Source organism: Amycolatopsis sp. ATCC 39116, assembly GCF_000231075.2.
Classification (GTDB): Bacteria; Actinomycetota; Actinomycetes; order Mycobacteriales; family Pseudonocardiaceae; genus Amycolatopsis_E; species Amycolatopsis_E tucumanensis.
The window spans coordinates 1-113,741 of the sequence record NZ_AFWY03000009.1; the positions used below are offsets into that span (position 1 = coordinate 1).

Annotated in this window: 112 protein-coding genes and 2 pseudogenes (1 of these 114 running past the window's edge); 79 read left to right on the top strand and 35 right to left on the bottom strand. The window is 71.8% G+C overall.

Annotated elements, in window-relative coordinates; genetic code table 11:
- Positions 1-862: pseudogene (locus tag AMY39116_RS42760) on the top strand (hypothetical protein); the annotation flags it as partial.
- A gap of 75 nt (positions 863-937) precedes the next feature.
- Here AMY39116_RS42760 and AMY39116_RS0312890 read toward each other — a convergent pair.
- Together AMY39116_RS0312890 and AMY39116_RS0312895 are read right to left on the bottom strand one after the other, a co-directional pair.
- Positions 938-2,074, bottom strand: coding sequence for an AAA family ATPase (locus AMY39116_RS0312890; RefSeq protein ID WP_020418071.1), 1,137 nt, complete (start codon positions 2,072-2,074; stop codon positions 938-940).
- Between the two features lie 9 nt (positions 2,075-2,083).
- On the bottom strand, positions 2,084-2,731 hold the full coding sequence (locus tag AMY39116_RS0312895; protein ID WP_020418072.1) for a pyridoxamine 5'-phosphate oxidase family protein: 648 nt from the start codon (positions 2,729-2,731) through the stop codon (positions 2,084-2,086).
- A 71-nt stretch (positions 2,732-2,802) separates the two neighbouring features.
- Between AMY39116_RS0312895 and AMY39116_RS0312900 the strand changes: the two genes are divergently transcribed.
- Together AMY39116_RS0312900 and AMY39116_RS0312905 are read left to right on the top strand one after the other, a co-directional pair.
- Positions 2,803-4,173 carry a PLP-dependent aminotransferase family protein gene (locus tag AMY39116_RS0312900; protein ID WP_020418073.1) on the top strand — a complete coding sequence of 457 codons (1,371 nt, stop codon included), beginning with the start codon at positions 2,803-2,805 and terminating at the stop codon, positions 4,171-4,173.
- 36 nt (positions 4,174-4,209) lie between these two features.
- Positions 4,210-5,295 carry a D-alanine--D-alanine ligase family protein gene (locus AMY39116_RS0312905; protein WP_039791466.1) on the top strand — a complete coding sequence of 362 codons (1,086 nt, stop codon included), beginning with the start codon at positions 4,210-4,212 and terminating at the stop codon, positions 5,293-5,295.
- 187 nt (positions 5,296-5,482) lie between these two features.
- On the opposite strand, the gene AMY39116_RS0312910 is transcribed toward AMY39116_RS0312905, so the two are convergent.
- Positions 5,483-6,016 (bottom strand): DUF3515 domain-containing protein, encoded by a 534-nt coding sequence (locus AMY39116_RS0312910; protein WP_020418075.1) that lies wholly within the window; start codon positions 6,014-6,016, stop codon positions 5,483-5,485.
- A gap of 3 nt (positions 6,017-6,019) precedes the next feature.
- A complete protein-coding gene (locus tag AMY39116_RS0312915; protein ID WP_017987495.1) occupies positions 6,020-6,253 on the bottom strand; it encodes an Lrp/AsnC ligand binding domain-containing protein in 234 nt (77 codons plus the stop codon).
- 109 nt (positions 6,254-6,362) lie between these two features.
- On the opposite strand from AMY39116_RS0312915, the gene AMY39116_RS0312920 reads away from it, so the two are divergent.
- From AMY39116_RS0312920 to AMY39116_RS0312930, 3 genes are read left to right on the top strand one after another with little or no spacing between them, the layout of a single operon-like run.
- Complete coding sequence (locus tag AMY39116_RS0312920; RefSeq protein ID WP_027935868.1) at positions 6,363-7,331, top strand: thiamine-phosphate kinase; 969 nt, start codon at positions 6,363-6,365, stop codon at positions 7,329-7,331.
- Between the two features lie 20 nt (positions 7,332-7,351).
- A complete protein-coding gene (locus AMY39116_RS0312925) occupies positions 7,352-7,831 on the top strand; it encodes a GNAT family N-acetyltransferase (RefSeq protein ID WP_027935869.1) in 480 nt (159 codons plus the stop codon).
- Positions 7,809-8,330 (top strand): gamma carbonic anhydrase family protein, encoded by a 522-nt coding sequence (locus AMY39116_RS0312930; RefSeq protein ID WP_017987498.1) that lies wholly within the window; start codon positions 7,809-7,811, stop codon positions 8,328-8,330. The genes AMY39116_RS0312925 and AMY39116_RS0312930 overlap by 23 nt, the downstream gene beginning before the upstream one ends.
- A 241-nt stretch (positions 8,331-8,571) precedes the next feature.
- On the opposite strand, the gene AMY39116_RS0312935 is transcribed toward AMY39116_RS0312930, so the two are convergent.
- Entirely contained in the window at positions 8,572-9,249 is a 678-nt protein-coding gene (locus tag AMY39116_RS0312935; RefSeq protein WP_027935870.1) for a uracil-DNA glycosylase, read from the bottom strand.
- A gap of 142 nt (positions 9,250-9,391) precedes the next feature.
- The gene (gene rpmB / locus AMY39116_RS0312940) at positions 9,392-9,583 is read right to left on the bottom strand and encodes a 50S ribosomal protein L28 (RefSeq protein ID WP_017987500.1); all 192 of its coding nucleotides are present in this window, start codon (positions 9,581-9,583) and stop codon (positions 9,392-9,394) included.
- A gap of 135 nt (positions 9,584-9,718) precedes the next feature.
- Here rpmB and AMY39116_RS0312945 point away from each other — a divergent pair, with 135 nt between their 5' ends.
- The 6 genes from AMY39116_RS0312945 (at position 9,719) to AMY39116_RS0312970 (ending at position 20,396) form a co-directional block, all read left to right on the top strand.
- Entirely contained in the window at positions 9,719-11,305 is a 1,587-nt protein-coding gene (locus tag AMY39116_RS0312945) for a DAK2 domain-containing protein (protein ID WP_020418079.1), read from the top strand.
- Between the two features lie 4 nt (positions 11,306-11,309).
- Positions 11,310-13,463, top strand: coding sequence for an ATP-dependent DNA helicase RecG (gene recG / locus AMY39116_RS0312950; RefSeq protein WP_020418080.1), 2,154 nt, complete (start codon positions 11,310-11,312; stop codon positions 13,461-13,463).
- A gap of 58 nt (positions 13,464-13,521) precedes the next feature.
- Positions 13,522-14,457 carry a S8 family peptidase gene (locus AMY39116_RS0312955; RefSeq protein WP_020418081.1) on the top strand — a complete coding sequence of 312 codons (936 nt, stop codon included), beginning with the start codon at positions 13,522-13,524 and terminating at the stop codon, positions 14,455-14,457.
- Between the two features lie 394 nt (positions 14,458-14,851).
- Complete coding sequence (locus tag AMY39116_RS0312960; protein ID WP_020418082.1) at positions 14,852-18,226, top strand: pyruvate carboxylase; 3,375 nt, start codon at positions 14,852-14,854, stop codon at positions 18,224-18,226.
- Positions 18,227-18,269: 43 nt separating this feature from the next.
- On the top strand, positions 18,270-19,073 hold the full coding sequence (locus tag AMY39116_RS0312965) for an arginase family protein (RefSeq protein ID WP_027935871.1): 804 nt from the start codon (positions 18,270-18,272) through the stop codon (positions 19,071-19,073).
- A 30-nt stretch (positions 19,074-19,103) separates the two neighbouring features.
- A complete protein-coding gene (locus AMY39116_RS0312970) occupies positions 19,104-20,396 on the top strand; it encodes a cyclopropane-fatty-acyl-phospholipid synthase family protein (RefSeq protein ID WP_039791467.1) in 1,293 nt (430 codons plus the stop codon).
- Here the strand turns inward: AMY39116_RS0312970 and AMY39116_RS0312975 are convergent.
- Positions 20,393-21,382, bottom strand: a complete 990-nt coding sequence (locus AMY39116_RS0312975; protein WP_020418085.1) for an LLM class flavin-dependent oxidoreductase — start codon at positions 21,380-21,382, stop codon at positions 20,393-20,395. The genes AMY39116_RS0312970 and AMY39116_RS0312975 overlap by 4 nt on opposite strands.
- Positions 21,383-21,705: 323 nt before the next feature.
- Between AMY39116_RS0312975 and AMY39116_RS0312980 the strand changes: the two genes are divergently transcribed.
- Positions 21,706-21,900 carry a hypothetical protein gene (locus AMY39116_RS0312980; protein ID WP_020418086.1) on the top strand — a complete coding sequence of 65 codons (195 nt, stop codon included), beginning with the start codon at positions 21,706-21,708 and terminating at the stop codon, positions 21,898-21,900.
- Between the two features lie 35 nt (positions 21,901-21,935).
- Here the strand turns inward: AMY39116_RS0312980 and AMY39116_RS0312985 are convergent, their stop codons facing one another.
- Positions 21,936-22,871, bottom strand: coding sequence for a glutamate ABC transporter substrate-binding protein (locus AMY39116_RS0312985; protein WP_027935872.1), 936 nt, complete (start codon positions 22,869-22,871; stop codon positions 21,936-21,938).
- 113 nt (positions 22,872-22,984) lie between these two features.
- Complete coding sequence (locus tag AMY39116_RS0312990) at positions 22,985-25,114, bottom strand: ATP-binding domain-containing protein (protein WP_020418088.1); 2,130 nt, start codon at positions 25,112-25,114, stop codon at positions 22,985-22,987.
- A 118-nt stretch (positions 25,115-25,232) separates the two neighbouring features.
- On the opposite strand from AMY39116_RS0312990, the gene rsmD reads away from it, so the two are divergent.
- From rsmD to AMY39116_RS0313050, 12 genes are all read left to right on the top strand, one after another.
- Positions 25,233-25,805, top strand: a complete 573-nt coding sequence (rsmD, locus tag AMY39116_RS0312995) for a 16S rRNA (guanine(966)-N(2))-methyltransferase RsmD (RefSeq protein WP_020418089.1) — start codon at positions 25,233-25,235, stop codon at positions 25,803-25,805.
- Positions 25,806-25,825: 20 nt separating this feature from the next.
- Positions 25,826-26,308, top strand: coding sequence for a pantetheine-phosphate adenylyltransferase (gene coaD, locus AMY39116_RS0313000; protein WP_020418090.1), 483 nt, complete (start codon positions 25,826-25,828; stop codon positions 26,306-26,308).
- Positions 26,309-26,391: 83 nt separating this feature from the next.
- Positions 26,392-26,814: a ribonuclease domain-containing protein gene (locus AMY39116_RS0313005; RefSeq protein WP_020418091.1), complete on the top strand. Its 423-nt coding sequence runs from the start codon at positions 26,392-26,394 to the stop codon at positions 26,812-26,814.
- Between the two features lie 160 nt (positions 26,815-26,974).
- Positions 26,975-27,697, top strand: a complete 723-nt coding sequence (locus tag AMY39116_RS0313010; RefSeq protein ID WP_020418092.1) for a DivIVA domain-containing protein — start codon at positions 26,975-26,977, stop codon at positions 27,695-27,697.
- A 50-nt stretch (positions 27,698-27,747) separates the two neighbouring features.
- The gene (locus AMY39116_RS0313015; RefSeq protein ID WP_020418093.1) at positions 27,748-28,335 is read left to right on the top strand and encodes a DUF177 domain-containing protein; all 588 of its coding nucleotides are present in this window, start codon (positions 27,748-27,750) and stop codon (positions 28,333-28,335) included.
- Positions 28,336-28,411: 76 nt separating this feature from the next.
- Entirely contained in the window at positions 28,412-28,594 is a 183-nt protein-coding gene (gene rpmF / locus AMY39116_RS0313020; RefSeq protein ID WP_017987516.1) for a 50S ribosomal protein L32, read from the top strand.
- A 14-nt stretch (positions 28,595-28,608) separates the two neighbouring features.
- A complete protein-coding gene (gene rnc / locus AMY39116_RS0313025; protein ID WP_084506093.1) occupies positions 28,609-29,349 on the top strand; it encodes a ribonuclease III in 741 nt (246 codons plus the stop codon).
- Between the two features lie 173 nt (positions 29,350-29,522).
- Entirely contained in the window at positions 29,523-30,386 is an 864-nt protein-coding gene (gene mutM, locus AMY39116_RS0313030) for a bifunctional DNA-formamidopyrimidine glycosylase/DNA-(apurinic or apyrimidinic site) lyase (protein WP_027935873.1), read from the top strand.
- A gap of 18 nt (positions 30,387-30,404) precedes the next feature.
- Positions 30,405-30,950, top strand: a complete 546-nt coding sequence (idi, locus tag AMY39116_RS0313035) for an isopentenyl-diphosphate Delta-isomerase (RefSeq protein WP_020418096.1) — start codon at positions 30,405-30,407, stop codon at positions 30,948-30,950.
- A gap of 23 nt (positions 30,951-30,973) precedes the next feature.
- Positions 30,974-31,960: an alpha/beta fold hydrolase gene (locus AMY39116_RS0313040; protein WP_020418097.1), complete on the top strand. Its 987-nt coding sequence runs from the start codon at positions 30,974-30,976 to the stop codon at positions 31,958-31,960.
- A 146-nt stretch (positions 31,961-32,106) separates the two neighbouring features.
- Entirely contained in the window at positions 32,107-32,310 is a 204-nt protein-coding gene (locus AMY39116_RS0313045; RefSeq protein WP_235716117.1) for an alpha/beta fold hydrolase, read from the top strand.
- Positions 32,311-32,415: 105 nt separating this feature from the next.
- The gene (locus AMY39116_RS0313050) at positions 32,416-32,859 is read left to right on the top strand and encodes a hypothetical protein (protein WP_157358541.1); all 444 of its coding nucleotides are present in this window, start codon (positions 32,416-32,418) and stop codon (positions 32,857-32,859) included.
- Between the two features lie 45 nt (positions 32,860-32,904).
- Here the strand turns inward: AMY39116_RS0313050 and AMY39116_RS0313055 are convergent, their stop codons facing one another.
- Together AMY39116_RS0313055 and asnB are read right to left on the bottom strand one after the other, a co-directional pair.
- Positions 32,905-33,426, bottom strand: coding sequence for a general stress protein (locus AMY39116_RS0313055; protein WP_020418100.1), 522 nt, complete (start codon positions 33,424-33,426; stop codon positions 32,905-32,907).
- Between the two features lie 77 nt (positions 33,427-33,503).
- The gene (gene asnB, locus AMY39116_RS0313060) at positions 33,504-35,339 is read right to left on the bottom strand and encodes an asparagine synthase (glutamine-hydrolyzing) (RefSeq protein ID WP_020418101.1); all 1,836 of its coding nucleotides are present in this window, start codon (positions 35,337-35,339) and stop codon (positions 33,504-33,506) included.
- A 346-nt stretch (positions 35,340-35,685) separates the two neighbouring features.
- On the opposite strand from asnB, the gene kdpF reads away from it, so the two are divergent.
- The 7 genes from kdpF (at position 35,686) to AMY39116_RS0313100 (ending at position 44,129) form a co-directional block, all read left to right on the top strand.
- Positions 35,686-35,787, top strand: coding sequence for a K(+)-transporting ATPase subunit F (kdpF, locus tag AMY39116_RS0313070; protein WP_017987524.1), 102 nt, complete (start codon positions 35,686-35,688; stop codon positions 35,785-35,787).
- Positions 35,787-37,448 (top strand): potassium-transporting ATPase subunit KdpA, encoded by a 1,662-nt coding sequence (kdpA, locus tag AMY39116_RS0313075; RefSeq protein ID WP_020418102.1) that lies wholly within the window; start codon positions 35,787-35,789, stop codon positions 37,446-37,448. The genes kdpF and kdpA overlap by 1 nt, the downstream gene beginning before the upstream one ends.
- Positions 37,445-39,487, top strand: a complete 2,043-nt coding sequence (kdpB, locus tag AMY39116_RS0313080; protein ID WP_020418103.1) for a potassium-transporting ATPase subunit KdpB — start codon at positions 37,445-37,447, stop codon at positions 39,485-39,487. The genes kdpA and kdpB overlap by 4 nt, the downstream gene beginning before the upstream one ends.
- A 2-nt stretch (positions 39,488-39,489) precedes the next feature.
- Entirely contained in the window at positions 39,490-40,077 is a 588-nt protein-coding gene (locus tag AMY39116_RS0313085; RefSeq protein ID WP_020418104.1) for a potassium-transporting ATPase subunit C, read from the top strand.
- A 4-nt stretch (positions 40,078-40,081) separates the two neighbouring features.
- A complete protein-coding gene (locus tag AMY39116_RS42765; RefSeq protein ID WP_020418105.1) occupies positions 40,082-42,628 on the top strand; it encodes a DUF4118 domain-containing protein in 2,547 nt (848 codons plus the stop codon).
- On the top strand, positions 42,625-43,317 hold the full coding sequence (locus AMY39116_RS0313095; RefSeq protein ID WP_020418106.1) for a response regulator: 693 nt from the start codon (positions 42,625-42,627) through the stop codon (positions 43,315-43,317). Before AMY39116_RS42765 ends, AMY39116_RS0313095 begins: the two co-directional genes overlap by 4 nt.
- Before the next feature lie 152 nt (positions 43,318-43,469).
- Entirely contained in the window at positions 43,470-44,129 is a 660-nt protein-coding gene (locus tag AMY39116_RS0313100) for a hypothetical protein (protein ID WP_020418107.1), read from the top strand.
- On the opposite strand, the gene AMY39116_RS46060 is transcribed toward AMY39116_RS0313100, so the two are convergent.
- Positions 44,088-44,720, bottom strand: a complete 633-nt coding sequence (locus AMY39116_RS46060) for a hypothetical protein (protein WP_157358542.1) — start codon at positions 44,718-44,720, stop codon at positions 44,088-44,090. The two genes, AMY39116_RS0313100 and AMY39116_RS46060, sit on opposite strands and share 42 nt — an antisense overlap.
- 123 nt (positions 44,721-44,843) lie before the next feature.
- On the opposite strand from AMY39116_RS46060, the gene AMY39116_RS0313110 reads away from it, so the two are divergent.
- Positions 44,844-45,176 (top strand): acylphosphatase, encoded by a 333-nt coding sequence (locus AMY39116_RS0313110; protein WP_020418109.1) that lies wholly within the window; start codon positions 44,844-44,846, stop codon positions 45,174-45,176.
- Positions 45,177-45,297: 121 nt separating this feature from the next.
- Positions 45,298-48,879 carry a chromosome segregation protein SMC gene (smc, locus tag AMY39116_RS0313115; protein WP_020418110.1) on the top strand — a complete coding sequence of 1,194 codons (3,582 nt, stop codon included), beginning with the start codon at positions 45,298-45,300 and terminating at the stop codon, positions 48,877-48,879.
- 55 nt (positions 48,880-48,934) lie between these two features.
- On the opposite strand, the gene AMY39116_RS46065 is transcribed toward smc, so the two are convergent.
- Positions 48,935-49,141, bottom strand: coding sequence for a hypothetical protein (locus AMY39116_RS46065; protein ID WP_157358543.1), 207 nt, complete (start codon positions 49,139-49,141; stop codon positions 48,935-48,937).
- Positions 49,142-49,389: 248 nt separating this feature from the next.
- On the opposite strand from AMY39116_RS46065, the gene AMY39116_RS0313125 reads away from it, so the two are divergent.
- On the top strand, positions 49,390-51,888 hold the full coding sequence (locus AMY39116_RS0313125) for a glycoside hydrolase family 172 protein (protein ID WP_020418112.1): 2,499 nt from the start codon (positions 49,390-49,392) through the stop codon (positions 51,886-51,888).
- Between the two features lie 326 nt (positions 51,889-52,214).
- On the opposite strand, the gene AMY39116_RS0313130 is transcribed toward AMY39116_RS0313125, so the two are convergent.
- The 3 genes from AMY39116_RS0313130 to AMY39116_RS0313140 are packed head-to-tail and all read right to left on the bottom strand — an operon-like array spanning position 52,215 to position 55,509.
- Positions 52,215-52,814 (bottom strand): maleylpyruvate isomerase N-terminal domain-containing protein, encoded by a 600-nt coding sequence (locus tag AMY39116_RS0313130; protein ID WP_020418113.1) that lies wholly within the window; start codon positions 52,812-52,814, stop codon positions 52,215-52,217.
- A complete protein-coding gene (locus AMY39116_RS0313135; RefSeq protein ID WP_020418114.1) occupies positions 52,815-54,344 on the bottom strand; it encodes a sodium:solute symporter in 1,530 nt (509 codons plus the stop codon). It lies immediately after the preceding gene.
- The gene (locus AMY39116_RS0313140) at positions 54,331-55,509 is read right to left on the bottom strand and encodes an anhydro-N-acetylmuramic acid kinase (RefSeq protein ID WP_020418115.1); all 1,179 of its coding nucleotides are present in this window, start codon (positions 55,507-55,509) and stop codon (positions 54,331-54,333) included. Before AMY39116_RS0313140 ends, AMY39116_RS0313135 begins: the two co-directional genes overlap by 14 nt.
- 106 nt (positions 55,510-55,615) lie before the next feature.
- On the opposite strand from AMY39116_RS0313140, the gene ftsY reads away from it, so the two are divergent.
- Both ftsY and AMY39116_RS0313150 read left to right on the top strand, forming a co-directional pair.
- Positions 55,616-56,995 carry a signal recognition particle-docking protein FtsY gene (gene ftsY, locus AMY39116_RS0313145; RefSeq protein WP_020418116.1) on the top strand — a complete coding sequence of 460 codons (1,380 nt, stop codon included), beginning with the start codon at positions 55,616-55,618 and terminating at the stop codon, positions 56,993-56,995.
- Positions 56,996-57,120: 125 nt separating this feature from the next.
- Complete coding sequence (locus AMY39116_RS0313150) at positions 57,121-57,444, top strand: DUF4333 domain-containing protein (RefSeq protein WP_020418117.1); 324 nt, start codon at positions 57,121-57,123, stop codon at positions 57,442-57,444.
- Here the strand turns inward: AMY39116_RS0313150 and AMY39116_RS0313155 are convergent, their stop codons facing one another.
- Positions 57,445-58,212 carry an IclR family transcriptional regulator gene (locus AMY39116_RS0313155; protein ID WP_020418118.1) on the bottom strand — a complete coding sequence of 256 codons (768 nt, stop codon included), beginning with the start codon at positions 58,210-58,212 and terminating at the stop codon, positions 57,445-57,447.
- Positions 58,213-58,302: 90 nt separating this feature from the next.
- On the opposite strand from AMY39116_RS0313155, the gene aceB reads away from it, so the two are divergent.
- Together aceB and AMY39116_RS0313165 are read left to right on the top strand one after the other, a co-directional pair.
- The gene (aceB, locus tag AMY39116_RS0313160) at positions 58,303-59,877 is read left to right on the top strand and encodes a malate synthase A (RefSeq protein WP_020418119.1); all 1,575 of its coding nucleotides are present in this window, start codon (positions 58,303-58,305) and stop codon (positions 59,875-59,877) included.
- A gap of 2 nt (positions 59,878-59,879) precedes the next feature.
- Positions 59,880-61,085: an aldolase gene (locus AMY39116_RS0313165; RefSeq protein ID WP_020418120.1), complete on the top strand. Its 1,206-nt coding sequence runs from the start codon at positions 59,880-59,882 to the stop codon at positions 61,083-61,085.
- On the opposite strand, the gene AMY39116_RS0313170 is transcribed toward AMY39116_RS0313165, so the two are convergent.
- Positions 61,064-61,882 (bottom strand): alpha/beta fold hydrolase, encoded by an 819-nt coding sequence (locus tag AMY39116_RS0313170; protein WP_020418121.1) that lies wholly within the window; start codon positions 61,880-61,882, stop codon positions 61,064-61,066. The genes AMY39116_RS0313165 and AMY39116_RS0313170 overlap by 22 nt on opposite strands.
- Positions 61,883-61,908: 26 nt before the next feature.
- Positions 61,909-63,360, bottom strand: a complete 1,452-nt coding sequence (locus AMY39116_RS0313175) for a PucR family transcriptional regulator (protein ID WP_020418122.1) — start codon at positions 63,358-63,360, stop codon at positions 61,909-61,911.
- A gap of 100 nt (positions 63,361-63,460) precedes the next feature.
- On the opposite strand from AMY39116_RS0313175, the gene AMY39116_RS0313180 reads away from it, so the two are divergent.
- From AMY39116_RS0313180 to pucD, 4 genes are read left to right on the top strand one after another with little or no spacing between them, the layout of a single operon-like run.
- A complete protein-coding gene (locus AMY39116_RS0313180) occupies positions 63,461-64,330 on the top strand; it encodes a xanthine dehydrogenase family protein subunit M (RefSeq protein ID WP_020418123.1) in 870 nt (289 codons plus the stop codon).
- A complete protein-coding gene (locus AMY39116_RS0313185; RefSeq protein WP_017987550.1) occupies positions 64,321-64,776 on the top strand; it encodes a (2Fe-2S)-binding protein in 456 nt (151 codons plus the stop codon). Before AMY39116_RS0313180 ends, AMY39116_RS0313185 begins: the two co-directional genes overlap by 10 nt.
- Positions 64,773-66,107 (top strand): 8-oxoguanine deaminase, encoded by a 1,335-nt coding sequence (locus AMY39116_RS0313190; RefSeq protein ID WP_020418124.1) that lies wholly within the window; start codon positions 64,773-64,775, stop codon positions 66,105-66,107. Before AMY39116_RS0313185 ends, AMY39116_RS0313190 begins: the two co-directional genes overlap by 4 nt.
- Positions 66,104-68,368 (top strand): xanthine dehydrogenase subunit D, encoded by a 2,265-nt coding sequence (gene pucD / locus AMY39116_RS0313195; RefSeq protein ID WP_020418125.1) that lies wholly within the window; start codon positions 66,104-66,106, stop codon positions 68,366-68,368. The genes AMY39116_RS0313190 and pucD overlap by 4 nt, the downstream gene beginning before the upstream one ends.
- A gap of 84 nt (positions 68,369-68,452) precedes the next feature.
- Here the strand turns inward: pucD and AMY39116_RS0313200 are convergent, their stop codons facing one another.
- The gene (locus AMY39116_RS0313200; RefSeq protein WP_020418126.1) at positions 68,453-68,872 is read right to left on the bottom strand and encodes a nitroreductase family deazaflavin-dependent oxidoreductase; all 420 of its coding nucleotides are present in this window, start codon (positions 68,870-68,872) and stop codon (positions 68,453-68,455) included.
- Positions 68,873-68,882: 10 nt separating this feature from the next.
- The gene (locus AMY39116_RS0313205; RefSeq protein WP_020418127.1) at positions 68,883-69,467 is read right to left on the bottom strand and encodes a TetR/AcrR family transcriptional regulator; all 585 of its coding nucleotides are present in this window, start codon (positions 69,465-69,467) and stop codon (positions 68,883-68,885) included.
- Between the two features lie 58 nt (positions 69,468-69,525).
- Between AMY39116_RS0313205 and AMY39116_RS0313210 the strand changes: the two genes are divergently transcribed.
- Complete coding sequence (locus AMY39116_RS0313210) at positions 69,526-70,368, top strand: alpha/beta fold hydrolase (protein ID WP_020418128.1); 843 nt, start codon at positions 69,526-69,528, stop codon at positions 70,366-70,368.
- Here AMY39116_RS0313210 and AMY39116_RS0313215 read toward each other — a convergent pair.
- From AMY39116_RS0313215 to AMY39116_RS0313235, 5 genes are all read right to left on the bottom strand, one after another.
- On the bottom strand, positions 70,322-71,656 hold the full coding sequence (locus AMY39116_RS0313215; RefSeq protein WP_020418129.1) for a nucleobase:cation symporter-2 family protein: 1,335 nt from the start codon (positions 71,654-71,656) through the stop codon (positions 70,322-70,324). The genes AMY39116_RS0313210 and AMY39116_RS0313215 overlap by 47 nt on opposite strands.
- A 25-nt stretch (positions 71,657-71,681) precedes the next feature.
- On the bottom strand, positions 71,682-72,557 hold the full coding sequence (pucL, locus tag AMY39116_RS0313220) for a factor-independent urate hydroxylase (protein WP_020418130.1): 876 nt from the start codon (positions 72,555-72,557) through the stop codon (positions 71,682-71,684).
- A gap of 2 nt (positions 72,558-72,559) precedes the next feature.
- Positions 72,560-72,877, bottom strand: a complete 318-nt coding sequence (gene uraH / locus AMY39116_RS0313225) for a hydroxyisourate hydrolase (RefSeq protein ID WP_020418131.1) — start codon at positions 72,875-72,877, stop codon at positions 72,560-72,562.
- Complete coding sequence (locus tag AMY39116_RS0313230) at positions 72,874-73,335, bottom strand: 2-oxo-4-hydroxy-4-carboxy-5-ureidoimidazoline decarboxylase (RefSeq protein ID WP_020418132.1); 462 nt, start codon at positions 73,333-73,335, stop codon at positions 72,874-72,876. Before AMY39116_RS0313230 ends, uraH begins: the two co-directional genes overlap by 4 nt.
- A gap of 83 nt (positions 73,336-73,418) precedes the next feature.
- Entirely contained in the window at positions 73,419-73,889 is a 471-nt protein-coding gene (locus AMY39116_RS0313235; RefSeq protein WP_020418133.1) for a helix-turn-helix domain-containing protein, read from the bottom strand.
- Between the two features lie 56 nt (positions 73,890-73,945).
- On the opposite strand from AMY39116_RS0313235, the gene allB reads away from it, so the two are divergent.
- From allB to AMY39116_RS47810, 3 genes and pseudogenes are all read left to right on the top strand, one after another.
- Positions 73,946-75,271 (top strand): allantoinase AllB, encoded by a 1,326-nt coding sequence (gene allB / locus AMY39116_RS0313240; RefSeq protein ID WP_020418134.1) that lies wholly within the window; start codon positions 73,946-73,948, stop codon positions 75,269-75,271.
- Positions 75,265-76,269: an allantoicase gene (gene alc / locus AMY39116_RS0313245; protein WP_027935877.1), complete on the top strand. Its 1,005-nt coding sequence runs from the start codon at positions 75,265-75,267 to the stop codon at positions 76,267-76,269. The genes allB and alc overlap by 7 nt, the downstream gene beginning before the upstream one ends.
- Positions 76,259-76,432: pseudogene (locus tag AMY39116_RS47810) on the top strand (hypothetical protein); the annotation flags it as partial. The gene alc and the pseudogene AMY39116_RS47810, both read left to right, overlap by 11 nt.
- A gap of 25 nt (positions 76,433-76,457) precedes the next feature.
- On the opposite strand, the gene AMY39116_RS0313255 reads toward AMY39116_RS47810, so the two are convergent.
- The 4 genes from AMY39116_RS0313255 to AMY39116_RS0313270 all read right to left on the bottom strand — a co-directional run bounded on the left by AMY39116_RS0313255 (position 76,458) and on the right by AMY39116_RS0313270 (position 79,952).
- Positions 76,458-77,231, bottom strand: coding sequence for an SDR family NAD(P)-dependent oxidoreductase (locus AMY39116_RS0313255; protein ID WP_020418137.1), 774 nt, complete (start codon positions 77,229-77,231; stop codon positions 76,458-76,460).
- Positions 77,232-77,244: 13 nt separating this feature from the next.
- Positions 77,245-78,018 carry an MBL fold metallo-hydrolase gene (locus AMY39116_RS0313260; protein WP_020418138.1) on the bottom strand — a complete coding sequence of 258 codons (774 nt, stop codon included), beginning with the start codon at positions 78,016-78,018 and terminating at the stop codon, positions 77,245-77,247.
- Positions 78,019-78,132: 114 nt separating this feature from the next.
- Positions 78,133-78,663: a CoA-binding protein gene (locus AMY39116_RS0313265; protein ID WP_020418139.1), complete on the bottom strand. Its 531-nt coding sequence runs from the start codon at positions 78,661-78,663 to the stop codon at positions 78,133-78,135.
- The gene (locus AMY39116_RS0313270; RefSeq protein ID WP_020418140.1) at positions 78,660-79,952 is read right to left on the bottom strand and encodes an O-acetylhomoserine aminocarboxypropyltransferase/cysteine synthase family protein; all 1,293 of its coding nucleotides are present in this window, start codon (positions 79,950-79,952) and stop codon (positions 78,660-78,662) included. The genes AMY39116_RS0313265 and AMY39116_RS0313270 overlap by 4 nt, the downstream gene beginning before the upstream one ends.
- An 83-nt stretch (positions 79,953-80,035) precedes the next feature.
- Here AMY39116_RS0313270 and AMY39116_RS0313275 point away from each other — a divergent pair, with 83 nt between their 5' ends.
- The gene (locus AMY39116_RS0313275; protein ID WP_039791482.1) at positions 80,036-80,848 is read left to right on the top strand and encodes an alpha/beta fold hydrolase; all 813 of its coding nucleotides are present in this window, start codon (positions 80,036-80,038) and stop codon (positions 80,846-80,848) included.
- 314 nt (positions 80,849-81,162) lie between these two features.
- Here AMY39116_RS0313275 and AMY39116_RS0313280 read toward each other — a convergent pair whose 3' ends face one another.
- On the bottom strand, positions 81,163-81,798 hold the full coding sequence (locus tag AMY39116_RS0313280) for a (2Fe-2S)-binding protein (RefSeq protein ID WP_020418142.1): 636 nt from the start codon (positions 81,796-81,798) through the stop codon (positions 81,163-81,165).
- Positions 81,795-82,640: a putative RNA methyltransferase gene (locus tag AMY39116_RS0313285; protein ID WP_020418143.1), complete on the bottom strand. Its 846-nt coding sequence runs from the start codon at positions 82,638-82,640 to the stop codon at positions 81,795-81,797. Before AMY39116_RS0313285 ends, AMY39116_RS0313280 begins: the two co-directional genes overlap by 4 nt.
- A gap of 219 nt (positions 82,641-82,859) precedes the next feature.
- On the opposite strand from AMY39116_RS0313285, the gene AMY39116_RS0313290 reads away from it, so the two are divergent.
- The 25 genes from AMY39116_RS0313290 to AMY39116_RS0313415 all read left to right on the top strand — a co-directional run bounded on the left by AMY39116_RS0313290 (position 82,860) and on the right by AMY39116_RS0313415 (position 106,632).
- Positions 82,860-84,248, top strand: coding sequence for an ammonium transporter (locus AMY39116_RS0313290; RefSeq protein ID WP_051123526.1), 1,389 nt, complete (start codon positions 82,860-82,862; stop codon positions 84,246-84,248).
- Complete coding sequence (locus tag AMY39116_RS0313295; RefSeq protein WP_017987570.1) at positions 84,245-84,583, top strand: P-II family nitrogen regulator; 339 nt, start codon at positions 84,245-84,247, stop codon at positions 84,581-84,583. The genes AMY39116_RS0313290 and AMY39116_RS0313295 overlap by 4 nt, the downstream gene beginning before the upstream one ends.
- 11 nt (positions 84,584-84,594) lie before the next feature.
- Positions 84,595-86,907: a [protein-PII] uridylyltransferase gene (locus AMY39116_RS0313300; RefSeq protein WP_020418145.1), complete on the top strand. Its 2,313-nt coding sequence runs from the start codon at positions 84,595-84,597 to the stop codon at positions 86,905-86,907.
- 46 nt (positions 86,908-86,953) lie between these two features.
- Positions 86,954-87,313, top strand: a complete 360-nt coding sequence (locus tag AMY39116_RS0313305; RefSeq protein WP_020418146.1) for a hypothetical protein — start codon at positions 86,954-86,956, stop codon at positions 87,311-87,313.
- A gap of 37 nt (positions 87,314-87,350) precedes the next feature.
- Positions 87,351-88,232: a Ku protein gene (locus AMY39116_RS0313310; RefSeq protein ID WP_027935881.1), complete on the top strand. Its 882-nt coding sequence runs from the start codon at positions 87,351-87,353 to the stop codon at positions 88,230-88,232.
- A gap of 289 nt (positions 88,233-88,521) precedes the next feature.
- The gene (locus AMY39116_RS0313315) at positions 88,522-88,821 is read left to right on the top strand and encodes a YciI family protein (protein ID WP_020418148.1); all 300 of its coding nucleotides are present in this window, start codon (positions 88,522-88,524) and stop codon (positions 88,819-88,821) included.
- Positions 88,818-89,681 carry a hypothetical protein gene (locus AMY39116_RS0313320; RefSeq protein WP_020418149.1) on the top strand — a complete coding sequence of 288 codons (864 nt, stop codon included), beginning with the start codon at positions 88,818-88,820 and terminating at the stop codon, positions 89,679-89,681. Before AMY39116_RS0313315 ends, AMY39116_RS0313320 begins: the two co-directional genes overlap by 4 nt.
- A 78-nt stretch (positions 89,682-89,759) precedes the next feature.
- Positions 89,760-91,286 carry a signal recognition particle protein gene (gene ffh, locus AMY39116_RS0313325; RefSeq protein ID WP_017987574.1) on the top strand — a complete coding sequence of 509 codons (1,527 nt, stop codon included), beginning with the start codon at positions 89,760-89,762 and terminating at the stop codon, positions 91,284-91,286.
- Positions 91,287-92,351: an amidohydrolase family protein gene (locus AMY39116_RS0313330; RefSeq protein ID WP_020418150.1), complete on the top strand. Its 1,065-nt coding sequence runs from the start codon at positions 91,287-91,289 to the stop codon at positions 92,349-92,351. It abuts the gene before it with no gap.
- Positions 92,352-92,981: 630 nt separating this feature from the next.
- Positions 92,982-93,647, top strand: coding sequence for a hypothetical protein (locus tag AMY39116_RS0313335; protein WP_020418151.1), 666 nt, complete (start codon positions 92,982-92,984; stop codon positions 93,645-93,647).
- 117 nt (positions 93,648-93,764) lie between these two features.
- Positions 93,765-94,517, top strand: coding sequence for a CPBP family intramembrane glutamic endopeptidase (locus tag AMY39116_RS0313340; protein ID WP_162146040.1), 753 nt, complete (start codon positions 93,765-93,767; stop codon positions 94,515-94,517).
- A gap of 62 nt (positions 94,518-94,579) precedes the next feature.
- Complete coding sequence (locus tag AMY39116_RS0313345) at positions 94,580-95,353, top strand: CPBP family intramembrane glutamic endopeptidase (protein ID WP_020418153.1); 774 nt, start codon at positions 94,580-94,582, stop codon at positions 95,351-95,353.
- A 175-nt stretch (positions 95,354-95,528) separates the two neighbouring features.
- On the top strand, positions 95,529-95,954 hold the full coding sequence (rpsP, locus tag AMY39116_RS0313350; protein WP_020418154.1) for a 30S ribosomal protein S16: 426 nt from the start codon (positions 95,529-95,531) through the stop codon (positions 95,952-95,954).
- Positions 95,951-96,190: an RNA-binding protein gene (locus AMY39116_RS0313355; RefSeq protein WP_017987579.1), complete on the top strand. Its 240-nt coding sequence runs from the start codon at positions 95,951-95,953 to the stop codon at positions 96,188-96,190. Before rpsP ends, AMY39116_RS0313355 begins: the two co-directional genes overlap by 4 nt.
- 7 nt (positions 96,191-96,197) lie before the next feature.
- Positions 96,198-96,716 carry a ribosome maturation factor RimM gene (gene rimM, locus AMY39116_RS0313360; RefSeq protein ID WP_017987580.1) on the top strand — a complete coding sequence of 173 codons (519 nt, stop codon included), beginning with the start codon at positions 96,198-96,200 and terminating at the stop codon, positions 96,714-96,716.
- Positions 96,717-96,737: 21 nt separating this feature from the next.
- A complete protein-coding gene (gene trmD, locus AMY39116_RS0313365) occupies positions 96,738-97,493 on the top strand; it encodes a tRNA (guanosine(37)-N1)-methyltransferase TrmD (protein WP_020418155.1) in 756 nt (251 codons plus the stop codon).
- 147 nt (positions 97,494-97,640) lie between these two features.
- A complete protein-coding gene (rplS, locus tag AMY39116_RS0313370) occupies positions 97,641-98,000 on the top strand; it encodes a 50S ribosomal protein L19 (RefSeq protein ID WP_017987582.1) in 360 nt (119 codons plus the stop codon).
- A gap of 31 nt (positions 98,001-98,031) precedes the next feature.
- Positions 98,032-98,964, top strand: a complete 933-nt coding sequence (gene lepB / locus AMY39116_RS0313375) for a signal peptidase I (RefSeq protein WP_020418156.1) — start codon at positions 98,032-98,034, stop codon at positions 98,962-98,964.
- Positions 98,965-99,017: 53 nt separating this feature from the next.
- Positions 99,018-99,797 carry a ribonuclease HII gene (locus tag AMY39116_RS0313380; protein ID WP_027931788.1) on the top strand — a complete coding sequence of 260 codons (780 nt, stop codon included), beginning with the start codon at positions 99,018-99,020 and terminating at the stop codon, positions 99,795-99,797.
- Entirely contained in the window at positions 99,794-100,117 is a 324-nt protein-coding gene (locus AMY39116_RS0313385) for a DUF2469 domain-containing protein (protein WP_017987585.1), read from the top strand. Before AMY39116_RS0313380 ends, AMY39116_RS0313385 begins: the two co-directional genes overlap by 4 nt.
- 798 nt (positions 100,118-100,915) lie before the next feature.
- Complete coding sequence (locus AMY39116_RS0313395; RefSeq protein WP_020418158.1) at positions 100,916-101,290, top strand: YraN family protein; 375 nt, start codon at positions 100,916-100,918, stop codon at positions 101,288-101,290.
- Positions 101,290-102,801 (top strand): YifB family Mg chelatase-like AAA ATPase, encoded by a 1,512-nt coding sequence (locus AMY39116_RS0313400; RefSeq protein WP_020418159.1) that lies wholly within the window; start codon positions 101,290-101,292, stop codon positions 102,799-102,801. Before AMY39116_RS0313395 ends, AMY39116_RS0313400 begins: the two co-directional genes overlap by 1 nt.
- Before the next feature lie 415 nt (positions 102,802-103,216).
- Positions 103,217-104,380: a DNA-processing protein DprA gene (dprA, locus tag AMY39116_RS0313405; protein WP_020418160.1), complete on the top strand. Its 1,164-nt coding sequence runs from the start codon at positions 103,217-103,219 to the stop codon at positions 104,378-104,380.
- A gap of 70 nt (positions 104,381-104,450) precedes the next feature.
- Entirely contained in the window at positions 104,451-105,443 is a 993-nt protein-coding gene (locus AMY39116_RS0313410; RefSeq protein ID WP_020418161.1) for a tyrosine recombinase XerC, read from the top strand.
- Between the two features lie 208 nt (positions 105,444-105,651).
- Positions 105,652-106,632, top strand: coding sequence for a FliA/WhiG family RNA polymerase sigma factor (locus AMY39116_RS0313415; protein ID WP_369794310.1), 981 nt, complete (start codon positions 105,652-105,654; stop codon positions 106,630-106,632).
- Here the strand turns inward: AMY39116_RS0313415 and AMY39116_RS0313420 are convergent.
- Complete coding sequence (locus AMY39116_RS0313420; protein WP_369794309.1) at positions 106,629-107,138, bottom strand: peptidoglycan DD-metalloendopeptidase family protein; 510 nt, start codon at positions 107,136-107,138, stop codon at positions 106,629-106,631. The genes AMY39116_RS0313415 and AMY39116_RS0313420 overlap by 4 nt on opposite strands.
- Positions 107,139-107,884: 746 nt before the next feature.
- On the opposite strand from AMY39116_RS0313420, the gene rpsB reads away from it, so the two are divergent.
- The 5 genes from rpsB to AMY39116_RS0313445 all read left to right on the top strand — a co-directional run bounded on the left by rpsB (position 107,885) and on the right by AMY39116_RS0313445 (position 111,941).
- A complete protein-coding gene (gene rpsB / locus AMY39116_RS0313425) occupies positions 107,885-108,706 on the top strand; it encodes a 30S ribosomal protein S2 (RefSeq protein WP_017987592.1) in 822 nt (273 codons plus the stop codon).
- 69 nt (positions 108,707-108,775) lie between these two features.
- Positions 108,776-109,603 (top strand): translation elongation factor Ts, encoded by an 828-nt coding sequence (gene tsf / locus AMY39116_RS0313430; protein WP_017987593.1) that lies wholly within the window; start codon positions 108,776-108,778, stop codon positions 109,601-109,603.
- 104 nt (positions 109,604-109,707) lie between these two features.
- Positions 109,708-110,457, top strand: a complete 750-nt coding sequence (gene pyrH / locus AMY39116_RS0313435) for a UMP kinase (RefSeq protein WP_017987594.1) — start codon at positions 109,708-109,710, stop codon at positions 110,455-110,457.
- A gap of 44 nt (positions 110,458-110,501) precedes the next feature.
- On the top strand, positions 110,502-111,059 hold the full coding sequence (frr, locus tag AMY39116_RS0313440; protein WP_017987595.1) for a ribosome recycling factor: 558 nt from the start codon (positions 110,502-110,504) through the stop codon (positions 111,057-111,059).
- Positions 111,060-111,941, top strand: a complete 882-nt coding sequence (locus AMY39116_RS0313445) for a phosphatidate cytidylyltransferase (RefSeq protein WP_020418163.1) — start codon at positions 111,060-111,062, stop codon at positions 111,939-111,941. It begins immediately after the preceding gene.
- A gap of 6 nt (positions 111,942-111,947) precedes the next feature.
- On the opposite strand, the gene AMY39116_RS0313450 is transcribed toward AMY39116_RS0313445, so the two are convergent.
- Together AMY39116_RS0313450 and AMY39116_RS0313455 are read right to left on the bottom strand one after the other, a co-directional pair.
- Positions 111,948-112,469 carry a GNAT family N-acetyltransferase gene (locus tag AMY39116_RS0313450; protein ID WP_020418164.1) on the bottom strand — a complete coding sequence of 174 codons (522 nt, stop codon included), beginning with the start codon at positions 112,467-112,469 and terminating at the stop codon, positions 111,948-111,950.
- Positions 112,470-112,506: 37 nt separating this feature from the next.
- On the bottom strand, positions 112,507-113,349 hold the full coding sequence (locus tag AMY39116_RS0313455) for a VOC family protein (RefSeq protein WP_027935885.1): 843 nt from the start codon (positions 113,347-113,349) through the stop codon (positions 112,507-112,509).
- 84 nt (positions 113,350-113,433) lie between these two features.
- On the opposite strand from AMY39116_RS0313455, the gene AMY39116_RS0313460 reads away from it, so the two are divergent.
- Positions 113,434-113,741 carry the start of a class I SAM-dependent methyltransferase gene (locus AMY39116_RS0313460; RefSeq protein WP_020418166.1) on the top strand. 523 nt of this gene lie beyond the right edge of the window, so only the first 308 of its 831 coding nucleotides appear in the window; the start codon lies at positions 113,434-113,436; its stop codon lies off the right edge, out of view.

Below are 113,741 nucleotides of genomic sequence, written 5' to 3' on the forward strand. Positions count from 1 at the left end.
GAATGGTCCCAAGTTGAACGACCCGCCGGCGGCTCCGGTTGTGGGGCCGAAGCCTGCGGATACGGCGGCCGTGTCGGGTGGGCCGAAGCTGAACGATCCGTTGCCGACCCCGGCTCCGGTGCCGAAGCCTGCGGATGTGCCGCCGGTGTCCAGTGGGCCGAAGCTGGACGATGCCGTCACGACTTCGTCCGCCGCACCGAAGCCTGCTGACCCACCGCCCTCGCCGGTGTCGGGTGGGCCGAAGCTCAACGATCCCGCTCCGGCGCCCAAGCCTGCGGATGTGCAGCCGGTGCCCGTGCCGCCGAAGCTGGACACCCCCGCCACGGCTTCGCCGAAGCCGACCGACAACGCGCCCGGTTCGCCGAAGCCGACGGACAACGCGCCTGGTTCGCCGAAGCCGACGGACAACGCGTCTGGCTCGCCGAAGCCCACGGATCAGTCCCAGCCCGGCGGTTCGAACCAGTCAGGCAACAACCAGTCGGGCAACAACCAAGCGGGCAACAACCAGCCGGGCACCAACAACCAGTCCGGCGACAACACACCGGGCGGCAACCAGTCGACCCCGGATCCCACGCGCCACCGCTTGTCCGAGCAGATGTCGCAGGCCATCAAGAACGAGCTGGCCAAGATCGAGGGCGTCACGCCCGAGACGCTGGCCAAGTTCGACAAGATCAGCAACTTCTCGGTCGCCCAGCTGGGCAAGCTGTTCGGCGAAGAGGGCGCCGCGAAGTTCGAGCAGGCCATCAAGTACATGACGGACCCGTGGTTCGGCTACCGCGGCCTGGCAGGCAAGACGATCATCGACATGATCAAGGGCGTCCCGACGAGCGTCGGCAACGTCACCGGCGGCGACGACGAATGACCGGCGGCCCCGCGCTCCGCAGCCGGCGGAGCGCGGGGCTCACCGCGGGGCTCACCGCGGGGCTCACCGCGGGGCTCACCGCTTCGGCCAGTGCCAGGCGGGCCGGTCCAGCCTGCCCTGCCCGGCGAGGACCGTCGCGCCGAACTCTTTTTCCAGCTCCAGCACCGCGGCCTCCGGCGCGATCGCCGACAACGCGTGCACCAGCGGCCGCGCGTGCGACACCACGATGAGCTGCGTGCGTGCCTTGGCGATCAGCGCGGCCAGCGCAGGCAACAGGTCCGGGTGCAGGCTCGTCTCGGGTTCGTTCAGCACCAGCAGTTCCGGCGGCCGGGGACTCAGCAACGCCGCCACCCACAACAGGTAGCGCAACGTCCCGTCCGACAACTCCGCCGCCCCCAGCGGGCGCAGCAACCCGTGCTGGTGGAACCGCAGCCGCAGCAACCCGTCGACCGCCTCGACCTCCACTCGCGACCGCGGGAAAGCGTCGGACACCGCCTCGGCTAGGGCTTTGTCGTCGCCGAACTCCTGGATCGTCCGCAGCGCCGCGGCCAGGTCGCCGCCGTCGTGGTCGAGCACCGGGGTGCGGGTGCCGATCCGGTCCTGCCGCGCGGGCGCGCCGGCGTCGGTGCGGAACTGGTCGTAGAACCGCCACGACCGCAGCCGTTCCCGCACCACCAGCAGCTCCGGGCAGGCCCACGGATCGGCCAGTTCGCTCAGCATGCTGTCGGTCAGTCCGATGCGTGAACTCGCCGCCCACGCGCCCGAGTCGTCCCGCACGCGCACCGCCGGACCCGCCCGGTCGGCGAGCAACGCCGACGGCCGCAGCACCGGCCCGCGCCACAGACACTCCCGTTTGAACTCCGGGTCGAGGTTGAAGACCGTCTCTCCCGGCACTGGCAGACCGAAGTCCAGCGCGTAGCCGAACTCATCACCTGCGAACCCGAGCCGCAACGCCACTCGCTTCGTCCGCACGGTGCCTTGCACGGACTTGCCGACCGACTCCGGCCCAGCCCACAGCGTCGACGGCAACCCGCCTTCCCGGGCCAGCGCGGCGACCGCGCCGTTCCGCCCGGCATCGGCGAGCAAGCGCAGCGCGCGGTACAGGTTGGACTTCCCGGTGCCGTTGACGCCGGTGACGACCGTCAGCCGGGACAACGGCAGCACCAGGTCCCGCAACGAGCGGTAGTTCTCGACGGCGAGGGTGGTCAGCACACCCCGACGCTACCCACGCGCACGCACGTGCGGCGGGATCGGCGCACCCGCGGGCATGTACGCGGCCGGGATGGGCTCGCCGAAGGTGGTCTGGACCGGCACGACCCCGGCCCAGATCTCGTGGCTGTCCATGTCCTCCGGGTCGTCGATCGGTTCGCCGGCGCGGATCTTCACCGACGCCTCCGCGAGATCCAGCGCCAGCACCGAAACCGACGCCAGCTCCTTCGCGTTCACCGCCCGCGCGTGGTCCCACGAGCCCGGCGTGAGGTGCTCGGTCACGACGTGCAGCCCGTGCATCTTCTCCTCGCCCGTCACCAGGCGCGCGGTTCCGTGCACCACCGCGCTGCGGTAGTTCATCGAGTGGTTGTTGAGCGAGCGCGCGTAGACCAGACCGTCGAGCAGCGTGACCGTGACGCAGACGTCGATGCCGGTGGCCGCCGCGCGCAGGTTCCCGGCGCCCGTCGAGCCGTGGAAGTACAGGGTGTCGCCGTCGCGGCCGTAGCCGGTTGGCAGCACGACGGGGGAGCCGTTCAGCACGAGACCGAGGTGGCAGATCAGGCCGTCGTCGAGCACCTCGTACAGGCGCTCGCGATCGGTGGCCGCGCGGTCCTTCTTGCGGGTCAGAGTGCTGCGCGGGGTCGGCGAGAGCGTGGTCATGACTTCAGTCTCGAGCGTATAGTGGACTCCTGGTAGATCCACATTCGAGGAAAAACGAAAGGCCACTTCCGGTGTCCCAGCCCGCGACCGCGCTGCCCGTCGCCCTCGACCGCGAGGCCGCGACGCCGCTGGCCGTGCAGCTCGCCGACGCCCTGCGCGAGGCGGCGTCGACCGGTCATCTGCGCGGCGGCGACCGCCTGCCGTCCACCCGGGCCCTCGCCGCGCGGCTGGGCGTCAGCCGCACCGTCACCTCCGCCGCCTACGAGCAACTGCACGCCGAAGGCTGGATCACCGGGCGGCACGGTTCCGGCACCTACGTCACCACCTCACCACCCAGCGACCGGCCCGTCCACCGCGTCGTCCCGGGAGATGTGACGGAACCGGAGGAGCTGCTCGACCTCACCCCGGGCACGCCGTGGGCGGCGGGCATCGACCGGGCCGCGTGGCGCCGGGCCTGGCGCGCCGCCGCCGACACGCCACCGCTGACCAGCGCGCACCGCGCCGGGCTGCCGGAATACCGGGCGGCGATCGCCGAGCACCTGCTGCGCCACCGCGGGCTCGCGGTCGGCACCGATTCGGTGCTGGCGACCGGCGGCACCACGGCCGCGGTGTTCGAGCTGGCCGGGGCCGTCTTCCGCGCCGGGGACACCGTCGCGGTCGAGGAGCCGGGTTACCAGCGGGCGGTGGAGGCGTTCCTGAGCGCCGGGCTGAAGGTGGTCGGCGTGCCGGTCGACGGCGAGGGCCTGCGCACCGACGCGATCCCGGCCGGCGTGCGCGGGGTCTACTGCTCGCCCGCGCACCAGTACCCGATGGGGTCGCGGCTGAACGCGGCCCGCCGGGTGGAACTCGTCGAGCGGGCACGCGCCGAGAACATGCTCATCATCGAGGACGACTACGACGGCGAGCTGCGGTTCGACGTCGCGCCGCTGCCGCTGCTCGCCGCGCTCGCGCCGGACGTCGTGGTGCACCTCGGCACCACCAGCAAGATCCTCACGCCCACCCTCGGCGCGGGGTGGATGGTCGCGCCGGGCGCGGTCACCTCGTCCGTGCTGGGACACCGCGACCGCACCGGAACGCGCCCGTCCCCTGCGGGTCAGCGGGTGCTCGTCGAACTCGCGCGGCACGGCGACCTGGGCCGTCACCTGCGGAAACTGCGACGCGAGTTGTCCGAGCGGCGGGTGCTGCTGGTGTCGGCGCTGCGGGAAGCCGGAATCCCGGTGCTGGGCGACGACGCGGGTGCGCACCTGGTGGTGCCGTTCCCGTCGCCGGAGGTGGAGCGGGAACGCCTGGCGGCAGGCCGGGTGCGGGGAATCCGCCTGGACGGGCTGGCGCGGCACTTCGCCGGCACGCCGACGGCTTTCGGCGTGGCGATCGGTTACGCGGGCTGTTCGCGGGAGGCGCTCAGCGGCGCGCTGGACACGCTGGTGGGTTTACTGCGCTGATCGGATCGGGGCAAGAGCCCGGTAGGGTGACGGCCCATGAGGAAGACGCGGGTGGCCGTGGTGTTCGGCGGCCGGAGCACCGAGCACACCATCTCGTGCCTGTCGGCGGGCAGCGTGCTGGCGCACCTGGACCGCGACCGCTTCGAGGTCGTGCCCATCGGGATCACCCGCGAGGGCGGCTGGGTGCTGGGCACCGCCGACCCGAAGAGCCTCACCATCCAGAACCGGCAGCTGCCCTCGGTCGACGGCGGCCAGTCGCTGGTGCTGGCCGGCGACCCGACGCGGCGCGAGCTGGTCGTCACCGACCCCGGCGCCGAGGCGCTCGGCGGGGTCGACGTCGTCTTCCCCGTGCTGCACGGCGCCTTCGGCGAGGACGGCACGCTGCAGGGGCTGCTGGAGATGGCCGGGATCCCGTACGTGGGGCCGGGCGTGCTCGCCAGCGCCGCCGCGATGGACAAGGGCTACGCGAAGAAGCTGCTCGCCGCGGAGGGGCTGCCGGTCGGCCGCTACGTGGAGCTGCGCCGTGGTCAGTCCACTCTGGACGAAGCTGACCGGGAGCGGCTGGGGTTGCCGGTGTTCGTGAAGCCGTCGCGGGCCGGGTCGTCGATCGGCATCAGCAAGGTGACCGACTGGGCCGACCTGGACGCGGCGATCGCCCTGGCGCGCGAGACGGACCCGAAGGTGCTGGTCGAGGCGGCCGTGCCCGGGCGCGAGGTCGAGTGCGGCGTGCTGGAGTTCCCGGACGGCCGGGTGGAGGCGTCGCTGCCTGCCGAGGTGCGCGTGCTCTCCGACGACGAGTCCGCCTGGTACGACTTCGAGACGAAGTACATCGGCGAGGACGCGGAGCTGGACATCCCCGCCAAGCTGGACGATTCGGTCACCGAGAAGCTGCGCGCGCAGGCGGTGAAGGCGTTCGAGGCGCTGGACTGCCAGGGCCTGGCGCGGGTGGACTTCTTCGTGGGCCCGAACGGCGAGCTGACCGTGAACGAGGTCAACACCATGCCCGGCTTCACGTCGACCTCGGCGTACCCGAAGATGTGGCAGGTCACCGGCGTCGACTACCGCACACTGCTGACGACGCTGATCGACACGGCGCTGGCGCGGGGCACCGGGCTGCGCTGACCCCGCAGGGGGTGGACCGGCCTACTGGGCGCGGCCGCTGGTCGTGGCGGGCCGGCGCCGCACTTGGGCGGCTGCGCCGGAAGCACAGGTACGTAACCCGGCGCAGGCGGAGGCTCAGAAGCGCAGCGACACTGCGGGCAGCGTGGCTGCCACGGCGGCTGCACCGCCGCCCTCCAGGGCCGCGCCGTCAGAAGCGCAGCGGCACGGCGGGCAGCGTGGCCGCCACGGTGTCCGAGATCTGCTGCAGCGGCCCGGTCCCCGCGGAGTCCGGCACCGTCAGCGCGACGTACACCGCCCGGTCCACCACGTACCACGTCGACGAACCCGGCCCCTCGACCGGCAGCCACTGCACGCCGCTGACCACGCGCAACTGGCTGGTCGGCGTCAGCTCCGGCGGTTTGCCCAGCCCGCAGCGCAACACGATCGACTCTGGCGACCCCCACGCGACCGTCGCCTCCGGGGCGGGCTCCGCGATCGTCCGGCGCGGCAGCGCGGTGCCCTTCGAGTCCAGCTGCGCGGGCATCGCCGGGATCAGCTGCGCGCACTCGGCCGAACCGGCCTGCGGCGCGTCCACCGGCACGAGCGCCAGCGGGCCCTCGCCGTCGCCGGAATCGCGCATCATCAGCCCGATGACCGCGACCCCGGCGGCCAGCACGACCACCAGCACGGCCGCGACCACGAGCCGCGCCCGCGGCGGAGCCCCGGTCTCGGTGTCCGCCATCGCTTACAGGTGCACCACGGGGCAGGTCAGCGTGCGGGTGATGCCCTCGACGCCCTGCACCTTCGCGACCACGAGCTGCCCGAGCTGGTCGACGTTGTCCGCCTCGGCGCGGACGATGACGTCGTAGGGACCGGTCACATCCTCGGAACTGGTGACGCCGGGGATCCCGGCGATCTCCGCGGCGACCGCGGCGGCCTTGCCGACTTCGGTCTGGATGAGGATGTATGCGTGGACCACGGCGCGCCCCTTCGTCTCCGGCGTCTAACTCAAGGTAGGAACGTGGTCAGAACCTACCGCACGGACCACGAATCTAGGTCATCCGACTATCGAGCGACCGAGGTGACGCATGTCAACCCACCAGGCATCCGACTCCGGCACGGTCGCCGGAATGGGTGAGTTCGGCCTCATCCGCGCCGTCACCGAGAACCGAAGACAACCCGCACCCACCCTCCTCGGCCCCGGCGACGACGCCGCCGTCGTCGCCGCGCCGGACGGACGGGTCGTCGCCACCACCGACGTCCTGGTGCAGGGCGTGCACTTCCGGCTGGACTGGTCCACTCCGGACCAGGTCGGGCGCAAGGCGGTCGCGGAGAACTTCGCCGACGTGGCCGCGATGGGCGCGGTGCCCACAGCCGTCCTCGTCGGGCTCGCCTGCCCGCCGGACACCCCCGCGAAGGTGGTCCGGGAACTCAGCGACGGCCTGTGGGCGGAAGCACAACGCGCCGGGGCGGGGGTCGTCGGCGGTGACATGGTGCGCGCGGACCAGCTGGTGGTGAGCATCACCGCCCTGGGCGACCTGCAGGGACGTGAACCGGTGACGCGCTCCGGCGCGCGGCCGGGTGACATCGTGGCCGTGTCCGGGCGGCTCGGCTGGGCCGCGGCCGGCCTGGCCACCCTCGGCCGCGGGTTCCGCTCACCGGTCGCGGTCGTCAACGCCCAGCGCGCGCCGGAACCCGACTACGCCGCCGGGCCCGCGGCCGCGATCGCCGGCGCCACGGCGATGATCGACGTCTCGGACGGCCTCCTTGCCGACCTCGGGCACATCGCCGAGGCGTCGGGCGTCGGCATCGACGTCCGGACCGAGCACCTGGAGGTCGACCGGAAACTCGTCGACGTCGGCACCGCGCTGGGCGCGGACCCGCTGACCTGGGTGCTGACCGGCGGCGAGGACCACGCGCTGGTCGCGACGTTCCCGTCGTTCGCCGACCTGCCCGAAGGCTGGCGGCGGATCGGCGCGGTCACGATGGCGGACTCGGGCGTGACGGTCGACGGTGAGGAGTACCACGGCGAAAGTGGCTGGGAGCACTGGCGCTGAGCCCGTTACGGTGACCCGTTGTGGACCTTCGCGTGGTTGCCTACGACGATCCGGACGCGGTCAAGCTGATCGCCGCCGTGCAGCAGGAGTACGTCCTGCGCTACGGCGAAACGGACGCCACCCCGGTCGATCCGGCCGAGTTCGCGCCGCCGCTGGGGTTGTTCGTCGTCGCTTACCTGGACGGGGAGCCGGTCGCCTGCGGCGGCTGGCGCGTCCGCGGTGACGACGAGGCCGAGCTGAAGCGGATGTACGTCGCGGACGCCGCGCGGGGCAAGGGTTTCGCGCGTGCCGTGCTGGCGGAGCTGGAGCGGACGGCGCTCGCCGCGGGGCGCAGGCGGCTGGTGCTGGAGACCGGGCTGAAGCAGCCGGAGGCGATCGCGTTGTACCGGTCGTCGGGCTACACGGACGTGCCGGCGTTCGGCCACTACCGGGACGATCCGCTCTCGGTGTACCTGGGCAAGGACTTGGAGGGTTCGCGTGGCGATCTACGCGCTCGGTGAGCTGACCCCGTCGATCCACCCCACGGCGTTCGTGCACCCGGACGCCACGGTGATCGGCGACGTGCGGATCGGGCCGAACGCGTCGGTGTGGCCGCAGACCGTGCTGCGCGGCGACAACGGCTACATCGAGATCGGCGAGCGGTCCAACGTGCAGGACGGGTGCGTGCTGCACTGCACCGCCCAGGACCCGACGGTCCTCGGCCCGTCGTCGGCGATCGGGCACGCGGTGCACGTCGAGGGCGCGCGGATCGGCAGCGGGTGCCTGATCGCGTCGGGTTCGGTGGTGCTCAACGGAAGCGTCATCGAGGACGGCGCGATGGTCGGCGCCGGGGCGGTGCTGTCGTACTCTTCGCACGTGCCGTCCGGGCACATCGCGCTCGGCGTGCCCGCCAAGGTGCGGGAGAACAAGTCCTTCGGGCCGGAGAAGATCCAGCGCGTGGTGGACGGGTACGTCGAGCGGGCGCAGTGGTTCCGCGGCGCGCTGCGGAGAATCGACTAGGGCGGCGCACGACGGCGCGGCCCGGCAGCACGGGAGCCGCAGGCGCGAACACGGCGGCGGCGCCCTGTTGTGACTGCTGGGCGGGGAGCTTCGAGCGCTTCGCCGAGGGTCGGCGCCGTCCGGGGTCGCCGTCCGTGCGGTCGTCGTTTCTGGGCGGCGCGGCACGGGAGCCGCGGCTGCGAGCGGGGCTGTGGCTGCCTCGGCCCGCGGCTGCCACGCAAGGGCTGCGCCGCGTCTGCGGCTAGGGCAGCTTCCAGTCGACCGGCTCGGCGCCCTGCCGCTGGAGCAGTTCGTTCGCGCGGCTGAACGGCTTCGAGCCGAAGAAGCCGTTGCGCGCGGACAGCGGGCTCGGGTGCACCGACTCGATGCACGGCACTCCGCCGAGCAGCGGCTTCAGGCTGCGCGCGTTGCTGCCCCACAGGATCGCCACCATCGGCTTGCCGCGGGCGGCCAGCGCCTTGATCGCCTGCTCGGTGACCTCTTCCCAGCCCTTGCCCTTGTGCGAGTTGGGCGAACCGGGCCGCACGGTCAGCGACCTGTTGAGCAGCAGCACGCCCTGCTCGGTCCACGGCGTCAGGTCACCGTTGGACGGCGTGGGGTAGCCCAGGTCGTCGCAGTATTCCTGGTAGATGTTGATCAGGCTTTTCGGCAGCGGCCGCACGTCCGGGGCCACCGCGAAGCACAGGCCGATCGGGTGGCTGGGCGTCGGGTACGGGTCCTGGCCGACGATCAGCACCTTGACGTCGTCGAAGGGCTGCTGGAAGGCCCGCAGCACGTGCTCGCCGGCGGGCAGGTACCGGCGGCCGGCGGCGATCTCCGCACGCAGGAACTCGCCCATCGCGGCGATGCGGTCCGCCACCGGGTCCAGCGCCTTGGCCCATCCCGCTTCGACGATCTCGTGCAAGGGTTTCGCTGCCACGGCGGCGTACTTTAGCGGCACCCCGGGGGTCCAGGGGGCTTGCCCCCGGCGGGGGTGCGGGGGTTCGACCCCCGAAAGACACCGAGGCGCGAAAAAACGGCGAGCGCTCTACGCGAGCACTCGCCGTCCTGGGCTTCGCGTCTCAGCCGCGAACGACCTTGCCGGCCTTCAGGCACGAGGTGCAGACGTTCAGCCGCTTGCGCTGGGACACGCCGATCTTGGCGTGCACAGTCTGGATGTTCGGGTTCCAGCGGCGGTTGGTACGCCGGTGGGAGTGCGAGACGGACTTGCCGAAGCCCGGTCCCTTGCCACAGACGTCGCACACGGCAGCCACGTCGAACTCCTTTGACGATCAGGGAAGACAAAACACGCCCGGCGCGGGCCGGACACTCGGACCATAGTAAACGACGGCTGTTCGCCGTCCCGCGACCGGGTCGCTACCCTGGCCTGACCAGGGAGGAGGTCGGCGGTGCGGGCTCTGGACGAGCATGCCATCACAGCGTGGGCGGCGGCCTGCGTGCACAGCCTGGAAGTGCTGTGCCCGGCCATCAACGGCATCAACGTCTACCCGGTCGCCGACTCCGACACCGGCTCCAACCTGCTGCACACGATGTCCGGCGCACACGCCCGCCTGACGGCCGAACCGGACACGGACAGTGCGGCCAAGGCACTCTCCGTGCTCGCCCGTGGCGCCGTCCTCGCCGCGCGCGGCAACTCCGGCGTCATCCTCTCCCAGGTCCTCCGCGGGCTCGCCGAAACCGCGGGCACCGTCCCCGAGCTGGACGGGCCGTCACTGGCGAAGGCCTTCGCGAACGCGCACCGCGCGGCCACCGACGCCGTCGCGCGCCCGGTGCAGGGCACGATGCTCAGCGTCCTGCAGGCCGTTGCCCAGGCGGTCACGGACCCCGGCGACCTCACCGACGTCGTGGCGATCGCCGCGAAGGCCGCCTCCGAGGCCCTCGAACAGACCCCGCACCAGCTGCCGGTCCTGGCCGCGGCCGGGGTCGTGGACGCGGGCGCACGCGGGCTCGTCGCGGTCTTCGACGCGCTGGCCGGCGTGGTCACCGGCACCGAGACCCAGATCTCGCACTCCTGCGAGGCCCACGCCCACACCGAACCGGACGCGGAGCAGGCCCCGTACGCGTGGGAGGTCATGTACCTGCTGGAAGGCGTCGCCGACGCGGACGTCCCGGTCCTGCGCCGCACGCTGTCCGGCCTCGGCGACAGCGTCACCGTGGCCGGGGACGGCAGCGGGGCACACGCGGTCCACGTGCACTGCGCGGACATCGGCGCCGCCATCGAGGCCGGTCTCCGCGCCGGCCGCCCCAGCGGCATCCGCGTCGAACCGCTGATCACCCCGACCCCGATCGAGCCGCCGTCCGGGCCGGACCGCGCGGTGGTCGCGGTCGTGCACGGCGAGGAGCTGGCGGAGCTGCTGCGCGAGGAGGGCTTCGCGGTGCTCGCGGTGCCGGACCACGCCACCCCGAGCGTCGAGGAGATGCTCGGCCTGATCACCGAGCGTGCGGCCGGTCACATCACCGTCCTCGCCGGCGGGGAGAGCCTGACCAGGGCCGCCGACGACGCCGCCGGCCACCCGATGATCGGCGACCGGGACGTGGTGGTCATCCCGTGCGCGTCCCCGGTCCAGGTGCTGTCCGCGCTGGCCGTGCACGACGCCGGGCGCCGCGCGAACGACGACGTCGTGGCCATGGCCGAGGCCGCCGCGGCGACCCGGCGTGGCGAGCTCGTGGTCGCCGCCGAGGAGTCGATAACCTGGGTGGGACTGGCCCACGCCGGTGACCTGATCGGCTTCGTCGACGGCGAGGTCGTGCTCGTCGAACCGGCAGGCGCCGAGCCCGCCGAGGCCGCGATGGGCGTGCTGAACCGGATGCTGGCCGTCGGCGGCGAGCTGGTCACCGTGCTGACCGGCACCGCGGCGCCGTCCGGCCTGACCGGCGAGCTGCGGGAGCGGTTGCGGGCCGAGCGACCGGAGGTGGAGTTCGTGGATTACCCCGGCGGCCAGGCCGATGCCGTGCTGCTGATCGGTGTGGAGTGAACGCGTGACCGGACTGCGTGACAAGCTGCCCCCGCTGCTGGGCGCCAAGACCGCGAAGGCGCTCGCCGAGTCGCTGGACATCCACACCGTCGCCGACCTGCTGCGGCACTACCCGCGCCGGTACGCCGAACGCGGCGAGCTGACGAACATCGCCGGTCTGGAGATCGGCGAGCACGCGACCGTGATGGCGCGCGTCGAGAAGGTCAACCTGCGCCGCATGCGCAACAAGCCGGGGCACATCCTGGAGCTGGTCATCACCGACGGCCAGCGACGGCTGTCGTGCGCGTTCTTCGGCCGCCCGCACCAGCACGAGCGGCAGCTGCGGCTGGGTCGCACCGGGTTGTTCGCGGGCAAGGTCACCGCGTTCCGCAACACGCTGCAGCTGGCCAACCCCGAGTACCAGATGCTCGACGGCGACGACGACAGCGCGATGGACGACTTCGTCGGCGCGATCATCCCGGTCTACCCGGCGGCGGCCGGGATGCCGTCGTGGTCGATCGCGCGGTGCGTCCGCCAGGTGCTCGACACGCTGGAACGCGAAGAGGACCCGATGCCGCGCGAGCTGCTCGACAGCCGCGGCCTGATGGACCTGTTCGACGCGCTGCACAACATCCACCGCCCCAAGGACCACGACGCGCTGGAGGCCGCGCGGGAGCGGCTGAAGTGGGACGAGGCCATGGCGGTGCAGCTGATCTTCGCGCAGCGCCGGTTCTCCGCGGTGTCGCGGCCGGCGCCCGCCTGCGCGCGCACGACGGACGGCCTGCTCGACGCCTTCGACCAACGGCTGCCGTTCGAGCTGACCGAAGGCCAGCGCGCGGTGGGCGAGGACATCGCCGCCGACCTGTCCGGCGAGCACCCGATGAACCGGTTGCTGCAGGGCGAGGTCGGCAGCGGCAAGACGGTCGTGGCGCTGCGGGCGATGCTGCAGGTGGTCGACTCCGGCCGCCAGGCCGCGATGCTCGCGCCCACCGAGGTGCTCGCCGCGCAGCACGCCCGGTCGCTGCGCGAGATGCTCGGCGACCTCGGCCAGGCGGGGGAGCTGGGCGCGGCGGAGAACGCGACGAAGGTGACGCTGCTGACCGGGTCGATGTCGACGAAGGAACGCAAGCAGGCGCTGCTGGACACCGCGAGCGGCGCGGCCGGGATCGTCGTCGGCACGCACGCGCTGATCCAGGACACGGTGTCGTTCGCCGACCTCGGGCTCGTGGTGGTCGACGAGCAGCACCGGTTCGGCGTCGAGCAGCGGGACGCGCTGCGCTCCCGCGCGGCCAACGGCGGCAGCCCGCACGTGCTGGTCATGACCGCCACGCCGATCCCGCGCACGGTCGCGATGACGGTGTACGGCGACCTGGAGACCTCCGCGCTGCGGCACATGCCGGTCGGCCGGTCGCCGATCAAGACGAGCGTCGTGCCGGTGGCGGAGAAGCCGGCGTGGCTGGACCGCGCCTGGCAGCGGCTGGTCGAGGAGGTCCGCAAGGGACACCAGGCCTACGTGGTGTGCCCGCGGATCGGCGACGAGCCCGCGTCGAACAACAGCGACCGCCGCCCGCCGCTGGCGGTGCTCGACGTCGCCGCCGAGCTGGAGAACGGTCCGCTGTCGGAGCTGCGGCTCGGGATCCTGCACGGGCGGATGCCGCCCGACGAGAAGGACGCCGTGATGCGCGCGTTCGCCGCGGGCAAGCTGGACGTGCTGGTCGCGACCACGGTGATCGAGGTCGGCGTGAACGTCCCGAACGCGACGATGATGGTGATCATGGACGCCGATCGGTTCGGGGTCAGCCAGCTGCACCAGCTGCGCGGCCGGGTGGGCCGGGGCAGCGTGCCCGGATTGTGCCTGCTGGTCACCGAGACGCTGGACGGCACTGCGACGCGGGAGCGGCTGGCCGCGGTGGAGTCCACAACGGACGGCTTCGAACTGTCCCGGTTGGACCTGGAGCTGCGGCGCGAGGGCGACATCCTGGGCGCGGCGCAGTCCGGCAAGCGGTCCGGGCTGAAGCTGCTGTCGTTGCTGCGGGACGAGGACGTGATCGCGGCCGCGCGGGAGCGGGCGCAGGAGATCGTGGGCGGTGACCCGGCGCTGGAGCGGCATCCCGGGCTGGCGCACATGGTGTCCGACCTGGTCGACTCCGAGCGCGCGGAGTACCTGGAGAAGACCTGACGCACGATCGGGCGACGGCCCGAGTTGTGCCTGATCCACAGCGGAGCAACGCTGAGGCGTGCTCAAGACTGGATTACGCGCGGTCATCGGTTCGGCACTGCTCGTCCTCGCCGCCGTGGCGCCGGCTTCGGCCGCGCCCGGCGCGCAGCAGAACCCGCCGAGCTGGGCCCTGGACCGGATCGACCAGCGCGACAAGGCCGTTGACCAGACGTACCACTACGACAGCACCGGCGAGGGCGTCACGGTGTACGTGATCGACACCGGTGTCGACGCGGCGCTGCCCGACCTGGCCGGGCGGGTCGACCCGGGCAAGGACTTCGTGGGCGGCACCGACAACCCGGCCGACGGCAACGGCGACGGCACGCGGATGGCCGGGATCGTGGCGGGCAAGGAGTTCGGCGTCGCGAAGGCCGCGCGGATCGTGCCGGTCAAGGTGCTCGACGACAAGGGCAACGGGCGGCTGAACAACATCATCTCGGGCATCGACTGGGTCACCCAGAACGCGAAGCAGCCGGCGGTCGCGGTGATCGGTTTCGGCGGCCCGGCGTCCGACGGGCTGGACAACGCGGTGCGGCGGTTGATCGGCGTGATGCCGGTGGTCGCGGCGGCGGGCTGGTCGGGAGTGGACTCGTCGTTCTCGTCCCCGGCGCGGATCCCCGAGCTGCTGACCGTCGGCGCGGTCGACCGGACGGACGCCTTCGCGCCGAAGTCCAACTTCGGGCTGGGGGTCGACCTGCTCGCGCCCGGGGTGGACGTCCCGTCGACGGCGCCCGGCAGCACTGCGGCGACGCCCTTCTCGGGCACCTCGATGGCCGCGGCGTTCGTCGCCGGCGCGGCCGCGCTCTACCGCGAAAAACACCCCGACGACACACCCGAGCAGGTCGTGAACGCGTTGATCAACAACTCCACGCCGGACGTGCTGACGGGCCTGCCGCAGGGCACCCCGAACCGGCTGCTGTATACGCGGTTCGATGAGTCCGCCCAGGAAGGCTGAGTCTCGACGTCGTTCGGGGCGCCACCACGGCGTCATCGCGGGGAGGCAGATCGTCGACGGTGATCTGGCCCTGCAGCAACTCGACGGCACGATCAGAGGTGATCCGGTCGGGCCCCCAGGCTTCCATGACGCCCGGCGCCCAGGCCCAGGTGCTCACGCGACCAGCGCGCGGCTTCCCGCGCAGCGGTTGGCCCGTCCACCTCGCCCGGGAACGTCAGCGGTCCGAGAGCCGGTAGCCGCCCCGGGGAGAGCTGAAAGCCGAAATACCCCGTACTTCTGTGCGGCATGCGCACGTCCCGGATGATGTCCATCACCCGGGACAGAACTCCCGACGAGCGGGATCGGCAGGGTAACGTCACAGCACTACCGATCCGTGAACAGGGAAGGACCGGGCATGTTTCGCAAGGTGCTGGTCGCCAACCGCGGGGAGATCGCCATCCGGGCGTTCCGCGCGGGCTACGAGCTGGGCGCGGGCACAGTGGCGGTGTTCCCCCACGAGGACCGCAACTCGCTGCACCGTCTGAAGGCCGACGAAGCCTACGAGATCGGCGAGCCGGGACACCCGGTCCGCGCCTATCTCGACGTCGAGGAGATCGTCGGCGCCGCGCGGAAAGCCGGCGCGGACGCGGTCTACCCCGGTTACGGATTCCTGTCCGAGAACCCCGATCTCGCGCGCGCGTGCGAGGAAGCCGGCATCACCTTCGTCGGCCCGAGCGCGGAAATCCTGGAACTGACGGGTAACAAGGCACGCGCCGTGGCGGCCGCCCGCGACGCCGGCGTGCCGGTGCTCGGCTCGTCCCAGCCGTCGACCGACGTCGACGAGCTGACCGCGGCCGCCGAGGAGATCGGGTTCCCCGTGTTCGTCAAGGCCGTCGCCGGTGGTGGCGGCCGCGGGATGCGCCGCGTCAACGACCCCGCGCACCTGCGCGAGTCGGTCGAGGCCGCGATGCGCGAGGCCGAATCGGCCTTCGGCGACCCCACCGTGTTCCTCGAAAAGGCTGTCGTCGACCCGCGGCACATCGAGGTCCAGATCCTCGCCGACGGCGCGGGCAACGTCATCCACCTCTTCGAGCGCGACTGCTCGGTGCAGCGGCGCCACCAGAAGGTCATTGAGCTGGCCCCGGCGCCGAACCTCGACCCCGAGCTGCGCGACCGCATCTGCAACGACGCCGTCGCGTTCGCCCGCAAGATCGGCTACCGCAACGCGGGCACCGTCGAGTTCCTGCTCGACAAGGACGGCAACCACGTCTTCATCGAGATGAACCCGCGCATCCAGGTCGAGCACACGGTGACCGAGGAGGTCACCGACGTCGACCTGGTGCAGTCGCAGCTGCGCATCGCCGCCGGCGAGACCCTGGCGGACCTCGGCCTGTCCCAGGAGAAGGTCTACCTGCGTGGCGCGGCCATGCAGTGCCGCATCACCACCGAGGACCCGGCCAACGGGTTCCGCCCGGACACCGGCATGATCAGCGCCTACCGCTCGCCCGGCGGCTCCGGCATCCGCCTCGACGGCGGCACCGCGTTCGCTGGCACCGAGATCAGCGCGCACTTCGACTCGATGCTGGTGAAGCTCACCTGCCGCGGCCGCGACTTCAAGACCGCGGTGGGCCGCGCCCGCCGTGCCCTCGCGGAGTTCCGCATCCGCGGCGTTTCCACGAACATCCCGTTCCTGCAGGCCGTGCTGGACGACCCGGACTTCGCGGCCGGGCGCGTCACCACCTCGTTCATCGAGGAGCGCCCGCACCTGCTGACCGCGCGGCACTCGGCCGACCGCGGCACGCGCCTGCTGACCTACCTCGCCGACGTCACGGTCAACAAGCCGCACGGCGAACGCCCGCGGCTGATCGACCCGACCACGAAGCTGCCGTCGCTGCCCTCGGGCGAGCCGCAGGCCGGGTCGAAGCAGAAGCTGACCGAGCTGGGCCCGGAGGGGTTCGCCCGCTGGCTGCGGGAGTCGCCGACGCTGGGTGTAACGGACACGACGTTCCGCGACGCGCACCAGTCGCTCCTCGCGACCCGCGTGCGCACCAAGGACCTGCTGGCCGTCGCGCCGGTCGTGGCGCACACCCTGCCGCAACTGCTGTCGCTGGAGTGCTGGGGTGGCGCGACCTACGACGTCGCGCTGCGGTTCCTCGCCGAGGACCCGTGGGAGCGGCTGGCGCAGCTGCGTGAAGCGGTGCCGAACATCTGCCTGCAGATGCTGCTGCGCGGGCGCAACACCGTCGGCTACACGCCGTACCCGACGGAGGTGACCAACGCCTTCGTCGAGGAGGCCACCAACACCGGCATCGACATCTTCCGCATCTTCGACGCACTCAACGATGTCGAGCAGATGCGCCCGGCCATCGAGGCCGTGCGGGAGACCGGGAAGGCCGTCGCCGAGGTGGCGCTCTGCTACACCTCGGACCTGTCCGACCCCGGCGAGAAGCTGTACACGCTGGACTACTACCTCAAGCTGGCCGAGCAGATCGTCGGCGCGGGTGCGCACGTGCTGGCGATCAAGGACATGGCCGGCCTGCTGCGCGCGCCCGCCGCGGAGAAGCTGGTTTCCGCGCTGCGCAAGGAGTTCGACCTCCCGGTGCACATCCACACCCACGACACCGCGGGTGGTCAGCTGGGCACCTACCTCGCGGCGATCAACGCGGGTGCGGACGCGGTCGACGGCGCGGTCGCGTCGATGGCCGGGACCACCTCGCAGCCGTCGCTGTCGGCGATCGTCGCGGCCACCGACCACTCGGCGCGGCCGTCCGGGCTGAGCCTGCGCGCGGTCGGCGACCTGGAGCCGTACTGGGAGATCGTGCGCAAGATCTACGCGCCGTTCGAGGCGGGCCTTGCCTCGCCGACCGGCCGCGTGTACGACCACGAGATCCCCGGCGGCCAGCTGTCCAACCTGCGCACGCAGGCGAAGGCGCTGGGCCTTGGCGACCGCTTCGAGGAGATCGAGGCGATGTACGCGGCGGCCGATAAGATCCTGGGCCACCTGGTCAAGGTCACGCCGTCGTCCAAGGTGGTCGGCGACCTCGCGCTGCACCTGGTCGGCGCCGGTGTCGAGCCGGAGAAGTTCGAGGCCGAGCCGAACCGCTACGACATCCCGGACTCGGTGATCGGGTTCCTGCGCGGCGAGCTGGGCGACCCGCCCGGCGGTTGGCCGGAGCCGTTCCGCACCAAGGCGCTGGAGGGCCGCGCCGAGCCCAAGCCGGTCGCCGAGCTGTCCGCCGAGGACCGCGAGGGGCTGGCCAAGGACCGTCGCGCGACGCTGAACCGCCTGCTGTTCCCCGGGCCGACCAAGGAGTTCGAGGAGCACCGCCGCGCCTACGGCGACACCAGCGTGCTGCCCAGCAAGGACTTCTTCTACGGTCTGCGCCCGGGCGAGGAGTACGCCGTCGACCTGGAGCCCGGCGTGCGGCTGCTGTTCGAGCTGGAAGCGGTCGGCGAGGCCGACGAGCGCGGCATGCGGACCGTGATGGCCACGCTGAACGGCCAGCTGCGCCCGATCCAGGTGCGCGACCGGTCGGTGGCCGCGGACCTGCCCGCCGCGGAGAAGGCCGACAAGTCCGACCCGAAGCAGGTCGCCGCGCCGTTCGCGGGTGTGGTCACGCTGTCGGTGGCCGAAGGCGACGAGGTCGCCGCGGGCGCCACGGTGGCGACCATCGAGGCAATGAAGATGGAGGCCGCGATCACCGCGTCCGAGTCCGGGAAGGTCGCCCGCCTGGCGATCAACTCGGTCCAGCAGGTCGAGGGCGGCGACCTCCTGATCGTGCTGGAGTAAAACCGCGTGCGGCGGCACCCGTGCCGTCGTTAGGGTCGGCGCCGTGCTGATCCAAGCGGTGCCGCAGTGGCAAGGGGCCCGGACACCCCGGGCGGGCGATCTGCCCGCGGGGTGCCGGGCCCTTTCCGCGTTCGCGGCGGAGGTTCTCGGGGCACCGGTGCGCGAGGTGCGTTTGGAGGCGGGCGAAACACCCGTCGTGGAGGGCGTCGCGAACCGGGAAGCGTTGCTGGACAACAAGAAGCGGCACGCCGAAGCGCTCGCCGACGGCCCGGTGCTCACCGTCGGCGGGGACTGCGCAGCCGACCTGGTGCCGGTCGCCGCCGCCCGCGCCCGGCACGGTGAGCGGTTCGGCGTGGTGTGGTTCGACGCGCACGCCGACCTCAACACCCCGGCCAGTTCACCGTCGGGCGCCTTCCACGGGATGGTCCTGCGGTCGCTGCTGGGCGACGGCGATCCCGCGTTCGCGGCCGCGCCCGCGCTGGAGCCGGGCCACGCGGTGCTCGTCGGCGCCCGGGCGTTGGACCCGGCGGAACGGGACGAAATCGAGGCGGGCCGGGTCCGGCTGGTTACGGGAGAACCGTCGCGGATTGTCGCGGAAGTCCGCGATGCCGGTATCGAACGGCTGTACGTCCATGTTGATCTCGACGTTCTGGACCCGTCCGCGTTCGCCGGAATGGACTACCCGGAACCCGACGGGATGAGCGTGACGCAGCTCGTCGACGGGCTGCGCGCGCTCGCGGAGTTCGAGGTCGTGGGCGCGGGCGTCACCGAATGCGTTTCCGGCAAACGGGAGGAACTGGCGATTCTGGCACCCGTGCTGCACACCATTGGTGAATTACTTCGCTAATACAAGCGATTTCGCGCGGCGCGTGCTTGAATGAGGTTCGTGGGTAGCGCAGGCGGAGTCGCCGGCGCCGTTGGTGAACTCCTGCACACGGCGCTCGGCCAGGTTGTCCCGATCCGGATTCGTTGCTGGGACGGCAGTGAAACCGGCCCGCCGGACGCGCCGGTCCTGCACATCAGGCACCGCCGGGCGCTGCGCCGGCTGCTGTGGGCGCCGAACGAACTCGGCGTCTCGCGGGCGCATGTCGCGGGCGAGCTCGACGTCGAGGGGCCGTTCGTGGAAGCCCTGGAACGGCTGCACGACCTGGTCTACGACGTCGACTTCGACGTGGACCTGACGTGGTCGCTGCGGCGCGATCTCGCGAAGGCGGCGCTGAAGCTGGGCATCGTCGGGTTCCCGCCGAAGCCGCCGCCCGAGGAGATCAAGCTCGCCGGGCGCATGCACTCCCGGCGGCGCGACGCGGCCGCCATCTCGCACCACTACGACGTCGGCAACGACTTCTACGCGCTGGTGCTCGGGCCGTCCATGACGTACTCGTGTGCGGTGTGGGCGAAGCCGGAGACCACGCTGGAGCAGGCGCAGACCGCGAAGGTCGACCTGGTCGCGCGCAAGCTCGGCCTGCGCGAAGACATGCGGGTGCTCGACGTCGGCTGCGGCTGGGGCACCTTCGTCATCCACGCGGCCAAGGAGTACGGCGCGCACGCGGTCGGCGTCACGCTGTCGCAGGCGCAGGCCGACTTCGCCCGCAAGCGGGTCGCCGAGGAGGGGCTGTCGGACCTGGTGGAGATCCGGGTGCAGGACTACCGCGAGGTGTCCGACGGGCCGTACGACGCGATCTCCAGCATCGGGATGGCCGAGCACGTGGGCGCGTCGATGCTGCCGGTGTACGCGAAATCGCTGTTCGAGCTGCTGCGCCCGGAGGGACGGCTGCTCAACCACGCCATCTCGCGGCACCCGTCGGTGCCGCCGCGCGACCAGAAGACGTCGTTCATCGACCGGTACGTCTTCCCGGACGGCGAGCTGGAGCCGGTCAGCGTGATGGCGGGCGCGCTCGAAGAGGCCGGCTTCGAGGTGCGTGACGTCGAGGCGCTGCGCGAGCACTACGGGCGCACGTTGCGCGCGTGGGTCGCCAACCTGGAGGCGAACTGGGACGAAGCCGTTCGCCTGAGCGGCGCCGGACGGGCCCGCGTGTGGCGGCTGTACATGGCCGCGTGCGCGCTGAGCTTCGAAAGCGGCGCGATCGGGGTGAACCAGATCCTCGCCGTGAAGCCGACGGCGCGCGGCGGCAGCGGGATGCCGCCGGTGCGCAGCGCCTGGCTGTCTTAGTCGCGGGCGAGGCCGGCCACCAGCTCGTAGGAGCGCAGGCGGTCGGCCTCGCCGTGGACCATCGTGGTGATCATGATCTCGTCGGCGCCGGTGTCCGCGACCAGCGTCTCCAGGCCCTTCCGGACGGTCGACGGCGAGCCGTGGATCGTCGTGCCGAGGCGCTCGTCCACGAAGTGCCGGTCGATGTCCGAGTACGGGTACTCGGCGGCCTCCTCGGGTGACGGCAGCGGGATCGGGTTGCCGCGGCGCAGCTGCAGGAACTGCAGGCCGCTCGGCCCGGCCAGCCACCGCGCCTGCTCGTCGGTGTCCGCGCAGATCACCGCCGCGCCGAGCATCACGTAGGGCTCGGACAGCGCCTCCGACGGCCGGAACGACTCGCGGTACAGCTCGACCGCCGGGATCGTGTTGCGCGCGCTGAAGTGGTGGGCGAAGGCGAACGGCAACCCGAGCGAGCCGGCCAGCCGCGCGCTGAACCCGCTCGACCCGAGCAGCCACACCGGCGGCTTGTACCTCGGCACCGCGCGCACCGCGCCCGCGCCGTCGAAGTAGCCCATCAGCTCGGTCAGCTGCTCCGGGAAGTCGTCCGCGCCGAGCGCCTGCGGGGACCGGCGCAGCGCGAGCGCCGTGCGCTGGTCGGTGCCGGGGGCGCGGCCGATGCCGAGGTCGATGCGGCCCGGGTGGAAGGCCTCCAGCATCCCGAACTGCTCGGCCACCACGAGCGGCGCGTGGTTGGGCAGCATGATGCCGCCGGAACCGACGCGGATGGTCTCGGTGGCCGCCGCGACGTGGCTCATCAGGACGGTCGTCGCCGAGCTCGCCACACCGGGCATGTTGTGGTGCTCGGCCACCCAGAACCGGCGGTAGCCGAGCCGCTCGGCGTGCCGGGCCAGCTCGACGGACCCGCGGAGCGCGGTGCGCGCGTCCGCGCCGCTCGGGATGGGGGACAGGTCCAGCACGGACAACGCGACATCGGACAGAGGCTTCACGGCAACGTCCAACGCTGCCCCGGCCGCGGCTCTTCCCGGTTTTGTCCTACCCCTCGGCGATGGTCAGCAGACACCGCCGGGCGTGGCAGGGAACAGAAGATCCCAGGGCCGCGCGCTTACAACGGCCGGGCTTCACATCCCCGCGGTGACATCGGATCGCACGCTCCGGCTCGCACGCGCTGTCCTGGGCACCCCGGGGTCGCTTCCCCACGCCTGCCGCGGGTTCAATGGCGGGCCTCACTCTGCGCAGGGCGGTGGCGAGCGCGGCGTCGCGGGAGGACGCGTTGCCGATCTTCACCGGCGCGCGCATATGGAGCCGACAAGTGACCCGCACAGCGGGGGAATCGGAGCAGGTGGGCAAGGCGAGCGTCTCCGGCGGCCGGCTGAGCGCCATCCACCAGGCGCGCTACCTGCTCGATGCACTGCGGCCGTTCGCGGGGCGGACGGTGCGGATCGAGCACCAGGAGGGGCTGCGCCCGACGGTGTTCAATCGCCCCGCCGGACGGCGGCGCGATTGAACACCGTCGGGGTCGTCCCGATGCGTGGCTGCGTGCTACGAGCCGGGGACCGAGCCGATCGCGGGTGGGGACGGCACGCCGCCGGTCACGACCGTGCCCAGCGTCTCCTGCCAGGCCCGCTGCCACAGCCCGGCCGCCTCGATCTTGCGCAGCCACTCGTTGACGAACCGCTTGAACGAGTCGTCGTCGAGCTTGAGGCCGATGCCGTACGGCTCGCTGGTGAACGGCTGCCCGCTGATCTGCAGCTTCGAGTCCAGTTGCGCCTCGCCGGCCAGCACGGTCAGGTCGTGCACGTACGCGTCGCCCTTGCCCTGCTCCAGCGCCTGCACGCACTCCTCGGCGGTGCCGAACGTGGTGATCTTCGCGCCGGGCGCGCGCTGCTGGATCGCCGCGACGCTGGTCGTCCCGGCGACCGCGAGGACGGTCTTGCCGTTGAGGTCGCCGGGGTCGTCGATGCCGGTGGTGCCCTTGAGGGTGGCGATCGCCTGCCCGGACAGCAGGTACGGCCCGGCGAACGCGACCCGTTGCGCCCGCTCCGCGGTGATCGTGTAGATCCGGATCACCGCGTCCACCGTGCCCGTTTTCAGCATCGCTTCCCGGGTTTCCGGTGTGGTCGTCACGATGTTGACGTTCGGCCTGCCGATGATGTATTTCGCGAGCATTTTTCCAAGTGTCGCGTCGAATCCGTCGGTGCTTCCGGTGATCGGATTCCGCTGCGACAGCAGGGGCAGGTTCTCGTCGCCGCCGATGACGAGCGTGCCGCGGGCCTTGATGGCCTGCGCCGTCGGGCTGGCCGCCAGGTCCGCGTCGCTCGCTACCGGCGCTTCGCCGATGACGCCCTGACCAGCCGAAACCTCGCCGCCGGTGCTCGCGTTGTCGTCGCCCGTACAGGCGACGCCCGTCGTGAGCAACGCCACGGCGAGGCCGATCGAGGCCGCCGTACGGCGCGCAGCACGCACCCAACCTGCCATGAGGTGCTCCATCCACAGTCCCGTGACACCACGAAGAGACGGTCGGTCTCGCCGTGCATGGTAATTGCCCGGGAAATGGCGGGGGCTAACGAAGGCGTTGCGTTTTTCGTGATTTATTCCGCAGGCAGCCACTCGTCGTCGGAGGCCACGACCGTCAGCTGCTGCGTCGCGCGGGTCAGTGCGACGTAGAGCACGCGCCGCCCAGTGAGCGACTCGGTGATCAGCTCGGTCGGCTCGACCAGCACGACGGCGTCGTACTCCAGGCCCTTGGCGTCCAGGCTGCCGACGACCTTGAGCCGCTCGTCCGCCTGCCCCCGCACCCAGGCGCCGACCTCGGCGACCCGGTCCATGGCGCACACCACGCCGACCGTGCCCTCGACGGCGTCCAGCAGCTCCTTCGCCGCCGCCTGCACCGCGCTCTCCACGCTGCCGCGCTCGACCAGCCGCACGTCCGGCTCGATCCCGGTGGTCCGGACCGCCCGGGGCAGCTCGCCCTCGGCGGCGTGCCCGGCGACCACGCGGGCGGCCAGGTCGAAGATCTCCGCCGAGTTCCGGTAGTTGGTGCGCAGCGTGTAGCGGCGGACCGGGGTGCGCGCGCCGAACACCTGCGTCCGGGCCTGCGCCGCCTCCTCCGGATCCGGCCACGAGCTCTGCACCGGGTCGCCGACCACCGTCCAGCTGGCGTACTTGCCGCGCCTGCCGACCATCCGCCACTGCATCGGCGAGAGGTCCTGAGACTCGTCGACCACGATGTGCGAGTACTCGTCGTAGTGCTCCGGCCGGTGCGGCTTGCCCTGCGACCCGCGCTCCGGCGGCGCCGCGTCCAGCTCGATCTGCTGCGCCCGGCGGCGGCGCTTGGGCGGCGGGCCGACCAGCACGCGCAGCTCGTCCAGCAACGCCACGTCGGCGACCGTCCACTCGCGCTCGCGGTCGGCGAACGAGGCGGCCAGCAGGTCGACCTCGGCCGGGGTCAGCACACCGCGCGCCGCCTTGGTCAGGCGCCGCGGATCGCCCAGCCACCGCAGGATCTCGCCCGGGTACAGCACCGGCCACCACACGACCAGGAAGCGGTGGAAGTCGATCCGCTCGCCGAGGTCGTGGATCACCTCGGCGCGCTCGATCGAGCGGCCGTCGGAGCGCGCGTTCTCCTCGGCCCGGTCGGCCAGCGCCTCCAGCAGCGCCTCGGCCGCCCGCACGCGCGAGCGGTTCGGCGGCCCGCCGTGGCCGTGCACCTTGCGGCGGACCTTCTCCAGCTCCTTGCGGTTGAGCTTGAGGACGTCGCCCTTGTAGACGATCCGCATCTCGTCGGGCACGTCCGGCGGCGTGTCCCGCAGCGCCTTCGCCAGCACCTTGCGCATCCGCAGCGAGCCCTTGATCGCGGCGAGCGGCGCCGGGTCCTGCCGGTCGGTGCTGATGCCGTCGAGCACCGCGCCCAGCGCGCGCAGCTCGACGTTCGTCTCGCCCATCGACGGCAGCACGCGCGAGATGTAGTTCGTGAAGACCCCGGACGGCCCGACCACCAGCACCCCGGCCCCGCCGAGCTGGCGGCGGTACCGGTACAGCAGGTAGGCCGCGCGGTGCAGTGCCACGGCGGTCTTGCCGGTGCCGGGGCCGCCGGTGATTTCCGTGACACCGCGCCACGGTGCCCGGATGACCTCGTCCTGTTCCTTCTGGATGGTCGCGACGATGTCGCGCATCTTGTCGCCGCGCGACCGGCCCAGCGCCGCCATCAGCGCGCCCTCGCCGACCACCTGCATGTCGTCGCCGACCGCGTCCGGGATCAGCACGTCGTCGTCCACGTCGAGCACGGTCTGCCCGGAGCAGCGGATGACGCGGCGGCGCACCACGTCCATCGGCTCCTCGGCGGTGGCCTGGTAGAACGCGGCGGCGGCCGGGGCGCGCCAGTCGGTCACGAGGTTGTCGAACTCGGCGTCGCGGATGCCGAGGCGGCCGACGTAGATCTTCTCGCCGGTGGTGTGGTCGAGCCGTCCGAAGACCAGGCCCTCGTACTCGGCGTCCAGGGTCTGCAGCGTCTGGGTCGCGTGGTGGACCATCATGTCGCGCTCGAACAGCATCGAGGCCTGCTCGAAAACGGCTTCGCGCTGGGCGCCGTGGCCGATCTCGTAGCCCTTGGCACGCATCGCCTCCGCCTGCGCCCGGAGTTCGGCGAGCCGGGTGTAGACGCGGTCCACGTGGTGTTGTTCGATGGCGATCTCGGCCCGTCTGACCCGAGGTTCCGACACGCAGCGCTCCTACAGCTCACTCGCCGGCAACAGGAAGATTGACTCTACGCGTGCCCCGCGGGCCGTTCACCGGGTCCTGGGCAAAACACCGCGCAGAACACAGCGCGATGATGGGGCTGTGACGAGGATCGTGGCCGGGGCGGCGAGCGGGCGGCGGCTCAAGGTGCCGGCGCAGGGCACGCGGCCGACGTCCGAGCGCGTGCGGGAGGCGTTGTTCAACGCGCTGGAGGCGGCGGGTGAGCTGACCGACGCGCGGGTGCTGGACCTCTACGCCGGTTCCGGCGCGCTGGGGCTGGAGGCGCTCTCGCGGGGCGCGGCGGACGCGGTGTTCGTCGAGTCCGACCGGCGCGCGGTGCAGGTCCTCAAGGCCAACGTGAGCGCGCTCGGGCTGGGCGGTTCGGTGCGCTCCGGCCCGGTCGAGACGGTGCTGGCGCAGCCCGCCGACGAGCCGTTCCACCTCGTGCTGGCCGATCCGCCCTACTCGGTGGGCGCGCAGAAGATCGGCGCGGTGCTGGCCGCGCTGGGCGTTGGCGGGTGGATCGCCGAGGACGGGCTGGTGATCGTCGAGCGGGCGCTGCGCGACGGCGAACCGGACTGGCCCGCCGGGTTCGCGCCGCTGCGCACCTCGCGCTACGGCGACACGGCCTTGTACTGGGCGGAGTACGTCACTTCACCGCGCCACGGCGGGTAGAGCTTGATAGCGTCCGCCACATGCGGCGTGCGGTGTGTCCAGGCTCCTACGACCCGGTGACCAACGGCCACCTCGACATCATCGAGCGGGCGGCGAAGCTGTTCGACGAGGTCGTGGTCGCGGTCATGATCAACAAGTCCAAGAAGGGCATGTTCACCATCGAGGAGCGGCTGGACATGCTGCGCGAGATCACCGCGCACCTGCCCAACGTCCGCGTCGATTCGTGGCACGGGCTGCTCGTGGACTACTGCAGGCAGCACGACATCGCGGCGATCGCCAAGGGCCTGCGCTCGGTCAGCGACTTCGACTACGAGCTGCAGATGGCGCAGATGAACCGGGAGCTCTCCGGCGTCGAGACCCTGCTGATGTCGAACAACCCGGCCTACGGCTTCGTGTCCAGCTCGCTGGTCAAGGAGGTCGCCACCTACGGCGGCGACGTGAAGAACCTGGTGCCGGACGTGGTCTTCGAGCGGCTCACCGCGAAACTCGCCGAACGCGCCTGATCGGGCGACGACTTTCGTCGGGACTTCGGGCTCGTTCACCTGACGGCCCCCTCCAGGTAACGCGTTCGGGCTACGGTCCGAAAATGACCAACATCACGAAGTCCCGGGTGGCGGGTGCGCTGCTCGCGGTCGTCCTCACGTTGTTCACCGGGTTCGGGCCGGCCGCTCCCGCCTCGGCCGCGCCGCTGTCCGCCACTCAGGCCGAGTGTGGCGACACCTCCGGCTTCACGGTGGTCGCGCTGTCCTCGCTGCCCGCCGAGGCCACCGACACCTACGAGCTGATCCAGCAGGGCGGCCCGTACCCGTACGAGCAGGACGGGACGGTCTTCCAGAACCGCGAGGGGCTGCTGCCCGCCTGCGCGAGCGGCTACTACCACGAGTACACCGTGGAGACCCCCGGCAGCGACGACCGCGGCGCGCGCCGCATCGTCACCGGCTCGGCGGGGGAGTACTTCTACACCGGCGACCACTACGCGAGCTTCGACCTGGTGGACGTGAATTCCTGACGGTTCCCCTTGACACGCCCGCCCGTCGCCCACCACCACCCTCAACGGAGACGCTTCGCGTCGCTGACACGCCCGGTGACGCAGCGTTCCCCCCTTTCCCCGGAGAAACGGGCAGACTTGTGGTCAAGCCGGATGGGGAAAGGCCACCTAGGGAGTCGCTGTGTACCGGGTGTTCGAGGCGCTGGACGAGCTCGTCACGATCGTGGAAGAGGCACGCGGGGTGCCGATGACGTCCAGCTGCGTGGTTCCCCGCGGGGACGTCCTCGAACTGCTCGACGACGTGCGCGACGCGCTGCCCCGCGAGGTCGACGACGCGCAGGACGTGCTCGACCAGCGCGACGAGCTGATCAACAAGGCGCGCCACCAGGCCGAGACGACGGTGGGCGACGCCAACGCCGAGGCCGAGCGGGTCACCTCCGAGGCCGCCGCCGAGGCCGAGCGCATGATCGCCGACGCGCAGGCGCGCGCCGAGCAGGTCATGGCCGACGCGCGCGCGGAGGCCGAGCGGATGATCGCCGCGGGCCAGGCCGAGTACCACAACCTGACCGAGCGGGCCCGCGCCGAGGCCGAGCGCATGATGCAGGCCGGTCGCGACGCCTACGAGCGCGCCGTCGAGGACGGCCGCCACGAGCAGTCCCGGCTGGTGTCCCAGACCGAGGTCGTGCAGGCCGCGCACGCCGAGTCCGCGCGCATCGTGGACGAGGCCCACGCCGAGGCCGACCGGCAGCGCGCCGACTGCGACGCCTACGTCGACGGCAAGCTCGCCGAGTTCTCCGAGCTGCTGTCCACCACGCTCCGGACGGTCGACTCCGGCCGCAACCACCTGCGCGGCCCGTCGAGCCTCGGCCAGCGCCCCACGCCCCTGTACGACTTCCAGCCCTGATCGCGGCGTAGAGTGGTGGGGTTGCCTTCCGCCCTCTACTCAACGGACCCATGTCTCAGCACAATGACTCTTCCGACGCCCGCAACCCGTGGGTCGTCGACACCCGTGAGCTGGGCCGGCGCGCCGGCCTGAGCCGGACCATCCAGCGCACGGCGCCCACCGCCGTCGAGTGGGGCGTGCCCGATGTGATCGTGGTGCCGAAGGGCGCCGAGGTCGAGCTGGACCTGCTGCTCGAGTCGGTGGTCGAGGGCGTGCTGGTCACCGGCTCCGCCGCGGTGCGGACCACCGGCGCCTGCTCCCGCTGCCTCGACCCGATCGACGACGAGGTCGAGGTCGAGCTCACCGAGCTGTTCGCCTACCCCGACTCGACCACGGACGAGACGACCGACGAGGACGAGGTCATGCGCCTCGTCGACGACCGGATCGACCTCGAACCGCTGGTCCGCGACGCCGTCGTGCTGGCGCTGCCGCAGGTCCCGCTGTGCCGCGAGGACTGCCCGGGGCTGTGCCCCGATTGCGGCGGGAAGTGGGCCGATCTCGAGCCCGGACACGGGCATGAGACGATAGACCCTCGGTGGGCCGCGCTGGTCGAGCGTTTCGACGACTCGTCCTCCGGCGGGCCCGGCCGGCAAGCCTGACGGGCATCAGCTCGTAAGCACCTGAGTAAGCACGCTCGCGCCCGCGTGAGCGAACCGTGGATGAGGAGATTCAGTCGTGGCCGTCCCGAAGCGGAAGATGTCGCGCTCCAACACGCGCCACCGTCGTGCGCAGTGGAAGGCGACGCCCGTGCAGCTGGTGCCCTGCCAGAACCGGGCCTGCCGGCAGCCGAAGCCGCAGCACGTGGCCTGCCCGACCTGCGGCCAGTACGACGGTCGTCAGGTCGTCGAGCCCGCCTGAGGTCGCTGACCAGTATGGGGGGCAGGTCGAGATCGGGAGGGCCGGCCGCCGACCCGAAACCGTTGCTCGAAGCGCTCGGCGTCGAACTCGACGCCGAGCTGCTCACGCTGGCGCTCACCCACCGCTCGTATGCCTACGAGAACGGTGGGTTGCCGCCGAACGAGCGGCTCGAGTTCCTCGGTGACGCCGTGCTCGGTCTGGTCGTCACCGACCACCTGTACCGCACGCACCCCGAGCTGCCGGAGGGGCAGCTCGCGAAGCTGCGGGCCAGTGTGGTCAACATGCACGCCCTGGCCGGGGTCGCGCGGGGGCTGGGTCCCGGTGGGCTCGGCGCGCACCTGCTCCTCGGCAAGGGCGAGGAGCTCACCGGTGGCCGTGACAAGGCGAGCATCCTCGCCGACGGTCTGGAGGCCGTGATCGGTGCGGCGTACCTCGCGCACGGCATCGACGCGGCTCGCGAGCTGGTGCACCGGCTGTTCGACGCGCTGCTGGCGGAGGCGCCGCTGCGCGGTGCCGGGCTGGACTGGAAGACGAGCCTGCAGGAGCTGACCGCGTCGGCCGGGCTGGGTGTGCCGGAGTACAAGGTGGAGGACACCGGGCCGGACCACCGCAAGGAGTTCAGCGCCACGGTGCTGGTCGCCGGCCGCGACTTCGGCAACGGCAACGGCACCACGAAGAAGGAAGCCGAGCAGAAGGCCGCCGAGACCGCTTGGCGGGCTCTTTCCGAGGAGCTGAAGCCGGAGGGCTCGGAGTAGATCTCGTGCGAAGCCGGGTCGCTGCCGTTGGTGCAGCGGCCCGGCTTCGTCGTTCCCGGCATATCTCGTGCGGGTTCGGCGTTCCATGGGAAGGCCTGTCGTCACAGTGTGTCGTCGTCATGCGACCCGGTCGGACGTCGGGAATTGTCGGGGGTCGTGGATAGGGTGGTGTGGTGCCGGAGCTTCCCGAAGTAGAAGTGGTGCGCCGCGGGCTGCAGGCCCACGTGGCGGGCCGCGGGATCGCTCGTGTCGAGGTGCTGCACCCCCGCGCGATCCGCCGTCACGAGCTGGGCCCCGAGGACTTCACCGGAAGGCTCGCCGGGGCGCGCGTCGAGGCCGCGCGGCGGCGTGGCAAGTACCTGTGGCTGGAGCTGTCGGACAAGGAAGCGATCCTCGCGCACCTGGGCATGAGCGGTCAGATGCTCGTGCAGCCCGAGGGCGCCCCCGACGAGAAGCACCTGCGCGTCCGCATCCGGTTCGACGACGGCGGCCCCGAGCTGCGGTTCGTCGACCAGCGGACCTTCGGCGGGCTCGCGCTGGCCGATCTCGTCACCTCCGACGGCACGCTCCTGCCCGCGCCGATCGCGCACATCGCCCGCGACCCGATGGACCCGGCGTTCGACCCGGCCCAGGCGGTCAAGGCCCTGCGCTCCCGCCGCACCGAGATCAAGCGCGCCCTGCTCGACCAGACGCTCGTGTCCGGGGTCGGCAACATCTACGCCGACGAGTCCCTCTGGCGCGCCCGGCTGCACTGGGCCCGCCCCACCGAGAAGCTCACCCGCGCCCAGGGCGCGGCCGTCCTCGAAGCGGCCACCGAGGTGATGAACGAGGCGCTCCACGCCGGCGGCACGTCGTTCGACGCGCTGTACGTCAACGTCAACGGCCAGTCCGGCTACTTCGACCGCTCGCTGAACGTCTACGGCCAGGGCGACCGCCCCTGCCGCCGCTGCGGCACGCCCATCCGCCGCGAGCCGTTCATGAACCGGTCGTCCTACTTCTGCCCGCGCTGCCAGCCCCGGCCGCGCCGCTCCTCCTGACACCGGAAGGCAGGTCACGTGGCCCAGGAAGAACTCGTGGTGCTGCTCGACGAGCGCTTCGACCCCGTCGGCACAGCGCCGAAGCGCACGGTGCACGACGCGCACACCCCGCTGCACCTGGCGTTCTCCTGCTACGTCTTCGACCGCGCCGGCCGCGTCCTGCTGACCCGGCGCGCGATCGGCAAGAAGACGTGGCCGGGCGTGTGGACCAACTCGTTCTGCGGCCACCCCGGCCCGGGCGAGGACATGGCCGAGGCCATCGCGCGGCGCGCGAAGCAGGAGCTGGGCCTGGAGGTCACCGGGCTGCGGAAGGTGCTGCCGGACTTCCGCTACACGGCGACGGACGCGGGCGGCGTGGTGGAGAACGAGTTCTGCCCCGTGTGGGTGGCCGAGGCCGACGCGGACCCGCTGCCCGAGCCGGACGAGGTGTGCGAGTGGCGCTGGTCGGCCTGGACCGACCTGGTGGAGAGCATGAGCCGCACGCCGTTCGTGTTCAGCCCGTGGTCGCAGTTGCAGGTCCCGCGGCTCGCGGAAACTCTTTCGGCGGGGGCAACACAGCGGTAACAGCCGGCTGGTGGGCTTGCCGGGTGCGTTCCCCGGACACCGCGCTCACCGGGATCGGCCCGGACACGTTCGACCTGCGCCACCGCACGATCCACGGCTACCGGCGCGCCTACCGCATGGCGGGCAGCGGTCCCGCGTTGCTGTTCGTCCACGGCATCGGCGACGACTCGTCCACCTGGCTGGACGTGCTCGCGTCGCTGACCAGGGACTACACGGTGATCGCGCCGGACCTGCTCGGCCACGGCGGTTCGGACAAGCCGCGCGCCGACTATTCGGTGGCCGCCTATGCCTGCGGGATGCGGGACCTGCTGGCGACACTCGACATCGACCGGGTGACCGTGATCGGGCACTCGCTCGGCGGCGGCGTGGCGATGCAATTCGCCTACCAGTTCCCGGAACGCTGCGAGCGGCTGGTGCTGGTCAGTTCCGGCGGCATCGGCGCTGGCGTGCACCCGCTGCTGCGGCTCGCGGCCGCGCCGGGCGCCGATCTGGTGCTGCCGCTGCTCGGCACCCCGCCGGTGCGGGAAGGCTTGCGGCGCTTCCGGAGCCTGCTGCGGGCGGGCGGCGGGTTCGGGCTGGGGGCGGACCTGGACTACGTGATCGGCAAGTACGTGCGGCTCGCGGAGTCGACCAGCAGGCAGGCGTTCCTGCGCACGCTGCGCGCGGTGGTGGACTGGCGCGGGCAGGTGGTGAACATGCTCGACCGCAGCTACCTGACGGAGGGCATCCCGACGATGCTGGTGTGGGGGACGCGGGACCACGTCGTGCCGAGCGAGCACGCGCTGGTCGCCCACGCCGCGATGCCGGGCAGCAGGCTGGAGATCTTCGAGGGTGCTGGGCACTTCCCGCACCACACCGCGCCGCAGCGGTTTCTGGCTGTCTTGCGGGATTTCCTCGCCACGACGAGACCCGCCCAGCACGATGTGCGCCGGTGGCGGGAGCTGCTGCGCACGGGCCGCAGCCCGCGTTCCGGTGGCTCCACGCCGTTGGGCATCTCCAGTGGGAGTTGAGGATTTCCTCGCCATGACGAGGCCCGCGCGGCATGATGTGCGCCGGTGGCGGGAGCTGCTGAGCTCGGGTCACAACGCGCGTTCCGGTGGCGCCAGGCCGCTGGGCATCTCGAGCGAGAGCTGACCGCATCAGGACAGCGGTGAACATGCTCGATCGGAGATTCTTCGAGGGTGCCGGGCACTTCCCGCACCACACCGCGCCGCAGCGGTTTCTGGCTGTCCTGCGGGATTTCCTCGCCACGACGAGGCCGGCCCAGCACGACGTGCGCCGGTGGCGGGAGCTGCTGCGCACGGGCCGCAGCCCGGGCTCCGGCGGCTCCACGCCGCTGGGCATCTCCAGCGGGAGCTGACCGCATCAGGACACCGGCCTCGACGACCACCGCCTGGATGCGATTACCTCCAGGATGATCTCGGGAGGTGCGGTGAAACGGGCGCGGTGGTGGAAGCTGGGCGGCGTGGCCGCCGTGTTGGTCGCGGCTGTCGTGCTGCTCGTGGTGCACGTGTTCGACGACGACCCCGCGGACACCGCGGACGACATCGCCACGGCGCTCACCGGCGAGGACCACGCGGCCTACCGGGACCTCCACTGCGCGGACCTGCCACCGGTGGACGAGGTCAGCCTGCCCGGCCAGGGCACCGTCTCGGCGTTCACCATCGGCGACATCTCCGTCTTCGACGTGCGCCAGAGCGCGGACGACGTCGCCGTGGCCGTGTTCGTGGCCGACGGGACCGCCAGCTTCGTCATCGGTGAACTCGGCAGGGACGACGGCTGGTGCCTGCTCGACCTGTTCGCCTGTCCCGCCGCGGCGCAGCCGGCCACGGTCTGGTCCGGCCCGGACTGGACGCAGCTGCGCCGGGAAAGCGTGTGCGGCGACGTCCTGTCGCGCCCCCGCAACTGAAAGAGCCCCGGGCCGGCGACCGGCCCGGGGCTCTCCTCGGCTACCTCAGTTGAACACGTGCGTCCGCGCGGCGAGGTTCGCCAGCAGCTCGCGGCCCTTCTCGGCGTTGCGCGGCTGGCTCAGCACGTCGTAGCGGCGCGCGACCAGCTGCGTCTGCGACACGAAGTCACGCTTGCCGCGGGTGGCGCCGTAGCTGATGGCCGCGAACACCATGCTGAACGCGACACCGGCGACCAGGCCGAACAGGATCGGCAGCAGCCCGGCGCCCGGCGTGAACAGCGTCAGCAACAGGCCGACGAACACACCGAACCAGGCGCCCGACATCGCGGCGCCGCCGAGCACGCGGCCCCAGCTGAGCTTGCCGGCGACCCGCTCGACCAGCATCGGCTCGACCCCGACGATCGTGACGTCCGCCACGGGGAAGTCGTTGTCGGCGAGGTGGTCGACCGCACGCTGGGCCTCTTCGTAGGAGTCGTAGGACCCGATCGGCCAGCCGGTGGGCAGGGTCGGGAGCTGCGGGCTCGTCCGGGCGTTGGTGAAAGCGGTCTGCGTGAATGCTTGGGTCATCTTCCTCACCTCTCCTGACCTGTTCAACGCTCCCGCATACCCACTTGTGCCCCATGTCCGAACCTCACAGGGAATCCTCAGACTCGCAGCTCCGGCCGGTAGATGTCGAACCAGTGGTGCAGGTCGAGCAGCCGGTCCAGGCCGTGGCGTGTGAGGGACGTCATCGTGGCCGGGTCCTGGCCCACCGCGTCCGTCACCCACTCGCGGGAGGCCAGTTCGAACACCGGGTCGCCGGGCGTCGCCAGCACCTCCTTCGCCTGCTGCTGCAACGCCGCCGCGTACCCGGGGTCCTGCGTGGACGGGTACGGGCTCTTCACCCGGTCCACAACGGACTGCGGCAGCACGTGCTTGGTCGCGTGCCGCAGCAGGCTCTTCTCCCTGCCGTCGAACGTCTTCAGCGACCACGGCGTGTTGTAGACGTACTCGACGAGCCGGTGGTCGCAGAACGGCACCCGCACCTCCAGGCCCACCGCCATCGACGCGCGGTCCTTGCGGTCCAGCAGCGCCCGCACCATCCGCGTCAGGTGCAGGTGGCACACCTCGCGCATCCGGCGCTCCTCCGCGGAAACCCCGTCCAGGTGCTCGACCCGCGCCAGCGCCGTGCGGTACTGGTCCGCGATGTAGCCCTCGAGATCCAGCGTGGACCGCACCTCCGCCCGCAGCAGCCCGCCGCGTTCGAGAGCGCCCGTGTTGAACGCCAGCCACGGGAACGTGTCGGCGTTGCGGGCGGTCTCGTCGTGGAACCACCGGTACCCGCCGAACACCTCGTCGGCCGACTCGCCGGACAGCGCCACCGTCGACTCCGCCCGGATGGCCTTGAACAGCAGGTACAGCGAGGTGTCCATGTCGCCCATGCCGGCCGGGATGTCCCGCGCGGTCAGCACCGCCCGCCGCACCGCCGGGTCGGTCAGCGCGGCGGGGTCGAGCACGACGTCCTGGTGCGCCGAGTCGACCAGCTTCGCCACGTCCCGGATGAACGGCGAGTCCGGGGTGTCGCGCATCTCGTCGGGCTTGAAGTTCTCCTCCTGCCCCACGAAGTCGACCGAGAAGGTGCGCAGCTGCTCGCCCTCCTCACGCAGCCGCGCGGCCGCCAGGCCGGTGATCGCGCTGGAGTCCAGGCCGCCGGACAGCAGCACGCAGCGCGGCACGTCGGCGACCAGCTGCCGGTGCACGATGTCGGTCATCAGCTCGCGCACCCGTGCGACCGTGGTCTCCTGGTCGTCGGTGTGCTCGCGCGCCTCCAGCTTCCAGTACGTGCGGGTGTGCACGCCGTCCCGATCCACCCGGACGATCGTGCCCGGCTCCACTTCGGACATCCCGTGCCACAGCGACCAGCCAGGCTGCTTGGTGAAGGAGAACAGCTCCCGCAACCCGTCCGCGTCCACGATCCGCTTCGCCGCGGGATTGGCCAGGATCGCCTTCGGCTCGGACCCGAACAACACGCCGTCGCGCGTCGGGTAGTAGTAGAACGGCTTGATGCCCATCCGGTCGCGGATCATGACGAGCTTCTCGTCGCGGGCGTCCCAGATGGCGAAGGCGTACATGCCGTTGAGGTGGTCGGCGACGGACTCGCCCCACTCCAGGTACCCGTGCAGCACGACTTCGGTGTCGCTGTCGGTGCGGAAGGTGTGGCCCTTGCCCTCCAGCTCGCGGCGCAGCTCGGTGAAGTTGTAGGCCTCACCGCTGTAGACCATGGCCACCTCGCCGGCCGGCGTGGTCACCGACATCGGCTGCCGCCCGCCGGGCAGGTCGATGATCGCGAGGCGACGGTGGCCGAGTGCGGCGTGCGGGGCGATCCACGTCCCGGAGTCGTCCGGACCACGGCAGGCCATGGTCCCGGTCATGGCGTCGAGCACTTCGCGCCGTTGGGTGAGGTCGGTCTCGAAGGAGACCCAGCCGGTGATGCCGCACATGCGTACTACCCTCCCGATGCTTAGCAAGTACAACTATGCGTAACACCGTGGTAACACAACTCACCGGTAACTGTCTGCTCGATTCGTCCGCTCTGACGGGATGGATTTCACGGAGTGTGGCCGGTCGCACACGCGCCTCAAGAACGCGTAAATCCGCGCCGAGGCGGCGTCAAGGCGCCGTCATCCGGACGAGGACACGGGACATCCGAGCGCACGCTGTCACCGGAGCGGTCACCGATCGGGTGACCCGTGCTGGAAGGTGTGAAGTGGCGGATCTGCTGTACGCCGTGCTGCTGATCGCGGTGTTCGCGGTGCTGGCGCTGACGTTGCGCGGGCTGGAGAAGCTGTGAGCGGCGCGGGGGTGGTGGCCAACGTCGTCGGCGGGGTGCTGGCGCTGGGCCTGATCGTCTACCTGTTCATCGCACTCACCAAGCCGGAGAGGTTCTGATGTCGGACCTCGCGTCCGGCCTGGTCACGGTCGGCATCCTCGTCACCGCGCTCGCCCTGGTCCACAAACCGCTCGGCGACTACATGGCGCGTGTGTTCAGCAGCGAGCGGCACCTCAAGCTGGAGCGCGGCCTGTACCGCGCGTTCCGGGTGGACCCGTCCTCCGAGCAGCGCTGGCCCACCTACGCGCTGGGCGTGCTCGGGTTCTCGGTGGTGTCCATCGTCTTCCTGTACCTGCTGCAGCGCCTGCAGTCCGTCCTGCCGCTGAGCCTCGGCCGCGGTCCGGTCGACCCCGGCGTCGCGTTCAACACGGCGGTCAGCTTCGTGACCAACACGAACTGGCAGTCCTACGTGCCCGAGACGACCATGGGCCACCTCGTCCAGATGGCCGGGCTGACGGTGCAGAACTTCCTGTCCGCCGCGGTCGGCCTGTCGGTCGCGATGGCGCTGGTCCGCGGGTTCACCCGGTCCAGGACCGACCGGCTCGGCAACTTCTGGGTCGACCTGACCCGCGGCACCGTGCGGATCCTGCTGCCGCTGTCGGTCGTGTTCGCGATCGTGCTGATCGCGCTCGGCGTCACGCAGAGCCTCCGCGCCGGCGTCACGGTCACCGGCCTGGACGGCACGCAGAGCACCATCTCGATGGCGCCCACGGCGAGCCAGGAGGTCATCAAGGAGCTCGGCACCAACGGCGGCGGCATCTTCAACGCCAACTCCGCGCACCCGTTCGAGAACCCGAACGTCTGGACCGACCTGATCGAGATCTTCCTGATCCTGGTGATCCCGGTGTCGCTGACCCGGACGTTCGGCAGGCTCGTCGGCAACCCGAAGCAAGGGTACGTCCTGCTGTCCGTGATGGGTCTGCTGTGGACGTTCGTGCTCGCGGTGACCTGGTGGGCCGAGTCGCACCCGAACGGCCCCGCCGCCCTGCTGGCAGGCGCGAACCTGGAGGGCAAGGAGCAGCGGTTCGGCATCGGCGCGTCGTCGCTGTTCGCCACCAGCACCACCGGCACCTCGACGGGCGCGGTGAACTCGCTGCACGACAGCTACAGCGGCCTCGGTGGCGGCATGACCCTGCTGCACATGCTGTTCGGCGAGGTCTCGCCGGGCGGTGTCGGCACCGGCCTGTACGGCATCCTGGTGATGGCGATCATCGCGATGTTCCTGGCCGGCCTGATGGTCGGCCGCACGCCGGAGTACCTGGGCAAGAAGCTCGGCAAGCGCGAGGTCACGGCCGCCGCGATCGCGATGCTGGCGATGCCCGCGGTCGTCCTGCTCGGCGCCGGCGCGGCCCTGCTCATGCCGGGCACCGCGGGCGCGCTGGGCAACAGCGGGGCGCACGGACTGTCCGAAGTGCTCTACGCGTACGCCTCCACCGGCAACAACAACGGCAGCGCCTTCGCCGGCATCACGGTGACGGACGGCTGGTTCCAGTCCTCGCTGTCGGTGGCGATGCTGATCGGCCGGTTCGTGCCGATCATCGCGGTCCTGTGCCTGGCCGGTTCGCTGGCCGCGCAGAAGAAGGTGCCGGAGACCGCGGGCACCCTGCCGACGACCGGGCCACTGTTCGGCTCCGTGCTCGCCGGAACCATCCTGCTCGTCGCGGCGCTGACGTTCGTCCCGGCGCTCGCGCTCGGTCCCATCGCGGAGGCCATGGCATGACCATCACCCAAGACCGGCCCGTCGAAACACCGGCTCGCGTCGGCGCGGGCGTGTTCAACGGACGGCAGCTGCTGACCTCGCTGCCCGACGCGCTGCGCAAGCTCCACCCGCGGCACCAGGTCCGCAACCCGGTCATGTTCGTGGTGTGGGCAGGCTCGGTGCTCACCACGGTCTTCGCGGTCACCGACCCGAGCGTGTTCACGATCCTGATCGCGGTGTGGCTGTGGTTCACGGTCGTGTTCGCGAACCTGGCCGAGGCCGTCGCCGAGGGGCGGGGCAAGGCGCAGGCGGAGTCGTTGCGCCGCACCAAGAAGGAGACCGTCGCGCGGCGGATCACCCCGGACGGCGAGGAACGCGTGCCGGGTGTCGAACTGCGGGTGGGCGACCTGGTTGTCGTCGAGGCGGGGGAGATCATCCCCGGCGACGGTGACGTGGTCGAGGGCATCGCGACGGTCGACGAATCGGCCATCACCGGTGAGTCCGCGCCGGTGATCCGCGAGTCCGGCGGTGACCGCAGCGCCGTCACGGGCGGCACGACGGTGCTGAGCGACCGGATCGTCGTCCGGATCACCACCAAGCCCGGCGAGTCCTTCGTGGACCGGATGATCGCGCTGGTGGAGGGCGCGTCGCGGCAGAAGACGCCGAACGAGGTCGCGCTGACGATCCTGCTGTCCACGCTGACGATCATCTTCCTGCTCGCTGTCGTGGCGCTGCAGCCGATGGCCGCCTACTCCGGCAGCGAGCAGTCGGTGATCGTGCTGACCGCGCTGCTGGTGTGCCTGATCCCGACGACGATCGGGGCGCTGCTGTCCGCGATCGGCATCGCCGGGATGGACCGGCTGGTGCAGCGCAACGTGCTCGCCACCTCCGGCCGCGCGGTGGAGGCCGCCGGTGACGTGTCGACGCTGCTGCTGGACAAGACCGGCACGATCACCTTCGGCAACCGGCGGGCGACCGAGCTGATCCCGGTCGGCTCGACGGACCCGCACCAGCTGGCCGATGCCGCCCGGCTGTCCAGCCTCGCCGACGGCACCCCGGAGGGCCGCAGCGTCGTCGAGCTGACCGAGGGCACCACGGTTCCCGGCGGCGGCGAGTTCGTCCCGTTCACCGCGCAGACCCGGATGAGCGGCGTCGACCTGCCCGGCCGCCAGGTCCGCAAGGGCGCGGCGAGCGCGGTCCGCGAGTGGGTGCGGGAGCACGGCGGCGACTTCCCGGACGAGACCGAGCGGATCGTCGACGAGATCAGCGAGCAGGGCGGCACCCCGCTGGTGGTCGCCGAGCTGACCGGCGGGCACGCGTTCGTGCGTGGCGTGATCCGGCTGTCCGACGTGGTCAAGCCGGGCATGCGGGAACGGTTCACCGAGCTGCGCCGGATGGGCATCCGGACGGTGATGATCACCGGGGACAACCCGCGCACCGCGAAGGCCATCGCCGAGGACGCCGGCGTCGACGACTACCTCGCCGAGGCCAAGCCCGAGGACAAGATGGCGCTCATCCAGCGCGAACAGGAGGGCGGCCGGCTGGTCGCGATGACCGGCGACGGCACCAACGACGCGCCCGCGCTGGCCGCGTCCGACGTCGGGGTCGCGATGAACACCGGCACGTCGGCCGCGAAGGAGGCCGGCAACATGGTCGACCTCGACTCCGACCCGACGAAGCTGATCGAGATCGTGGAGATCGGCAAGCAGCTGCTGATCACCCGCGGCGCGCTGACGACGTTCAGCATCGCCAACGACCTCGCCAAGTACTTCGCCATCCTGCCCGCCATGTTCGTGGCGATCTTCCCGCAGCTGGCGGCGCTGAACATCCTGCACCTGGCGACCCCGCGGTCGGCGATCCTGTCCGCGGTGATCTTCAACGCGCTGATCATCGTGGTGCTGATCCCGCTCGCGCTGCGGGGCGTGCGGTACAAGCCGTCCAGCGCCTCCGCGCTGCTGCGGCGCAACCTGCTGGTCTACGGGGCCGGCGGCATCGCGACGCCGTTCCTCGGCATCTGGCTCATCGACCTCGTCGTCCGCTTCATCCCTGGAATCGGGTAGTCATGATCAAGAATCTGGTGAAGCAGACCGGCGCCGGCCTGCGGGTGCTGCTGGTGTTCACGGTGCTGCTCGGGGTGGTCTACCCGCTCGGCGTGTGGGCGCTGTCCCGGATCCCGGGGCTGCACGACAACGCCGAGGGGTCGCTGGTGACGGCGAACGGGCAGGTCGTGGGCTCGTCGCTGATCGGGATCGACCCGGTCCCGGCCGACCCCGCGCACGACCCGTACTTCCACACCCGGCCCTCGGCGACCGGCGACCCGTCGGTGTCCGGCGGCTCGAACAAGGGCGGGTTCAACTCCGACCTGGTCGCGGCCGTCGAGGAGCGCAAGGCGGCCATCGCGCAGCGCGAGGGCGTCTCGCCGGACGCGGTGCCCGCCGACGCGGTCACGGCCTCGGCGTCGGGCCTCGACCCGGCCATCAGCGTCGCTTACGCCGACCTGCAGGTGCCGCGGGTGGCGCGCAACACGGGGCTGACCGAGGACCGGGTCCGGCAGCTGGTCGAGGCGAACACGACCGGTCACGGCATCGGCATCCCCGGGGTGAACGTGCTCGAACTCAACCTCGCCGTCCAGCTGGCAGGAGCACACTGAAGGCGTGGACGTGGAGAAGGAACCGCCGCGCCGGGGAGAGCTGCGCATCTACCTCGGCGCGGCGCCCGGCGTCGGCAAGACCTACGCCATGCTGGGCGAGGCGCGGCGCCGCCTCGACCGCGGCACGGACGTCGTCGCCGGGCTGGTGGAGACCCACGGCCGGGCGAAGACCGCGGCGCTGCTGGAAGGCATCGAGACGGTGCCGCGGCGGCGGATGACCTACCGCGGCCGCGACTTCACCGAGCTGGACGTGGACGCGGTGCTCGCCCGCGCCCCCGAGGTGGCCATTGTGGACGAGCTGGCGCACACCAACGTGCCCGGCTCGCGCAACGAGAAGCGCTGGCAGGACATCGAGGAGCTGCTCGCCGCCGGGATCGACGTGCTGTCGACGGTGAACGTGCAGCACCTGGAGAGCCTGAGCGACGTCGTCGAGCGCATCACCGGCGTCGCGCAGCAGGAGACCGTGCCCGACGACGTCGTGCGCCGGGCCGAGCAGGTGGAGCTGGTCGACATCACGCCAGAGGCGCTGCGGCGGCGGCTCGCGCACGGCAACGTCTACCCGGCGGAGCGGATCGACGCCGCGCTGGGCAACTACTTCCGCACCGGCAACCTCACCGCACTGCGCGAGCTGGCGCTGCTGTGGGTGGCCGACCAGGTGGACGTGGCGTTGCAGCGCTACCGCGCCGAGCAGCGGATCACCGACACGTGGGAGACGCGGGAGCGGGTGGTCGTCGCGATCACCGGCGGACGGGAGAGCGAGACGCTGATCCGGCGCGGCAGCCGCATCGCCACCAGGGCCGGGGCGGAGCTGCTGGTGCTGCACGTCCTGCGCGGCGACGGGCTGTCCGCGCTCGGGCACGTCGAGACCGGCCGGTACCGCAAGCTCACCGACCAGCTGGGCGGCACGTTCCACACGGTCGTCGGCGACGACGTGCCGACCGCGCTGCTGGACTTCGCACGCGGCGTCAACGCGACGCAGCTCGTGCTGGGCACGTCCCGGCGGTCGCGCATCGCGCGGCTGTTCGACGAGGGCATCGGTGCGACGGTGGTGCAGCGGTCCGGGCAGATCGACGTGCACATGGTCACCCACGACGAGGCGGGCGGGCGGCTGCGGTCGTGGCTGGGCAGGCGCAGCCCGCTGGCGCCGTCGCGGCTGCTGGCCGGCTGGGTGCTGGCGTTCCTCGCGCCCGCCCTGGCCACGCTGACCGGGGTGCTGCTGCGCCGGGAGCTGGACTTCTCCACCGACGTGGTCGACTACTTCCTCGCCACGGTGGTGGTCGCGCTCGTCGGCGGGCTGGGGCCGGCGCTGGTGGCGGCGCTGCTGTCGGCCGGGCTGCTGAACTTCTTCTTCACCGAACCGCTCTACACACTGACCGTGCACGCGCAGAGCAACGTGATCACCCTGGTCGCGATGGTCCTGGTCGGGGTGCTGGTCGCGCTGGTCGTGGACCGGGCGGCGCGGCGGGCGACCCAGGCGGCGCAGGCGCGCACGGAGGCGGCCTTGCTGGCGTCCTACGCGCGCACGGTGCTGACGAACGCCGAGCCGTTGCCGCGGCTGCTGGAGAAGGTGCGCGAGAACTTCGGCATGGAATGCGTGGTGCTGCTGGAAAAGCGCGGCGGGAAGTGGCAGGCGGTCGAGCACGCCGGCGTCAACCCGTGTGGCAAGCCGGACGAGGCCGATGTGGACATCCCGGTCACCGCGGACGTGCACCTGACGTTGCGGGGCCGGGCGTTGCCCGCGGCGGACCGGCGGGCGCTGGAGGCGGCGGCCGGGCAGGCGCTGCTCGCGTTGCGGCAGCAGCGGATGGCGGCGGCGCAGGCGGAAGCCGAGCGCCAGGCCGAGGCGACCCAGCTGCGCACGGCGTTGCTGTCCGCGCTGGGTCACGACCTGCGCACGCCGTTGACTTCGATCAAGGCCGCGATCGGGAGCCTGCGGGCGCAGGACATCGACCTGTCGCCGGAGGACACCGAGGAGCTGCTGGAGGCGGCGGAGGAGTCGACCGACCGGCTCGCCCGGCTGGTGAACAACCTGCTCGACTCGTCGCGGCTGGCGGCCGGGGCGGTGCGGACGCACCTGCGGCCGGTGGGCTACGACGAGGTGGTGGCGCACGCGTTGTCGAATGTGGACGGTTCGGAGTCGGTCGCGGTCGAGGTGGACGAGCGGCTGCCCGCGGTGATGGCCGATCCGGGGCTGCTGGAGCGGGTGATCGCGAACGTGCTGGACAACGCGTTGCGGCACGGCGGCGGTCCGGTGGCGGTGCGGGGTTCGGCATACGCGGAGTGGGTCGAGCTGCGGATCGTGGACCACGGGCGCGGGTTGAAGAAGGGGACGGCGGAGGCGGCGTTCGCCCCGTTTCAAAGGCTCGGGGACCGGGACGCGACGCCCGGGGTCGGGCTCGGGTTGTCCGTCGCGAAAGGATTCACCGAGGCCATGGGCGGCGTGATCCGGGCGGAGGACACGCCCGGTGGCGGGCTCACGGTGGTGGTGGCGCTCAAGGCGTGCCAGGCTCCCGACGTGGTGCCGGTGGTGCTGAAGGAGGTGGCTCCGTGACCGAGCAGACCGGCACGGTACTGGTGGTCGACGACGAGCCGCAGATCGTGCGCGCGCTGCGGATCAACCTGACCGCGCGCGGGTACAAGGTGGTGACCGCGCACGACGGGGCGGCGGCGCTGCGGGCGGTGGCCGAGACGAAGCCCGATGTCGTGGTGCTGGACCTGGGGTTGCCGGACATCGACGGGACGGACGTGATCACCGGGCTGCGCGGGTGGACCACGGTGCCGATCATCGTGTTGTCCGCGCGGGGTGAGTCGCCCGACAAGGTCAAGGCGCTCGACCTGGGCGCGGATGACTACGTGACGAAGCCGTTCGGAATGGACGAACTGCTCGCCCGGCTGCGCGCGGCCATGCGGCGCTCGGCGGTGCCGTCGGCCGAGGGCGAGGCGCTGATCGAGACCGAGTCGTTCACGCTGGACCTGCTGGCGAAGAAGGTGCACCGCGACGGGGTCGAGGTGCACCTGACCAAGACCGAGTGGGGGGTGCTGGAGCTGCTGGTGCGCAACCGGGGCCGGTTGGTGGCGCAGAAGCAGCTGCTGCGGGAGGTGTGGGGCCCCGGCTACGAGAACGAGTCGCACTACCTGCGGGTCTACCTGGCGCAGCTGCGGCGAAAGCTGGAGCGGGAGCCGTCGCGGCCGAGGCACCTGATCACGGAGCCCGGGATGGGGTACCGCTTCGAAGCCTGAGCCCCCGGCCCCGGCGGGAACGGCTACCCCGCCGCGGGGAGCGGTCGCCTCCGGGAGATCCGCCCTGTCAACATCCGGCGACTTCCGTACCAGGGCAGAGATCCGGGCGGCGCCCGATGTGCGCGGCCTCCCCGGGCGGCAGCCTCGGAGGCATGCTCAAGAGTTGGCGGCACGCGGCCGTCTGGTTGCACATCATCACGTCCGTCGCTTGGATGGCCGAGGCCCTCACGTTGTTCACGCTCATGCTGATCGGCTCGGGCGGGGATCCCGGCCGCCGGGCGAGCGCGATGTCCATGGCCCACGCCATCGACCTGCACCTGCTCGCCCCGCTGGCCAACGCGTCCGCGTTCACCGGGTTCCTGCTCGCGGCCGCGACGCCGTGGGGCTTCTTCCGGCACTGGTGGGTGTTCGGCAAGTTCACGATCACCGTGGTCCAGTTCAACGTCGCCATCATCGTGCTGTCCCCGGCACTGGCCGACGCCGAACAGGCGGCACTGGCGGGGGATCCGTCGCCCGCGCCGTGGGGGCTCATCGCGGGCACGGTGCTCATGGTGAGCGCGATCGCCTTCCAGGCCTGGCTGTCCGTGGCGAAACCCTGGAAGCGCACGCCCTGGGCCGGCGCCGCGAAACCGCAGACCGGGCCGGTGTGGGTGTTCGTCGCCGCGGTGTGCGCGCCGCTCGCCGACGCCGCGATCGGCCTGGTGCTGGGCTTTCCGATGCCGCTGCTGTCGGTGATCGCGCTGGTCACGCGGCTGGTCAGCCGGCGGCGATCAGTCCTGCCCGCTCGGGCTCGGGCTACCACTGCCGCTTGACGTCGAGCTCTCGTCGGTCGTGCTGCTCGGCGGCGTGGTGCTCTCGCCGGTCGAGGTGGTCGGCTCGGTGGTCGGGGTGCTGCTGCTGGTCGACGGGGTGCTCGACGGCGGCTTCGGCGTGGTGCGCGTCGCGGTGGTGTCGCTGCGCGGGGGAGTGGTCGTGGTGCCCGGCGGGAGCGTGGTGCCGGGCGGGATGACCGTGCCGGGCGGCAGCGGCGTGCCGGGCGGCAGCACGATCGGCGCCTCGCCGGAGCCCTCGGCCGGCACCAGCGTCACGACCTGCGTCCCGTCCGGGTTGGTCGTCACCACGGCCGTGCGGGTGCCCGCGGGGATCGCCACGCCGTCGACGGTCACCGGCGTCTGGCCGGGCGCCGCGTCGCCGGGGATGAGCTGCGCCCCCGAGGTCGAGTTGGTGCCGCCGGGCACCGCGACCTTGGGCGAGTCGCCCGGCGCGATGATCGTGGCCAGTCCGCCGAACGCGGTGGCGAGCACGACGCCGCTGACCGCGAGCAGCACGTAGCCGCTGCGCTGGCTGCGCGAGGCGGAGTCGCGTGGCGGGGACACCTCGGTCCGACGACCCACGTGGGCCATGTGACGCTCCTTGACTGGCGGGGAAACCGGCTTGAGCACATCCGGACGGGTGAGCCCGAATGGTGGCGCCTGCCGGGGAGATTAGCACTGGGAGTGAGTACCGATCTGTCCAGGAGCACCGGCATGATCACCCTCCGCAGTCGGAAAGCTTCCGGCAGGATAGGGGACGTGACGGGTGAAAAGGACGCCGTCCGGCTCACGGCGTGGGTCGGCGGACGGGTTCAGGGAGTGGGTTTCCGCTGGTGGACCAGGTGCAGGGCGCTGGAGCTCGGCCTGGTCGGCAGTGCGCGCAACCTCGACGACGGGCGTGTTCGGGTATTGGCGGAGGGTAGTCGGGACCACTGTCAGCAGCTACTTGACACCCTTCGCTCAACATCATCACCCGGTCGTGTGGATCAAGTCGTCGAGCACTGGTCGCCTGCGCAGGGCGGGCTGGACGGTTTCGTCGAGGAGTGACGCGTGGGGCGCCTGAGCACAGTGGGGCGCGCGGGGACAACACGCCCACGGGCATGACCGGGACGTTCGCCGGCCCCCGATAGACTCCGTGGATCACCCAGGCGTTGAAGGGTCCCGCCACGTGCATCTCAAGAGCTTGACGCTGAAGGGCTTCAAGTCCTTCGCCTCGGCTACCACCTTGCGGTTCGAACCGGGCATCACCTGCGTCGTCGGCCCGAACGGGTCGGGGAAGTCGAACGTGCTCGACGCGCTGCGCTGGGTGATGGGCACGCAGGGCGCGAAGGACCTGCGCGGCGGCAAGATGGAGGACGTCATCTTCGCCGGCACCTCTGGCCGCGCCCCGCTCGGCCGCGCCGAGGTCACGCTGACCATCGACAACGCCGACGGCGCACTGCCGATCGAGTACAGCGAGGTCTCGATCACGCGCCGGATGTTCCGCGACGGCGCCAGCGAGTACGAGATCAACGGCAGCTCGTGCCGCCTGCTGGACATCCAGGAGCTGCTGTCGGACTCCGGCATCGGCCGCGAGATGCACGTCATCGTCGGCCAGGGGCAGCTGGCGCAGATCCTGGAGTCGAAGCCGGAGGAGCGCCGCGCCTTCATCGAGGAGGCCGCGGGTGTGCTCAAGCACCGCAAGCGCAAGGAAAAGGCGCTGCGCAAGCTCACCGCGATGCAGGCGAACCTGGACCGCCTCAACGACCTGACCGCCGAGCTGCGCCGCCAGCTCAAGCCGCTGGGCAAGCAGGCCGAGATCGCCCGCAAGGCACAGGCCGTGCAGGCCGAGCTGCGGGACTCGCGGCTGCGCCTGCTGGCCGACGACCTGGTCACGCAGCGCGAGGCGATCGCGCGCGAGGAGGCGGACGAGAACGCCGCCCGCGCCCGCCGCGCCGAGGTGGAGCAGGCGCTCGAACTCGCCGGAGCCGAAGAGGCCCAGCTGGAGGCGATGGTCGCGGAGGACACGCCGCGCCTCAACGCCGCGCAGGACACCTGGTTCAAGCTGTCCGCCCTCGGCGAGCGGCTGCGTGGCACCGTGCGGCTGGCGGTGGAGCGGCAGCGGCACCTGTCCGCCGACGTCGAGACCTCGACGGGCGGCCGCGACCCGGAGGAGCTGCTGGCCGAGGCCGAGCAGGTCGCCGAGCGCGAGGCCGAGCTGAACGAAGCGGTCATGATCGCGCGCGAGACGCTCGCCGAGGCCGTGCTGCGCCGCGAGGAGCTGGAGCACGAGGTCCAGGCCGCGGAGAAGGCCCACATGGCCGCGGTGCGCGCGATCGCCGACCGCCGCGAGGGCCTGGCGAAGCTCACCGGCCAGGTTGAGGCGCTGCGCAGCAAGAACAGCGCGACCTCCGACGAGATCGACCGCCTCACCGCGGCGATCGACGAGGCCGCGGCGCGTGCCGAGCTGGCGGTCGAGGAGCTGGAGGAGGCCCGCGCCGAGGGCGGGGTCGAGGAGTCCGACGACGCCGACCTGCAGGACCGGCACGACCGCGCGGTCCAGGCCAACCAGGCCGCCAAGGCTCGCGTCGAGGAGCTGGTCAAGGCCGAGCGACAGGCCGAGCGCGAGATCGCGTCGGAGAAGGCGCGGGTGGACGCGCTGTCGATGGGGCTGCGGCGCAAGGACGGCGCGGGTGAGCTGCTCGGCGCGAGCGACCAGCTGCCCGGGCTGCTCGGATCGGTCGCCGCGCTGCTGTCGGTCGAGACCGGCTACGAGGTCGCGCTCGCCGCGGCGCTCGGCCCGGTCGCCGACGCGGTCGCGGTGCAGGGCGGCGACGAGGCGATCGCGGCGCTGAAGTTCTTGAAGGACAACGAATCCGGCCGCGCCGGGGTGCTGCTCGGCGGTGCTCCGTACACAGTGGACACCTCGGCTTGGCCGTCGCTGCCGGACGGTGCCCGGTGGGCCCGTGAGGTGGTCACCGCGCCGGAGCCGCTGCGTCCCGCGGTGGAGCGCGCGCTGGACCGGATCGCCGTGGTGGACACGCTGGAGGCGGCGCGGCAGCTGGTCGCCGTGCACCCGGAGGTCAGCGCCGTGACCGCCGAGGGCGACGTGTTCGGTTCGCACTGGGCCGTCGGTGGCTCCGGCCGCAGCGAGAGCGTCATCGAGGTGCAGGCCGCGGTCGACGAGGCGCGCGACCGGCTGATGGCCGCGGAACGCCGCCTGGAGCAGACGGCCGCCGAGCTGGAGGGCGCTCGCGCCGAGCAGCAGGCCCGGCGCGAAGAGGTGGCCCAGGCTAAGGAAGCGCTGTCCGAGGCGAAGGTCCGCAAGGCCCGGTCGTCGGAGCGGCTGAACCGGCTGCAGCAGGCCGCGCGGTCCGCCGAAGCCGAGGTGACGCGGCTGCGGGACCAGCGGGCGAAGGTCGAGGCCAGCCGCGAGCAGGCGCTGGCCAGCCTGGCGGAGCTGGAGGAGCGGCTGGCCGCGGTCGCGGAACAGCCGGTGGACGAGGACCCGGACACCAGCGCCCGCGACGAGGCCGCGGAGCGGCTGGCGGCGGTGCGCCAGGAGGAGGTCGAGTCGCGGCTGGCGCTGCGGACCTCCGAGGAGCGGGCCCGCAGCATCGCCGGCCGGGCGGACTCGCTGCGCCGGGCGGCACACGCGGAGCGCGCGGCGCGGGAGCGGGCCGAGAAGGCGCGGGCGGCGCGGGCGCGTGGCGCGGAGATCGCGGCCGCCGTGGTCGACGCGGGTGAGCTGGCACTGGAGCGGATCGAGCTGTCGGTGCAGCGGGCCGCCGCCGAGCGCGACGAGGCGCAGGCCGTGCGCCAGCAGCGCGAGGCCGCGCTCACCCAGGTGCGCAACAAGGTTCGCGAGCTGACCCACGAGCTGGAGAAGCTGACCGACGCGGTGCACCGGGACGAGGTGCTGCGCGCCGAGCAGCGCCTGCGCCTGGAGCAGCTGGAAACGAAGATCGCCGAGGACTTCGGCATCGGCCTGGAGGACCTTGTCGCCGAGTACGGCCCGGACGTGCCGGTGCCCCCGAGCGCGCAGGAGATGGCCGAGTACGAGGAGGCCAAGGCGAACGGCGAGCAGGTGAGCGCCCCGCCGTCGATCCCGTACGACCGCAGCACCCAGGAGCGGCGCGCGAAGCGGGCCGAACGGGACCTCGCGACGCTGGGCAAGGTCAACCCGCTGGCGCTGGAGGAGTTCGCCGCGCTCGAGGAGCGGTACAAGTTCCTGTCCACCCAGCTGGAAGACCTGAAGGCGACGCGCAAGGACCTGCTCACGGTCATCAAGGAGGTGGACGACAAGATCCTCGAGGTCTTCACGTCCGCCTACCACGACGTCGCCCGCGAGTTCGAGACGGTGTTCTCGGTGCTCTTCCCCGGCGGCGACGGCCGGATGGTGCTGACCGAGCCGGACGACATGCTCGCCACCGGTGTGGACGTCGAGGCCCGGCCGCCGGGTAAGAAGGTCAAGCGCCTGTCGCTGCTGTCCGGTGGCGAGAAGTCGCTGGTCGCGGTCGCGATGCTGGTCGCGATCTTCCGCGCGCGCCCCTCGCCGTTCTACGTGATGGACGAGGTCGAGGCCGCGCTGGACGACACGAACATGCGGCGGCTGATCGGCCTGCTCGAGCAGCTGCGCGAGTCCTCGCAGCTGATCATCATCACGCACCAGAAGCCGACCATGGAGATCGCCGACGCCCTCTACGGCGTCAGCATGCAGGGCGACGGCATCACGAAGGTGATCAGCCAGCGCCTGCGCCAGGAGGCGTAAGACCTCCCGGCTGCGTGAAGTGTCTCCCGCCCGGCGGGCGGGAGACGGGCGCCGCTCAGTGGTCGTTCACGAAGTTGCGGGACGTGAAGATCTCCTGCGGGCCACCCAGGAAGAAGACCGTGATCTTCGTTCCTTCGGGAAGGTTGTACTTGCCGCCCTCGGACGCCCGGTGCGCCACGCAGGTGCCGTTCCCGCCGGCTCCCAGCCGTTGGCCGGCGGGTCGACGGCGGCGGAAGCGGTGCCCGTGCAGATCTGTGAGCAATCCACGAGAGAATTGTTCAACGATCGGCTCTGACCACCGGATCCCTCGAAAGTGTCCGTTTCGATCACTCCTGCCCGGCAATAACCCTCAGTGTCTGATCCGTAACCACCCATGTGGCGCTAGACACACTGACGCCACCAGGCGCTAAGTTCAGAAATCGTTTACTCGCGCTGCGGCGCGGCGGTCCGTCCAGGCTGGGGGTCCCCACTGTGCCCGAAAGTTCCTTTGTCGCGCCCAAAAACCGCTCCGTGATCGTCGTGCTCGGGCTGGTTCTCGCGCTCGTGGTCGGTGTTCCCGCCGGTGCGGCGCCGGCTCCCGGAGCGAGCGACAAGGGACCCGTGGGCTGGGACGTCTACCGATCGATCGACGGGCTCGCCCGGATGCGGCCCGGCGAGCAGGTCAAGCAGTTCTCCAGTTTCGACCGCGCGGGCAACAACGACGACGGCTTCGTGGGCACCTACTCGTGCCTGCGTGAGGAGGCCAACGGGGACTGCCTGCTCGCCGACGCGCGCGGGCCGGGCGAGGTGTCCTCGATCTGGTTCACCTACGAGTCGACGTCGGTCGCCGCGATCGGGCGGATCAAGATCGAGCTGGACGGCAAGGTCGTGCTGCAGGGTTCGTTGCAGGACATCGTGAACGGCGCGAAGGGCGCGCCGTTCGTGTGGCCGCTGGTGGGGAACTCGGCCGACACCATGGGCGGTGCAGCGATCAAGGTGCCCATGCCGTACACGACCTCGATGCGGATCACCACCGAGAACAACCCGCACTTCTACCACGTCACCTACCGCCAGTTCGCCGACGCGGCGGGGGTGCGCACGTTCAACCCGGCGGACAAGGCCACGGACGTCATCCAGCGGTTGCGCGGGTTCGGCGTACGCGACCCGAAACCGGCGGCGCCCGGTGCGCGGGTGCAGTCGGCCGCGGTCGACGTCCCGGCCGGGTCCGCCCTCTCGATCCCGCTCCCGTCCGGCGCGCGGCGCATCACGCAGCTCAACCTCCGGTTGCCGCAGGTCATCGCGGCCCCCGGGATGTCCGACGACGGCCGCGCGTACGGCCAGGGCGGCAGCTCGTTCACCGCGACCGTGGCGCCGGACAACGACGGCGTGCGGATCACCCGCCGCGTCGACGCGGGCATCGGCGAGCAGCGTGCGGACCTGCTGGTCGGGGGGCGTCCGGCCGGCCAGTTCTACAGCGGTCCGGCCCGCGCCGGCGGCGGCTGGCTGGACCAGGTCGTCGAGGTGCCGGCGGACCTGACTCGCGGCCGGTCGCAGGTGCAGGTCGCGACCAGGTTCGTCTCCTCCGCCGAGGACGTCAACGAGTTCCGCTACGAGGTGCACAGCAAGGTCGGCGGGCAGTGGGTGCGCACCGACGTGCTCGACCTCGGCCACAACCACCCCAACGAGGAAGCCGTGCACGGGTACCGGGTGGACGGTGAGCGGTGGGCCGGCCTGCGGCGCTTCCGCTACCCGGCCGACCCCGGGCAGGCGACGGCGTCCGAGGCGGTGCTGGAGGGCCTGCGGCTGCGGCTGACCTTCGACGGGCAGACCACGGTCGACGCCCCGGTCGGCGAGTTCTTCGGCTCCGGGCTCGGCAAGTACGCGTCGCGGACGCTGCTGCACGCCATCGACACCACGGAGAACGGCGCGTTCACGGCGTGGTGGCCGATGCCCTACGCCCGCAGCGCGGTGGCGGAGCTGGTCAACAGCTCGGGCGTGCCGGTCACCGGGGGCAGCCTGGAGGTGACCTCCGCGCCGGACTCGGGCGTGACGGCGGGCCTGCGGGACGGCACCCTCGGCTACTTCCACGCGACGCACCACCGGGCCGAGACGGTGTCCGGTAAGGACTGGAACTTCCTCACCGCGCAGGGGCGGGGCGTGTTCTACGGGGTCACCTCCAGCATGCGCGGCGGCATCCCGCCGGGGCAGAACCAGCTGAACTACCTCGAAGGCGACGAGCGGATGTACCCGAACGGCTCGGCCAGCCCGGCGATCCACGGCACCGGGTCCGAGGACTTCTACGAGTCCGGCTGGTACTTCCAGGACGGCCGCGACGGCGGGGTCGAGGGCGTGCCGTACGCGATGCCGCAGGCGGGGCTGGTCAGCCGGGAGGACGCGAGCGACGGCTGCCAGTACGTGTGCCTCAACGCCTACCGGCTGATGATCGGCGACGGGGTGCCCTTCGGCAACGGCATCGAGTTCGACATCGAGCACGGCGACCGGTCGTCCATGCCTGCTGATTACAGCTCGACCGCGTACTGGTACGGGCAGAGCACGCCGTCGATGAGCCAGAGCGACGTGGTCGAGGTCGGCGACGACGCGAGCCGGTCGCAGCACGGGTATTCCGCGCCGGGCGAGACGCGCGAGTCGCTGACGTCGACGTTCGAGGGCAAGCGGGACCGCACGCCGGTCACTGGGACGACGACGGCCACCACCCAGCCGGTGACGTTCACCGCCCGGGTGGACCAGGCCAATGGCGGCTTGCGGTTGCACCGGGTTTCCGACCAGGCCCAGGCGTTCCAGCACGCGCGGGTGTTCGTGAACGACCGGCTCGTCGGCGAGTGGTATCAGCCGCTGGGCAACACGCATTCGCGGTGGCTGGAGGACAGTTTCGACATCCCGGCCTCAGCGACGGCCGGACAGACGTCGGTGCAGGTGCGGCTGGAACCGGTCGCCGGCGCGCCGGCCTGGTCGGCGTCGCGCTACACGGTCTTCTCGCAGGGCGCGCCGACTCAGCCCGCGCAGGACTAGGTCCCGAGCGCTGCTCCGGTGCGCGGAGCCGGTTTGTGGCTGCGCGGGTGGTGGTGCTGCGGCCGGGGCGTTGTGGCGGTTACCCGTGTGCCGTGGGTGCTCGGGCTGGGGGGTTGGCGATGATCGGGCGGGTGGCGGGGTGTCGCCGCTGCGGTGCGCGGCCCGGTTTGTGGCTGCGCGGCTGGATGGTGGTCCAGCCGGTCCGCCGCGGTGGCCGTCCGCATTGCGAAGCCGCTCGGCACGGTGGTTGCCTGCTCGCCATCGTGGCCGGCGCTCGGGCCCGCCGCGCGGTGCTCGCGATAACGCCCACCCAGCGGCCGCGCGCCCTAGCTGATCGGCGCTGAACCGTCCCATTCGGACATTGGTGCACAGTGCCAGCGCCACTTCGTCAGCCTCGGGTGGCCCGGCAGGGACGCCCGCCCGTTGGCCCACAACAAGGTGGGCCACGGGTCGGTGTCCATCGGCGTCCACGGGAACAGCCGGTACAAGGCGGCGGCCGCCAGGCGGGGCGTCGGCGAGAACTCCACGCCCAGCCCGCGCGCCGCGTCGGCGGTGTGCACCAGCAGCTCGTCGCACGCCATGGCCGCGAAACCGGACGCGTCGGCGATGCCCCACGGGTGCCAGCCGCGGGCGTCGGGCGAGCTGGTCGCGACCACCGCGGCCAGCACCTTCGCCGTCGTGCCCAGCGTGACCACCAGCTCGGCCGGCTCGGACTCCGGCCGCACCTTCGACTCCATGGTCGACAACTCGACCGGCCCGGCGGCGAGGTCATAGGAGTACCAGTGCACGCAGTCGGCGATGTGGGCGACGACCTGCGCGACCGTCATGTCCATCTCCGGGATGGCCGCCGACCAGTCGCGGTGCAGTTGCCCCGACAGGAACTCCGCGCACTCCTGCGCGGTGGACAGCAGGGCGTTCGCATCCATCTAGACCGGCTCCGGTTCCTTCGCGGCCGTGGTGTCCGGAGTGCGGTGCCGCAGGGACAGCGCGCCGCCCACGACGAGCGTGATCAGTACGCCGAGCAGCGTATACCACGGGAACGCCAGCACGACCGGCTTCGCTCCGGGCGCGGGCGGGATCTTCACCGCGAGCACCACGACCGCCATCACCGCGACCGTCACCACGAACGCGATGATCGCGTCCAGCTGCCGCGCCCGCTTGACCCACATGCCGAGGAAGAACGCGCCCAGCATCGCGCCGTAGGTGTAGCCGGTGATCGACAGGCCCTGCTCGATCACCGGGTTGTTCCGGTTGCTGAAGAGCGAACCGAACACCGCGAACACCACCGCCCACACCAGCGTCCAGATCCGGCCGTGCCGCAGCAGCTTCGAATCCTCCGGCTGGCGCTTGGTGAACCGCTGGTAGAGGTCGGCGACCGTGGAGTTGGACAACGCGTTGAGCGCCGAGGCCAGCGCGCCCATCGTGGACGCGAGGATCGCGGCGATCAGCAGTCCGGCGACGCCGACCGGCAGCTCGCTGGTGATGAAGTTCGTGAACACGTCGTCGCCCTTCACGCCCAGCTCGGGCAGGGTGCGGAACCCGTTGTGCGCCCACAGCATCGCGCCGACGAACAGGAACAACGCGAACTGGATCGTCACCGCGACACCGCTGCCGATCAGCGCCTTGCGGCCGTCGGCGACGCTGCGGCAGGCGAGGAACCGCTGCACGATCAGCTGGTCCGTGCCGTGCGAGGCCATGGTGAAGATCGCGCCGCCGACCACGGCCGTGACGAACGCGTACTGGCTGGTCAGCAGGTGCAGGAAGTCGAAGTTGAAGTCGAACAGCCGGAAGATCCCGGCGTCCGCGGCGCGCGACGTCCACCCGTCGGGCAGCTTCCCGGCCAGCACGATCATCGCGATGATCGCGCCGCCGATGTAGACCGACAGCTGGATCACGTCCACCCACACGACGGCCTTGATGCCGCCGACCAGCGCGTAGATCACGGTGAGCGCGGTCAGCACCACCACGATCTGCCAGTACGACGTGTGCAGCCCGAAGTGCTTGAGGATGACCTGGATAGGGATCGCGCCCGCGAACAACCGCACGCCCTCGGCCAGCAGCCGCGTCACGATGAACGCCACCGACGAGACACCCTGCATGGCCGAGCCGAACCGCTCGCCGAGGAACGCGTACGCGGTGGTCTGCTGTCCCTTGAAGTAGCGCGGCAGCAGCACGAACGACACCAGGGTGCGCCCGATGATGTAACCGAACGGGAGCTGCAGGTAGGTCAGCCCGTTGTAGTTGCCGGACGCCGCCCAGATCAGGCCCGGCGTGCTGATCACGGTGAGCGTGGAGGTCTCGGTGGCGACGATCGAGAAGCACACCGCCCACCACGGCAGGCTGCGTTCGCCGATGAAGTAGTCCGCCGCCGAGCGCTGGCGCCGCCCCACGAGCACGCCGATCGCGGGCATCGCGGCCAGGTAGACCACGATGATCGCCAGGTCAACTGGGTGCATCAGGCACTCCTATCGGTTGGTCCGGGTGAGCCGCTACCCGCAGACGGGTGACGGTCACCGGATGTGGAGCGGGCATCGACAGCGGGTGCGCGCCCGGGGTGATGCTGCCGAGCAGCCGGGGTCCGCGCGCGCCCGTCGCGTCCGGCAGGTTCGCCGGGACGCCGTGCCAGGTGAGCCAGCCGAGCAACGCGGTCAGGTACGCCTCCTTCGCCTCGCGGGGCAGGCCGAACTCGTCGCTCGTCGCCAGCCGGGCGCGGGGCAGGTGCCGCGCGAGCGCCCGCATCAGCGACGGGTTGTCCGCGCCGCCACCGGAGACGATCACGGTGGTCGCGTCCGCGCAGGCGCGGGCGATCGTGACCGCGGTCAGCTCGGTGAGGGTGGCGAGCAGGTCCTCGTCGCGGACGTCGAGCCCGTCGGTCGCGGCCCGCAGGTAGCCGGCGTGGAACAGTTCCTTGCCGGTCGACTTCGGTGGCGGGGCGGCGTAGAAGGGCTCGGCGAGGAGGCGGCCGAGCAGTTCCTCGTGAACCCGCCCGCGGGCGGCGATGGCGCCGTCCAGGTCGCTGCTCTGGGCGCCGCCGGTCACCTGGTGCGCGGCGAGATCGAGCAGGGCGTTGCCCGGGCCGGTGTCGAAAGCCTGCACGCCCCCCGCCCGCACGACGGTGACGTTCGCGATGCCACCGATGTTCAGCGCGACGGCCGGGGCCAGGTCCCGCAGCCACAACGCGTCGAGGGTGCTGGCCAGCGGAGCGCCGTGCCCGCCGGCGGCGATGTCCCGGACGCGCAGGTCGGCGACCACCGGCAGCCCGGTCCGTTCCGCGATCCAGGCCGGCTGCCCCAGCTGCAGGGAGCCGCGGGCGCGGCCGCCGTCGACCCAGTGGAAGACGGTCTGGCCGAGGGAGGCGACCAGGTCCGCTGTGTCGGACAGGTTGCTCGCGGCTTCGGCGAAGGCCTGCCCGACCCTGGTGTCCAGGCGCGTGACCTGCTCGACGGTGGTGCCGGACGGCGGGAGCGCCGCGAGCAGCTCCCGCCGCAGGTCGCCGGGGTAGGGGACCGAGGAGTGCCCGAGCGGGACGAGCACGACCTCGTCGCCGGACGCGGTCAACTCGGCCAGTGCCACGTCGATCCCGTCGACCGACGTGCCGGAGATGAGCCCGACGACGCGCATGACCGAGTGGTCTAGTCCTTTTTTGACCGGAGCGCAAGGCATCCGGTGAGTTTTTGTCCGCGAGGGGTGTCCTGCCCGGTCAACCGGCAGATGCGAGGATGGCCACGTGGCGGAAAACCTCTGGTTCTGGATCATCCTGGTGGTCGTCGTCCTGCTGGCGATCCTCCTCATCACCGGTCTGGTCTTCGCCCGCAGGCGGCGGATCAGCCTGACCGAGGCGGAGCCGGAGCGGGAGACCAAGCCCCCGAGAGGCGGGAACTACCAGGCCGGCGGCGGCATCGCCCTGGCGCCTGGTGGTCAGAAGACGGAGACGGCCGAGCTGCCCGAGCACCCCGCCGGTGAGCGCACCGAGGTGGACGGGCAGCCGGGCGTCGGCGACGACGCCTCCGTGCCCCGCGACTCGCCGCGGCGGGGCATCGTCGACGTGGGCCTCCCGGAGGCCGAGGCGCCCGCGCCGCCGACGCAGGTCCCGGCGACGCCCGAGGTCCCGGCGACCCTCGAGGTGCCTGCCGCGCGTGAGCCGGAGAAGGCGGCGGTCGCGGTCGAGGAGCCGGAGCCGGTCTCCGGGCGGATCGAGCGGCTGCGCGGGCGGCTGTCGAAGTCCCGGTCGATGTTCGGGCAGAGCCTGCTCGGGCTGCTCGGCGCCGGTGACCTGGACGAGGACTCGTGGCAGGACGTCGAGGACACCCTGCTGATGGCGGACCTCGGCGCGGCCACCACGACGGAGATCGTGGAGACGCTGCGGACCGAGCTGACGGCGCGGGCGGTGCGGACGTCGGCGGAGGCGCGCACGGTGCTCAAGACCGTGCTGACCAACGCGCTGCACCCGGACTGGGACCGCTCGGTGCGGGCGCTCGCGCACACCGTGGACGGGACGAAGCAGCCGGCCGTCGTGCTGGTCGCGGGCGTCAACGGCACCGGCAAGACCACGACGACGGGCAAACTCGCGCGGGTGCTGGTCGCGCAGGGCAGCGAGGTACTGCTGGGCGCCGCGGACACCTTCCGCGCGGCGGCGGCCGAGCAGCTGCAGACCTGGTCGGAGCGCGTCGGGGCCGAGGTCGTGCGCGGCAAGGAGGGCGCCGACCCGGCGTCCGTGGCGTTCGACGCGGTCAAGCGGGGCGTGGACGCCGGGGTCGACGCGGTGCTGATCGACACGGCGGGCCGCCTGCACACCAAGACCGGCCTGATGGACGAGCTGGGCAAGGTCAAGCGGGTCGTCGAGAAGCAGGCCAAGGTCGACGAGGTGCTGCTGGTCCTGGACGCCACGACCGGGCAGAACGGGCTGATGCAGGCCCGGGTGTTCCGGGAGGTCGTGAACGTCACCGGGATCGTGCTGACCAAGCTCGACGGCACCGCCAAGGGCGGCATCGTGTTCCAGGTCCAGCGGGAGCTCGGGGTGCCCGTGAAGCTCGTCGGACTGGGCGAAGGGCCGGACGACCTGGCGCCCTTCGAGCCGGCCGCCTTCGTGGACGCCCTGCTCGGATGATCTTGCTTCATCCGGTCGGGTGAGAAGATCGAGAACGCTGTACAAGCGAGGTCAGAGCAGTCCAGGATGTGAGGGCGCGCCGCTGGGGAGGCGGCGCGCTCTTTCACTTCCCGGGGGTTCTCGCAATGTTCCGCGCCGCGCTCGTCGTCTGCTCCGCCTTGCTGCTCGCCGGCTGCACGGTCACCGTCGGGGCGACCCCGTCGCTCAGTCAGGAGACCGTCGAGCAGGGGATTTCCGACACGGTCCTCAGGATGGTCGGGCACCGGCCGGAGGCGGTCGATTGCCCGGACCCGCTGGCCGCGCAGCCGGGTAACACCGCTCGCTGCGTGCTCACCGACGGGGGCAAGCGCTACGGCGTCACCGCGACCGTCACGGCCGTCGCGAACGGCGGCGCCGACTACCGGATCCAGGTCGACGACCAGCCCCTCGAAAACCCCTGGTTCGGCTGATCAGGCGCTCTCCGCGAGGTGCGTCGACAACGTCGCCGCCGTCGCTTGGACCAGTGGCGCGATCCGCGAGACCGCCTCGCGGGTCAGGCGTCCGGACGGGCCGGATACCGAGACCGCCGCGGGGGCCGGTGTTCCAGTGAGCGGGACCGCGATGCACCGCACCCCCAGCTCCTGCTCGCTCTCGTCGACGGCGTAACCCTGCGCCGCCACGTGGGCGAGGTGCGCCAGCAGCTCGTCGGGGTCCGTGAACGTGTGGTCGGTGTACGCGGGCATCCCCGTGCGACCCAGCAGCGCCCGGACGTCCTCGGCGGGCAGCTGCGACAGGATCGCCTTCCCGACGCCCGTCCCGTGCGGCAGCACCCGCCGGCCGACCTCGGTGAACATCCGCATCGAGTGCTTCGACGGCACCTGCGACACGTACACCACCTCGTCGCGCTCCAGCACCGCCAGGTTCGCCGTCTCCCCGGTCGCCTCCACCAGCTCCGCCAGCAGCGGACGTGCCCATGTGCCGAACTGCATGCTCGCGTTCTCGCCGAGCCGGATCAGCCGCGCGCCCAGCGCGTACTTCCGGTTCGTGTTCTGCCTCACGTAGCCGAGCTGCACGAGCGTGCGGATCAGGCGGTGGATCGTCGGCATCGGCAGGCCGGACGTGGCCGCCAGCTCGGACAGGCTGGCCTCGCCGCCGGTGTCCGCCAGCCGCTCGAGCAGCTCGAACGCGCGACGCAGCGACTGGACCCCGCCGTCTCGTCCTGCCTTCTCCTCGGCCACCGCGACTCCTCACATTGAGCTTCCGCTATGTAGAAACTATAGTCCGGGATGTAAAAAACCGAACCGCAAGTCTTCTTGGGAGTGTTCCGCATGGCTGACGTCCAGGTGCTCGGTGGCTCCGTCGAGCGAGGCGACGAGATCCTGACCCGGGAAGCGCTGGACTTCCTGGCCGGGCTGCACGAGAACTTCGCGGCTCGCCGTGACGAGCTGCTCGCCGCCCGCTCGAAGCGGCGCGAGGAGGCCAAGCGCACCGGGCGCCTGGACTTCCTCCCCGAGACCAAGGAGATCCGCGAGGGCGACTGGCGCGTGGCCGAGGCGCCGCCCGCCCTGCGCGACCGCCGGGTGGAGATCACCGGCCCGACCGACCGCAAGATGACGATCAACGCCCTGAACTCGGGCGCGAAGGTGTGGCTGGCCGACTTCGAGGACGCCAACACCCCGCACTGGCACAACGTCGTCGGCGGCCAGGTCAACCTGTACGACGCGATCCGCGGCACCATCGAGCTCGACTCCAACGGCAAGCACTACGAGCTGCGCAAGGACATCGAGCTGGCGACGATCGTGGTCCGCCCGCGCGGCTGGCACCTCGACGAGCACAACCTGACCTTCGGCGGCCGCAAGGGCGTCGGCGCGCTGGTCGACTTCGGGCTGTACTTCTTCCACAACGCGAAGGAGCTGCTCGAGCGCGGCAAAGGCCCGTACTTCTACCTGCCGAAGATGGAGAGCCACCTCGAGGCCCGGCTGTGGAACGACGTGTTCACCCACGCCGAGAAGACGCTGGGCATCGAGCACGGCACCGTCCGCGCCACCGTCCTGATCGAGACCATCCCGGCCGCGTTCGAGATGGAGGAGATCCTCTACGAGCTGCGCGAGCACGCCTCCGGTCTCAACGCCGGCCGCTGGGACTACCTGTTCAGCGTCATCAAGTACTTCCGCGACGCGGGCGAGAAGTTCGTGCTGCCGGACCGCAACAGCGTCACCATGACCGCGCCGTTCATGCGTGCCTACACCGAGCTGCTGGTGCGCACCTGCCACAAGCGCGGCGCGTTCGCGATCGGCGGCATGGCGGCGTTCATCCCGAGCAAGGACCCCGAGGTCAACGAGAACGCCTCGAAGAAGGTCCACGCCGACAAGGCGCGCGAGGCGGGCGACGGCTTCGACGGCTCGTGGGTCGCGCACCCCGGCATGGTCGAGCTGTGCAAGGAGGAGTTCGACAAGGTCCTCGGCGACAAGCCGAACCAGCTCGACCGGCTGCGTGAGGACGTGTCGGTGACCGCCGACCAGCTGCTCGACGTCGCGAGCACCGAGGGCGGCGCCACCGAGGCCGGCCTGCGTGGCGCGGTCGACGTCGGCGTCCGCTACATCGCGTCCTGGCTGGGCGGCAACGGCGCGGCGGGCATCCACAACCTGATGGAGGACGCCGCGACCGCGGAGATCTCGCGCTCGCAGATCTGGCAGTGGGTGCAGAACGGCACCCAGCTCGACAACGGCCAGAAGGTCACCCGCGACCTGGTCAAGTCGGTGCTGGACGACGTGCGCAAGGAGCTCGACGGCCAGGTCCCGGCGGACCTGCTCGCCCCGGCGGTCGAGATCTTCGAGGAGGTCGCGCTCGCCGACGAGTTCGTCGACTTCCTGACCCTGCCCGCCTACGAGCGGATCAAGTAACCGTGACCGGACGGCTCACCGGGGACGTGTACGCGGGCATCGACGCCCGGCTGTCCGAAGTGGACGCGCGGGTCGAGGCCCGGTACCCCGGTGAGCCGTCCGGGCGGCAACCGGTGCACACGGTCTACGTGCCCGCGCACCGGTACTCCGCCGACCTGGTCGCGCGCTGGGGCGAGCAGGCCCGCGCGGTGTTCGACGCGTGCGGCGACGCGCTCGGGCTCGACCCGGCCGTGGCCGAGCGGGTGCGGCGCAAGCTGGTCACCGAGCCGATCGAGGACCTGCGCATCGACTTCGAGGACGGCTACGGCCGCCCCGGCGACGACGCCGAGGACGAGGCCGCGGTCACGGCGGGCCGCGTGCTGGCGGCGAACCCGGCCGCGCCGTTCTGCGGCATCCGGTTCAAGAGCTTCGAACGGGCGACCCGTCGTCGCGGCATCCGGACGCTCGATGCGTTCCTGTCCGGACTGCTGGAGAACGGCGAGCTGCCCGCCGGGTTCGTGGTGACGCTGCCGAAGGTGACGGCGGTCGAGCAGGTCGGCGCCGCCGCCGAGGTGCTCGGGCACCTGGAGACGGCCTACGGTCTGCCGGACGGCGCGCTGCGGTTCGAGGTGCAGGTCGAAACCGCGCAGTCCATCGTGGACGGTGAAGGTCGCGTCGCGGTGGCCCGGATCGTCCAGGCCGCCGAGGGCCGGTGCAGCGGCCTGCACTACGGCACCTACGACTACAGCGCCGGGCTCGGCATCGCCGCGGAGCACCAGAGCATGGACCACCCGGCGGCGGACTTCGCGAAGGCGTTCATGCAGGTCAGCGCTGCGGGAACCGGGGTGCGCCTGTCCGACGGATCGACGAACAAGCTCCCGGTGGGCGACGCGCTGCTGCCGGCCTGGCGCGAGCACCTGCGGCTCGTGCGACGCTCGCTGGAGCGCGGTTTCTACCAGGGCTGGGACCTGCACCCGCACCAATTGCCCACCCGCTTCGCCGCGACGTACGCCTTCTTCCGCCAGGGCCTGCCCGCGGCGGCGACGCGGTTGCGGGACTACGCCACGCAGGTGGACAGCGGCGTGCTCGACGAACCGGCCACGGCACGTGCGTTGTCGGGTTTCCTGTTGCGCGGCTTGGATTGCGGCGCCATCGATGCCGCGGAGGCCGAGAACCTGACCGGCCTCACCCGCGCGCGGTTGGAGAGCTACGCGACCTTTCGCGGCTGACCGAGGAACTCCAGCAGCGTGGCGGTGAGCGCGGCCGGCGCGTCCTCCTGCACCAGGTGCCCGGCGCCGGGGAACAGGCGCAGCCCCGCGCCCGGGATGCGGGACGCCAGTTCCTTGCCCTGCTCGACCGGAATCCACTCGTCGGCCTCGCCCCAGCCGACCAGCACCGGCAGGTCCAGCGAGCCCAGCAGCGGCTCGATCTCGTCGGTGAACCGCTGGTCCGCCTGCGCGATCTGCCGGTAGTACGCGGCCTGGCCCTCGGCGTCGAGCCACGGCGCGACCAGCTCGTCCAGCACGCCGCCACGCAGGCCTGCCGCGGACGCGGTCGCGGTCTGCGTGCGCACGATCGCTTCGTGCAGGTGCGACGGCAGCTGCTCGAAGACCCGCGGGTTGTCCCGCACCAGGCGGAAGAACGACGTCCCCCACGGCGCGATCGCCACGACGTCCACCAGGGCGAGCCGGTCGAACCGCGCGCCGTGCAGCAGGTGCGCCCGCAGCGAGACGACGCCCCCGAAGTCGTGCGCCACGACCGACGGCGACTCCAGCCCCCAATGCTCCAGCAGCGACGCGAAGATCTCCGCCTGCGTCCCCAGCGACACGTCCTGGCCGTCCCGCTTCTCGGACCGCCCGTAACCCAGCATGTCCCAGACGAACACCTCGTGCCGCTCACTCAGCGCCGGCGCGATGTCCCGCCACACGTACGACGAAAACGGCGTGCCGTGCAGCAACACGACCGGCGGGCCCGAACCCGACGAAGCCCAGCGCACGGTCCCGCCCGGTGTCTCGAATTTCTCCATACGCCGGACGTTACCAGTTAAGCGGCTTAGACGGTAACCAGAAGTGCGAGGTAGACGTCCACCTGGGTGACGAAGTCGTTGAGGTCCACGCCGAGCAGCTCGGACGCCCGCGCGATGCGGTACCGCAGCGTGTTGACGTGGACGTGCAGCGCCCGCGCCGCCGCGGTCGGGGAGCTGGAGCACTCCAGGTACACCCGCACGGTGTGCACCAGATCCGTGCCCTGCGCCGCGTCGTAGGCGAGCAACGGCCCGAGCACCCGCGCCCGCACCGACCGGCGCAGCTCGTCCGGCGCGCCGGCGGCCAGCAGCTGGTGCACGGCGATGTCCTCGCCCGCGACCAGCTCGATCCGGCCGCCGCGGCGGGCGGCGAGTTCGACCGCGTGCCGCGCCTCCTGCGTCGCGCCGTGCAAGCCGTCCACCGACACCGGGCCGCCCGAACCCAGGTGGAACCGCGACAACGACATCAGCCGGTCCAGCCGCGTCAGCGCCTCGGCCGCCGCGCGCATCCAGTTCCCCGGACCTGCGACCAGCGCGTAGGCGTCCTCGCCGACGACTCCGACCAGCGGCCGCGCGTCGGCGAGCAGCTCGGCCAGCACCTCCGCCGCCAGGGCCGGGCTGTCGTCCGGGGCGCGGGCGAGCAGCACGCGGATCTCCGCCTCCGCGGGCAGTCCGGACGCGGCGAAGGCGTCCCCGACCGGCCCGCCGTCGGCCAGGGCCTGGAGCAACGGCTCGGCCGCCTGGCCCGACATGCGCCGCACCTGGTCGGCCCGCGCCCGCGCCAGCCGCACGAGCTCGGCCAGCTCCGCGGCCAGGTCGCCCGGCTCCGGCTGCGCGACCGCCAGCAGCCACGGCACCGCGAAGCTCCCGCCGACCGGCATCAGCGCGTACCCGTCGTGGACCGTGACCTCCCGGCCGGGCACGAAATGCTCGACGAGGTCCCCGGGCGGCTCGGCCGTGCCCGCGACGACCCGGCCCGTCCCGGACAGCACCCAGCACGGCGCGCCCAGCTCGATCGCGCCCTGCCGCAGCAACGCGGGCAGCGAGATGTCCTCCGTCGCCGCGGCCAGCAAGCGTTTGCGGGCGCCGCTCGGCTCCCGGCCCCGCGCCGCGGCCAGCTCCAGCACCACGCGCTCGGTGATCACCGCGAACGACAGGTCCGCGGGCACCTCCAGCAGCGGGATGCGGTGCCGCGCGCACGCCTGCACGACGTCCGGCGGGATTCCGCCGGTGTCAGCGCCGGACGCGGCCAGTGCGGCGACCCCGGCCCGGGCCAGCGCTTCGACGAACGGCGCGGCGTCGCCCGGCTCGCGCCACCACAGCAGCCCGCTGAGGACGACCTCGCCCGCCGAGACGTACCGGCTCGGGTCAGGCAGCTCGGTGACGTAGATCCGGCTGACCGCGCGGCCGAGCTGCCCGGCGCCGGTGCGCAACCGCAGGCGCAGTTCCGGGATCTCCAGCAGAGTTTTCACGGTCGTCATCAGGGTTGTAGGAAAGCACAAACGGGGGCCCGCACGCTGCTGTCGGTTCGTACTGAGCCGCCGTTGCCGGTCCCCCTGCCACGGGCGTCTACTTCTTGCCATGGATTTCCTGCGACCGGCGAACCTGGCCGAGGCGCTCGCCGCGAAGGCCGAGCGCCCGGACTCCGTGCCACTGGCGGGCGGCACGGATGTCATGGTCGAGCTCAACTTCGACCACCGCCGTCCGGACGCGCTGCTCGACCTGACCCGCGTCGTGGAACTGGCCGAGTGGACCGTCGAGGACGGCGTGGTCCGGCTCGGCGCGGGCGTTTCCTACACGCGGCTCATCACTGACCTGGGTGAAAAGCTGCCCGCGCTGGCGATGGCTTCGCGCACGGTCGGCTCGCCGCAGATCCGCAACCGCGGCACAGTCGGCGGCAACCTCGGCGCCGCCTCGCCCGCGGGGGACACGCACCCGGTGCTGCTGGCGACCGGCGCGCGGGTCGAGGTCGCGTCCGTCCGCGGCACTCGGATGATCGAGGCGGACGACTTCTACGTCGGCGTCAAGAAGCACAGCCTCGCCCCCGACGAGCTGATCGTGGCGGTGCACCTGCCGGTCGCGACCGCCCCCCAGCAGTTCGCGAAGGTCGGCACGCGCAACGCCATGGTCATCGCGGTGTGCTCGTTCGCCGTCGCGCTCGACCCGGAGCACCGGCGCGCGGGTGCGGCGATCGGCTCCGCGGCGCCGACTCCCCGCCGTGCTGCCGCGGCCGAGGAGTTCCTGGCCGCCGAGTTGCCGTGGGACGCGCCCGCGCCGCTGCGCGACTCGGTCAAGCGGCGCTTCGGCGAGCTGGTCGCGTCGGCCGCCGCGCCGATCGACGACGTGCGTGGCACCGCGGAGTACCGCAAGCACGCGCTCGCGGTGCTCGCCCGCCGGACACTCGGCTGGGCCTGGCAGGACTACCTGGGAAGTGAGCGGACATGCGCGTGAACGTGACGGTCAACGGCGAAGCCCGGCAGGCCGACGACGTGTGGGAGGGCGAGAGCCTGCTCTACCTGCTGCGCGAGCGGCTCGGCCTGCCCGGCTCGAAGAACGCCTGTGAGCAGGGCGAATGCGGGTCCTGCACGGTCTACCTGGACGGCACGCCGGTGTGCGCGTGCCTGGTCGCCGCCGGGCAGGCCGAGGGACGTGAGGTGCGCACCGTCGAAGGGCTGGCCGACGGCGACCGGCTCGATCCGGTGCAGCAGTCCTTTGTGGACGCGGGCGCCGTGCAGTGCGGCTTCTGCACGCCCGGTCTGGTGGTCGCCGCGCACGACCTTTTGAACCGCGTGCCGAACCCGAGCGACGAGGAGATCCGCGAGGCGCTCGCCGGGAACCTCTGCCGCTGCACGGGCTACGAGAAGATCCTCGACGCGGTGCGGGCGGCGGCGAAATGACCCTGATCCTGGAGAACGCGGCCATCGCGACGGTCGACGCCGACGGCGCCGAGCACCGCAGCGGGCACGTCGTCATCGACGGCCACACCATCACCGCCGTCGGCCCCGGCCCGGCGACCGTGCCGGGGGAGCGGATCGACGCTGCCGGCTGCCTGGTCACGCCCGGCCTGGTCAACACCCACCACCACCTGTACCAGTGGGCCACCCGCGGGCTGGCGGCCGACGCGACGCTGTTCGAGTGGCTGGTCCACCTGTACCCGGTCTGGAAGCGGCTGGACGCCGGCATCACACATGCCGCCGCGACCGCCGGGCTGGCGCACCTGGCGATGACCGGCTGCACCACGGTCGCCGACCACCACTACGTCTTCCCGCACGACAGCGGCGACCAGATCGAGGCACTCGTCGCGGCGGCGAACCGGATCGGCGTGCGGATGCACCTCGTGCGCGGGTCGATGGACCGCGGCGAGTCCGACGGCGGCCTGCCGCCGGACAACCTGGTGGAGACCACCGAAGCCGCGTTGCTCGGCACCGAAGCCGCGATCGACGCCCACCACGACCCGGCGCGGAACGCCCGCATCCGCATCGCGGCCGGGCCGTGCTCGCCGTTCTCGGTCAGCGAGGAGCTGATGCGCCAGGCCGCGGATCTGGCTCGGCGCAAGGGAGTCCGGCTGCACACCCACCTCGCCGAGACGCTGGACGAGGAAGAGCAGTGCGTCGCCGAGAACGGCTGCACGCCCGCCGAGTACGCCGACAAGCTGGGCTGGCTCGGCGACGACGTGTGGCTCGCGCACACCGTGCACCTCGAGGGCCCGGCGATCCGCCGCATGGGCACCACCCGCACCGGTTCGGCGCACTGCCCGACGTCCAACGGCCGTCTCGGCACCGGGATCGCGCCCGTGCGGGACCTGCTCGACGCCGGCGCCCCGGTCGGCCTCGGGGTCGACGGCGCCGCGTCCAACGAGTCCGGCGGGCTCGGCGAGGAGTTGCACCAAGCGCTGCTGCAAGCGCGGCAACGTGGCGGCCCGACCGCGCTGACCGTCCGCGAGGCGCTGTGGATGGGCACCATGGGCGGCGCGCGCTGCCTCGGCCGCGACGGCGAGCTCGGCTCGATCGAGCCCGGCAAGCTTGCCGACCTCGCGGTGTGGAACCTGAACGGCCTGCGCTACGCCGGGATCGAGGACCCGCTGGCGGCGCTCGTGCTCGGCGCGACCCCGCCGCTGAAGCTGCTGCTCGTCGGCGGCCGGACGGTGGTCGCCGACGGCGAACTGCGCACGGACGACGAGACCGCGATCGCGGGCGAGCTGGCGGCCGCGAGCAGGAGGTTGCGATGACCACGTCAGTCGAGCGCACCGGCACGGCAGGCGGGATCGGCGCCAGCCCGCGCCGCCCGGACGGGATCGTGAAGGTGCGCGGCGAGTTCGCGTACTCCTCGGACCTGTGGCACGAGGACATGGTGTGGGGCGTGACCCTGCGCAGCCCGCACCCGTCCGCGCGCATCACCGGCATCGACATCACCGAGGCGCTGAAGGTGCCCGGTGTCGAGGCAGTGCTCACCCACGAGGACGTGCCGGGTGTGAACCGGTACGGCCTGGAGCACCCGGACCAGCCGGTGCTGGCCGTCGACGTGGTGCGCTACCAGGGCGAACCGGTCGCGCTCGTCGCGGCCGACCACCCGGAGACCGCGCGCCGGGCGATGAAACGAATCCGCGTCGACTACGAGGTGCTGGAACCGGTCACCGACGCCGAGCAGGCCGTGCACGGCGACGGGCCGAAGGTGCACCCGAACGGCAACGTCGTGCGGCACGTGCCGATCCGCCGCGGCGACCCGTCTGCGGCTGCCGACGTGGTGGTGTCCGGCGTGTACGAGGTGGGCATGCAGGACCAGGCGTTCCTCGGCCCGGAGTCCGGTCTCGCGGTCCCGGCCGAGGACGGCGGCGTCGACCTGTACGTCGCGACGCAGTGGCTGCACGTCGACCAGCGCCAGATCGTCGCCGCGCTCGGGTTGCCCGAGGACAAGGTGCGGCTCACGCTCGGCGGGGTCGGCGGCGCGTTCGGCGGGCGCGAGGACCTGTCCATCCAGATCCACGCGTGCCTGCTCGCCCTGCACACCGGCAAGCCGGTGAAGATGGTCTACAACCGCGAGGAATCGTTCTACGGCCACGTGCACCGGCACCCGGCGAAGATGTACTACGAGCACGGCGCCGACCGGGACGGGAAGCTCGTCTACGTCAAGGCGCGGCTGTTCCTCGACGGCGGCGCGTACGCGTCGTCCACCGGCGCAGTCGTCGCCAACGCCGCGACCCTCGGCGTGGGGCCGTACCACGTGGACAACGTGCAGGTCGACTGCTGGGGCGCGTACACGAACAACCCGCCCTGCGGGGCCATGCGCGGCTTCGGCGCGGTGCAGGCGGCGTTCGCGTACGAGTCCCAAATGGACAAACTCGGGCAGGCGTGCGGGCTGGACCCGGTCGAGATGCGGGTCCGCAACGCGATGAGCGAGGGCTCCCGCATGCCGACCGGGCAGGTCGTGGACTCGGCGGCCCCGGTCGCCGAGCTGCTGCGGCGGGTGGCGGCGAAACCGATGCCGCCCGCGCCGTCCGGCGAGCGGGACCTGCGGACGTTGCCCGGCGGCGTCTCGAACACCACCCACGGCGAGGGTGTCGTACGTGGCGTCGGGTACGCCGTCGGGATCAAGAACATCTGCTTCTCCGAGGGCTTCGACGACTACTCGACCGCGCGTGTGCAGCTGCGGGTGGTCGGCGGCGAGGCGGCCGCGACGGTGCAGACCGCGGCGTGCGAGGTCGGGCAGGGCCTGGTCACGGTGTTGCAGCAGATCGTGCGGACCGAGCTGGGCGTGGAGCAGGTGACGATCCTGCCGATGGACACCTCGATCGGCAACGCCGGGTCGACGTCGGCGTCCCGGCAGACGTACGTGACCGGGGGAGCGGTGCGGGCCGCGTGCGTGGCGGTGCGGACGGCGCTGGCCAAGCGGATCGGTTCGCCCGACCTGGAGCTGGTGGGCGGCAAGCTGGTGTCCGGCCGGGACGGCGTGGTCGCGGACCTGGCCGACGCGCTCGGCGACGACGTCTACGACGAGACGGTGGAGTGGCGGCACCGGCCGACCGAGGTGCTCGACCCGGAGACCGGGGCGGGCAACGCGCACGTGCAGTACGGGTTCGCCGCGCACCGGGCGGTGGTGGACGTGGACACCGAGCTGGGGCTGGTGAAGGTGGTCGCGCTGGACTGCGCGCAGGACGTCGGGCGGGCGCTCAACCCGCAGGCCGTGCTGGGCCAGATCCAGGGCGGTTCGGCGCAGGGGCTCGGGCTGGCGGTGATGGAGGAGATCCAGACGCGGGACGGGAAGATCCGCAACCCGTCGTTCACCGACTACCTGATCCCGACGGTGCTCGACATGCCGCCGATGGACATCGACGTGCTGGAACGGGCCGACCCGAACGCCCCCTACGGCCTGCGCGGAGTCGGCGAACCCCCGACGATCTCCTCCACGCCGGCGATCGTGGCAGCCATCCGAGCCGCGACGGGCAAGGACCTGCCGCGGGTCCCGGTGCGGCCGGAGCACATCGTCAGCTGAGGCGTTCGTGGGCGCCGGGCACAGCGCGTGGCTGGCCGCGGGTTCCGGCGCACACCATCAGCGGCGCCGGAACCCAGCCAGGAATCAGGCGCGTTCCAGCACCACCACGGGGATCTCCCGCGTGGTCTTCTTCTGGTACTCGTCGTAGTCCGGCCACACCTCGGCCATCTTCGCCCACATCGCGGGCTTCTCGTCGGGCGTGGCGACCCTCGCGACCGCCTTGAAGCGCTCGCCCTTGATCTGGACCTCGACGTTCGGGTCGGCCTGCAGGTTGACGAACCACGCCGGCGGCGCGTCGGTGCCGCCCTTGGACGCCACCACCAGGTACGCGCCCTCGTGCTCGCGGAAGATCAGGGCGTGCCTGCGCTCCTGCCCGGACTTGCGGCCCTTCGTGAACAGGATCAGGATCGTCGTCCCGTTGCGCCAGTGGTAGCCGTCCTCGCCGTCGGTCTCCAGGTAGCGGTCGACGTGCGGCTGGCCGTGCAGATCGATGGCAGAACTCATGAAGCCGACACTACCCGCGGGCCCGCCCGGTGAGCATTTCACGAGCGGTCGCCACGGCGGCCTCCCCGGCGATGGCCAGCGGCTCCACGTCCCGCAGGGAGCGGCTGAGCACGAAGGCCCCTTCCAGCGCGCTGATCACCGCGATCGTCAGCCGCCGGGCGTCGTCCTCGCTCAGGCCGAAACGCGTGAAAACACCCGTCCCGGTGGCGATCCACGACTCGAACACCTCCGCCGTCGCCCGGCGCAAGGTCTCGTTCGTGCTCGCCACCTCCAGCGCCACGGTGGCGATCGGGCACGCGTCGGCGTAGTCGGTCTCCCGCAACGTCACCGCGGCGGCGGCGAAGGCCTGCTCCAGCCCGGTGACCAGGTCCGGCGCCGGCGCGATCAGCAGGTCGAACAGCTTCCCGTACGCCATGCCGGAGCTGCGGATCACCTCCTCGGCCAGCTGTTCCTTGCCGCCCGGGAAGAAGTGGTAGATCGAGCCGAACGGCGCGCTCGCCTCGCTGACGATCTGCTTCAGGCCCGTCCCGGTGTAGCCGTTGCGCCGGAACAGCTCCGCGCTCGCGGCCAGGATCCGTTCTTTGGTGTTGCCCACGTCACCGATCCTAGCTACTCTCCCGCTAGAGCGATCTATCAAATCCGAGGGGGCGGAGATGCCCGAGGTCGAACTGTCCGCGGGGACGATCGAGTACGACGACACCGGCGGTGGGGGGCCGGTGATCGTCTTCCTGCACGGCCTGACCATCGACAACACCGTGTGGCGCAAGGTCGTGCCGGGCCTGGGGGAGTACCGGTGCGTGCTGCCGAACTGGCCGCTGGGCTCGCACCGGAAGCCGATGAAGCCGGACGCCGACCTGTCGCTGCGCGGTCACGTGCGGCTGCTGGCCGAGTTCCTGGAGGCGCTCGACCTGCGGGACGTGACGCTGGTCCTCAACGACTGGGGCGGCGCGCAGTTCCTGATCAGCGAAGGGCTGGCCGACCGGGTCGGCAGGCTGGCACTCGTGGCGTGCGAGGCGTTCGACAACTTCCCGCCGGGCTTGTCCGGGCGCATGCTCGTCCGCGTCGCGCGGATCCCCGGCGGCCTGAAAGCCATGCTGCACCTGCTGAAGTTCCGGTTCGTCCAGCGCGCGCCGGGTTCCTGGGGGTGGATGAGCAAGACGCCGGTGCCCGCTGAGGTCATGGACAGCTGGTTCGGCCCGGCCCGCGAGAACCCGGCGATCATGCGGGACATGCTGAAGTACGGCCTGCACACGCCGCCGAAGGAGACGCTGCTGGAGTGGTCCGGCAGGCTGGGGGAGTTCACCGGGCCCGTGCTCGTGGTGTGGGCGAAGGAGGACAAGCTCATGCCCCGCGAGCACGGGCCGCGGCTGGCGGCGCTGTTCCCGGACGCGCGGCTGGTCGAGGTGCCGGACAGCTACACGCTCGTGCCGCAGGACCAGCCGGAACTGCTCACGAACCTGTTGCGGGAGTTCGTTCCCGTCGGGTCCCGAAAATGAGGTTGAGCACCACGGCGACCACGCAGCCTGCGCTGATCCCGGAGTCCAGCACGGTCCGCACGGCCGACGGGAAGTGCGCGTAGAACTCGGGCGCGGCGATCGGGATGATCCCGACGCCCAGCGCGGCCGCCACGATCGTCACGTTCGCCGGGCGGTCGAACGCGGCCGTGGCCAGGGTGCGGATGCCGGAGACCGCGACGCTGCCGAACAGCACCAGCCCGGCGCCGCCGAGCACCGGTTGCGGCACCAGCGCGACCACGCCGCCGGCGACCGGGAACAGGCCCAGCAGCACGAGGATCGCGCCGCACGCGGCCACCACGTACCGGCTGAACACGCGGGTCAGCGCGACCAGCCCGACGTTCTGCGCGAAGGCGGTGCAGGCGAACCCGCCGAACACCGTGGACACCGCCGTCGCGACGCCGTCCGCGCGCAGGCCGTCGGCGAGCGTTCGTTGTCCCGTCGGCCGGCCGACGACCTCGCCGAGTGCGAGCATGTCCGCGGTGCTCTCGGCCATGATCACGATCATCACGATCGCCATGGAGATGATGGCCGCGATGTCGAACGCGGGGCTGCCGAAGTGGAACGGGCTCGCCACGCCGAATGCCGGCGCCTCGCGGAAGGTTGACGTGTCGACCTCGCCCAGCGGCCACGCGATCAACGTGCCCACCACCAGACCCAGCAGCAACGCGATCCGGCTCCAGAAGCCGGGCAGGAACCGGTTGAACGCCAGCACCGCGAGCAGCGTGATCGCGGCGAGCAGGATGCCGTGCGGTTCGGCGGAGTCCTGCTGGCCGGAGATCCAGTTGACCGCCACCGGCAGCAGCGAGACCCCGATGAGCGTGATGACCGTGCCGGTCACCAGCGGCGGGAAGAACCGCGTCAGCCGGGAGAAGAACGGCGCGGCGAGCACCATCAGCGCGGCGCCGACGAGCGTGGCGCCGTAGACGACGCCGAGCGCGTTCCGCGGCCCGTGCTGCTGCACGATCGCCATCACCGGGGCCACGTTCGCGAACGTGACGCCGTTGACCAGCGGCAGCCGGGCGCCGAACCGCCACACGCCGAGGGTCTGCAGCAGGGTCGCCAGCCCCGCGGTGAACAGGCTCGCGCTGATCAGCAGGCTCAGCTGCCCGCCGGACAGGCCGACGGCGCTGCCGATGATCAGCGGCGGGGCGACGACCCCGGCGTACATCGCGGCGACGTGCTGCACGCCGCCGACGACCAGTTGCAGCGCCGGGGGTTTGCGGTCGACCGGGTGGATGTCGGTCACCGGTGTGGCGGTCGTGGTCACGCGGGTTCTCCCAACTCGCCCGGCGCTACCGCCAGGCGGGGCCCGGGTCCTCCGCGTCGTCGCGCAGGACGGTTCCTTCGATGAGGCCGTACGGACGGTCCGCGGCGTGGAAGACCTCGTTGTCGTTGGTGAGCCCGAACGGGCTGAGGTCCACCACGAAGTGGTGCTTGTTCGGCATCGACAGCCGGATCTCGGCCACCTCGCCGCGTGCTTCGAGAACCGCCTCGCCCATCGCGTACAGGGTCTGCTGCAGCGAAAGGCTGTGTTTCGTCGCGAACGTCTCCAGCAGGATCCGCCGGATCTCCGCGAAGCTCTTGCGCCAGTCGATGCCGCTGCCCTGGTACCGCCACTGCGCGGTGACGGCGGTGGCCAGGATGCGGTCGTCGGTCTCGGCCAGCGTCGTGTATTCGTCGCGCGGGAAACCGTGGAACTCCGAGCCGGTGGACTTCAGCACGACCAGGTCGCGCAGGCCGGACACCACCCAGGCGCGGTCGTTCTCGACCGTCACCACGGTGGTCCGCTTTTCCTCGCTCGACCGGGAGAAGGCGTGGTCGTGCGGGCGGCCGCCGACGGCGATGCGATCCCAGGCGTGCTCGTCGATCGTGACGCGCGCGCCGGTGATCTGCCCGAACCGGCCGACGAAGTGCCTGGCCAGCCGCAGCCCGAAGTCCTCGATCTCACCGACCGGGCTTTCCTTGGCGAACGCGTAGACGGTGTTCTTCTGCGTGTCGGTGGCGACCACGTCGGAGTTGTCGCCGGTGAGGTGGGTCTTCGCGAGGTCGCCGCGCAGCGCGGTGGAGACCGTGAGGTCCTTGAGGTGGTGCACGTCCCCGGCCCGGGTCACCGTGACGAGGCGGACCTCGGCCTTGCCGTACTGGTTCGGCCCCAGCTTGATCGCCATCGTCAGCTCCCTCGGTAGGTGGAGTAGGAGAACGGGCTCAGCAGCAGCGGCACGTGGTGGTGCTGTGTGCCGTCGGTGATCCGGAAGGCCACGGTGACCTCGGGGAAGAACGCGTCCGGGCCGAGGTGGGCGCCGGTGTCGAACACCAGCCGGTAGACGCCGGGGTCGAGTTCCGCGGGGCCGAGGTCGCGGACGCGGCCGTCGTCGTCGGTGCGGCCGCGCGCGATCACCGTGCCGTCGCTCGTTTCCAGTCGCACGGCCACGCCCGCGGCCGGGCGTCCGGCGGAAGTGTCGAGGACGTGGGTGGTCACCAGGCTCATGCCGTCACCGCCTTTCCCAGTCGCAGCACGGCGATCTCGACCAGTTCCCGTCCGGCGACCGCCAGTTCGGTGTCCGGGTCGTTGTGCATGCGCTCCCGCAGGTTCGCCAGCAATTCCGGCCCGCTGCGGCCGCTCGCGCAGACCAGGAACACGTGCCCGAACCGCTCCTCGTACTCGGCGTTGGCGGCGCGGAACTCCGCGGCTGCGGCATCGTCCACACCGGACTGCTCGTCACGGGACCATCCGCCGGAGGGCTTTTCGCCGATCCGCGGGTGCGCCGCGATGGCTCGCCGGGTCTCGTCCCTGGTGAGGGTGAGGCGGGCGGCGCCGGTCAGTGCGGCGAGGTCGGGGTAGGGCCGTCCGGCCTGCACCGCGTCCACCCAGCGGGGCACGTCCAGACACGCCGTGAGCAGGTCCCGGACGTCGGCGGTGTTGAACTCGGCGAGCGTGACAGTCAAGTGTTCCTCCGGATCACGGTGCTGCCGATTCTGGGAAATGGACGTTACGGTCGTGTTCGACGAGCGTCAACAATTTGTTGAAATCATGGCTCGCGGTTGAGATAGTTGTAGACCGTGAACCGGGTGACGCCGAGTGCTTCGGCGACGGTGGGCGCGGCCCTGCGCATGGCGAACGCGCCGCGCTCCTCCAGCAGGCGCACGGCGCGTTGCTTGCCGGGCCGGTCCAGGTCGGCCAGCCGGGTGCCGAGCTCCCGCTCGACATCGGCGATCAGCCGCTCCAGCGTGGTGGGCGGCGCGCCGTCCGGTTCGCTGGCGGCGGTCGGCGTGGACAGCTGCAGGGTCAGGCGGTTCGCGCCGCCGTCCAGCGCGGCCCTGGCGATGGCAGGGAGCGCGCCGAGCAGGGCGTCCGCGTCGCCGCGGGCGGTGGTGCCGAGCGGGCCGAAGTCCACGGACAACCCGGCCTCCTCGGCGGCGGTGCGCGCGCGGACGGCGTGCTCGGGCGGTTCGCCCTCGCCGCGGAACGGTTCGGTGGTGAACTCGGCTTGCAGTTCCACGTCCGCACGGTAACCGTACGGGCGGGGGAACTGGAAGCGGACGAAAGGAGTGCCGGGTGGAACTGGTCTTCCGGGCGCGGCGCGCGATCACGGCCGCGGGCGACGGACCGTGCTCGGTCGGTGTCGACAGAGGACGGATCACCGTCGTCGAACCCGGGCGCGCGCTGTCCGGTGACCGGGTCGTGGAGCTGGGGGAGGACGTCGTCCTGATGCCCGGGCTCGTCGACACCCACGTGCACGTCAACGACCCCGGCCGCACCGAGTGGGAGGGCTTCGAGACGGCCACCCGCGCGGCCGCGGCGGGCGGGGTCACCACGATCGTGGACATGCCGCTGAACAGCCTGCCGCCGACGGTCGACCCGGACGCGCTGGCGGTCAAGCGGAAGACCGCGTCCGGGCGGGTCCACGTCGATGTCGGGTTCTGGGGCGGCGCGATCCCCGGCAACGGCGCGCACTTGCCCGCCTTGCACGAGGCCGGGGTGTTCGGGTTCAAGTGCTTCCTGCTGCACTCGGGTGTCGACGAGTTCCCGCCGCTCGACGACGCCGAACTGGAGGCCGACCTGCGGATCCTCGCCGGGCTCGGCGCGCTGATGATCGTGCACGCCGAGGACGCCCCGACCATCGACGCGTCGCCGCGACCGCACGGCCCGCACTACCAGGGGTTCCTGGCGTCGCGGCCACCCGAGGCGGAGAACCGGGCGATCGCGCGGGTCATCGAGCTCGCGCGGCGCACCGGGGCGCGGGCGCACATCCTGCACCTGTCCTCTTCGGACGCCCTGCCGATGATCGCGGCGGCCCGCGCCGAAGGGGTCGCGCTGACGGTCGAGACGTGCCCGCACTACCTGAGCTTCACCGCGGAGGAGATCCGCGACGGCGCGACGCAGTTCAAGTGCTGCCCGCCGATTCGCGAGGCAGGCAACCGCGAGCGGCTGTGGCAGGGGCTGGCCGACGGTGTGATCGACTGCGTGGTGAGCGACCACTCGCCGTGTACGCCGGAGCTGAAGCGGTTCGACAGCGGCGACTTCGGCGAGGCCTGGGGCGGGATCGCCGGGCTGCAGGTCGGGCTGCCCGCGGTGTGGAGCGGGGCGGCGCGGCGCGGGCACACGCTGGCGGACGTGGTGCGCTGGATGGCGACGCGGCCGGCGGAACTGGCGGGGATGACGCGCAAGGGCCGGATCGCCGTCGGCTACGACGCCGATTTCTGCGTGTTCGCGCCGGACGAGGAGTTCGTCGTGGATGTCGCGAAGCTACGCCACCGGAACCCGGTGAGCGCCTACGACGGCAGCCGGCTGCGCGGGGTCGTGCGGCAGACGTGGTTGCGGGGCCAGGAAGTCACCGGGGACAGTCCGCGGGGCGAGTTGCTGAATCGAGGGCAGTGTTGACCGAGCGTCCGGAGTGGACTCATGAGCCGGATCTGGCGTCGCGCCGAGTCGGCGGCAGCGTGGTGTGGGCCAACGACGAGGCCTTCGCCGAGCGGGAGAACCTGATCAAGCCCGGGCCGGCGGAGTTCCGGCCGTGGAACTTCGGGCACAAGGGGCAGATCTACGACGGGTGGGAGACGCGGCGGCGCCGGGAGCCGGGCGTGGACCAGGCGATCGTGCGGCTCGGGCTGCCCGGCGTGGTGACCGGGGTGGTCGTGGACACCGCGTTCTTCACCGGCAACTACCCGCCGTTCGCGTCGGTGGAAGCGGTCGCCGTCGACGGGTACCCGAGCCCGGCGGAGCTGGCCGAACTGGAGTGGACGCCGCTGGTGCCGAAGTCGCCGCTCGCGGGGGACTCGGAGAACTTCTTCGCGGTGTCGTCGTCGCGGCGCTGGACGCACGTGCGGCTGTCGATCCACCCGGACGGCGGCGTGGCGCGGTTCCGGGTGCACGGCGCGCCGGTGGCGGACCCGCGGCTGGTCGACCCGGCGGCCCTGGATCTGGCGGCGCTGGAGAACGGCGCGCGGGTGGCGGGCTGCTCGAACATGTTCTACTCGTCGCCGTCGAACCTGATCTCGCCCGGTTTCGCCGCGGTGATGGGGGAGGGCTGGGAGACGGCCCGCCGCCGCGACGACGGCAACGACTGGGTCTCGGTGGCGCTGGCCGGCGCGGGCGTGCCGCGGCTGGCGGAACTGGACACGACGCACTTCAAGGGCAACGCGCCGGGCTGGGCGTCGTTGAGCGGACGCTTGGACGGTTCGTGGTTCGAGGTGCTGCCCAGGACCCGGCTCCAGCCGGACACCCGGCACCGGTTCCTGGTCCCGGAGCCGCGCGAGCTGAGCGAGGTGCGGCTGGACATCTACCCGGACGGCGGCATGGCGCGGCTACGCCTGTGGGGCGCGCTGACGGAGCGTGGCCGGGCGGACTTCGAACGGCGGTTCACCGAGAGCAGCGGCTGACGGCGCGCGGCACCGGTTCCTGGTCCTGGAGCCGCGCGAGCTGAGCGTGGTGCGGCTGGACATCTACCCGGACGGCGGCATGGCCAGGTTGCGCCTGTGGGGCGCGCTGACGGAGCGTGGCCGGGCGGACTTCGAACGGCGGTTCACCGAGAGCAGCGGCTGATGGCGCGCGGGCTGCCCGGGACGCGTCAGAGCGCGTGTCCGCCTGCCACCTGGAGCACCTGGCCGGTGATCCAGCGCGCCTGCCGCGAAGCGAGGAACACGACGGCGTCGGCGATGTCCTCCGGCTCGCCGACCCGGCCGAGCGGCACCAGGCCGCGCACCTCCTCCTCGAGCGCGGCGCTCATCCAGCCTGTCTGCACCGGTCCCGGCGCGACCGCGTTCACCCGGATCCCCTGCCCGCCCAGGTCCAGCGCGCTCGCGCGCGTCAGCGCCTCCAGCGCTGCTTTCGAGGTCCCGTATCCGATCTGCCCCGGGAAAGCCCTGGCGCTGTCGGTCGAGACGTTCACCACGCACGGCGGCTCCGCGCCCCGCCGTCGCGCCACCTCGGCGATCAGCAACGCGGGCGCCACCGCGTTGACCCGGTAATGCCGCTCCAGCGACGCCGCCGACAGCGCGTCGATCGTGTCCGGCGTCTCGCAGTGCGCCGCGTTGTTGACCAGCACGTCCACCGGGCCGAGCCGCTCCGCCACCTCGGCCACCAGGCGGCGTGGACCCTCCGGATCCGCCAGGTCCGCCGCGACCGCGACCCCACCCAGGTCCCGCGCCAGCGAAACCGCCGCCTCCACCGCGGGCGTGACGTGCGCCCACTCGCCGCCCTCCGGCGGCGCCGGGTCCTCCGCCAGGTAGTGCACCGCGACCCGCGCCCCCTCGGCGGCGAACGCGCGGCTGATCGCCGCGCCGATGCCGCCCGCGCCACCGGTGACCAGAACCGTCCGGTCACGCAAGCCGGTTTCGATCATGGAACTGAACGTATCAGCTGATATGTGCGCTTTCGCCCGGTTCCAGCACGTGCAGCCGGTCGCTCAACCCCGCCCCGGCGAACGCCTTCCGCACCTCGTCGGGGCCCTCGCTGAAGTGTGCCCACCCGCGGGTGTGCACGGGCACGATGTTGCGCGCCCGCAGCGCGTGGGCGGCCTCGGCGGCGTCCTCGCTGGTGAGGGTCAGCGGGGCGCCGTCGAACAGGGACGTGCGCGCGGCGCCGGCGAACAGCACCGCCAGGTCCAGGCGCCGCAGGCGGCGGGAGATGTCCCGCACCACGTCGAGCGACGCGTTGTCCCCGCTGACGTACACCGTGGGCAGGTCCTGGCCGGTCAGCACGAAACCGATGACCTCACCGGTCAGCTCCTCGCTGCCCTTCGGCCCGTGCTGGGCAGGCACGGCGGTCACCGCGACCGGCCCGATGTGCAGCTGGTGCCACGGCGCGAGCCCCTGCGCGGTGCCGCCCAGCCGGCGCGCGCCGCTCGGCGTGGTGAGCGTCAGCAGGGCCTGTTCGACGTACCGGCGGCCGTCCGGGTCGAGGTTGTCCGCGTGCTGGTCGTGCGACAGCAGCACCGCGTCGACCGGGCCGACCTCCGCCGCCGACAGGCCGGGGCCCTCGGTCTTCGTCAGCGGCCGCCCCGGCGTCGTCTCGTGCACGCCGGCCGGGCTGAACGTCGGGTCGGTCAGGAACCGCTTGCCACCCACCTCCAGCAGCAGCGTCGGGCCGCCGACGTAGGTCACCTGCACACCGTTCGCCATCACCAGCACCCACCTCCACACGGGGAACTTCCCGCCACACCAATGAGTCTGACACGAACGGCCGTTCCCGGAGGAGCCTCAGTGGAGGGTGAGTTGCGCCGGATCGCTTCCGTGGGCGGGGGATCAGGGCTTCAACCGCCGCCGCGAGGAGATCACCCCGGTGTTGAAACCGGCCAGGTGCAACCCGCCCGCGAAGCGCGCGTGCTCGATCTTCACGCACCGGTTCATCACCACGTCGAGGCCCGCCTCGCTCGCCCGCTGCGCCACCGGCTCGTGCCACAGGCCCAGCTGCAGCCACAGCGTCCGCGCGCCCGCCTTGATCACTTCCTCGGCCACTTCGGGCAGGTCGGAGTGCTTGCGGAACACGCTGACCAGGTCCGGCTCACCCGGCACGTCCGCCAGCGACGGGTACACCGGACGGCCCAGCAGCGTCGACAGCCGCGGGTTGACGAAGTGCACCTCGTACTCGCTGGAGGACAGCAGGTAGGTCGCGACGAAGTAGCTCGGCCGCGCCGGGTTGTCCGACGCGCCCACGATCGTCACCGACTTCGTCCGCGACAGCAGCGCGAGCCGCTCCCGCGCCGTCGGCGGAGACCAGGACAGGGGCGATTCCGACCGGACGGCTCCGGCGGGCACGGTCGTCTCCAGGCTCATGCGGCCTTCACCGCCGCGGTCAGGGCCTGGTCGATGTCCCACAGGATGTCCTCGGCGTCCTCCAGCCCGACCGACAGCCGGATCAGGTCCGGGCCGACGCCGCCCGCCTCCAGCTGCTCGTCGGAGAGCTGCTGGTGCGTCGTGGAGGCGGGGTGGATGACCAGCGTGCGGGCGTCGCCGACGTTCGCCAGGTGCGACAGCAGCTCGACGGACTCGACGAACTTCTCGCCGGCCGCGCGCCCGCCCTTGACGCCGAACGAGAACACCGCGCCCGGCCCGAGCGGCAGGTACTTCTTCGCCAGCTCGTGGTGCTTGTGCCCGGGCAGCCCGGCGTAGCTCACCCACGCCACGCGGTCGTCGGCGTCCAGGAACTCCGCGACCGCCTTGGCGTTGGCCAGGTGCGCGTCCATCCGCTGCGGCAGCGTCTCGACGCCCTGGAGCAGCAGGAACGCCGAGTGCGGCGACAGCACCGCGCCGATGTCCCGCAGCTGCTCGGCGCGCAGGCGGGTGCAGAACGCGTACTCGCCGAAGTTCTCCCAGTACTTGAGGCCGCCGTAGCTGGGCACGACCTCGGTCATGCGCGGGAACTTCCCGTTGCCCCAGTCGAACGTGCCCGATTCGACGACGATCCCGCCGAGCGTGGTGCCGTGCCCGCCGAGGAACTTCGTCGCCGAGTGCAGCACGATGTCCGCGCCGTGCTCGATCGGGCGGCACAGGTACGGCGTCGCCAGCGTCGCGTCGACCACCAGCGGGATGTCGTGACTGTGCGCGAGGTCGGCGAGCCCGGCGAGATCCGCGATGCCGCCACTCGGGTTGCCGATGACCTCGGTGAAGATCAGCCGGGTGCGGTCGGTGATCGCGGCGGCGTAGTCGTCGAGGCTGTCACCGGCCACGAACGTCGTGTCCACGCCGAAGCGGCGCAGCGTCCCGTCCAGCTGCGTGACGGTGCCGCCGTAGAGCCCGCTCGCCGACACGACGTGGTCGCCCGCCTCGGTCAGCGCCGCGAACGTGAGGAACTCCGCGGCCTGCCCGCTGCTGGTCGCGACGCCGCCGATGCCGCCCTCCAGGCTGGCCAGGCGCTCCTCGAAGGCCGCCACGGTCGGGTTGCCGATCCGGCTGTAGATGTTGCCGTACTTCTGCAACGCGAACAGGTTCGCCGCGTCGGCCGCGTCCTCGAAGACGAAACTCGTGGTCTGGTAGATCGGCACCGCCCGCGCCCCGGTCACCGGATCGGGAGACCCGCCGGCGTGCAGGGCGCGGGTGCGGAAGCCCCAGCTGCGCTCACTCACCCGGCCGACGCTACCTCCCGGTGCGGCGGTCGGGCGACCGTTCCCGCGCGGTGGACCACGAGCGCGCCACGTACGGTGAGTTCATGATCAACGAGGATCGGGACGTCCCCACCGCTCTCGGCACACTCCGGGTCGCCGTCCGCGGCTCCGGTGAACCGATCGTGATGTGGCCCAGCCTCCTGATGGACCACACGCTCTGGCAGGCGCAGGCCCGCCACTTCGCGCAGCGGTACACCACCGTCGCCCTCGATCCACCCGGGCACGGCGCCAGCAGCCCGCTCACCAGGACCTTCACCCTGGACGAGTGCGCGGGGGTCGTCTGCGAGGTCCTGGACGCGCTCGGGTTCGAGCGGGCGCACTTCGTCGGCAACTCGTGGGGCGCCATGGTCGGCGCCACCTTCGCCGCGCGCCACCCGGACCGGGTGCTCACCAGCACGTTGATGAACGGCACCGCCTCCGCCGCGCCGGCCCGTCAGAAGGCCGAGTACGCGGTGCTCGTGGCGGCGGTGCGGCTCCTGGGCGGCATCCGCCCGCCGCTGACCCGGTCGGTGGTCAAGGCGTTCCTCGGGCCGACCTCGCTGCGCACCCGGCCGGAGGTCGTCGCCCGCGTCCTCGGCCTGGCCCGCCGCAACGATCCGCGGTCCGTGAGGCACGCGGTGACCAGTGTCGTGTCCCGGCGGCCGGACCAGCGCGGGCTGCTCGCCTCGATCAGCACGCCCGTGCTGGTCATCGGCGGCCGCGAGGATGCGACCTTCCCGCCCAGCGAGGTCGAGGAGATGGCCGCCGCCATCCCGGGCGCCGAACTGGTCGTCATCGAGGACGCGGCCCACCTCGTCGCCGCCGAGGTGCCGGACACCGTCAACAAGCTGCTGGACGAGTTCCTCAGCCGAACGTGAGCCGCAACCGCTGCTCCCGTCCAGCTGGGGTCAGCCCTTCATCCCGAAGAGCCGTGCGACCTCGCCACGCTGTCCGGCGCGGGCGAGGCGGACGGGGGCGCCGCGTCCGGGGTCGTCAACACCGCCGTCCAGTTGGGGCTGTCGGCCGGGCCCGGGACGATCGGCACAGCGTTCTTCGGGCGGCTGGGCCGGACACGGGTTCGCTTCGGCTACCCAGACCGGACTGCTCGTCGGGCTCGGTCTGTTCGTCGTCGCGCTGCCTGTGGGCCTGCTCGCGGCCGGCGTCCGCGATCCCCGTGCGGTGCGCTGATCCCTCAGCCGAACGTCATCCGCAACCGCTGCTCCCGCTCCGAAGGCGTCTGGCGCGGGCAGCTGACGCACTTGGGCGCCCCGCCGGTCCGGTAGATCAGGCAGCACGACGCCCGCCGCACCACCGGGGTTCCGCCGACCTCCACGAACCTCGGCCGGGGCAGGTGGTCGCCCACCGCGGCGACCACCGCGCCGGCCAGCGACACCCCGCGCGCGACGTCCCCGGCCGCCTTCCCGGCCCACAACAGGACGTTCGCGATCGAGTCGGTCGCGATCGCGCACAACGCCCGGGTTCCGGCGCCGCTCACCTCGGCCACGGCGGCGATCCCGGCGTCCAGCGACCCGGCCAGCGCCTTGCCGATTTCGTCCACATCGGACCCCAGCGGCCGCGACGAGCGGGCGTCCAGCACCCGGCCGTCGGGCACCACGTCCAGCGTCACCGCCTCCAGCGCGGGGTCCATCGCGCGCCCGGTCGCCACCAGCGGGTCCAGCGCGGGCGTCACCAGCACCGCCGACACCGAGTACCACCAGATCGTCCCCAGCACGACCGGCCCGGCGTCGCCGTACAGCCCGGCGGCCAGCCGCAGCTGCGCGGACAGCCAGGCGCGGTCGGTGATCGCGGTCGCCGGCACGGCTGTCATGCGGTCCTCCGGTACTCCGACAACGAAAACGCGAGCGTCACCGCCGCCGGTCCGGCCACGCCGTCGAGCGCGGCGAGGCGGTCCGGGTGGTGCCCGGTCGGCCCCATCCGCACGGCGTTGCGGACGTCGTCCGGCTCCAGCGTCACCCGGTCCCGCAGCGACCGCCGGGACACCAGTTCGAAATGCTCCGACAACGCGGCGTCGAGACGTTCTTCCTTCCGCGAATCCACCTCGAGAACCGGCGCCACCGCGGCGAGTTCGGCCAGGTGCCCCCGTTCGGGCGACACGACGAGCAAAGTCCCGCCCGGCCGCAGCACCCGCCGGAACTCGGCGGCGTTGCGTGGCGCGAACACGTTCAGCACCACCGCGGCCGTCTCCGCCGCGACCGGCCACGGCTCCCACAGGTTCCACACCGCCGCCCCCAGCCGCGCGTGCGCCTTCGCGGCGCGGCGGAGGGCGACCGCCGAGACGTCCAGCGCGAGCCCCGCCGCGTCCGGCAGCCGGTCGAGCACGCCGGCGAGGTAGTAGCCCGTGCCGGCGCCCGCGTCGACCACCAGGCCGTCACCGACGGCATCCGACGCGACCTGCGCCAACAGGTCCCGCAACCCGTCGTAGTGCCCCGCGCCGAGGAACGCCACCCGCGCGGCGACCATCTCCGCGGTGTCGGCCGTGCCCGCCGGGATGCCGGCGTGCAGCAGGTTCACGTACCCCTGTTTCGCCAGGTCGAACGAGTGCCGCGACGGGCACCGCAGCGACCGCCCGTCGAGGTCGAACGCGGACGCGCACAACGGGCACCGCAACGCCGCGACGACGGCGCCGGGCAGCGTGGCGGGCCTGGTCATGCCCACATCTCATCACACCGGCGGGCTCACCCAACGTCACCGGTGACGGGCGGTATTCGACGCCGACGTTTCGTGACCGGACATATCAGCCCTGGTGGCGCGAAACGTGCTCGTAACAAGAGCGGCGGCACAGTTCACCCGCGGGAAACGTGCGAAGTGCCGTCGTGAAACACGGGAATCGAAAACTCCCCGTCAATATCTCGTGTACGGGAGGACGATGTGCTGAACGCAGGAGACACCGCATGGGTGTTGGCCAGCGCCGCGCTGGTCATGCTCATGACACCAGGGTTGGCGTTCTTCTACGGCGGCATGGTCCGCGTGAAGAGCGTCCTGAACATGCTCATGATGAACTTCATCTGCCTGGCGATCGTCGCCGTGCTGTGGACCCTCTACGGGTTCACGATGGCGTTCGGCGACGACGCGTTCAGCGGGCTGCTGGGCAACTTCAGCCACGCGGGCATGGCGGACACCTGGGGTCAGCTGGTCGGCTTCGCCACCGCGGCGACCGACACGACGCCGGAGATCCCGTGGCCCGGCGGCGACGGCATCCCGATGCTCGTGTTCGCCATGTTCCAGCTGATGTTCGCCATCATCACCCCGGCGCTGATCTCCGGTGCCATCGCCGACCGCGCCAAGTTCTGGGGCTGGGCGCTGTTCGTCGTGGTGTGGGTGACGATCGTCTACTTCCCGGTGGCGCACTGGGTGTTCGCGTTCGACGGCTTCATGAGCGCCGACGCGGTCGGCGGCTGGATCGCCAACGAGCTCAAGGCACTGGACTTCGCCGGTGGCACCGCGGTCCACATCAACGCCGGCGCGGCGGGCCTGGCGCTGGCGCTGGTCCTCGGCAAGCGCCGCGGCTGGCCGCGCGACACCGGTCGCCCGCACAACGTGCCGTTCGTCCTGCTGGGTGCCGGCCTGCTGTGGTTCGGCTGGTACGGCTTCAACGCCGGTTCCGCGCTGAGCGCCGGTGACCTCGCCGGTGTCGCCTTCACCAACACGACCGTCGCCACCGCGGCCGCCGTCCTCGGCTGGCTGATCGTGGAGCAGCTGCGGTTCGGCAAGCCGACCACGCTCGGCGCCGCGTCCGGCGCGATCGCCGGTCTGGTCGCCATCACCCCGGCCGCCGGTTTCGTCACGCCGCTCGGCTCGATCGCGATCGGTGTCATCGCGGGCGCCGTCTGCGCGCTGGCCGTCAGCCTCAAGTACAAGCTGGGCTTCGACGACTCGCTCGACGTGGTCGGCGTGCACCTCGTCGGTGGTCTCGTCGGCACGCTGCTGATCGGCTTCTTCGGCACCACCAGCGTCAACTCGCTGGGCGCCGACGGCCTCTTCTACGGCGGCGGGTTCACACAGCTGGGCAAGCAGGCCGCCGCGGCCGGCGTCGTGCTGGTGTACTCGTTCGTCCTGACCTTCATCATCGGCGGGATCATCAAGGTCGCCGGCGGTTTCCGGGTCAGCAAGGAGGACGAGGTCAGCGGCATCGACGAGGCGCAGCACGCGGAGAGCGCGTACGACTTCGTTGGCGGCAGCATCGGCGGCCACAGTGGATCGTCCCCCGCTCCGCTGCCGTCGAAGGACGGGGCGGCCCTGGAAGGAAGCAAGGCATGAAGCTGATCACCGCCATCGTCAAGCCGTTCACGCTGGACGACATCCGCGCCGCGCTGGAGCAGCTGGGCACGCTCGGCATGACCGTCAGCGAGGTGCAGGGCTACGGCAGGCAGAAGGGCCACACCGAGGTCTACCGCGGCGCCGAGTACGCCGTCGACTTCGTGGCCAAGCTGCGGGTCGAGGTGCTCACCGACGACGCGAACGTCGAGAAGGTCATCGAGGCCATCGTCAACGCCGCCCACACCGGCAAGATCGGCGACGGCAAGGTCTGGGTCACCCCGGTCGAGACCGTCGTCCGCGTCCGTACCGGCGAGCGCGGCACGGACGCGCTCTAGGGAAGCACCGGATGGTCGTCGGGGGGGAACTCGCCAAGGCGGCGAACCGGTTGCTGGAAGGCCGGCACGGCAGGCTCGGTGCCTCGGCACTGCGCGCCGCGCTGGTGGACCTGTACGAGTTCTGGCTCAGCAAGGCCGCCGCGGCGGCCGGCGTGGACACCGCCGAACCCGGTGTCGCGCTGGTCGCCGTCGGCGGCCTCGGCCGCCGCGAACTCGTGCCGTTCTCGGACCTGGACCTCGTCCTCGTCCACAACCAGCACCCGGGGATCGCCGAAATCGCCGACGCGCTGTGGTACCCGCTGTGGGACGCGCGCATCGGCCTCGACCACTCGGTCCGCACGCCGGGGGAGGCCCTCCAGGTCGCCTCCGAGGACCTGCGGACCGCGATGGGACTGCTCGACGCCCGGCACATCGCCGGGGACGCCGAGCTGACTGGCAGGCTCGCCACGGCGGCGCGCGACCAGTGGCGCCGCACCGCGCGGAAACGCCTGCCGGAGCTGGCCGAATCGACCCGCAAGCGCTGGCAGCGCAGCGGGGAGATCGCCCAGTCCGCCGAGCCCGACCTCAAGTACGGCCGGGGCGGCCTGCGTGACCTCGGGGTGCTGGAGGCGCTCGCCGTCGCCCAGCTCACCGACCGGCCGGGCGAGGAACTGCGCCAGGCCAGGGAACTGCTGCTGGACGTGCGCACCGAGATGCGGCGCGAACTGCGGCGCGACCGGGACGTGTTGTCCGGTGTGGACGCCGAGCTGGTGGCCGCCGAACTCGGGTTCGGCGACCGGTTCACGCTGGCGCGCAAGCTCTCCGGCGCCGGGCGCGCGGTCGGGTACGCGGTCGACGTCGCGTTGCGCGCCACGGCCGAGGTGCCGCGCGGGCGGTTCTCGCGCCGGCCCAGCCGCACGCCGCTGGACGACGGCGTGGTGCTGCACGGCAACGAGGTGGCGCTGGCCAGGGATGCCGTCCCGGCCAAGGACCCCGCGCTGCTGCTGCGCGTCGCGGCCGCCTCCGCCCGCACCCGCACCCCGATTTCCCACGGCACCCTGCGCACGCTCGCCGATTCGGCGCCGGAACTGCGCACGCCGTGGCCGCCCGACGCGCGGGACTCGCTCACCGAACTGCTCGGCGCGGGCGAGGGCCTGATCGACGCGGTCGAGGCGCTGGACCGCACCGGCCTGTGGGCACGCTTGTTCCCGGAGTGGGGCGCGGTGCGCGACCTGCCGCCGCGCGAGCCGGTGCACGAGTGGACCGTCGACCGGCACCTCGTGCAGACCGCGGTCGAGGCCGCGAAGCTCACCACCACGGTGTCCCGGCCGGACCTGCTGCTGCTGGCCGCGCTCCTGCACGACATCGGCAAGGGCCGCGAGGCCGACCACTCCGAGCTGGGCGCCGCGATCTCGATGCAGGTCGCCCGCCGCATCGGGCTGCCCGACTCCGACGCCGCGCTCGTCTCCGCCGCGGTGCGGCACCACCTGCTGCTGGTGCACACCGCGACCCGCCGCGACATCGAGGAGCCGAGCACCGTCGCGCGGGTGGCCAAGACCGTCGACAACGACGTGGTCCTGCTGGAACTGCTGCACGCGCTGACCCAGGCCGATTCGCTGGCCACCGGGCCCGGCATGTGGACCGACTGGAAGGCCGGGCTGGTCGCCAACCTGGTCAACCGGTGCCGCCAGGTCGTGCAGGGCAAGGGGTTCAGCCCGCCGGAGCCGCTCGACGCGCGCCGGCGCGAGCTGGTCGCCGCGGCGGTGGCGTCCGGCCGCAGCGAAGTGCTGATCACGCACGACGGCAAGATGGCCACGGTGGTGGTCGCCGCGCCCGCGCGCACCGACCTGCTGGCCCCCGCGGCCGGGGTGCTCGCGCTGCACTCGCTGGAGGTGCACACCGCGGTCCTGCGCGGCCACGACGGCGGACGGGCCGGGATCTTCACCGCGTCCCCGAAGTTCGGATCGCTGCCCGATCCGGCGCTGCTGCGCGAGCAGTTCGCGCGGGCGGTCGCCGGTGGGCTCGCGCTGGAGGCGAAGCTCGCGGCGAAGGAACGGGACTACCAGCCGACGCGGGTGTCGGCCAGGCCGAAGGTGCTGTGGTTCGACGACGAGACCAGCGGTCCGAACACGGTCGTGCTGGAACTGCGGGCCACCGACCGGATCGGCCTGCTGCACCGGGTCGCCGGCGCGCTGCAGTCCTGCGGCGCGGAGGTGAAGTGGGCCAAGGTCGCCACGCTCGGCGCGGCCGTCGTGGACTCCTTCGCCGTCTCCCCGCGCGACGGGAAGCTGGACCCGGCGTGGCGGCAGCGGGTCGAGCAGGCGGTGCTCGCCGCGGCGTCGTGATCCGCTCCGGGGTGTCGCCACGGTTTTCTTGATCGGGGGTGGCAGGATGTCGCTCGTGCCAGAGTCGACGATCCTGCCGCTCACGGTCGCCGCCGCGCACCTGGAGGCCTGCGCCGCGGAGCTGGACCGGGCGCCGGAAACCGATCTCGGGGAGATCGTCGCCGTCCTCAAACACCTCGTCGCCGGGCAGCGCCACCTGTCCGGCGCGCTCACCGGGCTCGCCGAGCGGCTCGGCGAAGCGCGGTTCGGCGCGCTGGCCGCGATGCCGTCGGCGGAAATGGCCGCGCTCGTGGAGATACTCCAGGCGGCGGGAGCCGCGTTCGGCTACTCGGCGGACGCGCTCGGCGAGAGCGAGCCGCTGGCCGCGTTCATCGCCGCCAACGCGGGCGAGAGCACCCGTTTGTAGCAGTTGCACAGCGTTCTGCCTGACTAGCCTCGGTGGGATGCGGACAGTCTGGAAGGGCACGATCGGGGTGGGCAGCTTCGCCATCCCGGTGAAGGCGTACAGCGCCACCGAGGAGCCCGGCAGCGGCCTGCACCAGCTGCACCTGACCGACGGCGGGCGGCTGCGGTTCAAACGGGTCTGCGAGGTCGACGGCGCGGAGATCCCGGCGGAGGAGGTCGGCCGCGGCTACGCCCTGCCCGGCGGCGACGTCGTCGTCCTGTCTGAGGCGGAACTGGCGTCGCTGGCGCCGGAAAGCGCTCACTCGATCCAGGTGTGCGGGTTCGTCCCGCCGTCGCAGATCGACCCGGTCTACTTCATCAAGAGCTACTACCTGGAGCCCGAGGTCCCGGCTACGAAGCCATACGTGCTGCTGGCCGAGGCGCTGCTCACCGCGGGCCGCGTCGCGCTGGTGAAGGTCGCGATCCGGCAGCGGGAGACCCTGGGCGCGCTGCGGGTGCGCGACCAGCTGATCGTGCTCGACACGATGCACTGGCCGAACGAGGTCCGCCGCCCCGACTTCCCGTTCCTGCACGAGGACATCGACGTGCGCATGCCCGAGCTGCGGGCCGCGGCGAACCTGATCGAGAACCTCTCCGGCGACTTCGAGCCGTCCGCCTTCGCCGACGGCTACGCGGCCGCGCTGCACGACCTGGTCGACGCGAAGGTCGAGGGCCGCGAGGTGGTCCGCCCGACCGCCGCGATCCAGGACGAGGCCGTCACCGAACTGCTGCAGGCGTTGCAGAGCAGCGCGCAGGACCGCACCGACGCCGACCAGGGCGTCGCGAAGGCCAAGGCGGCCGCGAAGAAGGCCGCGGAGGCGAAGGGCCGGGCGCGCAAGGCCACGTCGAAGGCGAAGTCGGCGCCCAAGTCGCAGCGCTGAAATCTTTTTGCCCGAACCCGCGTCACGCACCCGCGCGACGCGGGTCACACCCCTGCGCGCACGCGGTTCCTGAGTAGATCTACCTACCACTACTTGGGGGTCTTCACGCTGCCCCGTGCCTCGCGGAACCGGCAGTCTTGGGACATCACGCCACGGATGTCCGGAGGGACTCGCTGGGACTGGGGGTACGGCGAGCACCGGGGGACCGGCGGCCGCGGCGTGCGTGTGCGGGTGGCCCGGCGAGGGGGCGGGCCACCCGCACTTTCCCATGCGCGGTTGGATGTCGCGCATGCTGCATCTGCTGATCCTGCGCTACCTGGGGAGCGAGGCGGACGTGGAGCCGCACATCGCAGGCCACGTCGAGTACCTCGAGCGGCACCACGCCGCGGGCACGTTCATCGCGTCGGGGCAGACGGTGCCCGCGAGCGAGGGCGGCGCGATCCTCGCGCGTGGCGTCGACCGGGCCGCGGCACTGGCCATCACCACCGAGGACCCGTTCGTGCGGGCCGGTGTCGCCGAGTACTCCGTCACCACGATCGACGTCGGCCGCGCCCACCCGGCGCTGGCGGGGCTGGTGAGCGCGGCGTGAACACCGACGTGACGCAGAACCTCTTCGCCTTCCAGCTCCACGGCCTGGACGAACCGGTCGTCGCGAGTGCCCCCACCGTGGCGGACGACGCCCTGCGGCAGGCGTGGGCCCAGGTGCGCGCCGAGCGCCAGGTCCAGCCGGGGGACGTCGCCGCCGTGTACAGCGAGTGGGAGCCCTCCGCCGAGGACCTCGGGTTCGTGGCGCTGATGTTCCCCGGCATCCGGCAGACCTACAGCTTCGACCGGCCGGGCCCGGACGGCTGGGCGGCCGCGTTCGCCGAGGCCGAGCGTGTGCTGGCGGAGCAGGCCGCGCCCGAGCCGGAGCTGCTGCCGGTGCTGTGGAGCGCGTCGTCGCCGCGGGCGGAGGTGCTCGGTGCGGTCCCGCACCACCCGCTGGTGCCCGGTCGGTTGTCCGTCGCACTCGCCCACGTCGGCCCCACCCCGCGCGGCACCGTCGGCATGCACCACGTCACCACGCACGGCTACCAGGAGCTGGGCTCGCCGCCGTTCGCCGAGCTGATGGCCGAGGCGGGCGCGAACCTCAAGCGCGGCCTGCGCGTCACCGGCCACCGCGGCGAGCGCGGCGACCTGCTGCACCTCACCCGCGAGAACTGGCTGGCCGGCTCCGCGCTGGCGCTGGACGACTTCGCCGCGCAGATGTCCCGCAACCTCGGCACGGAGCGGCTGGTGGTCGGCCTGCCCTGCCCGGACGAGCTGTTCGTGGCAGGCGCGGACTCGGGCTGGGCCGAGGTGATCCACGAGCAGGTGCTGGGCTCCGAGTACGACACGACCGAGCTGGTCCCGTGCGTGGTGCTGCTGGAACCCGGCGGGATGCGGCTGCTCGCCGAACGGCAGGCCTGACAGGTCACCCGCCACGAGCGGCTACCCTGGTGGGACGCCGCAGGCGGACAACCACGACCAGCTGGAGCGTGCACACCCGTGTTCGACACCCTCTCCGACCGGCTCACTTCGGTCCTGCAGAACCTGCGGGGCAAGGGGAAGCTGACCGACGCCGACATCGACGCCACCGCGCGCGAGATCCGCATCGCGCTGCTGGAGGCCGACGTCGCGCTGCCCGTCGTCCGGGAGTTCATCGCGCACGTCAAGGAACGCGCGAAGGGCGCCGAGGTCTCCGAGGCCCTCAACCCGGCGCAGCAGGTCATCAAGATCGTCAACGAGGAGCTCATCGGCATCCTCGGCGGCGAGACCCGCAGGCTGAGCCTGGCCAAGAACCCGCCGACGGTGATCATGCTCGCCGGTCTGCAGGGTTCCGGTAAGACGACGCTGGCGGGCAAGCTCGCGTTGTTCCTGAAGAAGCAGGGGCACGCGCCGCTGCTGGTCGCCTGTGACCTCCAGCGCCCCAACGCGGTCACGCAGCTGCAGGTCGTCGGCGAGCGCGCCGGGGTCCAGACGTTCGCGCCCGAGCCGGGCAACGGCGTCGGCGACCCGGTGGACGTCGCCCGCCGCGGCATCGACGAGGCCAAGCACGCGCAGCACGACATCGTGATCGTCGACACCGCCGGACGGCTCGGTGTCGACGAGGAGCTGATGAAGCAGGCCGCGGACATCCGCGACGCGGTCCAGCCGGACGAGATCCTGTTCGTCGTCGACGCGATGATCGGTCAGGACGCGGTCACCACGGCCGAGGCGTTCCGCGACGGCGTCGGCTTCACCGGTGTGGTGCTGACCAAGCTCGACGGTGACGCCCGCGGTGGTGCGGCGCTGTCCGTCCGACAGGTCACCGGCCAGCCGATCCTGTTCGCCTCCAACGGTGAGAAGCTCGAGGACTTCGACACCTTCCACCCGGACCGGATGGCCAGCCGGATCCTCGGCATGGGCGACCTGCTCACCCTGATCGAGCAGGCCGAGCAGGCCTTCGACCAGGAGCAGGCCGAGAAGGCCGCGGCGAAGCTGGGCACCGGCCAGCTCACGCTGGAGGACTTCCTGGAGCAGATGCTCGCGGTCCGCAAGATGGGCCCGATCGGCAACCTGCTCGGCATGCTGCCCGGCGCGGGGCAGATGAAGGACCAGCTCGCGCAGGTCGACGACAAGCACCTGGACCGCCTGCAGGCGATCATCCGCGGCATGACCCCGGCCGAGCGGGCCGATCCGAAGATGATCAACGGTTCGCGCCGTCAGCGCATCGCGCAGGGTTCGGGTGTGACGGTCCGCGAGGTCAACGACCTGGTGAACCGGTTCTTCGAGGCCCGCAAGATGATGCAGCAGATGGCGGGCCGCTTCGGCTTCGGCGGTGGCAGCGCGACCAAGCGCAAGAAGGGCAAGAAGGGGAAGAAGGGCAAGGGCCCCACGCAGCCCAAGGTGCGCGGCGGGTTTCCCGGCGGCATGCCGATGCTCCCGCCCGGTGGTGCCGGCGGCGGCATGCCCGACCTGTCCCAGCTGGGCGGCGGCATGAACGACGTGCCCGGTTTCGACCCGTCCAAGTTCAAGCTGCCGAAGAACAAGTAGATGCACCTGCGCGGGGTGGTGCTGCCCGACGGTGAGCAGCGCGACGTCTGGATCAGCGACGGCAGGGTCACGTTCTCCCCGGTCGAGGGCGCGCGGACCCTGGTGGCGGACGGTTTCCTGGTGCCGGGGCTGGTGGACGCCCACTGCCACCCGGCGATCGGGCCGGGCGGGCCGACGGATCTGGACGGCGCGGTGGTCAACGCGCTGGCCGACCGGGACGCGGGGACGTTGCTGATCCGCGACTGCGGCCAGCCGATCGACACCCGCCCCCTGCAGGAGCGCGCCGACCTGCCGCGGATCATCCGGTCCGGGCGGCACCTCGCGCTGCCCAAGCGCTACATCCCCGGGCTGGGCATCGACCTGTCGCACCCGGACGAGCTGCCCGCGGCGGTCGCCGAGCAGGCCGCGGACGGTGACGGCTGGGTCAAGCTGGTGGGGGACTGGATCGACCGTTCGGTGGGTGATCTCGCGCCGCTGTGGCCGGACGACGTGCTGGCCGAGGCGATCAAGGTCGCCCACGAGGCCGGAGCTCGCGTGACGGCGCACGTCTTCGGCGAGGACGCGTTGCCGGGGTTGATCAACGCGGGCATCGACTGCCTGGAGCACGGCACCGGCCTGGACCCGTCGTTGCTGGCCGAAATGGCCCGCCGGGGCACGGCGCTGGTGCCGACGCTGATCAACATCGAGAACTTCCCGGGCATCGCCGACGCGGCCGGCAAGTACCCGGTGTACGCGGCCCACATGAGGGCGCTGCACGCGAGGGTCGGCGAGCTGGTCGGAAACGCACTCGACGCCGGCGTGGCGGTCTACGCGGGCAGCGACGCGGGAGGCATGATCGCCCACGGACGGCTCGTGGACGAACTGGAAGCCCTCCACCGCGCGGGGATGACCGCGGAGCAGGCGCTCGCCGCAGGCTCCTGGATGGCCCGGGAGTGGCTCGGCCACGCCACCATCACCGAGGGCGCCCCAGCCGACTTCCTGGTCTACGACACCGACCCGCGCGAGGACCTCTCCGCCCTGCGCACACCCAGGCACATAGTCCTGCGCGGCGCGATCATCCGCTGAGGGTTCCGCCTCCGCGGGGGCGGGGTTTGGCGGCACCGCTTTCCCGCTGCCGCCCTGCGCCGCCGAGGCGCGCCGCTGCGCTGGCGTCCTGTTGTGCTGCCGCCCGCCCCGCTGCCCGAGCCGCTCCGGTCGCCCAGCCGCTGGGCGCCCTGCTGCCCGCCATACGGCGCTGCCCGCTCTGCCCGTCTGGCCCGCTGGGCTGTGCGGGTTGCTGCCTGGCCTGCAGGGCTGCCCGCCCGCTGCACGGTTCGCCTCTGGCCGCCCCGCCGCCGCCTGCCCAGCCGCCCCGCTGCCGAATCGCCCTCGCCCTGCTGCACCTGCCGCCCGCCCCGCCCCGCCCCACCGCACCAGCACCCGCCGCCCTGCCGCCTCTGCCGCGTTGCCAATCAGCTCATCAGCTGCCCACCGGGCCCAAGCACCGGCCAATAGGCGCCACACCGCCGCGCCGATCCGCCCACCGCAGAGCAGCGCCGATCCGCCCACCGCAGAGCACCGGCCGTCCCCGCTCCCCAGCACCCGCCGCGAGCCCACTCCCGCAGCAGTCCCCACCCCGATCCCCCACATCCCTCTCCTCCACTGACGGCCGAAATGCCGCTACCGTCCCGATCCATCCTTGAACAAGATGTCCGAGTGAAGATCATCAAGTCGCTGGGACTGCTCTACGCGGTCCCGCTGGCCCTGCTCGTCGTCGGCGTCGTCGGCGGGCTCGTCCTGGGGGAGGGCCTCTACCTGGCGGCCTTCGGGGTGGGTGCGGCGGGCACGCTGGCCGCCGTCTTCGCGCTGGTCGTCGCCCGGATGAACGGCCGCGCAGCCGCCGACTGGAAGCGGGTCGCCGTCGCGACGGTCGTGCTTGTCGTCGCCGGCCTGCTCCCGCTGCGCGCGGAATTGTTCGGCGGCCCGGACCTGCTGACCGCCGAGGGCCTGGAGACCGGCGTCGAGGAGCTGCGCAGCGTCGCCACCACCTACGACGCGATCCACATCGAGCACGACGTCATCCGCGGCCAGCGCGGCGACCGCGCGGTGATCTACCGCGACGGCGACCTCTCACCGGCCCCGGGCGACGCGGCAGGGCCGGATCCCGACTACGCGTTCGCCCTGGACGAGGTCGACTTCGGCGCGGTCCCGGGCCTGATCGACCAGGCGCGCCAGCGCTACCCCGACGCCACGGACGTGCTGCGCGTCGAGGTGACCCGCCCGCGCCGCGGGGAACCGGTCGAAATCAGGGTGCACGTCGGGCGGTCGGGCGCCGAGCGTCGCGGAGAGCTCGTCGCCGACGCCTCAGGCAACCCCCGCTAGCGCCGCACCGACCGCGCTCGCCACACCGGTACCCGGTCGCCGTCGGCCTGTGGATCCGGTGACACCGCTCACGCCCCGGGGTCGATTGATCGCGCCCAGCCACATAGCCTGAACTCCATGAGCGCGTCGAGGGTGGGCCAGGGCATCGGCGAGGACGTGCGGAACCGGTTGGTCTTCGGCGCCCACTGGGGTTTCGTCGCGTTCTTCGCCGGCCTCGGCGGCTACCACCTCGTCACCGTCGTGATGACCGCGTTGCGGTCCGGGCAAGCCAGCGTCGACCCGCTGGAACTGCTCGACGTCGGTCCGGTGCTGTTGCTCGCGTTCGTGCCCAGCGTCCTGCTCGGCCTCGCCCCGCTGGTCGCGTCGCGCCGCTGGGGGAGCGGGCCGCGGCGCGACTTCGGCTGGCTCCCGACGCTGCGCGACGTCAAGGTGGGCCTGGCCTGCGGTGCGCTCGCCCTGCTCGCCGGCTACCTGGTGAACCTGGTGCTGCTGGGCATCTACGGCACCGACCGCGTCTCCGACAGCCCGCTCACCGACCTCGCCGAGGACGGCGGCCGGGACGAATTCGTCTGGCTCGCGCTCGCCGCGCTCGTCGTCGTGGTCGCCACCCCGATGGCCGAGGAGCTGCTGATGCGCGGCTCGCTGTGGGGAGCGCTCGAGCACCACCGCGTCCCGCAGTGGGTGATCCTCGTGCTCACCGCGGTCGTCTTCGCCTACCTGCACGGCGAGCCGACCCGCACGCTGGCGCTGCTCGCGCAGGGGCTGGTGATCGGCGCGGCCCGCTGGCGGACCGGACGGGTGGGGGCGAGTTTCGTCGCGCACGCGGCGAACAACCTGGCCCCGGCGTTGCTGCTGTTCACCGGGTCCTGAGCGGAACGACCATGGCGACTAGGCTCGGTAGGTGCTGGGCGAGGATCAGAGGGAGGCGAGCCGTGACGGCACATCCGGGCGAGCTCGATCCGCCTGATCTGCCGGCCACCGCGGAGCCGGCGCCGTCGCACCGCTGGGGGTTCGGCGCCTTCCTGGTCGTCGAGGCCGTCCTGCTGGCCTCCGCCGCGTTCGTCAGCGTCCTGCTCGGCCCGGCGCCGCCCGGTCAGCCGCTGCCCGCGCGGGACGTGCTGATCGGCACGATGGCCCCGACCGTCCTCGCCGCGCTGGTCGCCATCCTGATCACCAAGGTGCGCGGCAACGGGCCGCTGGCCGACCTGCGGTTGTCCTGGCGCTGGGACGACGTGAAGCTCGGCCTCAAACTCGGCTCGTTCGGGCTGGTCCTGACCACCGTGAGCGCGTTCATCTGGACCCAGGCGGTGGGCGAGGCGAACGCCGGCTCGGCGATCAGCGCCCTGGTCGAGGAACAGCCGATGTCGGTGAGCGCGGCGATCGTGATGTTCGCCTACCTGTGGCTGCTCGGTCCGATCTGCGAGGAGGTCATCTACCGCGGCCTGCTGTGGGGCGCGGTCGAGCGGCTGCACTGGGGCCAGGAGAAGTGGGCGCGCCTGGCGGCGTTCCTGCTGTCCACCGCGGTGTTCGCGGCCAGCCACCTGGAGCCGCTGCGCACCACGCTGCTGCTGGTGATCGCCATCCCGATCGGCCTGGCCCGGTTGTTCACCGGCCGCCTGCTCGGCAGCATCGTGGCCCACCAGATGAACAACTTCCTGCCCGCCGTGGCGATGCTGCTCACGGCGCTGGGCGTCATGGCGATCTAGACGCCGCCTGCGAGCCACGCGAACGGGTCTGGCAGAATAGTCGCTTGCCTGCTGCGGCCGGGCCCTCTCACCGTGCCGTGGCGACCGAAAGCTTCGGGTACTCGTCCGGTGTCCCCACACGGATCGTGACCCGACACCCGCGAGCACGCAGAGAACCAAGGAGTACCCACACACCGTGGCCGTCAAGATCAAGCTCCAGCGCCTCGGCAAGATCCGTGCGCCGTACTACCGCATCATCGTCGCCGACGCCCGCACCCGCCGGGACGGCAAGGCGATCGAGTCGATCGGCAAGTACCACCCGAAGTCCGAGCCGAGCTTCATCGAGGTCGACTCCGAGCGCGCCCAGTACTGGCTGGGTGTCGGCGCGCAGCCGACCGAGCCGGTGCAGCGCATCCTGGAGATCACCGGTGACTGGCAGAAGTTCAAGGGCCTGCCGGGCGCCGAGGGCACGCTGAAGACCGCCGCGCCGAAGCCGACCAAGGAGGAGCTGTTCAACGCGGCCCTCGCGGCTGCCGGTGACGAGCCCGCCAACGAGGCCACCACCCCGAAGAAGAAGTCGGCCAAGAAGGCCGACGACGAGGCGGCGAAGGACGAGGCGTGAGCTTCCTCGCCGACTCCCTCGAACACCTGGTGCGGGGGATCGTGGACAACCCGGACGACGTCCGGGTCGACCTGATCACCACCCGCCGCGGTCGCACGCTCGAGGTCCACGTCCACCCGGACGACCTCGGCAAGGTCATCGGCCGTGGCGGCCGGACAGCGACCGCGCTGCGCACCGTCATGGGCGGCATCGGTGGCCGCGGCGTCCGCGTGGACGTCGTCGACACCGACCGCTGACCCATCCGTGGACGTCGTCGTCGGGCGGGTCGCCAAGGCCCACGGTGTGCGCGGTGAACTCGCCGTGGACATCCGGACCGACTCGCCCGAGGAACGCTTCCGCGACGGCGCGACGGTGACCGCGCGTTTCCGCGACGGCACCACGCGCCCGCTGACCGTCGCAGCCGCCCGCCCACACAGCGGGCGGCTGCTGGTCACGTTCGAGCAGGTGGTGACGCGCGAGGCCGCCGAGGCCCTGCGCGGCGCCCTGCTGCTCGCCGACACCGCCGACCTCCCGCCATCGGACGACCCGGACGAGTTCTACGACCACGAACTCGAGGGTCTGCGCGCCGAGCTGAGCGACGGCGAGGTGATCGGCACCGTCACCGAGGTCGTGCACGCCCCGCACGGCGAGCTGCTCGCGCTCGACCGCGACGGGCGCACCGTCCTCGTGCCGTTCGTGCAGGCCATCGTCCCCGTGGTGGACGTCAAGGGCGGCCGCGTCGTGGTCGATCCGCCCGAGGGCCTGCTCGACGACGCCGGCTGACGGGCTGGTTACGCTCGCGCCGTGCGGATCGACGTCGTCACCATCTTCCCCGAATACCTGGACCCGCTGCGGGCCGCGCTGCTGGGCCGCGCCATCGAGCGCGGGCTGCTCGAGGTCGGGGTGCACGATCTGCGGGACTGGACCCACGACGTGCACCGCGCCGTCGACGACGCGCCCTACGGCGGTGGTCCGGGCATGGTCATGAAGCCCCAGGTCTGGGGCGACGCGCTGGACGCGGTGTGCGGTCCGGAGACCCGGCTGGTCGTGCCGACCCCGGCGGGCCGTCCGTTCACCCAGGAGATGGCGCACTCGTACGCCCGCGAGAAGCACCTCGTGTTCGCCTGCGGCCGCTACGAGGGCATCGACCAGCGCGTGATCGACGACGCCGCGCGCCGGATGCCGGTCGACGAGGTGTCCATCGGCGACTACGTGCTGGTCGGTGGCGAAGCCGCGGTGCTCGTCATGGTCGAGGCCACGGTCCGGCTGCTGCCCGGCGTGCTGGGCAACCCCGTGTCGGCCGAGCAGGACTCCTTCTCCGACGGCCTGCTCGAAGGCCCCAGCTACACGCGCCCCGAGGTGTGGCGCGACCTGTCCGTGCCCGAGGTGCTGCGGTCGGGCAACCACGCGCTGATCGACCGCTGGCGGCGCGACCAGGCCCTCGAACGGACCCTCCTGCGCCGCCCCGATCTCCTCGACCGGTTGCCGGAAGGTACGCTGGACCAGCGCGATCTCGCCGTGCTCGACCGTGTCCGGTCCGAGCAGCGGCAGGCCGGGTGATCCGGCCGGGGACGCGTCTGCAATACTTGACAGGTTGGCCGTGCCAGTGGTGCGTGCCTGCCACAAGCCCCCGGGTCGCCTGCCGTGAGTGAGCGTGCGCGTGCTCGGATGACTGCCAGACAGACGAAGGACGAGGACGGACTCCCGATGAACACCCTGGACGCCCTGGACGCTCAGTCGCTGCGTTCCGACATCCCGAACTTCCGCCCGGGTGACACGCTGAAGGTGCACGTTCGCGTCATCGAGGGAAACCGTGAGCGTGTTCAGGTTTTCCAGGGCGTCGTGATCCGCCGCCAGGGTGGCGGTATTCGCGAGACCTTCACCGTGCGCAAGGTTTCGTTCGGTGTCGGCGTGGAGCGCACTTTCCCGGTGCACAGCCCGAACATCGCGAAGATCGAGGTGCACAAGCGTGGTGACGTGCGTCGCGCCAAGCTGTACTACCTGCGCGAGCTGCGCGGCAAGGCCGCCAAGATCAAGGAGCGCCGCGAGGCTCCGACCGCGTCCTGAGGGATCGGACGTTCTCCGATAGCCTGGCGAAGTGGTCGAACCTGTGCCCTCCAGCGCCGCTGAGGACGAGCCCGAACGCCCGGAACCGGACGAGAGTGCCGATGCCGGCGCAAATGGGAAACGGCGCCGCCGTAAACCCAAGAAACAGCGCTCGTTCTGGGTCGAACTCCCGATTCTGATCGTCGTCGCGCTGGCGCTGGCATTCGTGTTCCAGCAATTCCTGGCGCGGGTCTACACGATTCCTTCGGGGTCGATGGAGACCACGCTCCACGGGTGCACCGGGTGCTACGGCGACAAGGTCCTCGTCGACAAGATCACCTACGACTTCACCGACCCCGAACCGGGTGATGTCGTGGTGTTCAAGGGCCCGGAGCCGTGGGTGGAGAACGAGGTCGCGACCGAGCGGTCGGGTAACGCGGTCGTGCGGTTCTTCCAGAACATCGGCTCGGTGTTCGGGCTGGCGCCGCCGGACGAGCGCGACTTCGTCAAGCGGATCATCGCGACCGGTGGCCAGACCGTCGAGTGCTGTGACGCCCAGAACCGGGTCGTCGTCGACGGCAAGGCCCTCGACGAGCCCTACATCCACTGGCAGAATCCGGACAACCAGCGGCAGGAGCCGTTCGATCCGGTGACGGTGCCGGACGGCTACGTCTGGGTGATGGGCGACAACCGCAACGACTCGTGCGACTCGCGCTGCCAGGGCGGCGGCGGGGTCCGCGGTGCCGTCCCGGTGGACAACATCATCGGCAAGGCACGCATCATCGTGTTGCCACCCAGCCGGTGGGGCGGGGTCAGCGACCACAACCCGCAGGCCGCCGCGCAGCCGGCCGCGCTCGGCATGAGCGCTCCGGCGTGGCAGGAAGGCGTTCCGCTCGGGTTCGGGGTCGTCGCCGCGTGGCCCGCGGTGTGGGGCGGACGGCGACTGGGCTCGAAGGTGCGCGAGGCGGTCGAGCGAAAGCGGTAACCAGGTTGGGTAGGTCTTCGGCGGTTCTGGCCTCCTTCCGCCCGCCCAGGGCGATCGTCCGGGGTGAGACGGCGTGGGGTCTGCAGTCGGCGCTCGACCGGCGTGGTCTCGGCCCGGTGGCCGGGGTCGACGAGGCGGGCCGCGGGGCCTGCGCGGGTCCGCTGGTGGTCGCGTCGTGCGTGCTCCGGCCGGGGGACGCGGCCCGGCTGGCGGAGCTGAACGACTCGAAGCTGCTCACCGCGCTGGCCAGGGAGCGGGTCTACGAGCGGCTCCTGGTGCGCGCCCTGGACTACTCGATCGTCGTCATTTCGCCCGAAGAGGTGGATCAGCTCGGCATTCATGTCACCAACATCGAGGGCATGCGCCGGGCGGTGGCGGGGTTGCGGGAGTGCCCCGGGTACGTGCTGACGGACGGTTTCAAGGTGCCGGGTCTGCCGGCGCCGAGCGTGCCGGTGATCAAGGGGGACCGGGCGGTCGCGTGCGTGGCGGCCGCGTCGGTGCTGGCCAAGGTGACGCGGGACCGGATCATGGCCGAGACGCACCTGGAGTACCCGATGTACGGATTCGATGTGCACAAGGGGTACACGACCGCGGACCACGGCGCGGCGCTCGTCGAACACGGGCCGTGTGAGGTACACCGGTGGTCGTACACCAATGTGGCAGCGGCGGCCGCCGCCCACGGTCTGCGACCACCGCGGAAGGTCATGCTCACCGCTGCTGCATTGGGGCAGTCCGATGCTCCGGTACGTGCTCTGGAGGGCACCGTGGTTCAGAATGGGAGTTCCGCCGCCGGAGACCGGTCGAACTCGCGAGGAGGGGCGCGGATTTCATGAGCGCAGAGGATCTCGAGAAGTACGAGACCGAGATGGAGCTGTCGCTGTACCGCGAGTACCGCGACATCGTCAGCCAGTTCTCGTACGTGGTGGAGACCGAGCGGCGGTTCTACCTGGCCAACGCGGTGGACGTGCAGGTCAGGGACAGCGGGGGAGACGTCTACTTCGAGGTCCGCATGTCCGACGCGTGGGTGTGGGACATGTACCGCCCGGCCCGGTTCGTCAAGAACGTCCGCGTGATCACCTTCAAGGACGTGAACGTGGAGGAGCTGGAAAAGCCAGAGCTGAGGCTCCCCGAAGAGGGCCCGTTCTCCAGCTGACACCCCAAGCTCGACGAGGGACGTCCCCCAGCGGGGACGTCCCTCTTCTTTTGACCGCCGCACCTCACCGGCCGTCTGCCCCTTTCGCCACCTACCCGGGCCTGACCCCTGGCGCCCCCAGCGGCCGTCCGCCTCCTGGCGCGACCCCCAGCTGTCCGTCCCGGCGCCACCCACCGGCCCCCGCCTCCCGGCATCACCCAGCGGCTGTCTGCCCCTGTCGTCGTCTACCTGGCGTCTGCCTCCTGGCGGGAGCCACCGGCCGTCTGCCTCCCGGCGTCACCCAGCGGCTGTCTGCCCCCGGGCGCCACCCAGCGGCCGTCCGCCCCGGGCGCCACCCACCGGGGGTCTGCCTCCCGGCGCGACCTGCTGGCCGTCCGCCTCCCGGCGTGGACCTCACCGGCCGTCGGCCTCCCGGCGCGCCACACAGCCGTCCGCCCCCTGGCGCACCCCACCAGCCGTTCCCCCGGCGCCACCCACCTCTCGACTCTGCTTCTGCCCTCACTCCGGCCGCTGCGAGGCCCGTTTCCCATCTCGACCCGAATCCCGACCGTTGCCCGGCCCTTTCCCGCCTTCACCTGGGCTCCCGGCCGCCCCACGCGCCTCCAACCCCAGCTCATCTCCCGCCCGCCGCCCCTACCACCCGGGTCCGACATTTCCGCCCCACCGAGCCGCACCCCACCGCGGTTTGTCCACAACACCCCACTTGTCCACAGGCCCGGCAACTCGCTCTGTCGACGAAACCGCAGGTCATGGCACCGTCGAAGGCAGTGAACGACCACCGACCTTGGGGGACCAGCCATGACCACCGCGGCCAGACCCGCCCGCCACCTGACACTCGGCCGCCGGGGCGAGGACATCGCCGCGCGCCACCTGCAGAAGCTCGGCTTCGTCGTGCTGGCCAGGAACTGGCGCTGCCGCCAGGGCGAGCTCGACCTCATCGCCACCAACGGCCGCACGCTGGTCATCTGCGAGGTCAAGACCCGCACCCGGGAGAGCTTCGGCGATCCCGCGGAGGCGGTCACCGAGGACAAGGTCGCCCGCATCCGGCGCCTCGCCGGGCAGTGGCTGAGCATCCACCGCGTCGGTTGGTGCCGGGTCCGCTTCGACGTCATCGCGGTCTACGCGGATGGCGACGGCGAGCCCCGCGTCCGCCACATCCCGGGAGCGTTCTGATGCCGCTCGGACGCGCCTGGTCGGTGGCACTCGTCGGCCTCGACGGCCGCCTGGTCGAAGTCGAGGCAGACCTGGGCGGTGGTCTGCCGGGGATCAAGATGATCGGCCTGCCCGACGCCGGCCTGCGCGAAGCGAAAGACAGGGTCCGCTCGGCCATCCGCAACTCGGGCCAGCACTGGCCGGAGGACAAGCTCACCCTCGGCCTGTTCCCGGCGAACCTGCCCAAGCTCGGTTCTGGCTACGACCTCGCGATCGCGGTGGCCATCCTCGCGTCCGCGGGCAAGGTGCCGGCCACCCGGCTGCTCGGCACGGTCCTGCTGGGAGAGCTGGCGCTCGACGGCCGGGTGCGCGAAGTCCGCGGAGTCCTGCCCGGCCTGCTCGCGGCCCGCAAAGAAGGGATCAAGCGCGCGATCGTGCCGTCCGGGACGCTGTTCGAAGCTGCACTGGTCGACGGCCTCGAGGTCTACGGCGCGGCGAGGCTGCGGGACGTCCTTGCTTGGCTGGAGGGCGAAAACGCCCTGGCCCGGCCGGAACCACCCACCGAGAGCGAGCCGCCCAAGGGGCTGGATCTGGCGGACGTCGTCGGCCAACCCGAGGCGCGCTGGGCGCTCGAAGTGGCGGCCGCGGGCGCGCACCACCTCCTCCTCACCGGTCCGCCGGGCGTGGGGAAGACCATGCTCGCCAAGCGACTGCCCGGTCTCCTGCCCATGCTCTCGCCGGAGGAGTCGCTCGAAGTCACCGCCGTGCATTCGATCAACGGCAAACTGACACCCGAATCTCCGCTGATCAAAGTCCCGCCGTTCGTCGCGCCGCACTACTCGGTGTCCGAGGCCGCGCTCATCGGTGGCGGCGCGGGCATCGCCACACCGGGCCTGATCAGCCGCGCCCACCGCGGGGTCCTCTTCCTGGACGAAGCGGCGGAATTCGGATCGCAGCGGCTGGACTCCCTGCGCACGGTCCTGGAGGAGGGCGAGGTCAGCATCGCCCGCGCCCGCGGTTCGGTCCGCTACCCGGCGCGCTTCCAGCTCGTCATGGCCACCAACCCCTGCCCGTGCGCGCCACCCCGCGAAACAGACTGCACGTGCTCACCGACCGAGCGCCGCCGCTACCTCAGCAGGTTGTCCGGCCCGCTCCTCGACCGCGTCGACCTGCGCGTCCGGCTCCGCCCGATGACGGCGATGGGCCGCCACGAGAGCAGCGAGCCCGAGCCGACGGAGGTGGTCCGCAAACGCGTCCTGGCCGCCCGCGACCGCGCCGCCGCCCGCTGGAGCGAGCACGGCTGGAAGACCAACGCCGAGGTCCCCGGCCCCGCCCTGCACCGCGAGTTCGCCCTCCCACCCACGACGACAGCCCTGCTGAACCGAAGCCTGGAACGCGGCACGGTGACCGCCCGGGGCGTCGACAGGTGCCTACGGATCGCCTGGACGCTGGCCGACCTCGCCGACGCCGACGAACCCCAAGCCGACCACGTCGCCGCCGCGCTGGAGTTCCGAGACCGGAGGGCCGCATGAGCCCTCGACGTTCGCTGCGCAACCTCGGCCCTGGCCAAGGCGCAGGCAGTTCACACACGGAGGCCTGCACGAGCCTTCGCCACTCCTCCGCACCGCTTCGGCACCGGCCATGGCGCGCGTCGTCGCCCGTGCTTCGGTACCCGGCATTCGGGGAGGGCCGCATGAGCCCTCGGACCTCACCGCTTGCCACGGCGCATGTCACAACCCCGGTTCTCACACCGGCACTCTTGACGGGCCGCATGAGTCTTCGACGTTCGCGCCGTGCCACCTCGGAACTGGTCAGGAGCATGTCGCCATCCAGCTTCCGCGGAGGGCTGCAAGAACCTCCGACAGTCCTCTACACCGCTCCGGCACCGGCCGTGGCGCGCGTCGTCCGACCCGCTCCAGCACCGACACGCCACGCGGGGAGGGCCGCATGACGACCACCCCCGAGTCCGCCAGCGCCAAGCTCGACGCAGAGCGCCTGGCCCGCTCCTACCTGGTCCGTGTCGCCGAGCCGCCGGCACCCGCCGTCGTCGACTTTGTCGCTCAGCACGGACCCGTCGCGGCGGCTGAGGCGATCCGCGCCGGCGACTGTCCCAACCGCGTCCGCGACGAAACCGAGGCCCGCCGCACGCACGACCACGCCCAGCGCGACCTCGACGAAGGCGCTCGCCTCGGCATGCGGCTGCTGATCCCGGAGGACGACGAGTGGCCAGGTTGGCCGCTCCTGTCCCTCCAACTCGCCGCCAGCCGTGGTGTGCAGGGCGTCGCCCCACCGCTCGCGTTGTGGGTGCGCGGCCAAGTCCGCTTCGACGAGGCCGCCGAGCAGGCTGTAGCGATCGTCGGCGCGCGAGCTGCCACCGGGTATGGCGAGCACGTCGCCGGCGACTTCGCCTCCGCGTTAGCCGGCCAGGGCGTGTCGGTCTTCTCCGGCGCCGCCTACGGGGTCGATGGCGCGGCGCACCGCGGAGCCCTCTTCGTCGGCGGCACCACCGTCGCGCTGCTCGGCTGCGGTCTCGACGCCGGATACCCCGCTGGGCACGTCGTCCTGCTCGACAAGATCGCCGAGCACGGCGGTCTCGTCGTCAGCGAGTACCCGCCGGGCACACCGCCGGCCCGCCACCGTTTCCTCGTCCGCAACCGCCTCATCGCCGCGCTCAGTGAGGGAACCATCGTCGTGGAGGCGGGCCGCCGCAGTGGCGCCCGCAACACCGCGACCACGGCCGGCGCGCTCGGCAAGGTCGTGATGGCCGTGCCCGGGCCGATCACCTCCGCGTTGTCGATCGGCTGTCACGAACTGATCCGCGAATCCGGCGCCACCCTCGTGGCCTCGGTCGACGACGTGATCGAAACCGTCGGGCGGCTGGGCACACCCCGGCCCGAGAAGGTCCGCTCGAAACGGCCGACGGACGGTCTCGGGCCGGACGCCCTGCGCGTCCACGAGGCGCTCGACCGGCGCGAGGGCAAATCCGCCGAGCAGGTCGCCACCGAATCCGGGGTGCCGGTCGCCCGGGTCCGGGCGCTGCTGCCCGCCCTCGAACTCGACGAGTTCGCCGTGCGCTGCGAGAGCGGCTGGCGTCGCAGGTCGAGGAGGTGATGCGATCGTCATCTGCCGCCGGTGTGGCGATGCTTGACCGCACGCGTCCCTTCGCGCAGCGTGAACAACCATGTCCGCACGGGAATCTCGGGGCCGCAAAACGGACCTGCACGCCCTCCGGGACGCCCTGCCGCGCGCCGCCGCCGAGCTGGTCGACGCCTACGAACGCCACCTCGGGCTCGAACGAGGGCTGTCCCCGCACACGGTGCGCGCGTATGTCGGGGATGTGGTGTCCCTGCTGGGGTTCCTGCACGGTGAGGAGCCGCAGCCGGACGTCGCCGCGCTCGAGGGCCTGGACATCGGGACGCTGCGGGCCTGGCTCGCCGACCAGCGCAACGGGGGAGCCGGCCGGACCACCCTCGCGCGGAGAGCGGCCTCGGCACGGACCTTCACCGCCTGGGCCCGTCGCCAGGGCGCGCTCGACCACGACCCGGGTGCGAAGCTGGTCGCGCCACGCGTGCACCGGACCCTGCCGCCGGTGCTGCGGCCGGACGAGGCCGAGGACGTCCTGACGGCCGCGGGCAGCGGCGCGGCGCAGCAGGAACCGGTCACCTTGCGTGATCTCGCCGTCCTCGAGCTGCTCTACGCGACGGGTGTGCGGGTGTCCGAGCTGTGCGGGCTCGACGTCGACGACGTGGACTTCGGCCGCAGGCTCGTCCGCGTCCTCGGCAAGGGCGGCAAGGAGCGCATGGTCCCGTTCGGCGCGCCGGCCGACCGCGCGTTGCGCGGCTGGCTGGACCACGGCCGTCCGGCGGTGGCGGGTGCGGTGGCGAAGCCGCACGCATCCGCGCTGTTCCTCGGCGTCCGGGGCGGGCGGCTGGACCCGAGAACGGTCCGGCGGGTGGTGCACGAGGCCCTCGACGCGGTGCCCTCGGCGGCCGACATGGGTCCGCACGGACTGCGGCACACCGCGGCAACGCACCTGCTGGAGGGCGGTGCCGACCTTCGCAGCGTTCAGGAGCTACTCGGTCACGCTACGCTTGCCACGACACAGCTCTACACCCACGTGACCGTCGAGCGGTTGAAGGCGATCCATGACCAAGCCCACCCCCGATCCCGATGACCTCGGAGGACGGCAGGCAGGATCGTTGACACCGCCCGTCCCGTACGAGCCCGGAGAACGACCTGAGCCCGCTACCGAGAACGGTTTCCGTGTGACGGCCGATTTGCGAGCTACCCCTGCCCGCCCTGCCCCCGAGCAGGCCGGACACCCGACGCTGCCCGAGTCCGAACCGGACAGTGGGCTTCGGAGCGACCCCGCCGGCGCGCCCATCCCGGACCTCGGTCCTCGGAGTGAGGCGCTCGCGACTGATGCTGAGGCGCAGGCCGGGGCCAACGCGAGCGGCGATTCCCAAGCCGGTGCAAGGACACCCGGCGGCGCGGAAGCGTCTGCGACCACCGGCGCGGTCGCGGACAGCGAGGCGCAGGCCGGTGGCACGGCGGGCACCAGCACCGCTCCAGCCGGTGGGTCGTCCGCCCGGAGCGCGGGAGACGGTGACTCCGCGATCCAGGCGGTGTGGCGCGAGTTCCGCGAACGCCCGGAGCAGCGGCTGCGCGAGCGCCTGGTCCTGCACTACGCGCCGCTGGTCAAGTACGTCGCCGGGCGGGTCGGCACCGGGCTGCCCACGCACGTCGACGTCAGCGATCTCATCCAGTCCGGCATCTTCGGCCTGATCGACGCCATCGAGAAGTTCGAACCCGAGCGCGGCCTGCGGTTCGAGACCTACGCGATGCAGCGCATCCGCGGCGCGATCCTCGACGACCTGCGCTCGCAGGACTGGGTGCCCCGCGTCGTGCGCAGCCGCGCCCGCGAAGTGGAGCGCGCGCTCGAACGCCTCGGCGGCCGGCTGCGCCGCACCCCGACCGACACCGAGGTCGCGGCCGAGCTGGGCATCACCCTCGACGAGCTGCGTGACCTCTACAGCCAGCTCCAGCTGACCAGCGTCGTCGCGCTCGAGGACCTCATGGCGGCAGGCCGGGAGAGCGGTTCGCTGGTCGACACGCTCCCCGACGACGACGCCATCGACCCCGTGGCCGTCCTCGTCGACCGGGACAACCGCCGCCAGCTCGCCGAGGCCATCGCGCAGCTCACCGAACGCGACCGGATCGTGGTCAGCCTCTACTACTTCGAACGGCTGACGCTCGCCGAGATCGGTCGAGTCCTCGGCGTCACCGAGTCGCGGGTCAGCCAGCTGCATACGCGCGCGGTCCTCCGGCTGCGGGCTCGGCTCACGGAACAGGCCGGGGTCTAGCCGGTCCACGGCTTCAGTCGGATCGCCGAGCCAGTCTGGACCAGGGGGAGCGGGTTCAGGTACTCCTCGCCCCGTCGCACGCCCCAGTGCAGGCAGGCCTCGACCGGGCAGCCCGGATGCCCGGCCTCGACGACCCCGACCGGCTGGCCCCGCCACACCTGCGTGCCGACCGGCACCGACGGCGCGACCGGCTCGTAGGTGGTCCGCAACCCGCCGTCGTGGTCGATCGAGATCACCGGCCGCCCGGCGACGAGCCCCGCGAACACGACCACGCCCGGCCCCGCGGCCAGGACTTGCTGGCCGGGCGTGGCGGCCAGGTCCACGCCGCGGTGACCCGGCCCGTAGGGCCCGGACGGCGCCTGGAACGGCCGGACGACCACCGGCTTCGGCGACAACGGCCACCCGAACCGGGGATCCAGCTCGTCCGCCACCGCGCGGGCCACAGCCGCCGTCCCCGTCCCGGGAGGCCCGACCGTCCCGGGAGACCCGATCGATGTGCCGGGCACCGCCGCCGGTCCCTTGGCGGCCGGCTCCTGCGGCGAGCTGGCTCCGGCGGCTGTCGGCTCCTTCGCTGCCGGCCCCTGCGGTGAGCTGGCTCCGGTCGCTGCCGCCGCGTTGGGTGCCGACCCTTGCGGTGAGTTGGCTGCGGCGGTCGTGGGTCTCTTCGTTGCCGGTCCCTGCCGGGAGTTGGTGGCGGCCGCAGCGGCTGGCGCTGCCGTGCCTGGCGCCTCCGGCGGGTTCTCGGCCACCGCCGCACCCCGCCCCCACGGCACCTCGCCCACAGCGCCCACGGCAGCCGGGACCAAGAGCCACCCAACGGCGCTGACCAGCACGAACCCGACCAACCGGCGAATCACCACGATCATCGGCCCAGCCTGGCGCACATCGGGCTCCACGATCGGGCGGCGACAGAATCTGTGGACAACTCCGCCTTGCCTGTGGACAACCGCGCCCGACCAACCCATCCGCGGCGGCCTGGACCAAGCAGCCCGGAGCACCAGGCCGCCCGTGGTGAACCCCGCGCCGCCAGGGCGTACACTGTTCGCGCGGCCTGTCACGACAGGTCGACTTCGCGTGTACGTGCACGTTCCCGCTCACGGAACCCACGGCGCCCGGCGGTCCCCGAGGAGTCATCCACGGGGTCCGGGCATCGGCACTGCACCAGGGTCGCCGGCCACCCGGCCGACGGCGACAAAACCGGCCAGCGCGTCCCGCGGGGCGCGCGCTACACAGAAGAGGTGCGAATCCGGCCATGGCCGTCGTCACCATGAAGCAGCTGCTCGATTCCGGCGTGCACTTCGGGCACCAGACCCGCCGCTGGAACCCGAAGATGAAGCGCTACATCCTCACCGAGCGCAACGGCATCTACATCATCGACCTGCAGCAGACGCTGAGCTACATCGACCGTGCGTACGAGTTCATCAAGGAGACCGTCGCGCACGGCGGCACCATCATGTTCGTCGGCACGAAGAAGCAGGCCCAGGAGGCGATCGCCCGCGAGGCGCAGCGCGTGGGCATGCCCTTCGTCAACCAGCGCTGGCTCGGCGGCATGCTGACCAACTTCCAGACCGTCCACAAGCGGCTGCTGCGCCTCAAGGAGCTCGAGGCCCAGGAGCAGACCGGCGGTTTCCAGGGCCTCACCAAGCGCGAGATCCTGACGCTGACCCGCGAGAAGGAGAAGCTGGAGCGCACCCTCGGCGGTATCCGCGACATGCAGAAGGTGCCCAGCGCCGTCTGGATCGTGGACACCAAGAAGGAGCACATCGCCGTCGGCGAGGCGCGCAAGCTGAACATCCCGGTCGTCGCGGTCCTGGACACCAACTGCGACCCGGACGAGGTCGACTACCCGATCCCGGGCAACGACGACGCGATCCGCTCGGCCGCGCTGCTCACCAAGGTGGTCGCCGAGGCCGCCGCCGCCGGCCTGATGGCCCGCTCCAGCCGCAACGGCTCCGCCGCCGCCGAGGGCCAGGACAAGCCCGAGCCGGGCGTGTCCGACGAGCCGCTCGCGGAGTGGGAGCAGGACCTGCTGAAGAACAGCGAGGCCCCGGCCGAGCAGACCACCGCCTCCTGAACCTTTCCGGCACGGCCGCGCCGGACCGGCGCGGCCCCCAAACTTTCCGAGAGGAACGGACACCGCACGATGGCGAACTACACCGCGGCGGACGTCAAGCGTCTCCGCGAGCTCACCGGCTCCGGCATGATGGACTGCAAGAAGGCGCTCGAGGAGAGCGGCGGCGACTTCGACAAGGCCGTTGAGTTCCTGCGCATCAAGGGCGCCAAGGACGTCGGCAAGCGCGCCGAGCGCGCCACCGCCGAGGGCCTCGTCGCCGGCGACGGCGGCGTGCTGGTCGAGATCAACTCCGAGACCGACTTCGTCGCCAAGAACGAGCAGTTCCAGGAGCTCGCCAACAAGATCGTCAAGGTCGCGCAGACGCTGAAGACCGACGACGTCGAGAAGCTGGCCGCGGCCGAGCTCGAGGGCGGCAAGTCCGTCGGCGACGCCGTGCAGGAGCTGGCCGCCAAGATCGGCGAGAAGCTGGTCCTGCGCCGCGTGGTGGCCTTCGACGGCCAGGTCGCGACGTACCTGCACCGCCGTGGCACCGACCTGCCCCCGGCGGTCGGCGTGCTGGTCGAGTACAACGGCGAGGGCGACGGCGCCGCCGAGGCGGCCCGCAACGCGGCGCTGCAGATCGCGGCCCTCAAGCCGAAGTACCTGACCCGCGAGGAGGTGCCCGCCGACCTGGTCGACAACGAGCGCCGCATCGCCGAGGAGACCGCCCGGGCCGAGGGCAAGCCCGAGCAGGCCCTGCCCAAGATCATCGAGGGCAAGGTCAACGCGTTCTACAAGGACACCGTGCTGCTGGAGCAGCCGTCGGTCCTCGACAACAAGAAGACCGTCAAGGCGCTGCTCGACGCGGCCGGCGTGACCGTGACCCGGTTCGCCCGGTTCGAGGTCGGCCAGCCGTAACACGACGGCAGTGACGTGAGGGTGCCCCGTCTCCGTGATCACGGGGACGGGGCACACTCGCGAAGGCAGGCTCCACGAGAGCACCCGAGCGGGCGGAGGCGGACATGGGCGAGGCGAAACGAGCCGACGGCGGTTACCGGCGGGTGCTGCTGAAACTGGGTGGCGAGATGTTCGGCGGGGGAGCGCTGGGCCTCGACCCCGACGTCGTCCACTCCGTGGCCGCGCAGATCGCGGACGTCGTCCGCACCGGTGTGCAGATGGCCGTCGTCATCGGCGGCGGCAACTACTTCCGCGGCGCCGAGCTGTCCCAGCGCGGCATGGACCGCGACCGCGCCGACTACATGGCCATGCTCGGCACGGTCATGAACTCCCTGGCGCTGCAGGACTTCCTGGAGAAGGAAGGCGTCCCCACGCGCGTGCAGACCGCCATCACGATGGGCCAGGTCGCCGAGCCCTACATCCCGCGACGAGCCGAGCGGCACCTCGAAAAGGGCCGTGTGGTGATCTTCGGCGCGGGCACCGGGATGCCCTACTTCTCCACCGACACCGCCGCCGCTCAGCGCTCGCTGGAGATCGGCTGCGAGGCCGTGCTCATGGCCAAGGCCGTCGACGGGGTCTTCACCGCGGACCCGAAGAGCGACCCGAGCGCGAAGATGTTCGACGAGATCAGCCACCGCGAGGTGCTCGAGCGCGGGCTCAAGGTCGCCGACGCCACCGCCTTCAGCCTCTGCATGGACAACAACATGCCCATCATCGTGTTCAACCTTCTCACCGAGGGGAACATCGCGAGGGCGGTGCGTGGTGAGAGGATCGGCACGTTGGTGAGCACCTCCGGGGCCGGGCCCAGCGCCTGACCCCGAACGGACCGGGAACAACAGCACACACAACGGGAGTAGCCGTGATCGACGAGACCCTCCTCGACGCCGAGGAGAAGATGGAAAAAGCGGTGTCCTTCGCCAAGGAGGATCTGTCGTCGGTGCGGACCGGCCGGGCCAACCCGGGCATGTTCGCCCGCATCATGGTGGAGGCGTACGGGTCGACGATGCCGCTGAACCAGGTGGCCGGCGTCAACATCCCCGAGGCCCGCATGGTGATCGTCAAGCCCTACGACCAGGGGCAGCTCGGCGCCATCGAGAAGGCCATCCGCGAGTCCGACCTGGGTGTCAACCCGTCCAACGACGGCCAGATCATCCGCATCACCATTCCGCAGCTCACCGAGGAGCGGCGCAAGGAGATGGTCAAGATGGTCAAGGCCAAGGGCGAGGACGCCAAGGTCCACATCCGCGGTGTGCGCCGCAAGTCCAAGGAAGAGCTCGACCGCATCGCCAAGGACGGCGAGGCCGGTGAGGACGAGGTCGCGCGCGCGGAGAAGGAACTGCAGCACCTGACCGACAACTACGTGGCGAAGGTCGACGAGCTCGTCAAACACAAGGAAGCCGAGCTGCTCGAGGTCTGAATGCCACAGGTGAGCGAAGAACGCGAGAAGGCCCCGGTGGCTTCTCCCGAGCCGGCTGAACCGGCCAAGAAAACGTCGCGGGCCGGTCGCAACCTCCCCGCGGCGATCGGTGTCGGGCTGGCACTGGGTGCGGCGATCCTCGTGTCGCTGCTCACCGTGCGGTACCTGTTCATCGGGATCATCGCGGCGGCGATCGCCGTCGGCACCTACGAGTTCGCCCAGGCGCTGCGGCGCGCCGCGAACATCCGCCTCGCGCTGGTCCCGCTGCTGCTCGGCGGTCAGGCCATGCTGTGGCTGTCCTGGCCGTTCGGGTACGAGGGCGCCCTGATCGCGTTCGCGCTCACCGTGCTGGCGTGCCTGCTCTGGCGGTTGCCGGGCGGGCCGGTGGGCTACGTGCGCGACATCAGCGCGTCCGTGTTCACCGCCGCGTACCTGCCGTTGTTCGGCGCGTTCGCGGCGATGCTCGTCCCGCCGTCCGACGGGGTCGGCCGCGTGCTGGCGTTCCTGATCGGCGTCGTCGCGTCGGACACCGGCGGTTACATCGCCGGTGTCCTCAAGGGCAAGCACCCGATGGCGCCGTCGATCAGCCCGAAGAAGACGTGGGAGGGCTTCAGCGGCTCGCTCGTCGCGGGTGTCGTGGCGGGTTCGCTGACGCTGACGCTGCTGCTCGACGGGCAGGTCTGGCAGGGCGTGGTGTTCGGGGTCGCGATCGTGCTGACCGCGACCCTGGGCGACCTGGTCGAGTCGCTGATGAAGCGGGACCTCGGCATCAAGGACATGGGCACGCTGCTGCCCGGCCACGGCGGGCTGATGGACCGGCTGGACTCGCTCCTGCCCTCCGCCGTGGTGTCGTTCCTGCTGCTGTCGGCGTTCGTGAACTGACCGCGGTCAGCGGGACCACACGCCGAACCACTGCTCGGCGCCGTACTCCTCGTACCGCTCCACCTCGGTGAACCCCAGCTTCACGGCGAGGCGCAGCGCGCGCTCGTTGGCAGTCTGGGTGGAGAGCACCACTGGTTCGCCGGGATGCGTCCCGGCGAACCAGCCGAGCGCCGCCGCGCACGCCTCGGCCGCGTAGCCCGAGCCCCACGCCCGCGGCAGGAACAGGTAGCCGAGCTCGGCTTCCCCGGCCTCCGGGCGGACGTGCCCCGGGCGCTCCGCGTCGCGCGGGTCGAGGGTGATCATCCCGATCATCGCGCTGTCGAGTTCGACCACGAACAGCCCCGGGCGCCGTCCGGGCACTTCGGGCACCGAGCGCTCCAGCTCGTCGCGCGGCTGAGACCCGCCGACGTAGGCGCCGACCTCCGGTGACGCGAACAGCTCGATGAACGCCGCCCGGTCCCGGGCGGCGGACTCGCGGAGGACGAGCCGCTCGGTCCGGATCGGGGCGGGTGGCCAGGCGTCGAACATGGCGGCGAACCTATCGCACGCCAGCGGAAGCGACGGCTCAGTCGTCGTAGGGGTCGTCCACCTCGGCGCGGCCCCAGCCCTCGCTCGTGCGGGAGTGGTCGATGATCGAGAACACCGCGCCAGCCGGATCGGCGAGGATCGCGATCCGGCCCCACGGCGTGTCGTAGGGCTCCACCAGCACGGTGCCGCCCAGCATCAGCGCGTGTCCCGCCGTCGCGTCGGTGCCGCGCGCCGGGTCGACGCCGAAGTACACCATCCAGTGCGGCGGCGCCTGCGGCGGGTACTCCGGGCCCATCACGTACCGGTACAGCACTGGTTGCTGTTCCAGCCGCCACTCCACGTAGTCGATGCCGCGGTTGTCCCCCACCTGCAGGCTCGTGTACGAGAAGAGCCGGGTGAAGAAGCCGTCCGCCGCCTCGCCGTCGCGCGTGTTCAGGTCGGCGCCGGAGAAGGTGTTCGGGAAGCCCGCCGCGAACGCCCAGTCCGCCGGCGGCTGCCACAGCACGAACGGCGCCCCGGACGGCTCGATGCCGTGCAGGATGCAGCCCCGGTGCGGCAGCACGGTCGGTTCGAGCGTGACGACTCCGCCGAGCCGCTGCACCCAGTTCGCCGCCGCGTGCGCGTTCTGCACCGAAATGTTGATCATCCAGGCGCTCGCCTGGTCCGGCGCCGCCTGGTAGAGGCCGCCGACGGGCACACCGTCCATCGTGCCGATCAGGTACCGGCCGGTGCGCGTCGCGGGATCGCGGCTGAGCAGGAAGGTCCAGCCGAACAGGCCTTCGTAGAACCGGTGGGAGGCCGCCTCGTCGACGCTGGCGAGCTCGACCCAGCACGGCACCCCGGAGGGCAGGACGGACGGGGCCGAAGATCCGAGGGACATACCGCCTCCGATCGGTGGGGAGGGCAGCAAGTCTATGCCGAACGCGAAGCGCTTTCCGGGCATCGTCTCGGATATCCTTGCGGTGTGTGGAAGATCGCCCGGCGTGGGCAGCGGACCACGTCCAGGGCGGACGTCCTGCCCAGCCCGAACATCTGGTACTACCCGGACACCTACGAGCTGGAGAACCGCGCGCAGGACGTCGAAGGCGACATCTGGCGGGTCCTCGCCGACGAATGTCCCTGGCAGGGCAAGGATGTGCTGGACGTCGGCTGTGGGGACGGTTTTCACCTGCCCCGCTTCGCCGAGTCCGCGCGGTCGGTGATCGGCGTCGAACCACACGAACCGTTGGTGCGCCGGGCGGAAAGCCGGGTCACCGGGCTGTCCTCGGTGCG

Coding starts and splice junctions, on each gene's coding strand:
- AMY39116_RS0313330 (WP_020418150.1), top strand. CDS start 91,287: ATGCACCTGCGCGGGGTGGTGCTGCCCGACGGTGAGCAGCGCGACGTC.
- AMY39116_RS0313445 (WP_020418163.1), top strand. CDS start 111,060: ATGCCACAGGTGAGCGAAGAACGCGAGAAGGCCCCGGTGGCTTCTCCC.
- AMY39116_RS0313005 (WP_020418091.1), top strand. CDS start 26,392: ATGACCAACATCACGAAGTCCCGGGTGGCGGGTGCGCTGCTCGCGGTC.
- AMY39116_RS0312970 (WP_039791467.1), top strand. CDS start 19,104: ATGAGGTTCGTGGGTAGCGCAGGCGGAGTCGCCGGCGCCGTTGGTGAA.
- kdpB (WP_020418103.1), top strand. CDS start 37,445: ATGACCATCACCCAAGACCGGCCCGTCGAAACACCGGCTCGCGTCGGC.
- AMY39116_RS0313135 (WP_020418114.1), bottom strand. CDS start 54,344: ATGCACCCAGTTGACCTGGCGATCATCGTGGTCTACCTGGCCGCGATG.
- rplS (WP_017987582.1), top strand. CDS start 97,641: ATGAACACCCTGGACGCCCTGGACGCTCAGTCGCTGCGTTCCGACATC.
- AMY39116_RS0313385 (WP_017987585.1), top strand. CDS start 99,794: ATGAGCGCAGAGGATCTCGAGAAGTACGAGACCGAGATGGAGCTGTCG.
- coaD (WP_020418090.1), top strand. CDS start 25,826: ATGCGGCGTGCGGTGTGTCCAGGCTCCTACGACCCGGTGACCAACGGC.
- pucL (WP_020418130.1), bottom strand. CDS start 72,557: ATGGCGATCAAGCTGGGGCCGAACCAGTACGGCAAGGCCGAGGTCCGC.
- AMY39116_RS0313305 (WP_020418146.1), top strand. CDS start 86,954: ATGTCGCTCGTGCCAGAGTCGACGATCCTGCCGCTCACGGTCGCCGCC.
- AMY39116_RS0312910 (WP_020418075.1), bottom strand. CDS start 6,016: ATGGCGGACACCGAGACCGGGGCTCCGCCGCGGGCGCGGCTCGTGGTC.
- AMY39116_RS0313255 (WP_020418137.1), bottom strand. CDS start 77,231: ATGATCGAAACCGGCTTGCGTGACCGGACGGTTCTGGTCACCGGTGGC.
- AMY39116_RS0313340 (WP_162146040.1), top strand. CDS start 93,765: ATGAGCGCGTCGAGGGTGGGCCAGGGCATCGGCGAGGACGTGCGGAAC.
- asnB (WP_020418101.1), bottom strand. CDS start 35,339: ATGTGCGGCATCACCGGCTGGGTCTCCTTCGAGACCGACCTCACCCAA.
- AMY39116_RS0313310 (WP_027935881.1), top strand. CDS start 87,351: ATGCGGACAGTCTGGAAGGGCACGATCGGGGTGGGCAGCTTCGCCATC.
- AMY39116_RS0313400 (WP_020418159.1), top strand. CDS start 101,290: ATGCCGCTCGGACGCGCCTGGTCGGTGGCACTCGTCGGCCTCGACGGC.
- AMY39116_RS0313285 (WP_020418143.1), bottom strand. CDS start 82,640: ATGACCAGGCCCGCCACGCTGCCCGGCGCCGTCGTCGCGGCGTTGCGG.
- AMY39116_RS0313275 (WP_039791482.1), top strand. CDS start 80,036: ATGATCAACGAGGATCGGGACGTCCCCACCGCTCTCGGCACACTCCGG.
- uraH (WP_020418131.1), bottom strand. CDS start 72,877: ATGAGCCTGGTGACCACCCACGTCCTCGACACTTCCGCCGGACGCCCG.
- AMY39116_RS0313100 (WP_020418107.1), top strand. CDS start 43,470: ATGCTCAAGAGTTGGCGGCACGCGGCCGTCTGGTTGCACATCATCACG.
- AMY39116_RS0313395 (WP_020418158.1), top strand. CDS start 100,916: ATGACCACCGCGGCCAGACCCGCCCGCCACCTGACACTCGGCCGCCGG.
- AMY39116_RS0312985 (WP_027935872.1), bottom strand. CDS start 22,871: ATGGCAGGTTGGGTGCGTGCTGCGCGCCGTACGGCGGCCTCGATCGGC.
- AMY39116_RS0313185 (WP_017987550.1), top strand. CDS start 64,321: ATGCGCGTGAACGTGACGGTCAACGGCGAAGCCCGGCAGGCCGACGAC.
- pyrH (WP_017987594.1), top strand. CDS start 109,708: ATGGGCGAGGCGAAACGAGCCGACGGCGGTTACCGGCGGGTGCTGCTG.
- AMY39116_RS0313170 (WP_020418121.1), bottom strand. CDS start 61,882: ATGGAGAAATTCGAGACACCGGGCGGGACCGTGCGCTGGGCTTCGTCG.
- AMY39116_RS0313015 (WP_020418093.1), top strand. CDS start 27,748: ATGTCTCAGCACAATGACTCTTCCGACGCCCGCAACCCGTGGGTCGTC.
- AMY39116_RS0313150 (WP_020418117.1), top strand. CDS start 57,121: ATGTTCCGCGCCGCGCTCGTCGTCTGCTCCGCCTTGCTGCTCGCCGGC.
- AMY39116_RS0313110 (WP_020418109.1), top strand. CDS start 44,844: ATGATCACCCTCCGCAGTCGGAAAGCTTCCGGCAGGATAGGGGACGTG.
- AMY39116_RS0313085 (WP_020418104.1), top strand. CDS start 39,490: ATGATCAAGAATCTGGTGAAGCAGACCGGCGCCGGCCTGCGGGTGCTG.
- AMY39116_RS0313140 (WP_020418115.1), bottom strand. CDS start 55,509: ATGCGCGTCGTCGGGCTCATCTCCGGCACGTCGGTCGACGGGATCGAC.
- AMY39116_RS0313300 (WP_020418145.1), top strand. CDS start 84,595: ATGGTCGTCGGGGGGGAACTCGCCAAGGCGGCGAACCGGTTGCTGGAA.
- rnc (WP_084506093.1), top strand. CDS start 28,609: ATGGGGGGCAGGTCGAGATCGGGAGGGCCGGCCGCCGACCCGAAACCG.
- AMY39116_RS0313265 (WP_020418139.1), bottom strand. CDS start 78,663: ATGAGCCTGGAGACGACCGTGCCCGCCGGAGCCGTCCGGTCGGAATCG.
- AMY39116_RS0312895 (WP_020418072.1), bottom strand. CDS start 2,731: ATGACCACGCTCTCGCCGACCCCGCGCAGCACTCTGACCCGCAAGAAG.
- AMY39116_RS0312905 (WP_039791466.1), top strand. CDS start 4,210: ATGAGGAAGACGCGGGTGGCCGTGGTGTTCGGCGGCCGGAGCACCGAG.
- AMY39116_RS0313295 (WP_017987570.1), top strand. CDS start 84,245: ATGAAGCTGATCACCGCCATCGTCAAGCCGTTCACGCTGGACGACATC.
- AMY39116_RS0313280 (WP_020418142.1), bottom strand. CDS start 81,798: ATGACAGCCGTGCCGGCGACCGCGATCACCGACCGCGCCTGGCTGTCC.
- AMY39116_RS0312960 (WP_020418082.1), top strand. CDS start 14,852: ATGTTTCGCAAGGTGCTGGTCGCCAACCGCGGGGAGATCGCCATCCGG.
- AMY39116_RS0313180 (WP_020418123.1), top strand. CDS start 63,461: ATGGATTTCCTGCGACCGGCGAACCTGGCCGAGGCGCTCGCCGCGAAG.
- rpsB (WP_017987592.1), top strand. CDS start 107,885: ATGGCCGTCGTCACCATGAAGCAGCTGCTCGATTCCGGCGTGCACTTC.
- AMY39116_RS46060 (WP_157358542.1), bottom strand. CDS start 44,720: ATGGCCCACGTGGGTCGTCGGACCGAGGTGTCCCCGCCACGCGACTCC.
- AMY39116_RS0313175 (WP_020418122.1), bottom strand. CDS start 63,360: ATGACGACCGTGAAAACTCTGCTGGAGATCCCGGAACTGCGCCTGCGG.
- pucD (WP_020418125.1), top strand. CDS start 66,104: ATGACCACGTCAGTCGAGCGCACCGGCACGGCAGGCGGGATCGGCGCC.
- AMY39116_RS0313210 (WP_020418128.1), top strand. CDS start 69,526: ATGCCCGAGGTCGAACTGTCCGCGGGGACGATCGAGTACGACGACACC.
- AMY39116_RS0313315 (WP_020418148.1), top strand. CDS start 88,522: ATGCTGCATCTGCTGATCCTGCGCTACCTGGGGAGCGAGGCGGACGTG.
- AMY39116_RS0313410 (WP_020418161.1), top strand. CDS start 104,451: ATGTCCGCACGGGAATCTCGGGGCCGCAAAACGGACCTGCACGCCCTC.
- AMY39116_RS0313130 (WP_020418113.1), bottom strand. CDS start 52,814: ATGGATGCGAACGCCCTGCTGTCCACCGCGCAGGAGTGCGCGGAGTTC.
- dprA (WP_020418160.1), top strand. CDS start 103,217: ATGACGACCACCCCCGAGTCCGCCAGCGCCAAGCTCGACGCAGAGCGC.
- AMY39116_RS0312920 (WP_027935868.1), top strand. CDS start 6,363: ATGTCAACCCACCAGGCATCCGACTCCGGCACGGTCGCCGGAATGGGT.
- AMY39116_RS0313200 (WP_020418126.1), bottom strand. CDS start 68,872: ATGAGTTCTGCCATCGATCTGCACGGCCAGCCGCACGTCGACCGCTAC.
- AMY39116_RS0313190 (WP_020418124.1), top strand. CDS start 64,773: ATGACCCTGATCCTGGAGAACGCGGCCATCGCGACGGTCGACGCCGAC.
- AMY39116_RS0313045 (WP_235716117.1), top strand. CDS start 32,107: ATGCTCGATCGGAGATTCTTCGAGGGTGCCGGGCACTTCCCGCACCAC.
- aceB (WP_020418119.1), top strand. CDS start 58,303: ATGGCTGACGTCCAGGTGCTCGGTGGCTCCGTCGAGCGAGGCGACGAG.
- AMY39116_RS0313455 (WP_027935885.1), bottom strand. CDS start 113,349: ATGTCCCTCGGATCTTCGGCCCCGTCCGTCCTGCCCTCCGGGGTGCCG.
- tsf (WP_017987593.1), top strand. CDS start 108,776: ATGGCGAACTACACCGCGGCGGACGTCAAGCGTCTCCGCGAGCTCACC.
- AMY39116_RS0313450 (WP_020418164.1), bottom strand. CDS start 112,469: ATGTTCGACGCCTGGCCACCCGCCCCGATCCGGACCGAGCGGCTCGTC.
- AMY39116_RS0313055 (WP_020418100.1), bottom strand. CDS start 33,426: ATGACCCAAGCATTCACGCAGACCGCTTTCACCAACGCCCGGACGAGC.
- kdpA (WP_020418102.1), top strand. CDS start 35,787: ATGTCGGACCTCGCGTCCGGCCTGGTCACGGTCGGCATCCTCGTCACC.